The sequence below is a fragment of the Pseudomonas sp. SWRI22 genome (assembly GCF_014268395.2).
Taxonomy (GTDB): domain Bacteria; phylum Pseudomonadota; class Gammaproteobacteria; order Pseudomonadales; family Pseudomonadaceae; genus Aquipseudomonas; species Aquipseudomonas paracarnis.
Genome location: NZ_JABWQK020000002.1, coordinates 230,687 through 344,616, shown reverse-complemented (window position 1 = coordinate 344,616; position 113,930 = coordinate 230,687). Strand labels below are relative to the sequence as shown.

Genomic DNA, 113,930 nt, shown 5'->3' with positions numbered 1-113,930 from the left:
GAGCGCTTGGAAGCCGAGCGCAAGTTGTCCGAAAACCAGTTCGATATCACCCAGTACGAACATGTGCCGCGGCGCTATTACGGGCGGATGTTTTTTGCCACCCTGATCGTGATTGTGTTGGCGGCGCTGTTGCGCGCGTTTGCCAATGGCCAGATCGAATGGTCCTACATTGGCCAGTTCCTTACGTCGCAAGCCATCCTCTGGGGCCTGGTGAACACCATCGTCATGTCGATCCTGGCGATGGCATTGGGCGTAGTGATCGGAGTGATCACGGCGATCATGCGCATGTCGGCCAACCCGATCCTGCGTTACGTGGCCATCACCTACACCTGGTTGTTTCGCGGTACACCGCTGATTTTGCAGCTGCTGCTGTGGTTCAACCTGGCGTTGATCTTCCCGGTGATCGCGATTCCGGGCCTGTTCAGCATCGACACCGTCGACCTGATGACGCCATTCGTGGCCGCCCTGCTCGGCTTGAGCATCAACCAGGGCGCCTACACCGCTGAAGTGGTGCGTGCCGGCTTGCTGTCGGTGGACACCGGCCAATACGAGGCAGCCAAGTCTATCGGCATGCCGAGCCTGCAGGCGCTGCGCAGGATCATTCTGCCGCAGGCGATGCGCGTGATCATCCCGCCCGTCGGCAACGAGTTCATCAGCATGGTGAAAATGACCAGCCTGGCCAGTGTCATCCAATACTCCGAGCTGCTGCACAACGCGCAAAACATCTACTACGCCAACGCCCGGGTGATGGAGCTGCTGATTGTGGCGGGCATCTGGTACCTGGCGGTGGTGACGGTTCTTTCATTTGGTCAAAGCCGCCTCGAGCGCCGTTTTGCCCGCGGCGCCGGCAAGCGTTCGTAAGCCTGGGTTGAGGAGATTTGCCCCATGAGAAGCATCGTCAAGGCTGTCAACCTGAACAAGTATTACGACCAGTATCACGCCTTGCGTGACATCAATATCGAGGTCGAGCAAGGCGAGGTGATGTGCATCATCGGCCCGTCCGGCTCGGGTAAAAGTACCCTGCTGCGTTGCGTCAACCAGCTGGAAAAAATCGACAAGGGCGGCCTGTGGGTCGATGGCGAATTGGTTGGTTATCGAGTGGTCGGCAACAAGCTGCACGAGATGAACGAAGCACAGATCGCCCGCCAGCGCCTGGCCACCGGCATGGTGTTCCAGCGCTTCAATTTGTTCCCGCACATGACTGTGTTGCAAAACATCATCGAAGGCCCGTGCCAGGTGCTCAAGCGCTCGCCCAAGGAAGCCATCGAAGACGCGCTGGAACTGCTGGCCCGCGTTGGCCTGGCGGACAAGCGCAATGCTTACCCGGTGGAGTTGTCCGGTGGCCAGCAACAGCGTGTGGCAATCGCCCGTGCCTTGGCGATGCGCCCCAAGTTGATGCTGTTTGACGAACCCACGTCAGCCCTCGACCCGGAGCTGGTAGGTGAAGTGCTGTCGGTGATGCGCGATTTGGCCACCACCGGCATGACCATGATCGTAGTCACCCATGAATTGGGCTTCGCTCGCGAAGTGTCCAACCGCATGGTGTTTATGGACGCCGGCCAGATTGTGGAAGCCGGCAGCCCGGAAGACATTCTAATAAGCCCACAAAACCCGCGTACCCAAAGCTTTATTTCTGCCGTTCGCACTTAACTAAAAAACTAACGAGAACGCCCCTATGAAGAAAATATTTATCCCTACCTTGCTTGCAGGCCTGATGGCCTCCTCGTATGTATTCGCTGCCTTGCCGCAAGCCATCAAGGACAAGGGTGAGATCAGCGCGGCCATCGTGCCGAACTATCCGCCGATGGACTTCAAGGACCCGGCCACCAACAAACTCACCGGTTTTGATTTCGACCTGGGCAACGCCCTGGCCGAGCGACTGGGCGTGAAGATCAAATGGCAGGAAACCGGCTTCGAACAAATGCTCAGCGGTCTGACCACCAAGCGCGTGGACATCGTGCTGTCGGGCATGACCGATACCGCCGAGCGCCAGAAAGCCGTGACCTTCATCGACTATTTCATCAGCGGCCCGCAGCTCTACACTTTGGCCAAGCGCGAAGAGATCAAGGAATTGACCGACCTGTGCGGTAAAAAAGTCGGCACCAGCCGCCGCACCACCTGGCCGTCTGAAATTACCGCCTGGAGCAAGGCAAACTGCGAAGCGGCGGGTAAGCCGGCAATCGTGGTGATCGGCACCGAAGGCTCGGCAGATGCGCGGGCGCAGTTGCAGCAGAACCGCCTGGATGCGGCGATGCAGGGCAGCGAGACCATTCCTTATTTGATGTCGCTGGACAAGGGCAAATACAAGCCGGTGGGGCTGGCGATTTCCAAGCAATTCACCGGGCTTGGGATTGAGAAGAGCAATACCGAGTTGGTCACGGCGATCAGTGAGGCATTGCAGGGCATGATTGATGACGGGACCTACGGCGAGATCCTGAAGAAGTGGGATCTGGAACAAGGTGCGGTAGAAAAAATCACCATCAACTCTGGCCAATAACGCCATCGAATGTGGGAGCTGGCTTGCCTGCGATAACGGTGGGTCAGCTAAAACAATGTTGGCTGTTACTCCGCTATCGCAGGCAAGCCAGCTCCCACACTCTATCTGCGTTCGCTGGTGATCTGAGTCGTGTAGGTAAGAATCACAAGGAGCCCACCCCACCGTGGCCACCTACTCCCTGGTAATCCGTCGCCTGATGATCTGCTCGGTGACCATCGTGGTCAGCCGTGCCATGACCAGCCCGTTGCTGGCCCTCTGGCTGAGCACACGCCTGGGCCTCAACCAGCAGGACATCGGCCTGCTGATGGGGGTCGCGGTGTTCATCGCCACGCTCATGGGGTTGTATGGCGGCTACATCATTGATCGCCTGGAAAAGCGCAAACTGCTGATCCTGGCCATGCTCTCCAGTTCCATCGGTTTTTTGTTGCTGACCTTTGCCAGCAACCTCTACCTCACCACGCTGACCCTTGTTGTGACTGAAGCCGCGTCGGCGCTGTTCCTGATCGGCTCCAAGGCGATCATCAGCGAGAACCTGCCGGTGGGCGAGCGCGCCAAGGTGTTTTCCCTGCGCTACACCCTGACCAATGTCGGTTATGCAACGGGCCCGATGTTGGGTGTATTGATCGCCGGCCAACTGCCGTGGGCGCCGTTCCTGATTGCCAGTGCCATTGCCTTTGGCAGCCTGTTCCTGATGATCGGTATCGCGCCGACTCAACGGGACGAGCGTCATAAACCCCAGAGTTTTCTCAGCACCCTGCACACCTTGCGCAGCGACCGCACGTTGATCCTGTTCACCAGCGGCAGCCTGTTGAGCACCATCGTCCATGGGCGCTACACCCTGTATCTGTCGCAGTTTTTGCTAGTGGCCTACACACCCGACCAGGCACTGAAAATTCTGTCTGCGGTGCTCGCCTGCAACGCCATCACCGTGATTTTGATGCAGTACCAAATCGGCCGATTTCTCAAGCGCGAGCAACTGCGCCATTGGATCGTGCTAGGCACCTTGCTGTTTATTGCCGGGCTGGTCGGCTTCAGCCAGGCAAACAGTCTGCTGAGCTGGTGCCTGGCGATGTTTGTGTTCACCTTGGGCGAGATGATCATCTATCCCTCAGAGTTCCTGTTTATCGACACCATCGCGCCGGATGCACTACGGGGCAGTTATTACGGCGCACAGAACCTGGCCGCGTTTGGCGGGGCCATGAGCCCGGTGATTTGCGGCTATCTGCTGATCAATGCGGCGCCCACCAGCATGTTCTTTGCCTTGGCCGCACTCACGGCCATGGGCGGCACCCTGTGTTTCTTGAGCGGGCGACGCGTGGCAGGTTCTTGCTGATATTTACGCAAGATCCGGCTATTAATAGCCAAACCTCTGACGGACCCGAGCCCCATGAAATTCGACACGGCCTACAGCTTGAGTCTCGACGACAAGCTGTCGATCTACGACGTGCGAGATCTGAATTTCGATGAAACTACCGCCTTCGATTCCGACAAGGACAGCTTCTTGTGCCCCAACGACGCCTGCCGTGCGGCGTTCGATAGCGCCAATGCGTTGAGTACCTTCAACGCCAAGAACGTCAACTACCAGCGCACGCCGCACTTCAAGAACAAACCCGGAACGCGGCATATCGACGGCTGCCGCTATGCCGGCAGCCATAAACCTGCGACGGGTGAAAATGACGACGAGCGTGAGGAAAATTTCCCATCAGAATTTGTGCTGACGCGGCGACTGTACGAGCCTAGGACGCCGGTAGTCGGCACCGCTGCAAGCGTCCTGCAGGAGCCGACGAAAGTGCCCGCAAACCGCGCTACCACCTCTTCTGGCAGCAATGACTCGATCCCGGACAAAACCAGCGTATTCGCACACCCAGTGGAGTGCTACGTGTCCAACATCGATGACAAGGACAAGCTCAAGGCCATGCCCTTGAAGATCGGTGAGCACACGGCGACCTACTGGGCATTCTTCAAGAAGATCGAATACCTGCAAGACAACCAGGGTTTGATTTACTGGGGCAAGATCAAGACCATCAAGGACTACACCAGCAGCTTTCGCATCGACTTCGAAAAGAAGGTGTGGCTCGACAAGAAGCCCTATTCGGTAAATGTCTATCTGAGCAAAAAGCTTATCGAAAACTACCGCAAGCGCACGGCATTCCTGGAACAGATCAAGGCGGCAGCCAGCAGCGAACGGCCGCTGTATTGCTTTTTCTACGGGGTCACGCCGCAGCTTGTGCAGGTGCCCAGCCAGAAAAAACCCGAGCAGACGTTCGGGGTATTCAGCGCCAGGATCGAAAACCTGGATCACCTGATTATTCGCGAGGCGCCGGGGCTGGAATCATAAGGGGTTGCAACGCCAATGGATGAGCGGTAGAAACAACTGTACAAAAACACAGTATAGTTGCGCCTCCCCTGTCGAACCTGGAGAAACCCCATGTCCTCTCTGGCAATGAGTTCTTTCGTAGAACAACAGATCGTCTTGCATCAATTCACCGCCAAACACTGCGCGCAGGCGCGCGTGATGCTGGGCTGGAGCCGCGAAGAGCTGGCTCGCCAGGCTGGCGTGGCGGTGCAAGCAATTGAGAAACTGGAAGGCCACGGCGACGTGGACGATGAAACTCGTTTGATCCTGGCGTTTCGCCTGGAGGCCGAAGGGCTGGTATTTTTCCCGGGGTTCGCACCGGGGTGGGGGATGAGTGCGCGGCGGCTTGACACCGCCGCAGCGCAACCTTCTGCGCAAGGCCTCATCTCCCGGTTGATGGGTTCAACCACCGCAACCATTGACTCACAAACGCCTCAACCCAATGGTGCGTAGAGCCCAGGTGTTTCTCCGGGCGCTTCAATAGTTTCAAATGCACCTGTGGCGGTCGATTGAACCCTGGCACAACCTCTGCGAGGCAGCCGTCTGCAGAGGCTGATTCAAACTCAAGTGTCAGTAGTCTCAACCGCGTCCTCTGTACTGGCAGGTGTCGGTGTGAAGGGAGCACCTGGGAGAAAAGCCGGTTTTTGAATGGCCTGTGAGGCTTGTTCATAACCATAGGCGACTGACAGCAAGGTAGCTTCACTGTTGGCGGAGCCATACACGTAAAGTGCCGTGGGCATGCCGTCTTCATCCATGCCTGACGGAACGGATATGCCTGGGTACCCGGCCGCAGCGCTGAAAAAATAATTGTGGGACTGGAAGTTCGACACCATGGCGTCGAGCTTGTGCTCCTTCATGGGGTCATCAATGGTGTTCTGAAATATAGGAAGAATGGCTTTCCACAGCGCATCGCGATCTTTCTGGTTGGTTTGCACCCCATTGATCATTTCCAGCAGTTTCTGGTCAGGCTCACCAGGTTTCTGGGTGCGGTTGATAAAAGCAATCAGCTCAGAGAGTGATTTGACCGGCAAACCTTCTCGCCCAGCCAGGTAGTCTTCCAACGCTTGCCTGACGTCCGAGAACAGCGCGTTGTTATAATCGTCATAGGTTTGTTCGGGGACGCCAGCATCCAACCGCGCCATCGGCACCAGAATCGCCCCTTGGGCCTTCATCACGTCGAGCGCCGCCTCATAATGCTTGCGGTCTGCTCGCTTGGCCGGGTCCTTGGCCTCCTCAGCGGACAACTCAGGTAAAGGGGTATAGCCAATTCGCTTGTCCTTCAAGGCGTCGGAGCGCAGGCCCTTGGTGTAGGCAGTGGTCTCGGTCATTGCGTTAAGCGCTTCTGCCGCATCACAGATATTGCGGGTAAAAGTCCCCACCGCATCCATGCGAGTGCTGGTCATGACGCCTTCGGTACTGACCAGGCCCGTCGTTGTTTTCAGGCCAAACACACCGTTGTAGGCGGCGGGGCTGATGATCGATCCGTTGGTTTCCAACCCCAGTGCCACAGGCACATGCCCTTGGGCGACCGCCACTGCCGAACCTGAACTCGACCCAGCCACCGGCCCTCCGAGTCGATGAGGGTTCAGCGTCTGGCCACCTCGGGAGCTCCAGCCATCCACAGGTAATAGTGACCGAAAGTTGGACAGCTCACTCATGTTGGTTTTCCCCACAATCACCACTCCGTTCTTCAACAAATTGTCGACAACCTTGGCGGTTTTAGTGGCCGGCGTGCCCACCAAAGCCTTCGAACCTGCACTGGTCTGCATGCGGTCGTTGGTTTCAAAGACATCCTTCAGCGCTATCGGCACCCCATGCAAGTGCTTGAGTACGCGGCCATTGGCACGTTCCTGGTCGCGGGCCTTCGCCTCCCTCATGGCATCCGGGTTGGTTTCCAAAAACGCATTGCCGCCCTGTAGCCCACGATCAATATTGGCAATCTGCTTGAGCGAGTCCCTCAACAGTGACTCTGAGGTAACGCCGCCACCTTGGCCCATCTCCAATGACATCTGGCAGGCACTCTTGAAACCTTGCACAGGGTTTGCAAGTTCCTGAAGCAGGCCTGTCGCCCATCCACTTACCGAAACTGGTCCGATCATGAAATTCCCCTCTGTCTAACTGGATGTGAGCGTTATCGGTCGATAACACCGCACCAGTCTAAGAGCCGACACCCCATCACTATTTCGGGCGAATCCTGCTGCTGCGTCCTACTCTTCCCAGCCCGACGTAGTCTTCAATAACGTCTATGGCCGTAGCTGGCGGTAAGCGCGTACCAGTGCTGCCAAACGATCACCTGCCCAGCGTGCACCGTAAAACCAGACTCTGGTGCCATCCTCCAGGGTTTCACACACCGTGGGGTATCCGCTTCTTGAGGCGTTATGAAAGGCGGCTTCGGGGTCCTCCGACACCAAGGCATCCAGGCGAAGGCCTGCCACCAGCTCATCGATTTCACGACAGGCCTGCTGACTGTCGCCGCTGCGCTGCATGTCCACCGCTACCCATTGGACACCGGCCCTGCGCAGGGTGTCGAAGACTCGGTGCAAGGCCTCACTGTGTTCGACCCGTTCAACGTGATTGCCCTGCACATAGCGCTCGACATACCCGACCCGATAGCCCGTCAACGCCCGCGTGGCGGTGAACGTGGTGTTATTCAACACGAGCGGTACCTCTACCATCACCGGTTCGGTAGGGTCCTCGCCGCTGAGGGCGACAAGTGATAGCGCGGGGTCACGCACCGGCCGTAGATGGGGCGCCAGGGCGTTATACCCAGGGACGAGCATGGCGCCCGCAGCCTGTTCGGTGCCAAAGACAATAGAGGTGGGTGCAGCATGGGGGGGTGAAGCGGGTACGTCGGCGGCGTTCATTGGCGGAGGTAGCGGTTGGGCTGGGGCACAAGGCACCCCTATTTTCCAAAGCTTCTTACAGTGGCTGTCCATCGAAACATCCTCCCGGAAATAAAATTTCCGCGGGATCATCGCACTCTCATTTGGCCTTTGTCGCAGAGCAGAAATTCGCTGAAAAACTCTTTTCCAAGCGGGCCATCGGCTCAGCTTGCTGCGTGTTCGTTGACCGGTTGAGGCTCCACTTCCAGCCACCAGGCCTGCCCGCGCTCGGGCTGGTTCAGGCGGAACGCCTGGCCCATTGCCGGGGTAGTGATCGAGATATTGCGCTCCCAGGCCAGGGCCATGATGCGGTCGAACGGTTCGTGCCAGGCGTGGAAGGCCAGATCGAAGGTGCCGTTGTGAATCGGCAGAAGCCAGCGCCCTTTCAGGTCGATATGCGCCTGCAGCGTTTGCTCCGGCTGCATGTGCACATGGGGCCAATCGACATTGTAAGCGCCGGTTTCCATCAGGGTCAGGTCAAACGGCCCGTACTGCTCGCCGATGCGTTTGAAACCGTCGAAATAGCCAGTGTCGCCACTGAAAAATATACGTCGCGTAGCGTCGATCATTACCCATGAGCACCACAGGGTCTGGTTGCCATCAAACAGGCCGCGCCCTGAAAAGTGCTGAGCCGGCGTGCAGACAAAACGAACGCCATCGACTTCGATGCCCTGCCACCACTCCAACTGGCGCACTTTGCTGGCGTCTACGCCCCATTTAACCAGCGTGTCACCCACGCCCAGGGGCGCCAGGAAGTAGCGGGTCTTTTCGGCCAATTGGACCACCGCTTTACGGTCGAGATGGTCGTAATGATTATGGGAAAGGATCACCGCTTCCAGCGCTGGCAGCTCATCAAGACTGATGGGCGGCTGATGAAAACGCTTGGGGCCGGCCCAACTGAACGGAGAGGCGCGTTCGGCAAACACCGGGTCGGTGACCCAGAATTTACCACGCAGTTTCAGCAGCACGGTTGAATGGCCGAGGCGATACACGCTGTGATCAGGGGCGGCCAATAACTGCTCGCGGGTCAGTGGCTGTACCGGAATCTGCCCCACCGGCCGTGTCGTGCGCGGCTTGTTGAATAGCATGTTCCAGAAAATGCGCAGGGTCTTGCCCAAGCCACCGTGCTGCACCGGAGTGTCGTTGCTGAAGTGCCCCAGGCCCTGCTCGGCAGGCTTGGGCGCCGAGGGCGCCGGGTCGAGACGGGTTGAAATAGTGGCCATGACGATGTGACTCCGGCGGTCCGCTCAAGTATTACACTGCACAGTGTAGTTTCTAGGTTGCAACAAAATCCGGAGCAAGTAAACTGCCCGGTGTAATTTCATTGTTGAGTCGAATGCCTTCCATGACTGCCCCCAAACGCCTCACCGAGCGTAAACGCGAAGCCATCGTGGCTGCGGCGATTGCCGAATTTCGCGAGAACGGCTTCGAGGTCACCAGCATGGACAAAATCGCCGCAACTGCTGGCGTTTCCAAGCGCACGGTGTACAACCATTTCCCCAGCAAGGAAGAACTGTTCGCCGAGATCCTCCACCAACTATGGGCCAGCAGCGTTGCCCAGCTGGACGTGATCTATACGAGCGACCGTCCGCTGCGCGACCAACTGCGCACGTTGCTGGAAGCGAAAATGCAGATGATGTCGAACGCCAACTTCCTCGACCTGGCACGCGTAGCCATTGCTGCCACCATTCATTCGCCGGAACGCGCTCAAGACATGGTCAACCGCCTCAGCGCACGAGAAGAAGGCTTTACCCAATGGGTGCGCGCCGCCCAGGAAGACGGCCGCCTCACCTGCACCGACCCGGGGTTCGCCGCCCACCAGATCCAAAGCCTGCTCAAGGCCTTTGCATTCTGGCCGCAGATTACCCTCGGCCAGCCCACCCTCGACCCTGCCGCCCAGGCAGGTGTTATCGAATCAGCCATCGACCTGTTCCTGGCCGGCTACGAAGTCAGCACTCCGCCCTCATACTAAGGCGCGTTATTGCAGAGCGTTTTGGCGTATTCCGCCCGTTGCGTGGCCGCCCATCCGGCCTGAGTTGTCTGATGACACCTCGTCTGAAACTTCATTCGCCGGCCTGCCGCAATAGCATAATGCCGCCATTGGTCGCCTGGTCAAAATAGTCCTGCCTGACGGGCGAACTTCCAGGTCGGTTGATCACTCTGACACCGTTGTTCTACCCCCCTCTGTCAGCATCAGGAAGCTGGCAATGAGCAAGTCAACCGTAAGGCCAGGGGCCCTACGGGGTCAGGCGCAAATACATGGACCCCGCATACGCTTGCATGCCCGAGCCCTCCACCATGCTATTCAACGCTCACAAGAAAACCATCAGTACCCTGCAACACAGCCTAGCTCAACAGACCAGCCTGCTTGCCGCCATCGAACGCTCCATGGCCGTGATCGAATTCGACCTGCAAGGCACCGTGCTGCGCGCCAATGACAACTTCATCAAGACCATGGGCTACCGGGCCGAACAGATCCTGGGCCAGCCCCATCGGATGTTCTGTACCCCGGCGTTCGCCCGCAGCGCGGACTACAACCAGCTGTGGACGCACCTGCGAAACGGCCAATTCCAGTCGGGCACCTTTGAACGCGTAGGCGCCAACGGCGCCTCGGTGTGGCTGGAAGCCAGCTATAACCCGGTACGGGATGAGGCGGGGAATGTGATCAAAGTGGTGAAATACGCCATGGACGTCACCCCGCGCCTGCAAGCCGAAAGCGAAGCCAACGCCAAGCTCGAAGCCATCGACCGCGCCATGGCAATGATCGAGTTCAACCTCGACGGCACCATCATCACCGCCAACGGCAATTTCCTGCAGCGCATGGGCTACAGCCTGGCGCAGATCCAGGGCAAGCATCACCGTCTGTTTTGCACGCCCGAGCTGGCCAACAGTGCGGCCTACAGCGAGTTCTGGAAGCGCTTGAACCAGGGCGAGCTGTTCAATGGCCAGTTTGAGCGGGTGGACAAACACGGCCAGGTCGTGTGGCTGGAAGCCAACTACAACCCGGTGTACGACGCCAGCGGGCGCCTGTGCAAAGTGGTGAAGTTCGCCTCGGATGTCACCGCCCGCGTGCTACAGCATGCCGCTGACGCACAGAGCGCCGCCCAGGCTTACCACCTGTCGTTGAACACCCAGGAGATGGCGGAAAAAGGCGCCGAGGTGATTCAGAAAACCGCCAGCGGCATGCGCGAAATCGCCGTGGATATCGACACCTCTTCGCAACTGATCGCCAAACTCGGCGAACGCTCGCAACAGATCACCGCCATCGTCAATACCATTCGCGGCATTGCCGACCAGACCAATCTGCTGGCCCTCAACGCCGCCATTGAAGCCGCCCGCGCCGGCGAGCAGGGCCGTGGCTTTGCCGTGGTGGCCGATGAAGTGCGGCAACTGGCGGCGCGCACCAGCGGCTCCACCGCGGAAATCTCCGGCATGATCGCCATGATCCAGGACGAAACCCGCCAAGCCATCGACAGCATGGACGCCACCCGCGACCGCGCCGCCCAGGGTGTGGAACTGGCCAACCAGGCCGGCACGGTGATCCTGCAGATTCGCGAAGGCACCGGCGAAGCAGTACAAGCGGTAAGTGCGTTTGCCAATGAGCGGGGCAATCGCTGAGCCATTGGCGCTGGCTGTCTGCAGGTTAACTTCGCAGCCAGCGCACATGCCGCCCCAGTTCATCAAATAGCGTCACCACCGAGCGTAACGCCCGGCAATCAGGCCGCGTCAACAACCACAGCGCCGTATCGTGCCCTGCCAGCGCAGGGCCCAGCGGTTGCAGGCCATCGCCCATCAGAAAATCTGGCAGCGCCGCCACGCCCAACCCCGCGCGCACTAATTCGGTCACCGACTGCATGCTGTTGCACCGATAACGGAGACGCACGCCCGGCAAATGCTCACGGCGCCAGATGACGGTGGGGTGATCGGGTAAAAAATCGTCCGGCGCGATCCAGGCCAGGTCGGCCCACTCATGGTCTGGGTGCAGGCGCGCATAGTCGGCACTGGCACACACCTGATAGGTCACCGCCCCCAGGCAACGTCCGACAAGATGCGCTGGCGGCGTCTTGGTCAGGCGCAGGGCGATATCCGCATCGCGGCGGCTGAGGTTGGCGAAGTCATTGGAGGTGCTCAGTTCCAGGGTCAACGCCGGGTAGGCCGGCATGAACTGCGCGAGGGCCGGCAACAGCAAACCTTGCAACACCGAGTCGGTGCAGGTCAGGCGCACGGTACCGCTGATCACTTCACCGCCCTGCTCCACGCCAATACGCGCCGCCTCCAGCGCCTGCTCGGCACGCTCGGCCTGTTGGGCCAGGTTGCTCGCCAGGCTGGTGGGCAAATAACCGGCACGGCTTTTTTCAAACAGGGTCTGGCCCAGCGCCGCCTCCAGCCGCCGCACCGCACGGAACACCGTGGATACATCGACCCGCAGCAGCGCCGCCGCCCGCGCCAGGGTACCGCCGCGCACCAGGGCCAGGATCAACGACAGGTCGGCGTAGTCGATTTGATAGTGCGTGACTGCATTGAACATATGGGCAAACGCCAATATTGATTGCGTGAGCGCCAATCTATAGTGGGTATCACCCCACCACAAGTCATGGACGTACATGATGCCAACCCCCGCGCTGCACCTTGCCCTGATCGGTGATTACAACCCCGATGTGACCGCCCACCAGGCCATTCCCATGGCCCTGCAACAGGCCGCCGACGTTCTGGGCCTGAACGTCCAAGTGCAATGGCTGGCCACCGACACCCTCACCTCCACTTCTGCCTTGAGCGACTTCGACGGTTTCTGGTGCGTGCCCGGCAGCCCCTATCGCGATGTCGACGGCGCCTTACGGGCGATACGTTTTGCCCGCGAACAAGGTCGCCCTTTCCTCGGTACCTGCGGCGGTTTTCAACATGCCGTGCTGGAATATGCCCGCCATGTGCTCGGCTGGGCCGATGCCCAGCACGGCGAATTAATGCCGGATGCTGAACGCGCTGTCATCACGCCGCTGAACTGCTCCCTGGTGGAGGTGAGCGACACCGTACGCCTGGCCCCGTACACGCGCATTGCCCAGGCCTACGGCCGCCTGGACATCCACGAGGGTTACCGTTGCCGCTACGGCATCAACCCCGCCTTTGCCGACGCCCTGCTGGACGCCAACCTGATTCCCACCGGCCACGATTCGGCGGGCGATCTGCGCGCGGTGGAACTGCTCGACCACCCGTTCTTCGTCGCCACCCTGTTCCAGCCCGAACGCGCCGCACTCAAGGGCATCACTTCGCCGCTGGCGATTGCGCTGCTCAAGGCCTGCCAGGAGGTATCGGTATGATCGCCAAGACACCCGCCCCACCTTATTACGCGGTGATTTTCAGCTCGCTGCGCACCGGCGCCGACCTGGGTTATGGCGAGGCCGCCACACGCATGCTGGAACTGGCCAGGCAACAACCGGGGTTCCTGGGGGTGGAATCGGCGCGGGAGGATGGACTGGGGATCACCGTGTCCTACTGGGCCAGTGAGGCGGCGATACTGGCCTGGAAACAGCAGGCCGAGCATCGGCAGGTGCGCGAGCAAGGGCGGGCCACTTGGTATGAGGCGTTTCACACACGGGTATGCAAGGTAGAGCGGGCCTACACCTTCTCCACTTGAATCACCGAACCCGGTGGGAGCTGGCTTGCCTGCGATGCAGACACCTCGGTGATGCAGTGAAACCGCATTGATACTATCGCAGGCAAGCCAGCTCCCACATTTGCTCGTCATCGTTAGCAAAATCGCGGACGCTCAGCTCACCAAACTACGCAACGCGCTGATCTGCGGGATCTCTACCCGACGCATATACACCCGCAGCGGCTCGGTGATGTTGATGCGCTCGTCGATATTCTGGTCGAGCAACAACTGCAGGCGCGCTCGGCACAGGGTCATGGTGTGGTCGGCGGCCGGCAGCCAGACGAACTCGGCCGTGGGGATGATGCCGTCATCGGCCACGTCCATGCCGAATGAGTCTTCGCTGAAACGTACGATGTACTGGCCGGTCTTGCGGTTGAGGCCGACAAATCCCTGGAGTTGGTCGGCGGCCTGGCAGATAAGCTCTGAAGTGATGCGCATGGTAAACCTCACTGAAAAGTCCCACAGGGACTGGAAAGATGGTTTACACGCGTGGCAGAAAATACCGCCCTCTGACGGGGCAGCTACCCGTAAGAATACTGCAACGCCCTGCAAAAAAGTCGACAAAATTGGCCGGTGCGCACGTTAATGTCGGTTTGGTGATAGCGCCGTTCGCAATCAATTGTTAAAAAGGACACCTTCTCAAAGTTACCTCCACGAAAGGACTTCGCATATGCCTGTCACGTTTTCCAAAAGCGCCTTGCTGCTGGCGTTGATGCTCGGCCTTGGCCACGCACAGGCTGCCGAACCGGTCAGCCCGGCCGAATTGGCGACAAACGAAGGCATCCCCTATCCTGCCGTGATCGCTCACCGTGGCGCATCCTACGACGCACCTGAATCCACCGCCGCTGCCTACAAGGTTGCACGCGACCTGGGTGCCGACTACCTGGAACTGGACTTGCAACGCAGCAAGGACGGCGTACTGTTCGCCCTGCACGACAACAACCTGCAGCGCACCACCGACGTAGCCACCAAGTTCCCCGAGCGCAAAGACGCGCCGGCTAACGAGTTCACCTGGAAAGAACTGCAAACCCTCGACGCCGGCAGCTGGTTCAACGCCGCTTACCCGGACCGCGCGCGCCCTGGCTTCGTTGGCCTGAAAATCCTGAGCCTGGACGACATCATCAAGATCGCCGAAGGCAACCCCTCGCACAAACCCGGCCTGTACATCGAGACCAAGGAGCCCAAGCAGTTCCCCGGTATCGAAGCCGACCTGAAAAACAAGCTGCTCGACAAAGGCTGGCTGAGCTCCGCCGGTTCCAAGCTAGGCAAGAGCAATACCGGTGTCGGCCAAGGCAAGGGCCGCGTGGTGCTGCAAACCTTCGAAACCGCCAGCCTCAAAGAGCTGCAGAAGGAAATGCCCAACACCCCGAAAATCCTGCTGTTGTGGGTAGGTGAAGGCAGCATCGAGCCCAAATCCAAAGTGACCTTCGCCGAGTCTGGCGAAGCCACCAAAGCCGCCTACTACGCCAAGCAAGAGCCTAAAGACGCCGCCGAATTCGAAAAGTGGGTCGATGAGGCCAAAAGCCTCGGCGCCATCGGCACCGGCCCGTCGGCTGAGCTGACCGACCACGGCGACCAGAGCTACACCGACCTGGTGAAGCCGGAAATGAACAAGCTGACCCACGACAAGGGCCTGCTGGTGCATGTGTATACCGTGGATGAGCCGGTGGACTTCGAGAAGGTCATGAAGGCCGGCGTCGATGGTATCTTTACCAACCGCGCCGCCGAGCTGTTGAAGTTCTACAAGCGCTGGCCGTCGTCCAGCGTGCAGGACCTGCTCAACGACCATAAGTACTAAAAGCGTTGGTGTCAGTGAGCCATTAAGGATGAGTTAAGTTGCGCTGGTTAATCTGGCGCCACTTAAACAGCTCAACCTAAGAAGGACATACACCATGAAAACCTTGACCGCCCTGTTCGCCGCTACTGCCCTGACCTTGACCGCCGGCCTGGCCCAGGCTGATGTTCGTCCAGACCAGATTCCCAGCCTGCTCAAGACCGGTGAAGTGATGGCGTTCGAAAAGCTCAACGCCGCCGCCGTCGCCCAACATGCCGGCGCTACCATCAACGATACCGAGTTGGATCACGAAGCTGGCAAGCTGGTCTACGAAGTGGACCTGACCGACACCACCGGCAAGAAATGGGATGTGAAGCTCGACGCCAAAACCGGTGCCGTGCTGGAAAACAAGCAAGACACCTGAGTTGAACCTTGAAAAAACGCGCCACCTTCGGGTGGCGCGTTTTTTTATGCGCGCCTCAAACCGTCACATAACCGTCATACCACCTTGCAATGATTCGCTCAGGAACCTGTGAAACGTCCTACAGGCGCTTTCTCTGCGAGTCGCCATGAACCACAGCATCGACCACGGCCATCAAGATTCCGATCTGTTTGGCCTGCTTTACGGTTTTCGTTTTCGCCCCGGCGAGAAAGGCCAACAAATTGATTCCGCCACCGCCCTCGCCACCTTACAGCAACCGCCAGACCCGGACGAATTCCTGTGGCTGCACCTGAACCTGGCGCACGCCGCCTGCGAGCGCTGGATGCAGGCGCATCTGTCATTGCCAGAAGAGTTTTTTGAAGCCTTGCATGAAGGCTCACGCTCCACGCGCATCGAGCATGTGGACTCGGCCTTATTGGCCGTGGTCAACGATGTGGTGTTCAACTTCAGCAGCATGGTGTCGTCGGATATTTCCACGCTGTGGGTGTGCGCGCGCAGCCACTTGCTGGTGAGCGCACGCCTGCAGCCGTTGCACTCGGTGGATAAATTGCGCTCGTCGGTGAAGGCCGGCGAACACTTTCGCTCCCCCTTGGAGCTGTTGGTGCACCTGCTGCGCGACCAGGGCGAAGTGCTGACGCAGATCGTGCGCAAGACCAGCATCAGCGTTGACCAAATCGAGGATCAGCTGTTGTCTTCGCGCCTGTCCACCAACCGTGCCGAACTGGGCGCCGCCCGCCGCGTGCTGGTGCGCCTGCAACGCCTGCTGGCTTTGGAGCCGGGCTCGCTGCTACGCCTGCTCAATCGCCCGCCGCAATGGCTGCAAAAGGAAGACGTGAAGGAATTGCGCAAATCCACCGAGGAGTTTGCGCTGATCATCAACGACCTGACCGCCCTGGGCGAACGCATCAAACTGTTGCAGGAAGAGATTGCCGCCAACCTCAATGAACAGAGCAACCGCACATTGTTTACCCTCACGGTGGTGACGGTGCTGGCGCTGCCGATCAACATCATTGCCGGTTTTTTTGGCATGAATGTGGGTGGGGTGCCCCTGTCCCAAGACCCGGAAGGCTTCTGGATACTGGTGGCCTTGGTCGCAACCTTCACCCTGATCGCTGGGCGGTGGGCATTCCGCAAATTCTCAAATTGAAATAAGCCCAAAGGTGGGAACTGGCTTGCCTGCGATTGCGGTGTATCAGCCAAGACAATGCAAGCAGACCCACCGCTATCGCAGGCAAGCCAGCCTCCACAGGGGTTAAGCGTATGTTCAGTGATTGAAGAGTCCCGTCATCGCTCTGAGCCGCTTCTTGTACAACCGCCGCGCCTCCAAAGCCTCCTCCAGACTCACCGCCACAAACCCCGCTCGCTGGTTGGGCTGCATTTGCCCGATCAAGTCCAGGTCGGCGCTGATCACCGTGCCAATCATCGCGTAGCCACCGCCCGACACCGCATCGCGGTGCAGCACAATCGGCTCCAGCCCCGCCGGTACTTGAATCGAGCCAATCGGGTAGCAACTGTCCACGATGTTGGAAGGATCGGAGCCGGCGCCAAACGGCTGTTCCCGCGGCTGGAAGCTCAACGCGCTGCCGCCCTTGAAGCGATAGCCAATGCGATCGGCCTCGGAGCCGACCGTCCACGGCTCGGCAAAAAAGCTGCTTTTGGCCTCCAAGCTCAAGCGTTCGTAATACAGCCCCGGCACCACCCGCAACGTCACATCGCCGCCGACCGAACGCCGCAACGCCATCGGCAAGCTGTTGCCCGCACGCCCGGTACCGCTGGCGCTACCGATCGGCAATTGATCGCCCTCCTGCAAGCGTCGGCCATTAAACCCGCCGAGGGCGCCGAGGGTGTAGGTGGAGCGGCTGCCGAGCACCAACGGCACGTCGATACCGCCAGCGACGGCGAGGTAGGTGCGTGCGCCGGCGTTGGGAAACTCGAACCGCAGCACCTGCCCGGCGCGTACGGCAAAGGCGGTGTCCTGGTGCACCACTTCACCGTCCAGGCGCGGCGACATCAAGGCACCGCTCAGGGCCACCAGCGCGTCCTGCTGGAACTCCAGCGCCGGCCCGATCAGCGTGCATTCCAGGCCCGCCGCGCCCACGGGATTGCCCACCAGGTGGTTGGCCGCACTCAACGCGTATTGGTCCAGCGCCCCCGATGGTGGGATGCCTAAATGGTAATAACCTTCGCGGCCCAGGTCCTGCACGGAGGTGGCGAGGCCGGGTTTGAGGACCTTGATCATGCCAGCACCTCCTGCAGGGTTTTCGGATAGCCGATGGGGTCGGCGAGAAAGGCATCCAGGGAAAACTCCACCGGGCGAATGCGCAAGTCGAAACGCCCGGCGTCCACCTCGGCGACCGCCAGGTCATATGCCTCGCGGTCCACCGGCTTGAACTGCACGATATCGCCAGGGCGGAAGAACACCATGTGCTCCTTGAGGTACGCCAACTGCTGCGCCGGGTCGTAGATCGGTGCCGGGGTAACGCCGAACATCTGATAACCGCCCGCCCCTCGCACTGAGTAGATACAGCCAAAGCAACCGCCATGGCCCAGGGTCAGTTTCGGTGTGTCGGTGCGTGGCCGCAGGTATTTGGGCACCTGCAATTGCCGCTCGCGTTCGACCATCTGGAACATGAACGGCAAGCCCGCGACAAAGCCGACCATCGACACAAACCACGGCGCGCCACTGTGGGCGGCGATGAATGCGTCCACGTCGGCCAGGCCATTGATGCGTGCCGCGTATTCCAGGTCTGTGCCGCTGGGGTCTTGGTGGCGGTCACGAAAACGCATCAGGGTTTCGTGGGTCCAGGGGTCGTTATAGAGCACCGGGATTTCGATGATGCGCGTGCGCAAGGTGCGTTCGGCCACGGCCTGGGTTTCGGCGCTTTGCACGGCGTCGAGCAGCGCGTGAGGGGCGATGCGGTCAGGGTCGAAGCGAATCTGGAACGATGCGTTGGCCAGGCACACATCCAGTACGCCTTCCAGTGCCAGGCGCTCCACGGCGCGGGTCACCGCCATGCCCTTGAAAAAAGCCTCCAGGGACATGCTGTCGCTGACCTCGGCAAATAGGTGTTCATCACCGCCGAAGCTGTAGCGGATGGGGGACGTTTCAGCCATGTCTGTTCCTCTTGGAATCATTGTAGAAAGGCAGGCAAAAAAGTAAGGGTTGGATCTTATCGGGGTGTTCTGACGTCGATACCCGCCTGGTCCAAGGCTTCACGGGTAGCCTCCACCAGATCCAGGGCGCCAGGGGTGTCGCTGTGCAGGCAGATGGAATCGAATTCGATCGCCAGGTCTTCGCCTTCGACGGTACGTACCAGGCCGGCCTGACACGCACGCAAGACCCGGGCGGCCACTGTGGCTGGGGCCAGCGCCCGCACATTGCGGGTAAACACGATGGAGCCGCTCAGGTCGTATTCACGGTCGGCATAGAACTCGCGCACCACCGGCTGCCCCAGTTCCTTGGCGATGCGCCAGATCACTGAGTTGGGCATGCAGTACAGCATCAGCGTGGGCTCAATGATTTGCAGGTTCTGCACCAACAGCCGGGCGGCCTCTTCATCACGGGCCAGGTGCATGTAAAGCGCGCCGTGAGGCTTGATATGTTGCAGGGTCACGCCTTGGGCACGAGCCATTTCACGCAGGGCACCGAGCTGGTAGAGCATGTCGTCCACCAGTTCCTGGGCCGGTGCGTTGATATGCCGGCGACCGAAACCCACCAGGTCACGAAAGCCTGGGTGCGCGCCGATGGCCACACCCAGTTGCTTGGCGCGCTCGACGGTGCGGCGCATGGTGCCCGGATCGCCAGCGTGAAAGCCGGTGGCGATATTGGCCGAGCTGATATAGCCCATCAGCTCTGCGTCAACGCCGTCGCCGATGGTCCAGGGGCCAAAGCTTTCGCCCATGTCTGAATTGAAATCCACTGCCTGCATCAGGGTCGCTCCGCCAAAGATGATGCCCGCAAAGTAGGCCGGGGCTTGACCCCTTGGGAAGATCTATTATCAGATGGCCCATCTTCTGAAAATCAGATAGCTTTTTATCCTCGACCCCAGATCGTTCCCACGCTCTGCGTGGGAATGCAGCCATGGACGCTTTGCGTCCGCACTTGAGACCGTGACGCCGAGCGTCACAAGAGGTATTCCCACGCAGAGCATGGGAACGATCAATAAGCAGAGTGCGATATGTCTTTAACCTTGCGCCAGGTTCGCTACTTCGTCGCCACCGCCGAGATCGGCCAGATATCCCAGGCGGCGATTCACTTGAATATTTCCCAATCGGCGGTGACCACGGCGATCAAGGAGCTGGAAGCCATGCTCGGCGTGCAGTTGTTCGTGCGCTCGGCCCAAGGCATGAACCTCACAGACGCCGGGCGGCATTTTCTCAACCGTGCCTATGTGATTGTGCGCAGCGTGGAGGACGCCCTCAACAGCCCGTTGCCGGACTACCGCGCCAGCGGCGTGCTGCGGGTGGCGGCCAGTTACACCGTGCTGGGTTATTTCCTTCCGCACCATTTACAGCGCATGGAGCATTGGCATCCGGACGTAACCATCGAGGTGTTCGAACAGGAGCGCCAGGCCATCGAACAGGGCCTGCTCGACGGCCAGTTCGACATGGCCGTGGTGCTGACCGCCAACCTTACCCACGCGGATATCGTCTCGGAAATTCTGTTCAACTCCGAGCGCCGCTTGTGGCTGCCCAGCCATCACCCATTGTGCGAACGCGGTGCCGTGAGCCTGGCCGACGTGGCCCAAGAACCCTACATTTTGCTCACCGTCGATGAAGCCGAACACAGTGCCATGCGCTACTGGGAACAGGCCGGGCAAACGCCCAAGGTGCGGCTGCGCACCAGCTCAGTGGAGGCGGTGCGCAGCATGGTAGCCAACGGCAGCGGCGTGGCGATCCTGTCAGACTTGGTGCACCGGCCCTGGTCCCTGGAAGGCAAACGCATCGAAACCCTGACCGTGACCGACCCGGTCACACCCATGAGCGTCGGCCTGGCCTGGCACCGCGAGCGCGCGTTTACCCCAGCGATGCAAGCGTTCCGGGATTACTTCCACGACGCGTTTCTGGCGCCCCAGCAGTTGTCGGCACGCCGTTAAAGATGAGCTTGCAGGGTGGCGGTCAACCAGTCCATGAACACCCGCACTCGCAACGGCAGATGCCGCTGGCCGGCGTACAGCAACGACACATCCAAGGGCGGCGCTTGGTAGTCGGGCAGCACCGCCACCAACTCGCCGCTGGCCAATAAGTCGCGTATCCCGAGCTGCGGCACCTGGGTGATGCCAAACCCGCCCAGGCACGCCGATTGATAGGCGTCGGTGCTGTTGACCGTCACCCGGCCTGCCATCGGCAGCCGCTGCACCTTGTTGCCCACCATGTATTCGAACCCGGCCGAGCGTGCGCCCAGCGGCCGCACGTAATGCACCAACTGGTGATGCGCCAGGTCTGCCAGGGTTTCGGGCACGCCATACCGTTGCAGGTATGCCGCGCTCGCGCAGTTGACCATCGGCATGCTGCACACCCGCCGCGCTACCACGGTTTGATCGGGCTGGGCGCCGACGCGCACCACGCAATCAAAACCTTCGGCGATCAGGTCCACCTGGCGGTCCGAACCGCTGATCTCCATGTCGATCAGAGGATGGCGCGCCATGAACGTGGGCAAGTTCGGCAAGATCAAGCCCCGCGCCATGACGTTGGGCATGTCCACCCGTATGCGCCCGGCCAATTGGGTTTCGTCTTGACGGAACAAACCTTCCAGCTCTTCCATATGCGCCAGCAGATCCTTGCTGCGCTCATACAACACACGACCATCCTGGGTCGCCTGCACCTTGCGCGTGGTGCGTTGCAACAGCCGTGCGCCGAGCAACTCCTCCAACGCCTGCACATGCTCGGAGACCGTAGAGCGCGGCAAGCCCAGACTTTGACCGGCCTGGGTAAAGCTCGACAACTCAGTAACGCGTACGAAGGTGCGCAGCAACTCAAGCTTGTTCATTAGATTGTTCGCCTTATCCGGCCAGTGATTCCGATATCAGCCTGTTTATCACGTTATGGCCGGACAAATACACTCAGTCCCACTCACCCCATTCGAGGACTGCACCATGACCCGTAAAATCGCACTCATCACTGGCGCCAGCCGTGGCTTGGGCAAAAGCGCCGCCCTGCACCTGGCTGCGCAAGGCATCGACATCATCGGCACTTACCACAGCGCAGCGGCTGAAGCCCAAGCCGTGGTTGCCCAGGTAGAGGCCTTGGGCGGTCGCGCCGCCATGCTGCAGCTGGACGTCAGCCAGAGCGCAACCTTCGATGCATTCGTTGGGCAGATCGGCACCCTGCTCAAGGATGTGTTCGCCCAGGAACATTTCAACTTCCTGATCAACAACGCCGGGGTTGGCACCTACGCAAGCTTTGCCGAAACCACCGAAGCCCAGTTCGACCAGTTGGTGGCGATCCATGTGAAGGCACCGTTTTTCCTCACGCAAAAACTGCTGCCGCTGATCAGCGATGGCGGGCGCATTATCAATGTCTCCAGCGGCCTGGCGCGCTTCAGCCTGCCGGGTTATGCCGCTTACGCGTCCATGAAAGGCGCGGTGGAAGTCTTGTCGCGCTACCAGGCTAAAGAGCTGGGCCCAAGGGGTATTACCGTGAACACCCTGGCACCGGGCGCGATTGCCACTGACTTCGGCGGCGGCGCGGTGCGCGATAACACCGATGTGAATGCGATGGTTGCCAATAACACCGCCCTGGGCCGCGCTGGCTTGCCGGACGATATTGGCGGGGCGATTTCGACCTTGCTGGCCGATGGCAGTCATTGGATCACCGGCCAGCGGATCGAGGCGTCGGGGGGGATGTTCCTATAAGCGACGCACGCCTACGGGGTAACTGGGGTTTTACCGGCGAATTTCTCGCGCAACACGTCATAACCCCAGTGGTACACATAGGTGTACGGCAGGAAGAACAACAGCACGCCAATGTCGAGGATGAAGGCCTCCAGCAGGCTGATCTTCATCAAGGCGGCAATCAACGGCACTGCCAAGAGAATCAGGCCGCCTTCAAACAACAGCGCGTGCAGCACACGGGTCCAACCACCGTTGGCCAGTTGCAGGCGGGTTTTAAGGCGGTCGAACAGGCTGTTAAACACCACGTTCCAGCTCAGTGCCAACAGGCTGATGCCCAGGGTCACTGCGCCCATTTCCAGCGCCGGCCGGCCGGTGATCCACACCAACAGCGGCGTGCAAATCAATAAGGCCAGCCCTTCGAAACCAAGGGCTTGAAACACGCGTTCAGTAAAGGATTTGGTAGGGGTCATGACCCGGCTCCGTGAGTGACGATGGTTGCCATGATCAGGCTTTGTATCGATACTTCATAACCAATAACCATCGATCAAGGCGATAGTCATGGCCTCCCATGAAGTGCTTCAGGCGTTTGTCCAGGCTGCCACCCAAGGCTCGTTTTCCGCGGCGGCGCGCAAGCTGGGCAAAAGCCAGTCCACCGTGAGCGCGGCAGTGGCCAGCCTTGAGATTGACCTGAACGTGGTGCTGTTTGACCGCAGCAGCCGCAAGCCGACCCTCACGCCGGCGGGGCAAGTGTTGCTGCAAAGGGCTGAGCAAGTGCTGGAAGCCAGTAGCCGCCTGGAGCTGGCAGCCAGTCAGTTATCGCAAGGCCTGGAGCCGAAGTTGAGTCTCGCCATGTCCGATACTTACCAATCCGATCGATTCGAGGTCGCCCTCACGGCCTTCGAGCAACGCTACCCGGACCTTGAGCTGGAATGCCTGATCGCGGAATGCGAAGACTTGATCGCACTGGTGCAAAGTGGCCGGGCGCAGATCGCGTTTATCGAGAAACAAGAAGCCTACCCGCCGGACCTTTCCTTCTCCACGGTGGAGGAGCGCACGGAGATCGCGCTGTTTGTCTCGCCTGGACACCCATTGGCGACCCTGGACAAGGTTCACCCGCACACCTTGCAACAACACCGGGAGTTGCGTTTGGCGAGCATCATCAGCCCCAATGAAAACCGCGGCACGCAGCGAGTATGGTCGGCGCCGAGTTACCTGATGCTGATGGAGATGGCACAGCTGGGGTTTGGCTGGGCACCGATTCCACGCTGGCTGGTGGAGCGCTTTGGCGGCAACCAGTTGGTTGAACTCAAGGTGCGCAGTTGGCCGCGTTCGGTGGCGGTGGATGCGCTGTGGTCCCGGCACCAGCCGCCGGGGCCTGCGGGGAGCTGGTTGCTGGGCAAGATGCTTGAATGAGCCTGTAGGAGCGAGCTTGCTCGCGAAGAACGTCAACGATAACGCGTGCTTCCTGAAGAAACGCGGCGTCTGTGAGTTTTTCGCGAGCAAGCTCGCTCCTACATTTGGATCGTCACTGCCTGGAGGAATTGAGTTCGGCGAGACGTCGCGTGATGAAGCGTTTTTCTGGCGCCTGTTGCGTCAGCGACAACGCTTTTTCGTACGCGCTGCGGGCTTCGTCAAACCGCCCCAACTGCCGGCAAAACTCCCCACGCGCCGAATGCGCCAAGTGGTAGTCCTGCAACTCACCGCGCTGCAAAAGGTTGTCTACCAGCACCAACCCCGCCAACGGCCCCTGCTCCATCGCCACCGCTACCGCACGGTTCAACTCGATCACCGGCGACGGCACAGACCTGAGCAATACATCGTAGAGCCCGACAATCTGCCGCCAATCGGTTTCCCCTGCGCTGGGCGCCTCGGCGTGCACGGCGGCAATCGCAGCCTGCAAGCAATACGGCCCGAAGCGTGGCGTCATCAGCGCCTGCTCCACCAATGCGCAGCCTTCAGCGATCAAGGCCCTGTCCCAAAGCGTACGATCCTGAGCGTCCAACAGCACCAGTTCGCCGCTGGCAGAAGTGCGGGCAGGCCGACGCGACTCGTGCAGCAACATTAACGCCAGCAAGCCCATGACTTCCGGCTCGGGCAGCAACTCCAGCAGCAAACGCCCCAGGCGAATGGCCTCCAAGGTCAGGTCCTCACGGGTGAGGTCGGCACCCGCTGACGCCGAATAGCCCTCGTTGAACACCAGGTAAATCACCCGCAGCACACTGTCCAATCGTTCGGGCAATTCGGCGCGGGACGGCACTTGATACGGAATTTTCGCCTCACGGATCTTGCCCTTGGCGCGCACGATGCGTTGGGCAATGGTGGTGGGCGTGGCAAGAAAAGCGTGAGCGATGGCCTCGGTGCTCAGGTCGCAGATCTCGCGCAAGGTCAGCGCAACCTGGGCATCGGCTGCCAACGCTGGGTGGCAGCAAGTGAACATCAGGCGCAGGCGGTCGTCTTCCACGTCTTCATCACTCCAAGGCGCGGCCTCCAACGCCTCGGCCTGCTCTTCCAATAACGGCGTAAAACGCGACTGCCGACGCAGGCGGTCGATGGCTTTGAAGCGACCGGTGGACACCAGCCACGCCCGTGGATTATCCGGCACGCCATCCTCGGGCCAGCGCTGCAGGGCGACGAAAAATGCTTCGTGCAGCGCCTCCTCGGCCAAGTCGAAATCACCCAGCACACGAATCAACGTCGCGAGCACGCGGCGTGATTCGCGGCGGTAAATAGCGTCGATCTGCTGGGTCAATCGACCATGTCCTCGGTCACCAACTTCACCAGGCGGTCCAGGCTCTGGCCCCAGCCGTCATGAAAGCCCATGGCTTCGTGGGCCTGCTTGTCCTCGGCACTCCAGTGCATGGCGCGGGCGGTATAGAGGGTCTTTTCGCCGACCTCCTCAAAGGTGACTTCGGCGCTCATGAACGGCTTGCCCGAAGGCACCCAACCCGGCATAAACGCGTCGGTAAACACCAGGCGGTTGGGCGCATCGATTTCCAGAAAAACGCCCTGGGTCGGGAACTCGCTGCCATCGGGCGCACGCATCAAGGTGCGGAACAAGCCGCCGACCCACAGGTTCATCTCGCATTCAGGGGTGGTCATGCCGTGGGGGCCCCACCATTGTTGCAGCAGGGTTGGCTCAGTCCAGGCGCGAAACACCCGGCGGCGCGGCGCATCGATCAAGCGGCTGATGGACAGCTCAAATTGGGCGGGTTGAGTGTTCACGGGAAACCTCCTCACGTCTTTTGATTATTGTGTTGAGAGATTCAATTGGCGCACGGGGCGCACTTCCACACTGCCGACCCGGGCCGCCGGAATGCCGCCAGCCACCTGGAGCGCTTCATTGAGGTCCTTGGCGTCGATCAGGTAGAACCCGGCGAGCTGCTCCTTGGTTTCGGCAAACGGCCCGTCGGTAATCGACAGCTTACCGTTGCGCATGCGCACGGTGGTGGCGGTGGTCACCGACTCCAGCGGCTCAGCGGCCAGCATGCGCCCGCTGGCCTGGACGGCCTCGGCGTAGGCCAGACATTCCGAGTCGTGGGGGCTGTCAGGCGAGGTGTGCAACACCTGTTCATCGCTGTAGATCAGGCACAGGTATTTCATGGCGTTCTCCGTTTTCGGACTACTGACTATAGTTCGCGGTGCTCAAGGTTTCAGGTCGAACAACGCCGTGCCGCTTTGCATATCAAACGGCGCCGACCAGTGCTCGTGCACCACCTTCCATTGGCCATCGATGCGCTGGTAGCCGGCGGTGACACGCATCCAGCAAGCCTTCACCTCACCGTCCGGCCCGGCACCGCCGCAGTGGGCCAGCCAGTGGGCGAATGCGCTGTCTGGCGCTTCGACGACATGCAGTTCATGAAACTCGAAGATGCCGGGGCCGGGGCAGTGCTCCATGCACGCCTCCCAATGCGCGCGATAGGCCGCCTTGCCTTTGAATTGCAGAGCGGTTACAGCGTCGAACGAGACGATATCGTCGGCGTAAAAGCTGACAATCTGGTCGATATCGCGACTGACGACGGCGTGTTTCCATTGCTCTATCAGGCTCTTGATTGCAGTGCTCATGGCGATGACTCCTTGGGGTGGAAAATCACGGAAGACACCCTTAGTCGAATGGCCCCGAGGGAAATCGACATCCCCCTGAAAAATAATTTCCCGTGGCTCAAACCCGATAAACTGCCACTTCTCTTGCAGCCGTTCGGATAGTCCCATGCCAACCCGCCTCGTTGCTTACGAGGCGCTGAACGCTGTGCAACAACAGCAAGTCGGCGCCATCGAAGTTCACCCTGAGCAACTGCCGTTTTGCGGTGATATGTATTGCGCCCTCAATACCCTGCTCGCCAACCCGAGCCCTGGGGTCAAGGGCTTTGCGCTGTTGGTCGACGACCTTCCTGTGGCGTTCCTGCTGCTCAAGCGACCACCGTGCCTGCCTCATTGGGCCGATGAACACAGCGCCACACTCCACGCGCTACAGGTAGACCGGCATCAACAGGGGTGTGGATACGGCAAGATGTGTTTGCAGGCGTTGCCCGCCGTGGCGCGCGAGGCCTGGCCGCAGATCAAGGGGTTGGAGTTGTCGGTGGATGCCCACAACCTGGCGGCAATGGGGTTGTATCTGGGGGCGGGATGGGTGGATCGCGGTGAGGCGTACAAGGGTCGCGTAGGGTATGAGCGCCGGTTGAGTTTCAGGTTTAATCCATAGCGGCAATGTCACGTAAACATGACTTTTAAGCGTGCATGTCGTGTTTACGTGACATCGGGTGCAGTGTCAGCCCCGCTCCCCGATCGGCAGCCAGATTTCCACCGTCCCCGTGCCCTTCCTGGCATCGAAGTCCGCGCTATAGCGCTCGAAATCCGCGCCCATGACCTTGTAGCCCGAGTGCGGCAGCCATTCGAACATGATGCGCTCGTAGGTTTGCTCAAGCGCCTGCACCGGCCCGTAGTGGGGGAACACGGCATAGTTGAGTGGCGGAATTTCGATCACCTCGAAATTGCTCGGCACGTCCTTCTTGGCCGGGACTTCAACACCTGCCAGGTAATCGAATTCGCCGTGATGCGGGTTATGGCACACCCCGTAGGTCACACCGCCGACGCGCTTCTTGATGTCCTTGATACAGGTATCGAACAACTCCCACAGCCGTGGGATATCGCCAACGGTGGCCTTCGAATATCGCCCTTGTACCCCGGCGATCACCAGGGCCTTACCGGCTTCCAGGCGTGAATCCAACGGCTTTTTTGTCTGCTGATCCATACGAACAGTCTCCTTCTTATGAGGGAACAAACCCGCATCGAGTATAGGGGCATATCCGCGTTGTACTCCATGTAGAAAAATTTCCTACGCATCTGGACAACTGGCCATCATCGCCCGTATTGTCTGCCCCGCAGGCCACCGCAGTGGCCGACGTCGCTCGGACGGTTCCGGGCGCTTACGTACCTCGAGGCAACAATGGCAGACCAAGGTTCGCCGCGCCGCTTTGCGCGCATAGATCGACTCCCCCCGTATGTTTTCAATATCACTGCCGAGCTGAAGATGGCTGCGCGTCGGCGCGGCGAAGACATCATCGACTTGAGCATGGGTAATCCTGACGGCGCCACGCCTCCTCATATCGTGGAGAAAATGGTCACCGTCGCCCAGCGTGAAGACACCCACGGCTACTCCACCTCCAAAGGCATTCCGCGCTTGCGCCGGGCGATTTCGCGTTGGTACAAGGACCGTTACGCGGTGGATATCGACCCGGAGTCCGAAGCTATCGTGACCATCGGTTCCAAGGAAGGCCTGGCGCACTTGATGCTGGCCACCCTGGACCAGGGCGATACCGTGCTGGTGCCCAACCCCAGCTACCCGATTCATATCTACGGCGCAGTGATTGCCGGCGCCCAGGTACGTTCGGTGCCGCTGATACCGGGCGTGGATTTCTTCGCAGAGCTGGAGCGCGCGATTCGCGGCTCGATCCCCAAGCCGAAGATGATGATCCTCGGCTTCCCGTCCAACCCGACCGCGCAGTGCGTGGAGCTGGACTTCTTCGAACGGGTGATCGCCCTGGCCAAGCAGTACGACGTGCTGGTGGTGCACGACCTGGCCTACGCCGACATCGTCTACGACGGCTGGAAAGCCCCCTCGATCATGCAAGTGCCCGGCGCCAAGGACATTGCGGTGGAGTTTTTCACCCTGTCCAAGAGCTACAACATGGCCGGCTGGCGCATCGGCTTCATGGTGGGCAACCCTGAACTGGTCAACGCCCTGGCACGCATCAAGAGCTACCACGACTACGGCACCTTCACCCCGCTGCAAGTGGCGGCGATTGCGGCGCTGGAAGGCGACCAACAGTGCGTGAAGGACATCGCCGAGCAGTACCGCCAGCGTCGCAATGTGCTGGTCAAGGGCCTGCATGAACTGGGCTGGATGGTGGAGAATCCGAAGGCGTCGATGTACGTCTGGGCCAAGATTCCCGAGCAGTACGCGGCCATGGGCTCGCTGGAGTTTGCCAAGAAACTGCTATTGGAAGCGAAGGTGTGTGTGTCGCCGGGGATCGGCTTTGGTGAGTATGGCGACGATCATGTGCGCTTTGCGCTGATCGAAAACCAGGACCGGATTCGCCAGGCCGTGCGGGGGATTCGTGGGATGTTCAGGGCGGATGGGTTGGTCAGCAAGGCCTGACCTGATCCACCTGAAGAAACCCAATCAATGTGGGAGCTGGCTTGCCTGCGATGGCAGTGTTGGATTCACTACCGCTATCGCAGGCAAGCCAGCTCCCACATTTGATCAGTTCCCACTCTTACTTTGGGGTGTGGCTTACACCACCAACGACAGCAACATGATGAAGATCAGCGCCACGATCGACAGAATGGTCTCCATCGCCGTCCAGGTCTTGAACGTCTCGGCCACGGTCATGTTGAAGTACTGCTTGACCAGCCAGAACCCCGCATCGTTGACGTGAGACAGGATCAACGAACCCGCGCCCGTCGCCAGTACCAGCAACTCGCGGTTGACGCCAGGGATCATCCCCACCACTGGCACCACAATGCCCGCGCCGGTAATGGTCGCGACCGTCGCTGAACCGGTGGCAATCCGAATCACCGCCGCCACCAGCCACGCCAGCAGGATCGGGTTGATCTGCGCGTTCACCGCCATATGGCCGATCACGTCGCCCACGCCGCTGGTCACCAGCATCTGCTTGAAGCCACCACCGGCACCGATGATCAGGATGATCGCGGCGGTTGGCGCAAGGCTGGCGTCGAGCAGCTTGAGGATCTGCTTGGAGTGGATGCCCTGACGATGGCCAAAGGTGTACAGCGATAACAGCAAAGCCAGCAACAGTGCGGTGATCGGGTGGCCGATCATGTCCATCCAGTTGCGTACCACGTTGCCTTCGGCGAACGCGATGTCGGCAAAGGTTTTGAGCAGCATCAGGAACACCGGCAGCAGCACGGTGACCAGGGTGATGCTGAAGCTTGGCAGCGACTTGTTATCGGTTTCGCGGGCCAGTTGGTCCACCAGTTCCTGGGACGGGTTGCCCGGGATGTACTTGGCGATGAACGTACCGAAGATCGGGCCGGCGATGATGGCGGTCGGCAGTGCGACGATCAGGCCGTACAGGATGGTCTTGCCGATATCGGCACCGAACACGCCGATGGCCAGCAGCGGGCCCGGGTGCGGTGGCACCAGGCCGTGCACCGCCGAGAGGCCAGCGAGCAGCGGGATACCGATCTTGATCAGCGACACGCCGGTACGCCGGGCGACGATAAACACCAGCGGGATCAGCAACACAAAGCCGATCTCGAAGAACAGCGGGATGCCCACCAGGAACGCGGCGAACATCATGGCCCACTGGACCTTCTCTTTGCCGAAGGCGCGGATCAGGGTCTGGGCGATCTGATCGGCACCGCCGGACTCGGCCATCATCTTGCCGAGCATCGTGCCCAGCGCGAGGATGATGCCGACAAAACCGAGCACCCCGCCGAAACCGTCCTGGAACGCCTTGATGATCTTGTCCACGGGCATGCCCGAGGTCAGGCCGAGGAAACCGGCCGCGATGATCAGTGCAATGAACGGGTGCACCTTGAACTTGGTGATCAGTACGATCAACCCGATGATAGTGACTACTGCATCTAGCAGCAGGTAAGACTCGTGGGACATGCCAAACATGGGGGGTCTCTCCTGTTTGTTGTTGTTATTAAAGCGGGTGTTGAACTTCCTGCCGGGGATAGCGCTATCTTTTCCGGCAAAAAATTAATGAGTAGGTTCAAAGCCGTGCTTGCGCCACCAGGTATGGGTCTGCGCGGCCAGTTCCTCGACGCTGTCTTCACTCGCGTTCAAGGCCAGGGTCAGCGGCTCGCCCTTGGGCGATTCAAGGGTGGCGAACTGGCTGTCGATCAGACTTGCCGGCATGAAATGGCCGGGGCGGTGAGACACGCGGTCGGCGGCGACTTCACGGGTCAGCTCCAGGAAGACAAAGCCCAGGCCCGGCGCAGCTTCGCGCAGGTGGTCACGGTATTTTTTCTTCAGGGCCGAACAGGTCAGTACAGGATGCTCGCCCGCTTTCAACGCACGACGCAGTTCATCGCACAGGATGTCGAGCCAGCCGGCGCGGTCGTCGTCGTTGAGGGGGTGGCCGGCGCTCATCTTTTCGATGTTCGCGGCAGGGTGAAAGCTGTCGCCTTCAATGGCAGTGGCGCCGTTCAGGGCGCACAGGGCTTGGCTGACGCTGGACTTGCCACAGCCGGAAACACCCATGATGACCAGGGCGGTAACAGGTTGACTCATGAAACACCTCAGGACGCAGATAGCGCTACCTTTGCATAGCGTAAGGCTAGTGCAAAAACAGGCTTTTCCCGCGCCGACTTGTCATTTTTATGGAGTGACGCGTGCATCCGTTCCAACAGATTGACTTCAAGAGCTGGACAGGATCAGGCAACCCTTTATCCAAGAATTTGCAGCCCTTTGGAGACAGCGCTACCTTAGTGCCTCGATTTTTGTTTGGCAAGCCGCCTGATGACCTCCAAGAACGATAAAAATACCCGCACGACGGGCCGCCCTACCCTCAATGAAGTTGCGCGCCTGGCCGGCGTCAGCCCGATCACGGCCTCCCGTGCCCTGCGCGGTATCAGTACCGTGGCCACCGAACTGGTGGAAAAAGTGCAACAGGCCGCCGCCGAACTGAGCTACGTGGTCAACCCCGCCGCCCGGGCACTGGCCTCGGCGCAGAGCCATTCGGTGGTGGTGCTGGTGCCGTCACTGTCCAACCTGCTGTTTATCGAAACCCTCGAAGCTATCCATCAGGTACTGCGGCCCAAGGGCTTTGAAGTACTGATCGGCAACTCCCATTATTCGCGTGATGAAGAAGAAGACCTGCTGCGCAACTACATGGCCTACCAGCCACGGGGTTTGTTGCTGACCGGTTTTGACCGCACCGAAAGCGCGCGACGAATGGTCGAGGCCAGCAATGTGCCCTGTGTGTACATGATGGATCTGGACCCCAATGCCGGGGTGAACTGTGTGGGCTTCTCGCAACTGGCCGCCGGCGAGACCGCGGCGGCGCACTTGCTGTCCCGGGGGCGCAAGCGCCTGGCCTATATCGGCGCACAACTGGACCAACGCACCTTGCTGCGTGGCGAAGGCTTTCGCCGCGCCTTGCAACAGGCCGGCATGTACGATCCGGCGCTGGAGCTGCTGACGCCACGCCCGTCCTCCGTGGGCCTGGGAGGCGAACTGTTTTTGCAACTGCTGGCCGCCCACCCGGATGTGGACGCGATCTTCTTCGGCAACGACGACCTGGCCCAGGGCGCCCTGCTCGAAGCCCTGCGCCATGGCATCAAGGTGCCTGAACGTGTGGCGGTGCTGGGCTTCAACGACCTACCTGCCTCGTCATTCATGGTGCCGCGCCTGAGCAGCATCAGCACGCCGCGGGAAGCCATCGGGCGTCGGGCAGCAGAGCATCTGCTGACGATCATGGCGGGCAACAAGGTGGCCAAGCCAGTGGTGGATATGGGGTTTGAGTTGCAGGTGCGCGAGAGCACCTGAGCGTCGAGCCGAACGCAATCAATGTGAGAGCTGGCCATGTAGTGTCCACAGAATCAGCGCCTGGCACAGATCCCCTGTGGGAGCGGGCTTGCTCGCGAAGGCGGTGGGTCAGTCAACGCATCTTCAACTGAACCAACGCTTTCGCAGGCAAGCCAGCTCCCACATTTTCGGCCGTGCCCGCTTCACACCCTCGCCGCCGTGCCCGGCCCCTGCTAGATTGGTCACTCTCTTAGATGCCAGGGAAGCACCATGGGCCATTCACTGAAAATCTTGGGTCGTACCTCTTCAATCAACGTGCGAAAAGTACTGTGGACCTGCCAGGAGTTGGGCATCGACTACGTGCGCGAAGACTGGGGCATCGGTTTCAAGCCTACCCAATCCCCCGATTTCCTCGCCTTGAACCCCAACGCCCAGGTGCCAGTGCTGATCGACGACCATGGCGTGCTGTGGGAGTCCAATACCATCTGCCGCTACCTTGTCGGCCTCTACCAGCGCCATGACTTGCTACCCGTTGAGCCTGCCTTGCGTGCACGGGTCGAACAGTGGATGGACTGGCAAGCCACCGAACTCAACCCTTCGTGGGGCTATGCGTTCCACGCACTGGTGCGTCAAAACCCGGACTATCAGGACCCGCAACGCATCCAGGCGGGTGTGCAGGCCTGGAATGACAAGATGGCCTTGCTAGAACAACAGTTGACCAAGACCGGCGCCTACGTCGCCGGCGAAGAGTTCACCCTCGCTGACATCTTGATAGGCCTTTCGGTACATCGGTGGCAGATGACACCCATGGAGCGGCCACCCTACCCCGCCATCGCGGCGTATTACCAACGCCTCAGCCAGCACGCCGGCTTCAAGACGTTCGCGCTCGACGGCCACAATTAGAGAAGCAGTTGCGCACGTTAAGCTCCAAGCCCAATAGCGGTTTGGCTTAAAGCTCGAAGCTTCCAACTCGCCCAACTGAAGGTTATTCATGCCCACACTCGCCGCCTGCGTCTCAGACCCCACCCGCGCCGCCCACATCAGCGCCCGCATCGACCGCCTGCCCGCCGTCGCCACTATTTGGCGCCTGGTGGCGTTGCTCTCCATCGGCGGTTTTTTCGAGCTGTATGACCTGTTCCAAACCGCCTATATCAGCCCTGGCCTGATCAGCGACGGAATTTTTCATACCGGCAGCGAAGGCGTGTTTGGCTTCTCGGACCAGGCCGCTTTCGCCTCGGCCACATTCCTCGGCCTGTTCCTCGGCGCCAGCCTGCTCAGCCCCATCGCCGACCGCTTCGGGCGACGCGCGATTTTCACCTTTGCGTTGGTCTGGTACACCGTGGCCACGGTGTTGATGGGCATCCAGACCTCGGCCGTGGGCATCATCTGCATGCGCTTTCTGGTGGGCATTGGCCTTGGCATCGAACTGGTGACCATCGACGCCTACCTCTCGGAACTGGTGCCCAAACGTATGCGCAGTTCGGCGTTTGCCTTTGCGTTTTTTATCCAGTTTCTGTCGGTGCCGGCCGTGGCGTTGATGTCGTGGTGGTTGGTGCCACAGGCGCCGTTCGGTATCGCGGGCTGGCGCTGGGTGGTGCTCTCAAGTGCGGTGTTTGCGTTGTTTATCTGGCAACTGCGCAAGCGCCTGCCGGAATCACCGCGCTGGCTTGCACAAAAGGGACGCTTTGAAGAGGCCGACACGATCCTGAACAACCTGGAGGCACGCTGCCGAAAAGACCAAGGCAAGCCGCTGGACGAACCGGAACCCGAAGCGATCAGCGTGCAGGGCAATGGCCGTTTCGCCGACATCTGGCAGCCACCCTACCGTCGCCGCGCCTTGATGCTGATCGTGTTCCATGTGTTCCAGGCCATCGGCTTCTTCGGCTTTGGCAACTGGCTGCCGGCCTTGCTCTCGGGCCAGGGTGTCAGCGTGACCCACAGCCTGCTCTACGCCTTCATCATCACCCTCGCCTACCCGCTGGGCCCGCTGTTGTTCGTCAAGGTGGCCAACCGCTTCGAGAACAAATGGCAAATCGTCGGCTCGGCCATGGGTGCAGTGATCTTCGGCAGCCTGTTTGCCCTGCAAACCACAGCGTTAGGGCTGATTTTCTGCGGGGTGATGATCACCTTCTGCAATGCCTGGCTGAGCTTCAGTTATCACTCGTACCAGAGCGAATTGTTCCCCACCAATATCCGTGCGCGAGCGGTCGGGTTCTGCTATTCGTTCAGCCGTTTATCCACGGTGTTCAGCAGCCTGTTGATCGGTTTTATCCTTGAGCACCTGGGCACGCCGGGCGTGTTGGCGTTTATTGCCAGCAGCATGTTGATCGTGATGATTACCATCAGTTGGTTTGGGCCGCGCACGCGCAACCTGGCCCTGGAGAACATCGCTCACTGACGGCAACGGTTGGCCGCACAAGGAGAAGGCTTGCCGCGTCGACGACGCCAGCCCCAGTAAACACTGGGGTCTGGCAACCGGCACAGTATTTGCTCCAGCTGTCGCACCGTCTGTTTTCATAGGTGAACGATCATGCTGGTTAACAACACTCAAGCGGCGTCGAACGTGCAACAGATCACGCGACCCGACATGGACCCCGCCAACGCCGCCGCCAGTGCGCTGTACAGCGGCGCCCTGCAGGCTGCGCAACACAGCGTGACAGTGCCCGCCGCGCAGAGGGAATTGGACAAGGCCAGCGATCGCATCGACGAAGCCTTCGCCAAGACCCGCGTGCAGTTACAGGCCACAACTAATGGGGCACGTACCGAGTTCACCGAATACATGAGCAAGACCCCAGCCGAACGTATTCGTGAACAGTTACTCAAGGAACAAGGGCTGACCGAAGAACAAGTGCAGGCGATGCCCCAGGACAAACAAGACGCCATCGCCAAACAAGTGGCCGAGCGCTTGAAAGAGCAGCAACAGCAGCAGGTGGCGGCGAAGGCTACTGCTTCGCCAGCCCAGACAATGAAAGAGACCCTGGCTGCGATCTGAACCTGTGGGAGCTGGCTTGCCTGCGATAGCATCACCTCCGCTCATCTGATACACCGAGGTGTCTGTATCGCAGGCAAGCCAGCTCCCACACTGATCGGTTTAGCGGTCTGGCTCATGGATGATCAAGGGGCTTGAAGACAGCCTGCTGCACATCGACTTTTTTCGGGATCAGGCCGTTGGCAAAAAACAGGTCTGCGGTGCGTTGCTGGTTGGCAATGTCGATGGCCGCCAAGGGGCGGATCGGCTCGGGCGAGCGATGTTCGAAGTAGCTTTTGACCACCGCCGGTTGCAGGCCCAGAGTGCCGGCCATCAGCGTGATGCTCGCGTCGGGCTGATCAAGCGACAGGCGTTGCGCCTTGCCAAGCGTCTGGATAATCGTGGCGATGGCCTCTGGGTGCTGCTTGGCAAACGGGTGGTTGACCACGAAGAAACTGCCCGCAGGGTTCAACCCTTGCCCGTCCCGCAGCACGCGTGCCGAGCCGTCGATCACGGCGGCCGAGTAGTACGGGTCCCACACCACCCATGCGTCCACCTTGCCTTGTTCGAACGCGGCGCGGCCGTCGGAAGGCGACAGGTACACCACATTCACATCCTTCCACTGCAACCCGGCGTGCAGCAGGCTTTTGAGGAACAGGTTGTGCGCACTGGAGCCCTTGAGCAATGCCACGCGCTTGCCCTTGAGTTCGGCCACGTTCTGCACGGTGCTGGCCTTGGGCACCAGCACTGCTTCGGCCTTGCCCTCGTTGGGCTCGACGGCAAAATACTGCAAGTCGATCCCGGCTGCCTGGGCGAAGATCGGCGGGATATCGCCAATATTGCCGATGTCCAGGCTGCCGGCGTTGAGCGCTTCGATCAGCGGCGGGCCACCGAGAAATTCGGTCCACTGCACCTGGGTGCCCGGCAGTGCGGCTTCGAAGAGCTTGTGCTCACGGGCGAGCACCATGCTGACCGAGCTTTTCTGGTAGCCGATGCGCAGCGTGGAAGGTTCGGCCGCCGAGGTGGGTTGCGCCAGTACTGCCAATGCCAGCAGCGAACTGCCCAGCAGGTGTCTGATTGCTTTCATAAGTTGCCTCTTGGTGGTTCGATCAGATTCAAAGTGAGCACAGGAAGTGTGGGAGCTGGCTTGCCTGCGATGGCGGCCTGACATGGCCAGAGGTGTTGGCTGGCTCACCGCTATCGCAGGCAAGCCAGCTCCCACATTTGATCGGGGTGGGATTCAAGTCCGGTAACAGCGCGGGCCATGTAGTCACTGACCGAGCGCTGGGAAATCCCCAGTTCGGCAGCGATCTGGGGGTACGTCAGGCCGTTGACGCGGGACAACAGGAACGTCGTCTTGACCTTGGCCGGCAAGCGGTCGAGCGAGAGATCGATGGCTTGGAGGGCTTCGAGTACCTGCGCCCGGTCCTCGGCGCAGGCTGCATCGTCATCCAGCACAGCGAGGTAGGCACGCTCCAGGTCACGCCGGCGCCACACCTGGTACACCAAGCGCTGGGCAATGGTGGTGAGCAATGCGCGGGGCTGTCGTATCGGCGCTACCTGAGGTGCACTCAAGAGCTGGACAAACGCGTCGACCGCGATGTCTTCGGCGTGGGCACGGGAGTTGAGGTAGCGGTGCAAGCGGCTGCACAGCCAAGGGTAATGAATGCGAAACAATGAGCCCACGTAGTCGCTGTGAGCACGATCGGCGCCGGACATAGTGGCTCCTTCTGAGTAGGTTGCGCGGTATGTCCGGTGTTCCGGTGAAGCAATCCTAGCAAGGCTACTTATGCTTTAATAATATTTAAAACGCATTTTTATATAACCTTATTGAAGTACCGAATAGCCGATGCTGGCGGCTTTGTGCTGGTAATCCAACACCACCTGGTAGTCATCTTCGCTGGCAGGAAGCACAGCTCGCATACCGAGGGTTTGCGCCACCTGCGGCAGGTCCTGCAACGCCAGGTTCATCGCCTCCCGAATCTGCGCTACCTGCGCATCGCTCAAGCCCAGCGCGCCTATGTAAGGCAAAGTCGGGCTCGGCGCGCTGCGGGCGATGACGCGCAGGCCCGCGACCTCTGCTGGGGCGAATCGGGCGAGGTAGTCGTAGGTGACGCTGTCGATGGCGGAGAGGTCGGCGCGGCCTTCACGCAGCCAGCGCAAGCTCTCGCGATGGGCACCGCTGATGCCAACGCAGGCGAAGAAACGCCCGTCGCGCTGCAACGGCGCCAGGCAGTCACGCAGCAGGTTCATACCGCTGTTGGAGTCGTGGCCGTTGATCACGCCGCGGCTCTGGTAGAACTGCGCCAGGCGGGTACGCGGGTTGTCCGCGCGAGTTAACAGCAGGCTGCAATGTTCGCCGTGGCTGCTGTGGGCCAACTCGTAACGGGGGCGCCCAATGATGCGCACCTGGCCGCGCAGTTGAGTCATCAGCGGGTAGCCGCAGGTTTGGCTGACGAGCAATTGCGGCGCCAGCCACAGGCCGCGCAAGTCGAGGTGGTCGGCATCAAGACGATGCAGCTTCAAGCGCTCAAGGATGCGCGCCAGCCAGTATTGATTGGCCTGCTGGATGGGCTCGGGCGCAACGTACATGCGCAGGTCGGCGTAGTGCTCACTCATGGTCGCCTCTCAGGCAAACGGGTGCAGGGGACTGTCGATGGCCTTGAGGCCGTGACGGCTGATCAACTGGCCGTAGCCTTGCACCAGGAAACCACCGCTGCGCGCCAGCCACTGCTTGCGCCGGGCACGGTACACCCTGGGCAGCAGGTACCACGGCAACTTTGGCAGATCGTGGTGCACCAGGTGCAGATTGTTGTTGAGAAACAGCCAGGCCCAGGGCCAGGACGCTTCGTTGAGCACTGTGCGCTGTTCCGGCCGGGGATGGGGGCGGTGCTCATAGTAGGAACGGATCGAAGCCAGGGACAACGCTGGCACGCTGACCAGCAGCAGGTAATGCCACACCGCAAGCGCGCTGTAGGAGGCAATGAAACTCAGCATCAGCACAGTAACGGCGCCGTGGGCCAGCCACATCGGCCATACCTGGGGCAGGCGTTGAAACTCGTGACGGGCCAACCGGCCAATGGCCAACGGCGCAGCCAGCAGGAAGCGGCCAAGCACGGTCTTGGTCAGCCAATGCACGCCACGTTCGAACAGCGAGCTGTTGTCCCATTGCTGCTGATTGAGGTAGCGGCTTTCCGGGTCGATGCCCGGTAGGGTCAGGTTGTCGTCGTTGTGGTGCAACAGGTGGCTGTCGCGGTACAGCGTATAGGGATACCACACCGCGAAAGGCGCATAGCCGAGGAGTTTATTGAGCAACAACGAACGGGTCGGGTGGCCGTGGAGCAATTCGTGCTGCACCGATAGCCACAGAGTCACCAGCGGAATCAGCAACAACATGCTCAGCCACACGCCCAGCCACCGGCTGCCAAGGATCACCGCGAACCAGCCGGCATATACGCCGATCAACAGTAGCCAGGTCGGCCATTCGGTTCTTGCCACAAAGGTCGTCGCCAGGGCTTCGATTTCCCGGCGTTGGGTCGGATCAAGGTAATTGGCCATCGGCAGCTCAGAGCAGGTGTTTCCTGCTCTGTGCAATGAGGCGGGAAAATCTTGCAGATCGTTTGGTTCTAAGCGTGTAACTCAGTGACCGAACAGGCCCGCTTCGGATTTTTTGGTCTTCTTGTCCGCGCGTTTTTCATCCGCGGTCTTTGCCGGTTTTTTCTTCGCGGCTTTCTTTGAATCCATACCTTTGGCCATGATGCATGCTCCACTAACAGGGGATGTAGCACTGGGTATACCACCTATTGCCCGGCAGAAGGCGCTTATAATCCCCTGCCCTTGATAACGCTTGTCTGAACCCATGCCCCCATTGCACATCGAACCGCTGGCCGAGCCTCTGTGGCCACTGCTGAACAAGTTTTACCGCAGTCACAATTCATCGATGAAGGCGCTCAAGGGCGGCCGTTTGTGGGTAGTGCGAGATGCCGAGATCGTGGCCGGCTTGTGCTTGAGCTCGGTGATGGGTGGGCAGTGGCTGACGGGGGTGTTTGTGGCGCCGACCTATCGTGGCCAGCGGCTAGCGGCGCGACTGATTGGCGAGGCCGTGGCGAGTTGTGAAGGGACGGTCTGGTTGCTGTGCCATCCGGACCTGGAAGGGTTGTATCAGGGCATGGGGTTCAGCCAGGACACGGTTTTGCCGCAATCGCTGAGTGAACGGCTGGTGCGTTACAAGCGCAATAAACCGATGATTGCGATGGGGCTCAATGCCCCAGTCCTGAATAAACACTGATCGAATGTGGGAGCTGGCTTGCCTGCGATAGCGGTGTATCAGCTACAAATAAGGTAGCTGGCCCACCGCTATCGCAGGCAAGCCAGCTCCCACAGTTGAACTGTGGGTTCAGAGGGGCTATTCGTCAGCCGTTGGGTCCAGCTCCGGGAACATCACTTCAATAAACCCGAATTTGCTGAAGTCGGTAATCCGCGAGGGGTACAGCCTGCCGATCAAATGGTCGCACTCATGCTGCACCACCCGCGCATGGAAGCCGTCGGCAAAACGTACGATCGGCTCGCCTTTGGGGTCGAACCCTTCGTAGCGGATCTGCTGGTAACGGTTCACGGCGCCGCGCAGGCCGGGCACTGACAGGCAACCTTCATAGCCCTCTTCCTGCACCGGGCTGAGCGGTGTGATCAGGGGGTTGATCAAGATGGTCTGCGGCACAGGCGGCGCGTCCGGGTAGCGTTCGCTGGCCTCGAAACCGAAGATCACCAGTTGCAGATCCACGCCAATCTGCGGCGCCGCCAGGCCAACGCCGCCCACGTGCTCCATGGTCTGGAACATATCGTCGATCAGTTGCCACAACTCCGGGCTGTCGAACATCTCCGGCGGCACCGGCGGGGCGATACGCAGCAGGCGCTCGTCGCCCATTTTCAGGATTTCACGGATCATTGTTCAGGCTCGGTCATGGGCTTGGAGTGGTCCCGGCCTAGGCCTGAGACGTGTTGTTTTTCATCGGTGTGGCCCGACTCGCCTATTTCCTTCTCACCGGGGTCCTTGCCCTCGGCAGACATATGCTCGATCACCGCATTCATCTCCGCGCCCAGCAGCAGTACGGCGGCAGAGATGTAGAAATACAGGAGCAAGACAATGATCGCACCGATACTGCCATACATGGCGTTGTAGTCCGCGAAGGTCTTGACGTAGTAGCCAAAGCCCAGGGAGGCGACGATCCATACCACCACGGCCAAGACGGAGCCGGGGGTGATAAAGCGAAATTCCTGCTCGACGTCCGGCATCACGTAGTACATGAGGGCCACGGCGAACATCAGCAAGATCACAATCAGCGGCCAGCGCAGGATGGTCCACAGCGTGACCACGAATTCCTGCATGCCGATCTGCCCGGCCAGCCACTCCATGACTTGCGGGCCCAGCACCATCAGCGCGGCGGCCGCCAGCAGCATGCCGGCGATACCCACGGTGTAGAAAATCGACAGCGGGAAACGCTTCCAGATCGGCCGACCTTCAACCACATCGTAGGCGGCGTTCATGGCGCTCATCATCAGGCGCACGCCCGCAGAGGCCGTCCACAGGGCGATAACGATACCCACCGAGAGCAAGCCGCCCTTGGACTGCTGCAACTGATCGATCACCGGGTTGACCTGTTCCAGCGCCTGGGGTGGCAACACCAGCTCCGATTGCAGGCGCAGCCAACTGAAGAAGTCGGGCAAATGCAGGAAGCCGATCAGGGCAATGAGGAACAGCAGGAACGGAAACAAAGAGAACAGCATCTGGTAGGCCAGTGCCGAGGCGTAGGTAGGCATCTCGTCATCGACGAATTCCTTGATGGTGCGTACCAGCACCTTGTGCAGCTTGAGACCATCGAGTACTGGAAAAAGCATAGCGTCTCCTTTCGCCGCAAAAGAGGTTGAGTTCGTGGGCGACTCAGGGGCCGTTTTCTACATCAAAGTAGCCCATTTGGCGACTTTGAAACAATTTCGAAAGTTTAGTTGCAGCACCGGATACAAAAACGGCCATCCGTGGATGGCCGTCGGGCTGCTGGGGTCAGCCAGCCAGGACATGTTACTCAGTGGTTTTTTTCACTACGTCCTTGGTCTTGCCCACTGCTTGCTGAGCTTCGCCTTTTTTCTCTTGGATCACGCCTTCAGCACGCAGCTTGTCATTGTCTGTGACTTTACCGACGCCTTGCTTGATGTTACCGACAGCTTCGTTCGCCAAGCCCTTTACCTTATCGGAAGTGCTGCTCATGGTATTACTCCTGATAACAATCAAATGGTTTTTGGTCACTACGTAGCGGTTGACCCGAAGCGCAACGGCAGAGTTTCAATTATTTTTGCGCAAGCATTTCATCGAAAGCGGCAGGTTTGGCTTTATGTTTTGCAGCCAACCCACGAGAATGCCCGGCACATTCAGGCTGCAACGCTGGATAACAGATCCCGTAGGAAGGTTATGAAACTCAATAAAGCACAGGCCATTGCCCGCAGAAACCAGGAACTGGGCGGTGCCGTACTCGGCGTCAACAACTGCCACTTCACCGACCTGGACCGCAAACGCAACATCTGGTGGTTCGACCTGCCGGTGGGGCGTATTGCCGTGGGCCAGTACGAGTGGATCCACCTGTTGATGCACAACGCCGACACCGACCAGTTGCTGCACCTGAAGGTGCCGACCGTGTTCCTGCGTGAAAAACTCGAAGGGCTGGTGGTACGCAATGCGGGCAAGCGCAAGCCGGAGATTACCCTGGAGCTAAGCGCGGATAAGGACTCGTTCTTGAAGGACGTACGCCCCGCCGGTGCGGGTGTGAGCTTCGCGCAGTTCGCGTTGTAAGCCCGGTAACCCTGTGGGAGCGGGCTTGCCCGCGATGGCAGTGAGTCAGGCGATACAGCAGTGGCTGCTGTAGCGCTATCGCAGGCAAGCCAGCTCCCACAGGGGGTAAGTGTTTCGCCAGCGCCCTCATAAAAAACCCCGCATCGGCGGGGTTTTTTATGGGTTACTTTTTAAGACCGAGTTTCTTCAATTCTTCATCACGCAATTCACGCCGCAGGATCTTGCCCACGTTGGTGGTCGGCAGCGCATCACGGAACTCCACGGCCTTGGGCACTTTGTAGCCGGTGACGTTGGCGCGCATGTGTTCCATCACCTGGTCCTTGGTCAGGGTAGCCCCTGGCTTGACCACGATGAACAATTTGATGTGCTCGCCGGATTTTTCATCCGGTACGCCGATAGCCGCACACTGCAGCACACCCGGCAGGCCCGCCAGCACGTCTTCCAGCTCGTTGGGGTAGACGTTGAAGCCGGAGACCAGAATCATGTCCTTCTTGCGGTCGACGATACGCATGTAGCCGTCTGGCTGGATGATCGCGATGTCGCCGGTCTTCAGCCAGCCCTCGCTATCGAGCATCTCGTCGGTAGCTTCCTGGCGCTGCCAGTAGCCCTTCATCACTTGCGGACCTTTCACACACAGCTCGCCAGTTTCGCCCAGTGCAAGCTCGGTACCGTCGTCGGCGATGACTTTACACGCGGTGGAAGGCACCGGAATGCCGATGGTGCCGATCTGGATGTGCTGGATCGGGTTGACCGTGGCCACCGGGCTGGTTTCGGTCATGCCGTAGCCTTCGCAGATCGCGCAGCCGGTCACGGCCTTCCAACGCTCCGCCGCCGCCAGTTGCAACGCCATGCCGCCCGATAGGGTGACCTTCAGCGCAGAGAAGTCCAGCTTGCGGAAACCTTCGTTGTTGCACAGTGCCACGAACAGGGTGTTGAGGCCGACGAAGCCGCTGAACTTCCACTTCGACAGTTCCTTGACCATCGCCGGCAGGTCGCGCGGGTTACTGATCAGGATGTTGTGGTTGCCGATCAGCATCATCGCCATGCAATGAAAGGTGAAGGCATAGATGTGGTAGAGCGGTAGCGGCGTGATCAGGATCTCGCAGCCTTCATTGAGGTTGGAGCCCATCAGCGCCTTGCATTGCAGCATGTTGGCGACGAGGTTGCGGTGGGTCAGCATCGCGCCCTTGGCCACGCCGGTGGTACCGCCGGTGTATTGCAACACGGCCACATCGCCGCTGGCCGGGCTGGCATCGTTGACCGGCTGGCCATGGCCCTTGGCGAGTACGTCGTTGAATTTGATGGCCTGGGGCAGATGATAGGCCGGGACCATTTTCTTCACGTACTTGATCACGCTGTTGATCAGCACGCGCTTGAACGGCGAGAGCAGGTCGGCAACTTCGGTGACGATCACGTGCTTGACGGCGGTCTTGGGCACGACTTTTTCAGCCAGGTGCGCCATGTTGGCCAGGCAAACCAGGGCCTTGGCCCCCGAATCATTGAATTGGTGTTCCATCTCCCGCGCGGTATACAGCGGGTTGGTGTTGACCACGATCAGGCCGGCGCGGATCGCACCGAATACAGCGACGGGGTATTGCAGAACGTTGGGCAGTTGCACGGCGATTCGATCGCCAGGCTTCAAATCGGTATGCTGTTGCAGATACGCGGCGAATGCGCCGGACAATTCGTACAGTTCACCGTAGGTGATTGTCTTGCCCAGGTTGCTGAAAGCCGGTTTGTTGGCGAAGCGCTGGCAGGACTGCTTCAGTACCGCCTGAATATTCGGATACTCGTCTGGATTGATCTGTGCAGCAATCCCGGCGGGGTACTTATCCTTCCAAAAGTCTTCATTCATGGAAGCCCACTCCTCAGCGACGCGAATTCATCATCGCATTTGATGCGATTATTATTGGTGTATGTTTTTAGGTGAGTCTGGCGCTTTCAAGCAGGCCTAGAAGTCACAAAGCGCGCCGAGAGTAGCAGCTTTGCCAAGGGCCGCCTAGAGCCAAAAGAGGCCCCTACAGTCATAAACATGACTCAAGAATATCCAATGGTCACTTTTAGAGCAAAAATTCTATAACACCAGGAATGGCTCTAGAACAGGCTCTCAAGGGCGAAAAATACAGTGTGGGAGCTGGCTTGCCTGCGATAGCGGTGGATCAGCCAATTCAACAGGCGACTGAAACACTGCTAGCGCGGGCAAACCAGCTCCCACATTTTTGTACCCTATTTCAATTCAAGCGATGTCGCGCAGCTCCCGGCGCAGAATTTTCCCCACCGGCGTCATCGGCAACGACTCTCTCAACACAATATGCTTGGGCACCTTGTACCCCGTGAAGTTGGCCTTGCAGTACGCCTTCAGTTCCTCGAGGCTCACCCCCTGGGCCCGTGCCACCACGAACAGCTTCACCGCCTCCCCCGTGCGCTCGTCCGGTACGCCGATCACGGCGCAGTTGGCCACGGCCGGGTGGGCCATGATCACGTCTTCAATTTCGTTGGGGTACACGTTGAAACCCGAGACGATGATCAAATCCTTCTTGCGATCCACAATACTGATGTAGCCATCGGTGTCGATCACCGCAATGTCACCGGTCTTCAACCAGCCATCGGCGTCCAGGGTTTCGGCGGTGGCGGCCGGTTGCTGCCAGTAGCCCTTCATCACTTGTGGGCCCTGGATGCACAGCTCGCCGCGCTCGCCCAACGGCAGTTCTTGCCCCAGGTCATCCACGACCTTCATCGCCGTACCCGGCACCGGGATGCCCACGGTACCCAGGCGTGACAGGCCGCCGTAGGGGTTGGTACTGGCCACTGGCGAGGTTTCGGTGAGGCCGTAGCCTTCGCCGATGGCGCAGCCGGTCACCGCTTTCCAGCGTTCCGCCGTGGCCTTGACCAGGGCGGTGCCGCCGGAGTTGGTAATCTTCAGGTGGGAGAAATCCAGGGTCTTGAAATCCGGGTGGTCCATCAGCGCCACAAATAGTGTGTTGAGCCCCAACAGGCCGGAGAACTGCCACTGTTTGAGCTCCTTGATAAACCCGCCGATGTCCCGTGGGTTGGTGATCAGCACGTTGTGGTTACCGGAGACCATCATGCACATGCAATTGGCCGTGAATGCATAGATGTGGTACAGCGGCAGCGGTGCAATCATCACCTCCTGCCCTTCCTTGATCAGCGGATGGCCGTCGTCGCCCAGTTGCGACATGCACGCCCGCACTTGCTGCATGTTCGCCACCAGGTTGCCGTGAGTGAGCATCGCTCCCTTGGCCAGCCCAGTGGTGCCGCCGGTGTATTGCAGCACGGCGACGTCGTCCAGGGTCACCGGATGGCGCGTCACTCCAAGGCCCGCGCCCATGCGCAGGGCGCGCTTGAACGAAACCGCCCGCGGCAGGTGGTAGGCCGGGACCATCTTCTTGACTTTGTCGACCACGGTGTTGACCAGCCAGCCTTTGGCGGCGGGCATGAAATCGCCCATCCTGGCTTCGATCAGGTAGTCGATCTCCGTGTCGGTGCACACCTCCTGCACACGTGAACCGAACAGGTTGAGGTAGACCAGCGCCCGCACACCGGCATCCTTGAACTGATGGCGCATCTCGCGCGGCGTATAAAGCGGGTTGGTGTTGACCACGATCAGCCCGGCGCGCAGTGCGCCGAACACCGCAACCGGGTAATGCAGCACGTTGGGCAGCTGCACCGCGATGCGCTCGCCGGGCTTGAGGTCGGTGTGCTGCTGCAGGTAACCGGCAAACGCCGCACTCTGGCGCTCAAGCTCGGCGTAGGTGAGGGTAATGCCCATGCTGCTGAATGCCGGACGGTCGGCAAAGGTCTTGCAGGAACGCTCGAAGACCTCGATCACCGACGTGTAGGTGCTGAGGTCGATGGCATTGGGGACTCCCGCCGCGCGTTTGTCATTCCAGAAATCAGGTTGCATTATTCTTGTCCTCTTTACCTGAGTGTGTCCGGCCGCTGCCATGCAGATGTGCAGCAATAAGAAGCGGAGCTTTGGGGAAGTTAGCAGCTATGGCCAAACAGGCAAGACGCTGAACTGTGTCATTGATTGTATGAATCTTGTACCTAAGGCGTAGGCAGATACCCCGCCCCACGCCGGATGAGCTATACAATGCAACCACCCTGAGCAAAGGAAGCCGCCATGAACCACAGCACCTTCTGGCTGACCGCGAACGACCACACCCGTCTGTACGTCAACCAATGGATGCCCGACGGCCCGCCCAGGGCCGTGGTGATGATTTCCCATGGCATGGCCGAGCACGGCGGTCGCTATGCGCGCCTGGCGCAAGCGTTGTGTGGCGCAGGGTATGGCGTATATGCGCTGGACCAGCGTGGGCATGGCCGTACCGCCGAGGCCGGCACCGTTGGGCTATATGCTGAAACGGATGGCTGGAACAAAGTCGTGGGCGATCTGGCCAGCCTTAATCAGCACATCGGCCAACAGCATCCCGGGCTGCCGATCATCTTGCTGGGCCACAGCATGGGCAGCTATATCTCCCAGGCATACTTGCTGCATCACAGCGCCAGCTTGCATGGCGCAATACTCAGCGGCTCGAATTTCCAGCCGGTGGCCCTCTACCGTGCAGCGCAAATCATTGCGCGCATCGAACGTGCACGCCAAGGCCTGCGAGGGCGCAGTGCGTTGATCGACTTCTTGTCGTTCGGCTCATTCAACAAAGCCTTCAAACCCAATCGCACCGCGTTTGACTGGCTCAGCCGCGACCCGGTTGAAGTGGACAACTACATCAACGACCCACTCTGTGGCTTTCGTTGCACCAATCAACTGTGGATCGACCTGTTGGGCGGCTTGCAGCAGATCAGCAAAGTCTCCAACCTGGCGCAGATTGATCCCGGCCTGCCGATCCTGGTGATTGGCGGCGATCGTGATCCGGTGAGTGAAGGCAAGCGTCTCAAGCACCTGGCCCACGCCCTGCGTGAGGCCGGTTGCCAGGACGTGCAATTGACGCTTTACCCGCAGGCGCGCCATGAAGTATTCAACGAAACCAACCGTGATGAAGTCACCGCCGACCTGCTGACCTGGCTCGACCAGGCGCTGGCGTTGCGCAGGCCCACCCGCTGCGAATAGTTTTTGCTTTAAAATCAGCCGATTAATTACCGTTAAGCCACAGGATGCTCCTTGAGATGACCCAGGTAACCAACACCCCGTACGAAGCGCTTGAAGTGGGCCAGACTGCCAGCTTCAGCAAAACCGTCGAAGAGCGCGATATCCAGCTGTTCGCCGCCATGTCGGGTGACCACAACCCGGTGCACCTGGACGCTGAATACGCCAAGGCGACCATGTTCAAGGAGCGGATTGCCCACGGCATGTTCAGCGGCGCGCTGATCAGCGCGGCAGTGGCCTGCGAGCTGCCTGGGCCGGGCACTATCTATATCGGCCAGCAAATGACCTTTCAGAAACCGGTGAAGATCGGCGACACCCTGACCGTGCGCTTGGAAATCCTCGAGAAACTGCCGAAGTTTCGCGTGCGCATTGCCACTCGGGTGTTCAACCAGCGTGATGAGTTGGTAGTCGATGGCGAGGCGGAGATTCTGGCGCCGCGCAAACAGCAAGTCGTGACCCTGACCGAGCTGCCGCCAATCAGCATCGGCTGATCTACATTCCAGCCTTTGCATAAAAAAATGTGGGAGCGGGCTCGCCCGCGAATGCGGTGTATCAGCCAATACAACAGTGACTGATCCACCGCTTTCGCGAGCAAGCCCGCTCCCACACTAGGTCCAGCGTAGGTCTTACCTCAGGTCTTACGACTGAGCGCGAGCCTGGTTACGCAGGGCTTTTACCTGGTCGTGGTTGCGCTGTACACCGTGGTACTGACGCTCAACCAAGTCACGAATGCCCACCAGGTTGTGCTTGTTGATCTTCTCGATCGCTTCCTTGTAAGCCTTCAGTGCGTGGTCTTCACCGCGCTCGGCTTCGTTCAATACGGCCTCTTCGTCCTTGCCGGTGACCATCGACTTCACGTCGACCCAGCCACGGTGCAGGGCGCCGGCGACACTACCGGACTTCTCTGGATCGCCGCCCAGGGCACGCACAGCAGTTTTCAGTTCTTCGGCAGCGGTACCGCAATCAACAGCACGCTTGGCAAACAATGCCTTGAGTTCCGGATGCTTGATGTCTTCAGCGCATTCCTTGAAACCCTTTTGGCCGTCGATGCTGGTCTCGATCAGGTCGTTCAGTACGGAGATCGATTCTTTGTTGATATCAGTCATTTTTCAATTCCTTGTACGGGTTAGAAGGTTGCCTTGGTTATTGCAGCGCCCGTGCCAGGTTTATAAAAATTATTTTTATGTTTATTTTCAATAAGTTACGAATTATTGAACCATCTGTATGTTGGTTATTTGCATGATCTGTCATTTGGCCTTCATGCAGAATGCCTGTATTTTCGAAAGCCTGGCCTCAACCCTACGACGCTCATGAATCCCGAAAAACTCGAACTGCTGATCACCCGCCAAATGCCCTTCGGCAAATACAAAGGCCGGATCATTGCCGACCTGCCCGGGCCCTACCTGAACTGGTTCGCCCGCGAAGGTTTCCCCCACGGCGAATTGGGCGGTTTGCTGGCCTTGATGCAGGAAATCGACCACAACGGCCTGTCCGAATTGCTCGAACCGCTGCGCGCCAAACACGGCAGACCCGCCCCCCGTCACTAAGAGACTCACCATGCCAAGGAATGCTGATAACGAACCGCACTGGCAGGCCATCGCCCAGCGCTATGAATACGAGCCCGGTCCGATCAACCTGGAAAACGGCTACTTCGGGCGTATGAGCCGGGCGGTGCAGGCCCAGTACCTTGAGCACATCAGCTTTATCAACCGCAGCAACTCTGTGCATGTGCGCCAGCGTTTTGAACAGGGTGAAAACAACGAGATACGCCGCCAGTTGGCCGGCTTGATTGCTGTCGACCCCGAATCGGTCGCTTTCACCCGTAACGCTACCGAAGCCTTGCAGTCACTGATCCGCAACTACAACCGCCTGCAACCCGGCGACCAGGTGCTGATCAGCGACCTGGAATACGACACGGTCAAAGGCGCCATGCGCTGGCTGGCATCGACTCGCGGCGTGGAAGTGATAGAGGTGGCCCACACCCACCCGGCCAGTGTCGACAGCTTGGTGCAGACTTATCACGATGCGTTTGTGCAGTACCCGCGTCTGAAATTAATGGCCTTGACCCATGTGACCCACCGTACGGGCCTGGTCATGCCGGTTGCGGCCATTGCCAAGGCCGCGCGCGAACGCGCAATCGACGTGATCCTCGACGGCGCCCACGCCTTGGGCCAGATCGAATTCAACCTGGCCGAACTGGGCATTCAGTTCGCAGGCTTCAACCTGCACAAGTGGATCGGCGCGCCGTTGACCCTGGGCTTTTTGTACATCGCACCGGAGCGCCTGGCCGATATCGACCCGGATATGGGCGAGTTTCACTACCCAGCCACCGATGTGCGAGCGCGTACGTCCTACAGCACGCCGAACTTTCCGGCGCTGATGACCTTGCCCCTGGTGTTTGAAGAGCATCGACAGTTGGGTGGCGCTGCGGCCAAGGGCGCACGCGTCAATTACCTGCGCAACCTGTGGGTAAACCAGGTACGGCCGTTGCCGGGGATTGAAGTGCTGACCTCGGATGACCCGCGACTGTACTGCGGGATCACAGCCTTCAAGTTCATCGGGCGTGATCAGCAGATGATGGTGGACAGGTTGCTCAAGGAGCACGGCCTGTTCACCACTACGCGCACGGGGGCAGCGTTTGGCACCTGTATCCGGGTGACGCCGGGGCTGGTGACGTCGGCGGCGGACATCAATGCGCTAGTCCATGCGATCACCAAACTAAACACCGTTTAAAACTGTGGGAGCTGGCTTGCCTGCGATAACGGTGTACCAGCCAAAGATGGGCTAACTGATAAATGGCTATCGCAGGCAAGCCAGCTCCCACCTTCAGAGCAGCGATGTGCTTGAGGTTTTTTTACAGGCAAAAAAAAGCGGCACACCGACCAAGTGCGCCGCAAAAATGCCGTAAAGCACAGCAACAACGATTCGATAAATCAGTTCAGTCCAGCAACGCCAGCGCCTGGGCAGTGACTTCCTGGATACGCGCCCAGTCGCCGTTCTTGACCCACTCCGGATCCAGCATCCAACTGCCGCCCACGCACATTACGTTTTTCAACGCCATGTAGCTCTTGATGTTGGCCGGACCAACACCGCCAGTCGGGCAGAATTTGACTTCGCCGAACGGGCCGCCGAGAGCCTTGATGGCAGCAACACCACCGCTGACTTCAGCCGGGAACAGCTTGAAGCGGCGATAACCCAAGCCGTAGCCTTCCATGATGCCGGAGGCGTTGCTGATGCCCGGCAGCAGCGGGATCGGGCTGTGCACCGAGGCTTCCAGCAAGTCACGGGTGATGCCGGGGGTGACGATAAATTGCGAGCCTGCCACTTCTGCCGCTTCGAGCATGTGACGATCAAGCACGGTACCGGCACCGGTGCACAGCTCGGGACGTTGCTCGCGCAAGACCTGAATGGCCTTGAGGCCGAACTCGGAACGCAGGGTCACTTCCAGCGCGGTCAAACCGCCAGCGGCCAGGGCGTCGGCCAACGGCAGGATGTCCTGCTCGCGGGCGATGGTGATCACCGGCAGGATCCGCGCCTTGGCGCAGAGGCTGTCGATCAAGGCAACTTTATCCGCCATGGACACGGTCGGTTGAGGGCTTTTCATAGCGGCTGATCCTTGGCTCATGGGCACCAGTAAATCTCTAGAGTAGGTTGCAAAAACGCGCGAATCGGCATGGCAGCAACATCGTCGCTGGCCAGGGCGGCGCTCAAGGTAGTCAATTTCGAACTGCCGGAAATCGACAGCACGGTGTAGCTGGCCGTGGCCAGTAGCGCACGACTCATGGTCAGGCGCTGGTGCGGCACAGTGGGCGCCAGCATCGGCCAGCAACGGCGGGTACCGTCGGCCTTCAGCGCTTCGCTCAGGTTAGGGCTGTTGGGGAACAGCGATGCGGTGTGGCCGTCATCGCCCATGCCCAGCACCAGCACATCAATGGCTGGCAACTCGCCCAGCAGGCGATCGGCCTGCTCGGCAGCGTCTTCAAGATTGGCAGCGGGGATGTACAGGCTCAAGAACTTCGCCTTGGCCGCCGGACCTTGCAGCAAGTGTTGCTTCAACAGGCCAGCATTACTGTCGGCATGTTCGACCGGCACCCAGCGTTCATCGGCCAGGGTGATGGTGACCTTGGACCAGTCCAGGCCCTGCTTGGCCAGGTTCTGGAAAAACGCCACGGGGCTGCGGCCACCGGACACCACCAACGTCGCCTCGCCACGGGCACTGATGGCCGAGCGCAGTTGCTCAGCCACGTCATTGGCCAGGCCATCGGCCAGCAGCGCAGGCGTACGGTACTCATGGGCAGTGACGCCCTGAGGCAGTTTCAATTCAGATATCGCCATACCACGACCTCCCATCCCGCGTGATCAGTGCAATGGAGCTCATCGGCCCCCAGGACCCCGCCGCATACGGCTTGGGCGCATCACCGGATTTTTTCCACCCGGCGATCAACTGGTCACACCACTTCCACGCGGCTTCGATTTCATCTTTGCGAACAAACAGGTTCTGATTGCCGCGCATCACTTCCAGCAACAATCGCTCGTAGGCATCGGGGATGCGTGCGCTGCGATAGGTGTCGGAAAAATTCAATTGCAGTGGTCCGCTGCGCAGTTGCATGCCTTTGTCCAGGCCCTGCTCCTTGGTCATCACACGCAGGGAAATACCTTCGTCCGGCTGCAGGCGGATGATCAGCTTGTTGCTGATCTGCAGACGCTGCTCCGGGGCGAAGATGTAGTGGGACGGTTCCTTGAAGTGAATGACGATCTGCGACAGTTTTTGCGGCATACGCTTGCCGGTACGCAGGTAGAACGGCACGCCGGCCCAGCGCCAGTTACGGATATCGGCACGCAGGGCAACGAACGTCTCGGTGTCGCTCTGGGTGTTGGAGTTGTCTTCTTCCAGGTAACCCGGCACGGCTTTACCAGCGCTGTAGCCGGCGATGTACTGGCCACGGACTACCTGAGTGGTCAGGCCCTCGGGGCTGATCGGCGCCAAGGCCTTGAGCACCTTGACCTTCTCGTCGCGGATGCTGTCGGCGGACAGGTCGGCAGGCGGGTCCATGGCAATCAGGCAAAGCAGTTGCAACAAGTGATTCTGGATCATGTCGCGCAGCTGGCCAGCCTTGTCGAAGTAACCCCAACGGCCTTCGATGCCAACCTGCTCGGCCACGGTGATTTCCACGTGGGAGATGTAGTTCTGATTCCACTGGGTTTCGAACAGGCTGTTGGCGAAACGCAGGGCGATCAGGTTTTGCACCGTCTCTTTGCCCAGGTAGTGGTCGATGCGGTAGGTGCGGTTTTCCGGAAAGAACTGCGCCACGGCGTCGTTGACCTTGCGCGACGACTCCAGGTCCGAACCGATGGGTTTTTCCAGCACTACGCGGGTATTTTCCGCCAGGCCGACCTTGGACAGGTTTTCGCAGATCGCGCCGTACACCGCCGCCGGGGTGGCGAAGTAGGCAATCAGGCGTTGCTCGCTGCCGGCTTTTTCGGCCAGGGCGACGTAGTCGTCGGCCTTCATGAAGTCGACATGCACATAAGCCAGGCGTGCGAGGAAACGCTGGGCCACGGCTTCGTCGAGCTCTTTGCCGACGTATTTACGCAATTCTTTTTCGATATGGGCCAGGTGTTGCTGCTCGGAGCCGGCTTCACGGGCCAGGGCCAGGATGCGTGTGTCGTCGTGCAGCAACCCGGCGCCATCGAGTTGATAAAGGGCAGGAAATAACTTGCGCAGCGCCAGATCACCCAAGGCGCCAAACAGGGCAAAGGTGCAGGGTTCCACGGTTATCGAAGGCATGATGTTTGTTCTTTTATCAAGTTAAGCTACAAATACCTTTTTTCAAGGTATCACTCAAGGAAAAATGTAGTAATAACCACAACATTTTCCCGAAATACGCATTGCGAGTGGTGGTGTTCAGCTACCCTCAGTAGGATAGGCCACCGCGAAAAGCCACTCATCGATTGGTTACCGCCTTTTTATTTGCATCGTCGCCCGAAGGAAAGACTGAATGGACCGCGTGCGAAATCTTCTGGAACAGATCCGGAACCGCCTCGAAGAATTGAACAAGGCCGAGCGCAAAGTCGCTGAAGTGATCCTGCTCAACCCGCAGCAGGCCACACGCTTCTCGATCGCCGCCCTCGCCCAGGCCGCCTCGGTCAGTGAACCGACGGTCAACCGCTTCTGCCGTTCATTCGGTGTCAGCGGTTACCCTGAACTCAAATTGCAGTTGGCGCAAAGCCTGGCCAGTGGCGCCGCGTATGTCAGCCGCGCCGTGGAGGCCGATGATAACCCCGAGGCCTACACCCAGAAGATCTTTGGCAGCGCCATTGCCTCCTTGGACAGTGCGTGCCAGGCCCTGGACCCGGCGCTGATCAGCAAGGCCGTGGACTTGTTGATCCAGGCGCGGCAAATCCACTTCTTTGGCCTCGGCGCTTCGGCCCCCGTAGCCATGGACGCGTTGCACAAGTTCTTCCGCTTCAACCTGGCGGTGACCGCCCATGCCGACGTGCTGATGCAACGCATGATCGCCTCGGTGGCGCACACCGGTGAGTTGTTCGTGATCATTTCCTACACCGGCCGTACCCGCGAACTGGTGGAAGTTGCGCGTATCGCTCGGGAAAACGGTGCGTCAGTGCTGGGCGTGACCGCCGAAAACTCGCCGCTGGCCAAAGCCAGTACGGTGAGCCTGAACATCCCGCTGCCGGAAGACACGGATATCTACATGCCGATGACTTCTCGGATTATCCAGTTGACGGTGCTGGATGTGCTGGCGACCGGCATGACCTTGCGTCGCGGGGTGGATTTCCAGCCGCATTTGCGCAAGATCAAAGAGAGCTTGAATGACAGCCGGTATCCGGTGGGGGATGAATTCAACTAAATCCGTGTCAACTGATCGTTCCCACGCTCCGCGTGGGAATGCCTCACTGGACGCTCTGCGTCTGCCTTTAGCGTCGTGACGCGGAGCGTCATAGGCTGCATTCCCACGCGCAGCGTGGGAACGATCATGAATTCAACTAGCAGGCAGCTCTTCCAGCAGTACCTGCGATAGCGCCATCAGCCACACCGCTAAACCCCTGCCCTGGCCTGTAAACTCAAGTGGGCCCTCTCCCCCGGCGCCAGGCTCGCCGCCGCCATCGCCGCCTCTACGCACACAAACCCCGACGCTTCGTTAAAGCTCACGCCCAACAGCGGCCGGCTCCCCGGGTGCCACACCACCGTGTCGGCGCTGTCGCCGGTGTCGATGCACAGTTCACGCTGCCAGGCGTGGTCCTTGAGCTGCAATTCGCCCTCATGCTGGAACACCCGCTGGCATCCGCCATCGACCCGCAATTCACCTTCCTGCTGGCAAACCTGGCGATTGAGCTGGTCGTAACCTTGTGCTCCTTCGAGCCCAGACAGCGCTACCTCATCGACGTGACCAATACGCCAGTAAGCGTGCAATGCATGGCTCAACTGGCACGGCAGCTCGTCGTGATGCTCGGTGCTCAGGCGCAGTTCCAGGGTGTCACCCAGGTGCGCGTGCAAGTCCACCTGCCAGTCGCACAGCTGCAATTGCCAGTGCAGGCGCACGCCGTCGTCATCGGTGCTGCTGTCGAGCAGTTTCCAGTCGATCAAGCGGGCCCATCCGTGGGACGGCCAGGCATTTTCGCTGGGGTGGCGGCCATACCACGGCCAGCACACCGGTACGCCGCCCCGAATGGCGCCGACCTGTGGCCACTTGGCCGCGCACCACAGCCATGGCTTCTGGCCGGTGGGCTGAAAATGCAACAATTGCGCACCCTGGCGACTGAACACCGCCTGGCACAGGGGGTGGTCGATCACCAACACATCGCGCATCTGAAAGCGCTCCCAGGCGAACACTGGACGCTCGCGCAGGGATTTGAAAAAGCGTTGCAGCGGTTGCTCGTGCATGTGCCCAGGTCCCGAATATCACAGTGCCACGCAAAAAAAAGCGGATAGCCATGGCTACCCGCAAATGCGCACAGAGAGAGGAGCTTATCGCAACAGCGTTAGAACGTAGACTGAATTTTCAGGCCCGCTACCAGCGCGTTGTCGACTTTATCCACGCCGCCAGGCTGGACAACGTACTGCAGGTTCGGACGCACAGTCAGCCAGTTGGTGACGTGGAAACCGTAGTTGAGTTCGACGTTGTATTCAGTCTCACGAATCGGCGTGTACAGCGGATTGTCGTAGTCGCTCACACCATTGGCGGCGTTGAGCAATTGAGAGTTCTTCTTCACGTCATCGTTGACATGCAGGCGAGCGACGCCAATGCCGACGTCATCTTTTGGACGCGCGTCGAATGGGCCTTTGTACACGAGCATCAACGACTGGTAGTTGTCGACCAGGTTGGTTTCCTTGTCATGGAAGGTCGCGTTGGCTGCAATGTTCAGGCCACGGGAAGCGTCGCCGTTATGGGTGGTGAGTTGCTGTTGCGCAACGAACCAGTAACCTTTCTTGCTGCTGCGGGTACGGAAGTCGGCGCCGCTGAGGACCGCATCGTTACCGTTGACGTCTTCACGTACATCCGGAGCATCGGCCGCACTTTTATAGAAACCCACACGGTATTCGCCCGGCAGGTTATTAACCTTCGGCGACCAGACCAATTCCACCGGAATCACGGTGCCCTTGGTACCACTGCCGCTGAGTTTGAAGCCGTTGCCGTGCTCCAACTGCGACGGGTTCTGGTTGTAGGCACCGATTTGCGCATACAGCTCAGGCGTGATGTTGTATTTCACGCGGATAGCGGCCTGGGCGACCGGCCAGTTGTACCAGGTATTGACGTAGTTACCGACCTGCGAGCCGCAGAACGACAGGTTCTGGAAGTCGCAAGGGAAGGTGTTGAAGTCTTCGCCTTCACCGAAGTAACCGAGCTTCACGTCCAGCTTGTTGTCGAACATCTGGTGCTGAATCCAGAACTGGGTCAGACGCACCATGTGGCCACGGCCATACACTTCTTGCGAGGAACTCAAGGTGCCGGCACGCGGGTCGCCAATGCGGTCATTGGAGATGTTCTGGCCATTACGATTGGTCAACTGGATCTTGGCCTGGGTGTTATCCCAGCCCCACAGTTTTTGCAGGTCCAGCGCCACGCCCAGACCGAACTGGTCGGAGTAACGACCGGTCTTGTCGTCGTTGTAGCCGCCGTGGGCGTTGTAGCCCATCTCGCCCACGTAGTCGGCCTTGATGTCGATACCTTGCTCGATCAGCTTGGTACGTTCGCCGCCCCAATCGCCGGTCATCCACTTGGAATCGGCGCTGAATGCATCGGCCGCCATCGCATTGGCGGACAATACAAGGGCTGCTGCCGCTGACAGTTGGCAGATCAGCCGGGTGTTGTTGTGTTGCTTTTTCATCCCTACATCCTCGTCTTTATTGTTATTAAACTGTTTTTATCTAACGCGGGTTACATTTTTTAACTAAAACAATCACTTATCTTGCTCAACGCCCCTTGAACTGGGTCACATTGTCGGCATGCCCCTGTGCCGGCAATGAAGCCACTACGCCCAACCGCTCACCGGTCTTGGCGTCAAACAGCAATACCTTGGCCGGGTCGAACTGCAAGGTCAGTGTCTCGCCCACTTGCGGTGCCACGTCCGGCGCCAAACGGCAGCAGACCTTGGTGTCATTGAGCTGCACAAACACCAGGGTGTCCGGGCCGGTAGGCTCGGTCACCTGCACTTCGGCGCGAATGCTCGACGAGCCGTTGCCCTCGCCCGCTGCCAGCACGATCTGCTCCGGGCGCAGGCCCAGGATCACATCGCGGTCTTCCAACCCTGCGTCATTCATGCCCAGCGGCAACTCGCAACGGGCCTGGCCGCTGTCGAGCAGCGCGACCAGACCACCGTTCTGGCGTTTTAGACGCATGGGAACGAAGTTCATCGGTGGTGAACCGATAAAGCTTGCCACAAACAGGTTGGCAGGGTCGTTGTAAATTTCCTTCGGGGTGCCGAATTGCTGAATGATGCCGTCCTTCATCACCGCCACTTTGTCGCCCAGGGTCATCGCTTCGATCTGGTCGTGGGTCACGTAGACGGTGGTGGTTTTCAGACGCTGGTGCATCAGCTTCATTTCGGTACGCATCTCGACCCGCAGCTTGGCGTCGAGGTTGGACAGCGGTTCGTCGAACAGGTAGATCTTCGGCCGACGCGCCAGGGCACGGCCCATGGCCACGCGCTGTTGCTGGCCACCGGACAACTGGCCCGGCTTGCGGTTGAGCAGGTGTTCGATCTGCAGCAACTTGGCCACGCGCGCCACTTCGGCGTCGATGTCGGCTTGCGGCATCTTGCGGATCTTGAGGCCGAACTCGATGTTCTCGCGCACGCTCATGGTCGGGTACAGCGCGTAGGACTGGAACACCATGGCGATGTCACGGTCCTTGGGGCTCATGCCGCTCACGTCTTGATCACCGATCATGATCGCGCCGCCGGTGATGGTCTCAAGGCCGGCGATGCAGTTCATCAGCGTGGATTTACCACAGCCCGACGGGCCGACCAGGATGAGGAACTCGCCTTCCTTGATCGACAGTTCGATGTTCTTCAAGGTGTCGGGCAGGCCGGCGCCATAGGTCTTGTTTACATTGCGAAGTTCAAGCGTAGCCATGATTACCCCTTGACCGCACCGGCCGTGAGGCCGCGCACGAAATACTTGCCTGCGATCACATAGACCAGCAGGGTCGGCAGCCCGGCGATCATCGCCGCCGCCATATCCACGTTATATTCCTTGGCCCCGGTGCTGGTGTTGACCAGGTTGTTCAGCGCCACCGTGATGGGCTGGGAGTCGCCGCTGGAGAACACCACACCGAACAGGAAGTCGTTCCAGATCTGGGTGAACTGCCAGATCAGGCAGACCATGATGATCGGCGTCGACATCGGCAGGATGATCCGGCGGAAGATGGTGAAAAAACCCGCTCCGTCCAGGCGTGCTGCCTTGATCAACGCATCCGGGATGCTCACGTAATAGTTACGGAAGAACAGCGTGGTGAACGCCAGGCCGTAGACCACGTGGATAAACACCAGGCCGGTGGTGGTGCTGGCCAGGCCCATCTTGCCGAGGGTGAACGACGCGGGCAGCAGCACAGTCTGGAACGGCAGGAAGCAGCCGAACAGCAGCAGGCCGAAGAACAGCTGCGAACCCCGGAAGCGCCAGAACGACAGCACGTAGCCGTTCAAGGCGCCAATGGCGGTAGAGATGAGCACAGCAGGAACGGTGATCTTGATCGAGTTCCAGAAGTAGCCATCCACGGTGGCCCAGGCCTTGACCCAGCCGATGCCGCTGACCACGGTGGGCCAGCTCAGCAGGTTACCGGTGCTGATGTCTTCCGGGGTCTTGAAGCTGGTGAGCAGCATCACCACCAGCGGCACCAGGTACAGCAGCACCGCCAGGATCAGCACCGCGTAGATCGCGATGCGGCTCAGGCTGATGGCAGGTTTGGTGGCGAGACTAGTCATTGCGCTTGGTCCTCAGCTCGGAATACAGGTACGGCACAATGATCGCGAGGATCGCACCGAGCATCAGGATTGCACTGGCCGAACCCATGCCCATCTGGCCGCGACTGAAGGTGAACGAGTACATGAACATAGCCGGCAGGTCGGACGAGTAGCCCGGGCCGCCTGCGGTCATTGCCGCCACCAGGTCGAAGCTCTTGATCGCAATGTGCGCCAGGATCATCACCGCACTGAAGAACACCGGGCGCAGGCTCGGCAGCACCACGCTCCAGTAGATACGCGGCAGGCTTGCGCCATCGATCTGCGCAGCGCGGATGATCGACTGATCAACACCGCGCAGGCCGGCGAGGAACATCGCCATGATAAAGCCCGAGGCTTGCCACACAGCGGCGATCACCAGGCAGTAGACCACGCGGTCCGGGTCGATCAGCCAGTCGAGACGGAAGCCTTCCCAGCCCCAGTCCCGCAGGAGTTTGTCCAGGCCCATGCCCGGGTTGAGCAGCCATTTCCAGGCGGTACCGGTGACGATCATGGAGAGCGCCATCGGGTACAGGTAAATGGTGCGGATAAAGCCTTCGCGGCGGATTTTCTGGTCGAGGAAAATCGCCAGCAGCACACCGATCACCAGGGTGATGCCGATGAACATGCCGCCGAACACGGCCAGGTTCTTGCTCGCCACCCACCAGCGGTCGTTATCGAACAGCCGCTGATACTGCGCCAGGCCCGCCCATTTGTAGCTGGGCAGGAAGGTCGAGGTGGTGAACGACAGCACGAACGTCCACAGGATGTAGCCATAAAAGCCCACCAGCACGATGAACATGCTCGGCGCCAGCACCAGTTTAGGGAGCCAGCGCTGCAGCACATCGAATGGCGAGGCCTTGCTGAACACAGCAACAGAACTCATGGGAAAATCCAGTACAGGGAAAAAGGACTACAGCCTGCAGGAACCCGCTTTTGTGGCGAGGGAGCTTGCTCCCGCTCGGCTGCGAAGCAGACGCTGTCTTTGGGGGCGCTTCGCACCTCAGCGGGAGCAAGCTCCCTCGCCACAGCAAGCCGGGTTCCTACATAGGGTGTTACTTGGCCGACTTGATCGCCGCGCCAAGCTTCTTGGCCGTGTCGGCCGGGTCGGCTTTCGGGTCGTTGATGAAGTTGGTCACGACATCAAAGAACGCACCTTGCACCGCCAGGGTGGTGGCCATGTTGTGCGCCATGCTTGGCTGCAGGCCGCCAGTCTTGGCGTCGGCCAGGAAGTCCTTGGCGGCGGTCTGGGCGCAGGAATCAAAGCCGTAGGATTCCATCTTGGTCAGCATGTCGTTACGCACAGGGATCGAGCCCTTGTTGATGCTGAACACCTTCTGGAAGTTTTCACCCAGCACTACTTTGGCGATGTCCTGCTGACCCGCAGCAGTGCCTTTGTCTTTCTGCTTGAACACCGCCAGGGAGTCGATGTTGTAGGTGAAGGCTTTATCAGTGCCCGGGAAAGCAACGCACTCATAATCCTTGCCGGCGACTTTCTTGGCGGCGGTCCACTCGGACTTGGCCCAGTCGCCCATGATCTGCATGCCGGCCTTGCCGTTGATGACCTTGCCAGCTTCCAGGTTCCAGTCCTGGCCCTTGCCGTCGACGTCCATGTAGGTCGCGACTTTCTTCAGCTCGGTGAGGGCCTTGACCATTTCCGGGCCGGTCAGTGCGCCGTTATCCAGGTCGACCAGCGCTTTCTTGTAGCCATCAGCGCCCATTACCGAAAGCACCACCGCTTCGAACACGGTGCTGTCCTGCCAAGGCTGGCCGCCGTGGGCGAGCGCAATGAAGCCTGCAGCCTTGAGCTTGTCGCCCGCTGCATAGAATTCTTCGAGGGTGGTTGGGTTCTTGGTGATGCCGGCTTTCTTGAAGACTTCCGGGTTGATCCACAGCCAGTTCACGCGGTGGATATTCACCGGCACGGCCACGTAGTCACCGTCGTATTTCACGGTGTCGGAGACTTTCTTGTCGAGCAGCGAATCCCATTTTTCTTCTTTGGCGACGTCTTTGAGCACGTCGGTGTCGAGCAGGCCAGTAGAGGCCCATTCCTGAATATCGGGGCCTTTGATCTGGGCAACGCCTGGCGGGTTGCCAGCGACCGCACGGCTTTTCAGCACGGTCATGGCGGTGGCGCCACCGCCGCCTGCCACTGCACCGTCTTTCCAGGTGAAGCCGTCTTTCTCAACTTGGGCCTTCAGGACATCCACAGCCGCTTTTTCACCGCCGGAGGTCCACCAATGCACCACTTCCACCGTACCTTTGGAGTCGGCGGCAAATGCACTGAGGGGGAACAACGAGGCAATGGAAATAGCGACGGCGAGGCGATTAATCGCGTTCATCTGAGTACCTTTTCTTGTTGTTATGCATGCAAGTCTAGAGCTTGCGCTGCACGGAGTTTAAACATGGATTTTCGGGGCGCAGGTAACAAAGGGACGTACAAATGTCACCACCTGGTGACATAGCATCCGCTGCCCAATGCACTGGCCAGGCTGGGTGCCAAGGGCAGTGCAGGCAGCACGACCGCTTGCCAGGCATGGTACAGGTCAGGTTTGCCGCCCCAGATTTTACTGCTGGGTTGGTTGTGCGGGCTGAGTTCGTGGTGCCAACTGCCCTGGAGCCGGTCGATGAAGTAGGTTTCGCAAAACTCCCAGAAGCGTCGGTACCAGGTTTCGTAATGCAGCTCGCCGCTACGTTTGAGCAGCGCCTGAGCAGCGGCGCTGGCTTCAGCATGGGTCCAGTGCAGGCGCTCGCGTACCACCGGGCGCTGGTTCCAATCCAGAGTGTAGACAAGGCCCGGCGCACCATCCACCGCCCAGGCGTACTCGCAGGCACTGGCGAACAGGCCTTTGGCGTCGCTCACCAGCCAGTCCGGCGTGGTCAGCTTGGCCTTGAGGCGCGCAGCTTCAAGGTGCAGCAGCAACCGCGCCCATTCGAAACCATGGCCGGGGGTGATGCCGTAGGGGCGAAAGCCATCGGCGGGGTTGTCTTGGTTGTAACCGAGCAACGGCTTCCAGTGCGCATCGAAATGTTCGATGACCATGAACTGGTTGCCAGCGGCGTGGGTGTGGATCACCCGTTCGACGATGCGCAGCGCACGGTCCAGCCAACGTGTATCACCACTGACATCGGCCAATGCCAGGAAAGCTTCGGTGGCGTGCATGTTGCTGTTGGCGCCACGATAGGCTTCGACGCCGCTCCAGTCCCGGGCAAAGGATTCGAGCATGACGCCCTCCTCTTCGCTCCAGAAGAACTGGTCGATGATATGGACGGCGTCGTTCATTAATGTGTGCGCTCCCGGCGCGCCGGCCACCACGGCAGAGCTGGCGGCGAGGGCCACGAAGGCGTGCAGGTAGGCGGCCTTGCCGGTGTTGCCATCAGCCGCCTGGGGCGCGGCGAACCAGCCACCGTGCTCACTGTCACGCAGCGGGCCGCTGAGCGCTGCCACACCGTGCGCCACCAGTTCGGCATAACCCGGCAACCCCATGGCATGGGCCATGGCAAAGCTGTGGGTCATGCGCGCGGTGTTCATGGTTTCGGCGCGGGCATTGGCCGGCAACTGGCCTTTATCGTCGAGGTTGCCGAACCCGTCCGGCAGGCGCGATACCTTGGCGAACGCCAACAGGCGCTGGCCTTCCGCGGCGAGCCAAGCGTAATGGGCAGGTGCATTCAGCCAACTGCTGGCAGGCAGTGGTTGGGTGGTCATGGGTGGCCCTTATTGTTTTTTTGGGATGACCGGAGTCTAAACAAGGGCGTGGGATGGGCAAGTAACGAAGGGGAAAAGAAATGTCACCGAGTGGTGACAATCAGCACCCTAATGTAGGAGCGAGCTTGCTCGCGAAAAGCTCACAAGCGCCGCGTTTATTCCAGGAAACCTGCGTGATCGTTAACGTTTTTTGCGAGCAAGCTCGCTCCTACAGAGAACGATTCAGATCGTTCGCACGCAGAGCGTGGGAACGAGCCTGTCCGGTCTACATCATTGCCCCAGTGGGGTGACCGCAGCAGGCGCATTGAGACGCTGATTCAAGTTCTGCACCTGGCTCTGCAAGGTGGTGATATTGCGCGTGGTCTGGATGCGGAACACGTCAAATTCCTTGTTGGTCGGCGCGTCGATATTGGCCGGCTGGTTTTCCTGGGCGCTCTTGAGCACCAGCACGTCCTGCTCGAGGCGGGCGATGGCCGCGCTTGGGTTGCCTTGTTTCTTCAAGGCCGCCACATCGGTGGCCAGGCTCTTGCTCTCGGCCTGTGCTGCCGTGAGGCTGGTGACCGCGTCAGTGAGGGCCTGCACCTGGCCTTGCAGCTTGGTATTGGCCGCTGTCAGCTCGGTGTTGCTGGCGCTCATCTGGGCCAGGCGGCTGTCCAGTTCGGTGGTTTGACCGGCGACGCCCAACTGTTGCTTGCCCTGCTCCTGCAACTGGGCTTCCAGTTGCTTGATCTGCAACTTCAAGGCTTCGCTGCCGTTGTTCACATTCGCTTCGCTGGCCACGACCTTGCCGGAAATCGCCTGTAGCCGTCCTGCCGCTTCCTCGCTGATACGGGCAAAGCTTTCCTGGGTGGCAACCAACTGCTGGCCCATCAGGGAAATCTGCTGGAAGCTCCACCAGGCCAGGCCCGCAAAGGCGATCAACAGCGCACCGACCAGTGCCCACAACGGGCCAGTGCTGGCGCTCTTGACCTTGACCACGGGCGTCGTTCGCGAACGCACCGACGTCGCGGGGGTCGGCACGAAATCATCGTCATCCCCAAGGTCGGCCCGCAGGCTGGGAACGTTGTCGAAGTCGTCTTTAGCATCGTTACGCATGAATCTACCCTGAATCAATGAGATGGCTGGCTGTAAAGCCGAGCGGCAGGAGTATAAACCGCACTCCCGGCGCATGGATCGACTCGGAACCTGGAATGGGGTTCCCGAAGTGTTGCTGCTTATGAGGTTATTGGCGGCCCGGGTCCTGGGCTTTCCACCAACTGCAGAACTCGTCGAGCGCGGCCCACAGGCTGACCTTGGGCTCGTAGTCGAGATAATGCCTGGCGCGACTGATGTCGAGGGTGAAGTTTTTATTCATCACTTGCATGCCCAGACGCGATAACGCCGGTTCCGGCCGCCCCGGCCACATCGCGCAGAATGCCTCGTTCAACGCCGCCACGCTGTAGGACAAACCGTAGGATCGATAGCGGGTCACTTGGGGCAGCTCCATCTGCCGCATCACGTAGTTCACCACATCCCAGATCGGCACCGGTGCGCCATTGCTGATGTTGTAGGCTTTGCCCAGGGCCGAGCCGGTGGCGAGCAAACTGCTGAGCAGCGCCTCGTTGAGGTTGTGCACGCTGGTGAAGTCGACTTTGTTCAAACCGTCGCCGACGATCGCCAGACGGTTCTTGCGCTGCATTTTCAGCAAGCGCGGGAAGATACTCATATCGCCGGCCCCGGTGACAAAGCGTGGGCGCAGGGCTATCACTTGCAGGCCGAACTCCTGGGCGCCGAACACCTTCTGCTCGGCCAGGTACTTGGTAGCGGCATAGGGATGCTTGAAACGCTTGGGCACTTGCTCTTCGGTGAGCCCAAGGTGATCGCGACCGTCAAAATAGATCGACGGCGACGACAGGTGCACCAGGCGCCCCACGCGCTGTTTCAGGCAGGCTTCGACGACGTTTTCGGTGACCAATACGTTGTTCTGGTGGAAGTCCTGGTACTTGCCCCACAGCCCGACGGCGCCGGCGCAATGCACCACGGCTTCGACATCGCGGCACAGGTCGCGCACAAGGTCGGCATCATTCAAATCACCCTGGATGAACTCGGCACCGCGCCGCACCAGGTGTTCCACACCCTCGGCGCGCCGCCCGTTGACCCGCACGTCCAGGCCCTGCTCAAGGGCGAAGCGCGCAAAGCGCCCGCCAATGAAGCCGCTTGCGCCGGTGACCAGAATTTTCATGAAGCCTCCTACGGATGCAGCTGCAAGCGTCAAGCTTAAAGCTGCAAGTTAAAAACGATCTGCGAGCTCTTCACCCGCAGCTTGCAGCTTGACGCTTGTCACTGCTGATAGGGCACCAGCCAACGGCCACATACCTGGGCCAGATGGTCGGTCAACAAGCCCAACAGTTGCCCGCCACTGCGCCAATGATGCCAGTACAGCGGCACATCGATGGGCTTATCTGGCAATAACTCGACCAATACACCGGTTTCCAACTGGTCGCGCACCTGCAATTCAGGCACCAGGCCCCACCCCAGGCCGGCTTCCGTCAGGCGGATAAAACCTTCGGATGACGGGCACAGATGGTGTTCGAAACCACCGTCCACGCCAAGGGACGCCAGGTAGCGGTGCTGCAGGAAATCATCCGGGCCGAACACCAGCGCAGGCGTGCGCGCCAATTGGTCGGCCCGCACGCCTCCAGGAAAATGCCGCGCCAGAAAGGCCGGGCTGGCCAGCGCCCGATAACGCATGGCGCCCAGCAACAGGCTGCGAGCACCGGCCACAGGACGCTCGCTGGCACAAATGCAGGCCGCCACTTCACCGGCGCGCATGCGCTTGAGGCCCACGGTCTGGTCTTCGACCACCAGGTCCAGCAACACATGCTGTTCGGCGCAGAAGTCGCTGACTGCCTCGGCCCACCAAGTGGCGAGGCTGTCGGCATTCAGGGCAATGCGCAAGCGCTCAGGCATGCCCTCCTCGTCCAGGGCCGGCACCTGGCTTTGCAGGTCACGCTCCAGCAGACGCACCTGCTGCACATGGTTGAGCAGGCGCCGACCGATATCGGTGGGCGTTGGCGGCGAGGCCCGTATCAACACCGGCTGGCCGACGCGCGCCTCCAATAGCTTGATGCGTTGGGAGATGGCTGATTGCGACAGCCCCAACACCTGGGCACCGCGCTCAAAGCCGGCTTGTTCCACCACCGCCGCCAAGGCGGAAAGCAATTTATAGTCGAACATCAGTTTCTCTAATGAGCGATCAGCAATATTGGTTTTTCTTATACAGCCCCGACCCGCACCATAGCCAGCATCGTTTGAGCATCAACAAGGATCTCTTTCTATGTGGCAAAGCTATATGAACGGTTTGCTGGTGGCCCTCGGGTTGATCATGGCAATCGGCAGCCAAAATGCATTCGTCCTCGCGCAGAGCCTGCGCCGCGAACACCACTTACCCGTGGCGGCGTTGTGTGTGATCTGCGACGCACTGCTAGTGGCCGCTGGGGTATTCGGGCTGGCCACCGTGCTGGCGCAGAGCCCGATACTGCTGGCGGTGGCACGCTGGGGCGGCGCAGCGTTCTTGCTCTGGTATGGCGCATGCGCGCTGCGCAGGGCGTGCTCCAAGCAGAGCCTGGACCAAAGCGACACCCTCAAGACGCGCTCATTGCGCGCTGTGCTGCTGAGCGCTTTGGCGGTCACCTTGCTCAACCCCCACGTCTACCTGGACACCGTCCTGCTGATCGGCTCCCTGGGCGCGCAACAAACCGAACCCGGTGCCTACGTAGCCGGTGCAGCCAGTGCATCGTTCCTGTGGTTCGCCACCCTGGCGCTGGGTGCGGCATGGTTGGCACCCTGGCTGGCACGCCCGGCCACCTGGCGCCTGCTGGACCTGCTGGTGGCCGCGATGATGTTCTCGGTGGCCTATCAACTGATCAGCGCCTGAGCAATATTCCAAAACGCTCTGGAACCTCTATCCCACACAGTTGTTGCGTGGTTATGCCGCACCCCCGGTGCTATGATCGGCCCCCTGCGCCGCAAAGAGTACAAACTCCCCGACGCATGTTTGGCCGCCCGTGATCGGCCTTGCGCTCACCGCAACTGACCTGATTAGGAGAATCATCATGGCTTTCGAATTGCCGCCGCTGCCCTACGCACACGATGCCCTGCAGCCGCACATCTCCAAGGAAACCTTGGAATACCACCACGACAAGCACCACAACACCTATGTCGTGAACCTGAACAACCTGGTGCCTGGCACCGAGTTCGAAGGCAAGACCCTGGAAGAGATCGTCAAGTCTTCCTCGGGCGGCATCTTCAACAACGCCGCTCAGGTCTGGAACCACACTTTCTACTGGAACTGCCTGGCGCCGAACGCCGGCGGCCAACCAACCGGCGCACTGGCTGAAGCCATCAACGCTGCGTTCGGTTCGTTCGACAAGTTCAAGGAAGAGTTCACCAAGACTTCGGTCGGCACCTTCGGTTCCGGTTGGGGCTGGCTGGTGAAAAAGGCTGACGGTTCCCTGGCCCTGGCCAGCACCATCGGCGCCGGCAACCCGCTGACCAACGGCGACACCCCGCTGTTGACCTGCGACGTCTGGGAACACGCCTACTACATCGACTACCGCAACGTGCGTCCCAAGTATGTAGAAGCGTTCTGGAACCTGGTCAACTGGAAGTTCGTGGCTGAGCAGTTCGAAGGCAAGACCTTCACTGCCTAAGCGACGCTTGCAGTAAAAAGAGCCCGGCGATTGCCGGGCTTTTTCATGGGCGCCCTGATTGCCATGCCGGAAATCCCGGAACCCAACGGTAACTATTCACCACACAACCGCCAGGAGGAATAAACCTCCTCAATCAATGTGGAGAATGACAATGGATCCTATTTCAACGGCCGCGGGTGCAGTGCCAATGTTATCCGGTCTTCTTGAGAAGGGAATGGACCTGGCGAAAAGCGCACTGGACTTGACGAACAAACTCGTAGACATCGCGGGTGAACAGTCAAAGGTCGGAGGGGAAGAGCAACAGCCAGAGGGTAAGATCAATTTTTGAGAGCGTCGCCAAACAGAAGGCGGATCTGTTCCGCCTTCTTCTCTGCCAGGCATCCAGCCCACGCCAAACCCTCTGCCCACGTCTCATAAGCGGGTATCCCTCCACGTTTATCCAGCCCCCCTCAATTAATCTCAAGCCCGAATGTCCCTTTGACTGCCATCACCAGATTGCCAATACTCATGGCATATTGACGGCCACCCGCATGAGACAAGGAATGCCCCTTTGAAGCTGGAACTCAAGAACAGCTTGTCGGTGAAGTTGCTACGGGTTGTGCTGCTTTCGGCATTGATCGTGGGTGTGGCGCTGAGCGTGGCGCAGATCGTTTTTGATGCCTACAAGACGCGCCAGGCCGTGGCGGGCGATGCCCAGCGCATCCTCGACATGTTTCGCGACCCCTCGACCCAGGCCGTGTACAGCCTTGATCGCGAGATGGGTATGCAGGTGATCGAAGGTCTGTTCCAGGACGACGCTGTGCGCATGGCTTCCATCGGGCACCCCAACGAGACCATGCTGGCGGAAAAAAACCGTCCTTTACAGCAGTCGCCCAGCCGCTGGTTGACCGACCTGATTCTTGGCCAGGAACGCTCCTTTACTACCGCGTTGGTGGGCAAGGGCCCCTACAGCGAATATTACGGCGACCTGAGCATCACCCTCGACACCGCCACCTATGGCCGAAGTTTTCTGGTCAGCTCGGTCATCATCTTTATCTCGGGCGTATTGCGCGCCCTGGTCATGGGGCTGGTGCTGTACCTGGTGTATCACTGGATGCTCACCAAACCGCTGTCGCGGATGATCGAGCACCTGACCTCGATCAACCCGGACCGCCCCAGCGAGCACAAGATCCCTCAGCTCAAGGGCCACGAACGCAACGAACTGGGGCAGTGGATAAACACCGCCAACCAATTGCTCGAATCCATCGAGCGCAATACCCACCTGCGCCACGAGGCCGAATCGAGCCTGTTGCGCATGGCCCAATACGACTTCCTGACCGGCCTGCCGAACCGCCAGAAGTTGCAGGCGCAACTGGACAAAATCCTCACGGACGCCGGCCGCCGGCAACGCCGTGTCGCGGTGTTGTGCGTGGGGCTGGATGATTTCAAGAGCGTCAACGAGCAATTCACCTACCAGGCCGGCGACAAACTCTTGTTGGCGCTGGCTGATCGCTTGCGCGCCCATAGTGGCCACCTGGGCACGCTCGCCCGCCTGGGCGGCGACCAGTTCGCCCTGGTGCAAGCCGATATCGACCAGCCCTACGAAGCCGCCGAACTGGCGCAAAGCATCCTTGATGACCTGGAAGCAGAGTTCGCCCTTGAGCATGACCTGATCCGCCTGCGCGCCACCATCGGCATCACGCTGTTCCCGGAAGATGGCGACAGCACCGAGAAGTTGCTCCAGAAAGCCGAGCAGACCATGACCCTGGCCAAGAGCCGCTCGCGCAACCGCTATCAGTTTTATATCGCCAGCGTCGACAGCGAAATGCGCCGGCGTCGTGAACTGGAGAAAGACTTGCGAGACGCCTTGGGCCGCGAGCAGTTTCACTTGGTGTACCAACCACAAGTCAGCTATCTCGACCATCACGTGGTCGGTGTGGAAGCCCTGCTGCGCTGGCAACACCCGGAACATGGGCTGGTACCGCCGGACTTGTTCATTCCGTTGGCGGAACAGAACGGCACCATCATTCCCATCGGCGAATGGGTGCTGGACCAGGCGTGTCGGCAACTGCGCGAATGGCATGACCAGGGTTTCACCGCGCTGCGCATGGCCGTCAACCTGTCCACCGTGCAACTGCACCACACCGAGTTGCCGCGGGTGGTCAACAACCTGATGCAGATCTATCGCCTGCCGCCCCGCAGCCTGGAGCTGGAAGTTACCGAGACCGGCCTGATGGAAGACATCAGCACCGCAGCCCAGCACCTGCTGAGCCTGCGTCGCTCCGGCGCGCTGATCGCCATTGATGACTTCGGCACCGGCTACTCATCCTTGAGTTACCTCAAGAGCCTGCCCCTGGACAAGATCAAGATCGACAAGAGCTTCGTCCAGGACCTGCAGGACGACGACGATGACGCCACCATCGTGCGCGCCATTATCCAATTGGGCAAAAGCCTGGGCATGCAGGTGATTGCCGAAGGCGTGGAGACTGCCGAACAGGAGGCCTACATCATCTCCGAGGGGTGCCATGAGGGGCAGGGTTATCACTACAGCAAACCGCTGCAGGCCCGGGAGTTGACGGCTTATCTGAAGCAGTCCGAGCGCAATAACGCCGTGAGTCTTTGAATTTACACTTCGATACTCAATATTTCCCGCGTATAAGCCTTTACACAAAATGCAAATCTTTCGCATTATGTCGCAGCGTTTGCGCTCCCCGCGCGCCCTTTCAACAACCGAAGCAGGATGTTCGCCATGATTCGTATGCCCCTGGCCACCGCCAGTCTGCTGGCCATTGCCATTTCTCTCGCCGGTTGCGGCGAAGGTAAAGACAAGGCCGCCGCGCCCCAGGCACCCGCTGCCGCCAGCACTACCGCACCGGCGGCTGCCCCGGCTGGCCAGGTCGACGAAGCGGCCGCCAAGGCCGTGGTCGCGCACTACGCAGACATGGTGTTTGCGGTGTACAGCGATGCCGAATCCACCGCAAAAACCCTGCAGACCGCAATCGATACCTTCCTCGCCAACCCGAACGACGAAACCCTGAAAGCGGCCCGTACCGCCTGGATCGCCGCACGCGTACCCTACCTGCAGAGCGAAGTATTCCGCTTCGGCAACACCATCATCGACGACTGGGAAGGCCAGGTGAACGCCTGGCCCCTGGACGAAGGCCTGATCGACTACGTCGACAAGTCCTACGAGCACGCGCTGGGCAACCCAGGTGCCAACGCCAACATCATCGCCAATAACGAGATCCAGGTCGGCGAAGACAAGGTCGACGTCAAGGAGATCACTCCGGAAAAACTCGCCAGCCTCAATGAACTGGGCGGTTCCGAAGCGAACGTCGCCACCGGCTACCACGCCATCGAATTCCTGCTGTGGGGCCAGGACCTCAACGGCACCGGCCCAGGCGCGGGCAACCGCCCGGCGTCGGACTACATGACCGGTGATGGTGCAACCGGCGGCCACAACGAGCGTCGCCGCACTTACCTGCGAGCTGTCACTCAACTGCTGGTCAGCGACCTGCAGGAAATGGTCGGCAACTGGAAGCCCAACGTCGAAGACAACTACCGCGCCACCCTGGAGTCGGAACCTGCGACCGATGGCCTGCGTAAAATGCTGTTCGGCATGGGCAGCCTGTCTCTGGGCGAACTCGCCGGGGAGCGCATGAAAGTATCCCTGGAAGCCAACTCGCCAGAAGACGAGCAAGACTGCTTCAGCGACAACACCCATTACTCGCACTTCTACGACGCCAAGGGCATCCGTAACGTTTACTTGGGCGAATACACCCGTGTTGACGGTACCAAGCTGACCGGCGCCAGCCTGTCGTCCCTGGTGGCCAAGGCCGACCCGGCAGCAGATGCAGCCCTCAAGGCTGACCTGGCCGCCACCGAAGCGAAGATCCAGGTGATGGTTGACCACGCCAACAACGGCGAGCACTACGACCAGTTGATCGCCGCCGACAATGAAAAGGGCAACCAGATCGTGCGTGACTCGATTGCCGCCCTGGTCAAGCAGACCGGCTCGATCGAAGCCGCTGCTGGCAAGCTGGGCATCAGCGACCTGAACCCGGACAGCGCTGATCACGAGTTCTGATCAAGCGCAGTTGAAAGAGGCGACCTGCGGGTCGCCTTTTTCATGCGCGCAATAACTGCCGCCGTTATACCTGTGGGAGCTGGCTTGCCTGCGATGGCGGTGGTTCAGTCGACTGATCTGTAACTGACACACCGCCATCGCAGGCAAGCCAGCTCCCACATTGGATTGCGGGGCGTCAGGTGGATATCCGCCGGCTGGCAGGCCAGCTCCCACAGGGGTTCTCCATCAACCGGCAGCCCTTGGTTTACAAGACCTGCACCGCAGGTAGAATGGCGCCTCTGCCCAATCACCCGAGCGAACTTCATGGCGTTGCCGACCCTGCGCATCATCGGTTTCATCATCGGCATCTTCCTGATCACCCTTGCGGTCGCCATGGTGATCCCGATGGCGACCCTGGTGATCTTCGAACGCACCAGCGACCTGCCCTCGTTCCTGTGGGCCAGCCTGATCACCTTTATCGCCGGCCTGGCGCTGGTCATCCCTGGTCGCCCAGAGCACGTGCACCTGCGCCCCAGGGACATGTACCTGCTGACGGTCAGTAGTTGGGTGGTGGTGTGCATCTTCGCCGCCCTGCCCTTTTTGCTGACCCAGCACATCAGCTACACCGACTCGTTCTTCGAAAGCATGTCCGGCATCACCGCCACAGGCTCCACCGTGTTGAGCGGGCTGGACAGCATGTCGCCGGGCATCTTGATGTGGCGTTCGCTGCTGCACTGGCTCGGCGGTATCGGCTTTATCGGCATGGCGGTGGCGATCCTGCCGCTGCTGCGCATTGGTGGCATGCGCCTGTTCCAGACCGAATCCTCGGACCGCTCGGAAAAGGTCATGCCTCGTTCACACATGGTGGCGCGCCTGATCGTGGCGGCGTATGTGGGCATCACCATCTTCGGCAGCCTAGCCTTCTGGTGGGCCGGAATGGGCGTGTTCGATGCGATCAACCATGCGATGTCGGCGATTTCCACGGGTGGGTTTTCCACCTCGGACGAGTCCCTGGCCCATTGGAAACAACCGGCGGTGCACTGGGTCGCGGTGGTGGTAATGATCCTTGGCAGCTTGCCGTTCGCCCTTTACGTGGCCACTTTGCGCGGTAACCGTCGAGCGCTGATCAAGGACCAGCAGGTGCAAGGCTTGCTCGGCCTGTTGCTGGTGACCTGGCTGGTACTCGGCACCTGGTACTGGTGGACCACCAACCTGCATTGGCTCGATGCCTTGCGCCATGTTGCGCTGAACGTGACGTCTGTGGTGACCACCACCGGCTTTGCACTGGGGGACTACAGCCTGTGGGGCAACTTCTCACTGATGCTGTTTTTCTACCTGGGCTTTATCGGCGGCTGCTCGGGCTCCACCGCAGGCGGTATCAAGATCTTCCGTTTCCAGGTGGCCTACATCCTGCTCAAAGCCAACTTGAATCAGTTGATCCATCCCCGCGCGGTGATCAAGCAGAAGTACAACGGCCATCGCCTCGATGAGGAGATCGTGCGCTCGATTCTGACTTTTTCGTTTTTCTTCGCCATTACCATCTGCATGATCGCCCTGGCCCTGTCACTGCTGGGCGTGGACTGGATGACCGCATTGACCGGCGCCGCCAGTACCGTTTCCGGCGTCGGCCCCGGCCTGGGCGAAACCATCGGCCCGGCCGGCAACTTCGCCACCCTGCCGGATGCCGCCAAGTGGATCCTGTCCCTGGGCATGTTGTTGGGACGCCTGGAGATCATCACCGTGTTTGTGTTGTGCATTCCGGCGTTCTGGCGTCACTGACGGTCGACATTTGCTGCAACCGCGCCCGGTATTCGCCGGGCGTGGCATCGAACCAGCGGCGAAACGCGCGGAAAAAGTTGCTCGGGTCGGCAAACCCCAACAGGTAGGCGATTTCCAGCAAGGTCATGCTGGGTTGTGCCAGGTACTGCTCGGCCAGTTCGCGCCGGGTGTCATCAAGCAAGGCCTGGAAACTGGTGCCCTCCTCCTGCAAACGCCGCTGCAAGGTGCGCTGGGACAGGTGCAGCGTCTGGGCCACCGCTTCGCGCTTGGGCTCGCCCTGAGGCAACAGGCGGCACAGCACCTGACGCGCCTTATGGGTCACGCGGCTTTCGGAAAAACGCGCCAGGTACTCACCGGCAAAGCGATCATGCAACAGCGCCATGGATTCGTTGGCCGTGGGCAGCGGCGCCTCCATGTCCGCCTGCTCGAAAATCAGCGCGTCATAGGGTGCATTGAATTGCAAAGGCGCATGAAAGGCCTGTTGGTAGGGCGCCAGGTCCGCTGGCTGCTCGCCTTGCAGCAGCACTTTGCGGGGCTGCAGGGTGCGCCCGGTGAGCCAGCCACACAGGGCCAGGGCGCTGGCCAGCGAGGCTTCGGCGCTTTGACGGGTGGGCGGCAGGTGATCGCCATGCACCGTCAGAATCAACGCATAGCCTTCGGGTAACAGTCGAAAACTCAAATCAGCGCTTTCGGCGATGATGCGCTGGTAGCGCACCAATCGCATAAAGCCTTCGGCCAGGGTGTTGCTGGACATCAACGCATAACCGGCAACGTGAAACGAGGCCGGGCGCACCACCTTGCCCATGTTCAGGCCAATCGCCGGGTTACCCGACACCTCTACCGCGCGTTGCCACAGGCGGGTCATGGCGTCTTGCGGGAAGCGCGCATCGGGATCACTGAGGGCCGCATAATCCAGGCCCAGTTGCTTGAACAAGGCACGGCAATCCAGGCCATCCATTTCCAGCGCCTTGACGATGCCCATCGCCCAGCTTGCAGAAGTTGTTCGTTCGCTCATGGCGTCTTCTTGTTGAAAGCAGGCTCAAACGGCAGCCAGGAAGCCAAGGATACTAAAGTGGCATCTATTGTCACTGGCTGTTACCACTGATCACTCTAGACTCAAATAAGCTCCCCGCCGCACACCCGTTGGCGGCACAACAACCAGAGGGCCGGTGACCGTGGAAAACATCAAGAAATACAACAGTTTTGCCGAGTTCTACCCGTACTACTTGGCCGAGCATGGCAACAGCACCTGCCGACGCCTGCACTTTATCGGCACCACCCTGGTAATAGGCATTCTCGCGTACGCCATCGGCAGAGGCTCATTGGTTCTGCTGCTGGCGTTGCCCCTGGCGGGCTACAGCTTTGCCTGGATTGGCCACTTCTTCTTCGAAAAGAACCGCCCCGCCACCTTTCAGCACCCGTTCTACAGCTTGCTGGGGGATTTTGTGATGTACCGCGACATGATTCTGGGCAGGGTGCCGTTCTAGGGGTGTGACCTCATGTCACTTGCGTCTGAACCATTAAAATTGTGCATACGTCGAGATAAAAGTCTTTTTGTCATTTACGGTGCTGTATCCTGCCAAGGCTTTTTGAGAGCGCGGAATCACCTGCGATTGAAAAAACAGACCTTGCGAGGAGCGACCACGATGCACGAGATACCTAATCTCCCCTTCCCAAGCCTGCACCCAACTGAGCAGCCAACACCGCAGCAGGCCAGCGACAAGCAGCCTGAGGCCAAAGAAGCAAAACCAGTCGAGCGCGAAAGCCGAGACTGACGCCGTACCAGACCGTGTGGAAAGCGCGCCTTTGAGCGCTTTCCACACTGCCTGAATCATCCGAGACCGTCACTATGACCACTTCCCCTTCCGACACGCCGGACGCCGCTGTACTCGACGCTGCCTTGCAGATGGTCGAAGTCTGGAACCGCCTCAGTGCCGACAAGCAAGCAGCACTGCTCAAGCGCTTCGGCACCCAGGAAAACGCCCTCGCGGCCCTGGTGACCACCCAATTGCTGGCCCCCGCCCAAGCTTGATCTGCCTTAGATCTGACGTTTTACATTTTTGCCGCCCTGCCCGGCTTGCGCACCGGTATCATTAGCAGCCTATCTTTACCTGCTGCGACAGTGGATCTCTCCCATGCCAGATACCCAGCGCCCCATGACGGTCACGCTGCAAGTCGTTTCCATCGTGCTTTTTACCTTCATCGGCTACTTGAATATCGGCATCCCCCTGGCCGTATTGCCGGGTTATGTCCATAGCCAGCTGGGCTATGGCGCCGTTATCGCCGGGCTGGTGATCAGCGTGCAATACCTGGCAACCCTGCTGAGCCGCCCCTATGCCGGTAAAATCATCGACAATCTGGGCAGCAAGCGCGCCGTGCTGATCGGCTTGGTGGGCTGCGGTTTGAGTGGCGTGTTCATGTTGTTTGCGGCGTGGTTTTCCAGCCTGCCGGCTCTGAGCCTCGGCTGCCTGCTGGTCGGGCGGCTGGTGCTGGGCAGCGCTGAAAGCCTGGTGGGTTCGGGCGCGATTGGCTGGGGCATTGGCCGTGTCGGCGCGGCGAACACGGCCAAGGTTATTTCCTGGAACGGCATCGCCAGCTACGGCGCGCTGGCGGTGGGTGCGCCGTTGGGGGTGCTGCTGGTCAGCCATTTTGGGCTGTGGAGCATGGGCGTCAGCATCATTCTGTTGGCCGTGTTGGGTGTGCTGTTGGCCTGGAAAAAACAAGCGGCGCCGATTGTGCCCGGCATCCGTTTGCCGTTCATGAACGTGCTGGGCCGCGTGCTGCCCCATGGTTGCGCGCTGGCGCTGGGCTCCATCGGCTTTGGCACCATCGCCACCTTTATCACGTTGTATTACAGCACCCAGCACTGGGATAACGCGGTGTGGGCCTTGAGCCTGTTCGGTGCCAGTTTTATCGGCGCACGCTTGCTGTTTGGCAATTTGATCAACCGCATTGGCGGTTTTCGCGTCGCAATCGCCTGCCTGTCAGTGGAAGTGCTGGGCCTGCTGTTGCTGTGGCTGGCGCCGGATGCCCAACTGGCGTTGGCGGGTGCGGCGTTGAGCGGTTTCGGGTTTTCCCTGGTGTTCCCGGCGCTGGGGGTAGAGGCGGTCAACCTGGTGCCAGCCTCCAGCCGAGGTTCGGCGGTGGGCGCCTATTCGCTGTTTATCGACTTGTCCCTGGGCATCACCGGGCCGCTGGCGGGCGCCGTGGCGGCAGGTTTTGGCTTTGCCTCAATCTTCCTGTTCGCCGCCCTCGCAGCTTTCGCCGGTTTGCTGCTGAGCTTCTACCTGTACCGCCAGGCGCCCAAGGCCCGCGAAACACGCGACGCCTAGAAGTCGACCTTGCCGCGCCCGGCCTTGATGCTGCCGCGCTTGGTCTTGGACTCAAGGCGGCGTTTCTTCGAACCCAGGGTGGGCTTGGTCGGACGGCGCTTTTTCTCGACCTTGGTGGCGCTCTGGATCAACTCCACCAGGCGCTCCAGCGCATCGGCGCGGTTCTGCTCCTGGGTGCGATATTGCTGGGCCTTGAGCACCAGCACGCCTTCGCTGGTGATCCGGCTGTCACGCAGCGCCAGCAGGCGCTCCTTGTAAAACTCCGGCAACGACGAGGCCGGAATATCAAACCGCAGGTGCACCGCACTCGACACCTTATTGACGTTCTGCCCACCGGCACCCTGGGCACGAATGGCGGTCAGCTCGATCTCGGCGTCGGGCAGGTGCACATTGTTGGAAATTTCCAGCATCAATCAAAACCTTAGGCAACGGACAAGCCCAACTCGGACAACAATATCGACGCCTGGGCTTTGGAAATCACGGCGCCTTTGAACAGTTTGGCATCATTGAGGCGAAAACCGCTCAAATCTGCACCGCGCAAGTCGGCACCCGCAAAATTAGCGCCGTTGATGCGGGCATGTGCGAGGCTGCAGTCGACCAGTTCAGCCTTGCGAAAGTCCGTATCCGACAAGTCGCTGTCGGAAAAATCCAGATTCTTGAGCACACTTCGAGCAAACGACAACCCGGATAAAAAGGCACTGTTGAGCAGGGTTTCGCTGAAGCTCAACCACAGTGACGCGCAATGGGTGAAATTGGCGCCCGTCAGCTTGCACTGGGTAAAAGTCGCCTGGGACAGTTTGCTGCGCTGCCAACGAGTGTTGTTCAGATCGCAACTGTGGAATTGCGCCTCAAGCAGGTTAGCCGCTTCGAAAATGGCGAGGCTGGCTCGGCAGTTTTTCCACTGAGTCCCTTCCAGTCGAGAACCGAGAAACGAGGTCTGGACCAGGGTGCAGCGCTCGAACACCCAGTTGTCCAGTGCCATGCGCGACAGGTCGACGCCACTTAAATCTACTCCGATCAAGCGCAAAGGGCCGCTGTGCCGGTCTATCAAGTCTTCCAGCTCATCGCGCTGCAAGGCGCTATCGGCGACGTCGGTGTATTGCATCGGGGCCTCCGAGCATGCGGAAAAAAGAGGGGGCGATTCTAACCTGCCATACCCACAAAAAACCCGGCAGGGCGCCGGGTTTTCTGCAAGGGGAAAAGTCCTACTCCAGAACCGGACCCGTTGCGCCAATAGCCGGCCGCGCCGTGCGCTTGTTCTTGATCCAGTAACACACTGCCATGAACGCTACCCACACCGGGATCGCATATACCGACACCTGAATCCCCGGCATCATCAGCATGATCACCAGGATAAACACCACGAACGCCAGGCAGATGTAGTTTCCATACGGATACCACAACGCCTTGAACAGCGGCACCTGGCCGGTGCGGTTCATGTGCTGGCGGAACTTGACGTGGGAGAAACTGATCATCGCCCAGTTGATCACCAACGTGGCCACCACCAGCGACATCAGCAGTTCCAGCGCGTCATGGGGCATCAGGTAGTTCATCAGCACCGCCACCAGGGTGATCGCTGCCGAGGCCAGGATCGAACGCACCGGCACGCCGCGCTTATCGATCTTCGCCAGGGCCCTGGGCGCGTCGCCCTGCTCGGCCATGCCCAAGAGCATGCGGCTGTTGCAGTAGGTACCGCTGTTGTACACCGACAGCGCGGCGGTCAGCACCACGAAGTTGAGGATATGCGCGGCGGTGTTACTGCCCAGCATCGAGAACACCTGCACGAACGGGCTACCGCTGTAGGCATCGCCGGAGGCGTTGAGGGTCGCCAGCAGGCTGTCCCACGGTGTGAGCGACAGCAGTACTACCAGGGCACCGATGTAGAAAATCAGGATGCGGTAGATCACCTGATTGATCGCCTTAGGGATCACGGTACGTGGCTGGTCGGCTTCGGCAGCGGTAAAGCCGAGCATTTCCAGGCCGCCGAAGGAGAACATGATGATCGCCATGGCCATCACCAAGCCGCCGACGCCATGGGGGAAGAAACCACCATGCTCCCACAGGTTGCTGACCGAGGCTTGGGGACCGCCGCTGCCGCTGACCAGCAGGTAGCTGCCCAGGGCAATCATGCCGACGATCGCCACCACCTTGATGATGGCGAACCAGAACTCGGCCTCACCGAAGACTTTGACGTTGGCCAGGTTGATCACGTTGATCAGCACGAAGAAGGCCGCCGCAGAGACCCAGGTCGGAATCTCCGGCCACCAGTAATGCACGTACTTGCCGACGGCCGTCAGCTCCGACATACCCACCAGAATGTAGAGAATCCAGCAGTTCCAGCCCGACAGAAAACCGGCGAAACCGCCCCAGTACTTGTGGGCAAAATGGCTGAAGGAGCCGGCGACGGGCTCCTCGACGATCATTTCGCCAAGCTGGCGCATGATCATGAAGGCGATAAAGCCGCAAATGGCATAGCCCAGGATCATCGACGGGCCGGCGGATTTGAGCACCCCGGCCGAGCCCAGGAACAGGCCGGTGCCGATGGCGCCACCGAGGGCGATCAACTGGATATGCCGATTTTTCAGGCCGCGTTTCAGCTCGCCTGAAGAGGAATGGGGTCCACTCATGAAAAGGGTCTCACGCAAGGTTTGAAGAGTTGAATGCAGGTTGCTGCCTTGAATTACCGACTCAAGCAGCGCCGCTCAAACCCCAGCGCAGGCACCAGGAGTACAGCGTCTTTCTAATGGTCATGCGTCACCTGTTTGTTTTTATCTGTGACGAAATCGAACCCGTCCGGCTCGTGGCCAGGCGGAGTGATCAGGGGGATCAAACCCTGAGGTCTTGGCCTTTTGCGTGGGTACGCAAGGGGGGTCACAGTAAAACGCGGCGCATTGTACACCGCTCGACAGCTTCGGCACGCACCGGGAAAGTGCACAGGCAATTCTGTCAGCTAATGCTTACATCGGCGCGCCCCCCAACAACGGCAGGGCAGTTACGTAAATCTATCGTTACACCGCGGAAATCCTGCGTTACAGCCAGACTTTGGCAGCCCTCAACGGAATTCTGTCGGAAGGCCACGTCTGAAGAATCGCTTCAGCCAATTCACTGTTTTGCCTGAATAAAAAAATCCGCCAAAAAACAGAAGAAAAAATCCAAATGAAACCGTGTCAATAAATTTTTTGCATTTCGAAACACTCTCTTCTAGGTTCTTTCCACTTACCCGCGAAGCCCGTGGGTGAGCCGTTCTCAATCAACGTCCTCTAGGAGATACACCATGCAAGCACTGGAAAACGACCTGGAAACCGAACTGCAACTCGACGATTGGTTTGAAGCGCCGACCCATGAGGCCGCCGTTGAAATGATGCAAGCCGATGCCGTTGTGCCTTTTGGCACCGCGATGTGGCCTTTCTAATAACCGGCAGGCATCCGGCAGGCGCTGTGCACGGCGCCTGCCCCCTTACCCAAGGCACCGAAGGACACCCGTCATGGACAAGGCCCGCGCCGTCGAACACTTTCTCTACTACCTTGCTCACCACCCGGCCCTCAACGGCCTGAACCGCCCCACCGTGTTGCTGGGCCATACCGAGCGCTATGACGCCATCGCCCAGGCGATCACCCACGGCAGCGCCGCCCGCTTCAACTTCCAACTGCAACGCCTGGACCTGGCGCCCAGCGACACCCTGGCAAAGGCCATTCAAACCTGTGATCTGTACCTGTTTCTCTACGATTCCTCCACGCTGCCCAACCCACGCGCCGAAGGCCCTGACTTTATCCGCGCCCTGCAAGGCGTGATGGCCGAGCACTGGAAGAAATCCCTGCTGTTCAAGGATTACGGCGACTATTTTTACGACACCTTCAGCGTCGAGCCCCAACGCATCGCCGACCTCAACGCCACACTGATCCGGCGCATGGCCCAGGCCAACGTGCTGAGTTTTACCGACAAACACGGTTCGCGCCTGGAAGCGCCGATGAGCAGCATCAAGAAGTGGACCAATATCAACGGCGTCGGCAACCACGACCTGGCGCCCGGCGAAATCGCCACCCACAGCGAAGCCATCAACGGCCAGGTGCGGTTTGTCGGCACCTTCCTCAGTACCATCCCCTTTGCACGCAAATACGGCGTGCTGCAATCGCCGCTGGAGTTATGGATCGAGAACTCCACCGTTTGCAGCGTGGCCAGCGAAGTGCCGGGGCTGGCAGATGACTTCAACAAGTACCTGAATGCCAACCCGTCCAACCGTCGCGTGGAGGAGTTGGGGATTGGCACCAATGAAGGGGTCAAGGACCTGTATGCGCGCAATGCCGGGTTTGAAGAGCGTCACTGCGGGCTGCACCTGGGCTTGGGTGGCGGGCAGAAAGGCAGTCATCACCTGGACCTGATCTTTGCCAGTGGGGTGTTGGCGCTGGATGACAAGCCGGTATTTGATGGCGCCTTTGCCTTTTAAAAGACCGTCAGACGTGTAGAGATCCCTGTGGGAGCCGGGCTTGCCCTAATGCCATTCAGTTAAGAGCTAGAGCAGACAACCAGTGACTTGTGGCGATTCTGTCTTAACTGACTGGCATTAGGGCTTGCCCACCGCTATCACAGGCAAGCCAGCTGCCACAGTTGATTGCATTTCGAATGTAGATCGCAAAAAAAACGCCAACCCTAGGGTTGGCGTTTTCGCGCAGCACTTAGCGCATCACTGCGGCTTCTTGCGGCCAAAACCAGGACGCTGGCCGGAACCGGCCGGGGCGCCACGGCGCTTGCCCGAAGGCTCGTCCGCGACCAGTTTCGGGCCAGGGCGCTTGTTCGCCGCTGGCTTGGCTGGACGCTTGGTGCTGGCGTTGTCGGCCGGGCGATCCGCTTCACCACGGTTGCTGCGACCACCCGCCGGAGCAGGACGCGGCGTACGTGGCGCACGCTCACCTTCTTGACGCGATGGCGCGGTGGGGCGGCGTTCGCCTTCAATGTGCGGCTGACGCGAGATACGACCGCCGGTGGCCGGTGCATCCAGCGCAGGGCGCAGGGTGCGAGCAACACGTTCGGTACGTGGCACTGGGCGCGACGATTTACGCTGCATACGCTCAAGCTTGTCTTTGCTCTTGGCGTTCATCTGCGGCATGGCAACCGGCGTCAGGCCCACTTCGGCGCTGAGGATATCGACTTCGTACTGGCTCATTTCGCGCCAGCGGCCCATCGGCAGGTCGGAGTTCAGGAACACCGGACCAAAACGCACGCGCTTGAGGCGGCTGACCACCAGGCCCTGGGACTCCCACAGGCGACGCACTTCACGGTTACGGCCTTCCATCACCACGCAGTGGTACCAGTGGTTGAAACCTTCGCCACCCGGCGCCTGCTTGATGTCGGTGAACTTGGCCGGGCCGTCTTCGAGCACCACGCCCGCCTTGAGGCGTTCGATCATCTCGTCATCGACTTCACCACGTACACGCACGGCGTATTCACGGTCCATCTCATAGGACGGGTGCATCAGGCGGTTGGCCAACTCACCGTCAGTGGTGAACATCAGCAAGCCGGTGGTGTTGATGTCCAGGCGACCGATGTTGATCCAGCGGCCTTCTTTAGGCTTGGGCATCTTGTCGAACACGGTCGGACGGCCTTCCGGGTCGTCACGGGTGCAGATCTCGCCGTCGGGCTTGTTGTACATGATCACGCGGCGCACCGATTCGGCGGCCTCTTCACGCTTGATGACCTTGCCATCAATGGTGATTGCATCGTGCAGGTCGACGCGCTGGCCGAGGGTTGCCTCGACGCCGTTGACCTTGATGCGCTTCTGGGTGATCCAGGCTTCGACGTCGCGGCGCGAGCCCACGCCGATACGCGCCAGCACTTTTTGCAGCTTTTCGCCTGCTGGGCCGATTTCCTGGTCTTTCTGGTCTTGGTCATTCATCGTAAGCACCTCCCGGTGGGTCGATTCAGGCGTGGCCTGAGGGTATTGAAAGCGGGGCCTTGGCCGAATAGGTCGGCAAGGGGTCGCGAATCATACGCGCATGGCGCGTGTTGCGCATCACAGACTAGTCGATAACGCCCAGCTCATTTGCTTTTCCGCCGACCGGTGGCCCCCAGGGCCAGCAATCGCAGCTCGGCTTCGGCCAGCACCGTGCGCTTGTCGGCTTTATCGAGTTTCTTCCAGGCACGGATTTCACGCTTGCTGCGGCCACAGCCGACGCAGATGTCATCGTTGAATTTGCAGATGCTGATGCACGGGTCTTTCATGGCACTCATGGTCGATCCTCTGTGGGAGCTGGCTTGCCTGCGATGGCATCACCTCCTTGCATCTGGGAGACCGAGGCGTCTGCATCGCAGGCAAGCCAGCTCACACATGGGTTGCGCAGTGAAAGTCAGAGCCGGTCAGTCTTCGAGCTGGCGGCGCTCGTTCTCGATGGCCTCGGCCAGCGCCCGGGCTTCGTCTTCTTCGTCACTCAGGGGCGGCTGTTCGAGGGCGGCGACGGCGGCCAGGAGCTTTTCCCGGGCTTGGGCCACGCCAAGCACATCGTCTTCGGCTTCGACCTCAGGCTCGGATTCAACGTTCACCTGGGTTTCTGGCTCCGCCGCACCATCACGCAGCAAATCGTCGAAGTCTGTCTTGATCCCCTGCTCCATGTCGTCCAGCTCCAGCAACAACGTATGGAAACTGGTTTCGTCCTTGGGCTCCTCCGGCTCGGCGCTGGCGTCGGCCAGTTCCTGCAGGCTTTGCGGCACCGGCGCGTCGTCGAAGTCGAGCACCGGCTCGGCCTCCATTTCGCGGAGCTCGGCCAGGGGTGGCAGGTCGTCGAGGTTTTTCAGGTTGAAATGATCGAGGAACACCTTGGTGGTGGCGAACATGGCTGGTTTGCCCGGCACATCGCGGTAGCCAACAATGCGGATCCACTCACGTTCCAGCAGGGTCTTGACGATATGGCTGTTGACCGCCACACCACGCACGTCTTCGATCTCGCCCCGAGTGATGGGCTGGCGATAGGCGATCAGCGCCATGGTCTCCAGCATCGCCCTCGAGTAGCGCTGCGGGCGCTCTTCCCACAAACGCCCGACCCACGGTGAAAACTTCTCACGGATCTGCAGGCGATAACCCGACGCCACTTCACGCAATTCAAAGGCACGGCCCTCGCAGGATTTGCGCAGGATCTCCAAGGCCTTCTTGAAGACCGGCGGCTCCGGGCGTTCGGCCTCTTCAAAGAGTTCGAACAGGCGCTCCAGAGATTGCGGTTTACCCGAGGCCAGGAGAAAGGCCTCCAGCAAAGGGGCCAGTTCGCGGGGTTCAGTCAGATTCATCGATTCAGCTCGTTATTCGGCTCGCGCCCGCACGTGGATAGCCGCAAAAGGCTCATTCTGCACCAGCTCGACCAAGGATTCCTTGACCAGCTCAAGGATCGCCATAAAGGTCACCACCACGCCCAGTCGGCCCTCTTCGGCAGTAAACAACTCGACAAAGGGCACAAACCCACCTCCCTTGAGACGTTCCAGCACATCGCTCATGCGCTCGCGGGTGGACAGCGCTTCACGGCTGACCTGGTGGCTCTCGAACATATCGCCGCGGCGCAGTACTTCGGCCATGGACATCAGCAATTCTTCCAGACTCACGTCCGGCAGTAACTTGCGCGCGCGCGCCTCGGGAGCGTCGAGCTTGGGCACCACCACATCACGGCCCACACGGCTCAGGCCGTCGATGCCTTCGGCGGCGGCCTTGAAGCGTTCGTACTCCTGCAGGCGGCGGATCAGCTCGGCGCGCGGGTCATCCTCTTCGGCTTCCACCGTCTCCGAGCGCGGCAACAGCATGCGCGACTTGATCTCGGCGAGCATGGCGGCCATGACCAGGTACTCGGCGGCCAGTTCCAGGCGCACCGACTGCATCAGCTCGACATAGCCCATGTATTGGCGGGTAATTTCTGCCACCGGAATGTCAAGGATGTTGATGTTCTGCTTGCGGATCAGGTACAGCAGCAAGTCCAGCGGGCCTTCGAAGGCTTCAAGGAACACCTCCAGGGCGTCCGGCGGGATGTACAGGTCCAGGGGCATTTCCATGACCGCCTGGCCATACACCATGGCAAACGGCAGTTCCTGCTGGGCGCCAGCCTGGGGATCAGCGGCTTCCACGGCTGACATTCAGGCCTCGACCATGAACGGAGCCGGGTCGCCACAACCCACACGCACCACTTCTGGTTCGCCATCGGCCAGGTTGATCACCGTGGAGGCCTTGTTGCCACCGTAGCCGCCGTCGATGATCAGGTCGACGTGCTTTTCCAGCAAACGGCGCATTTCGTAAGGGTCGTACAACGGCTCGGTTTCGCCGGGCAGGATCAACGACACGCTCATCAGCGGTTCGCCCAATTCGGCCAGCAGCGCCAGGGCAATCGGGTGTTCCGGCACGCGCAGGCCAATGGTGCGCTTCTTCGGGTGCAGCAACAGGCGCGGCACTTCGCGGGTGGCGTTGAGGATGAAGGTGTAGGGCCCCGGCGTGTGGGCCTTGAGCAGGCGGAAGGTGCCGGTGTCGACCTTGGCGAACAGCCCGAGCTGGGACAAGTCGCTGCAGATCAGCGCAAAGTTGTGCTTGTCGTCCAGCTGGCGCAGGCGTCTTACTCGCTCCACCGCGCCCTTGTCGCCGATCTGGCAGCCAATGGCGTAGGACGAATCAGTCGGATAGATCACCACGCCGCCGGCACGGATGATCTCCACGGCCTGTTTGATCAGGCGCGCCTGAGGGTTTTCCGGATGAATCTGGAAGAATTGGCTCACGTGCTCTACCTGTTCAGACGGTGGCAATAATGGGGTCATGCTTGAATCGCCCCCACAACAGCGGCAGATCTTCCGGGACCTGGCGATATTCGCCAATCTCGGACCAGCCGCCTGGGCCATGAAAATCACTGCCGGCACTGACCAGCAGACCAAATTCGCGGGCGAGGATCGCCAGGCTGCCGACCTGTTCGGCGGGTTGATGCCCGTTGACAACCTCGATGGCGTGGCCACCCGCTCCAATATAGTCGCTGATCAGCTTGCGGCGCTTGCTGCGGGTGAAATCGTAATGCCAGGGATGCGCCAGGCTCACCCAGGCCCCGGAGGCCCGCAGGGTCTGGACGGTGTCTTCCAGGGTTGGCCAGTGCAGCTTCACATCGCCCAACTTGCCGGCGCCCAGCCATTTGCGAAAGGCCTCGGCGCGATCCTTCACATAGCCTTCACGCACCATCCAGTCGGCAAAGTGCGGACGGGCCGGTGCGTTGCCGCTGTCGCCCAGTTCCTGCTGGATAGCACGGGCACCGTCGAGGGCACCTGGCATGCCTTTAAGGCTGAGCTTGCGGCTTATTTCTTCGGACCGCAGCCAGCGGCCATCGTGCAATTGGGCAATCGCCGCCACCAAGGGCGGGGCCTTTTGATCAAAACCGTAGCCCAGCACGTGGATGGTGGCGCCGCCCCAGGTGCAGGACAATTCCACGCCGTTAACCAGCTGCATACCCAAGGAGTGCGCGGCCTGGCGGGCTTCGTCGAGGCCTTCAAGGGTGTCATGGTCGGTCAATGCCAAAACTCGCACGCCTTTTTCGAACGCACGCGCAACCAGTACAGCGGGCGCCAGGGCGCCGTCGGAGGCCGTGCTGTGGCAGTGCAAATCAACATTCACGGGGGTGTGTAACCTCAAGTCAGCTGGCGCTATCGCAACCAAGGATGTTTGTTATTATGCCGACACATCCAGCTTCTGGCTCTTACTGTGAAACAATTCATCGACTTCATCCCGCTGTTGCTGTTTTTCATCGTTACCAAACTCGACCCCAGGGTCATCGAAATCGCCGGCCACGAGCTGTCGTTCGGGGGCATCTACAGTGCCACTGCCGTACTGATCATCAGCTCTATCGTAGTGTACGGCGCCATCTTCATCTCGCAGCGCAAGCTGGAAAAAAGCCAATGGCTCACCCTCGTCGCCTGCCTGGTGTTCGGCGGCCTGACCCTGGCCTTCCACAGCGAAACCTTCCTTAAATGGAAAGCCCCGGTGGTCAACTGGCTGTTCGCCCTGGTGTTTATCGGCAGCCACTTCATCGGTGACCGCCTGCTGATCAAGCGGATCATGGGCCATGCGCTGACCTTGCCGGAGCCGGTGTGGGTGCGCCTGAACGTGGCCTGGATCGTGTTCTTCCTGTTCTGCGGTGCCGCCAACCTGTTTGTGGCCTTCACCTTCCAGGACTACTGGGTCGACTTCAAAGTGTTTGGCAGCCTGGGCATGACCGTATTGTTTTTGATCGGCCAGGGCATCTACCTGTCACGCCACCTGCATGACACCACACCGAAAACCGAGGACTGACATGCTCTACGCCATCATTGCCACCGACGTTGCCAACTCCCTGGAAAAACGCCTGAGCGTACGCCCGGCCCACGTCGAGCGCCTCAAACAGCTGCAAGCCGAAGGCCGCATGGTACTGGCCGGCCCGCACCCGGCCGTCGACAGCAATGACCCAGGCGACGCGGGTTTCAGCGGAAGCCTGATCGTCGCCGAGTTCGCCTCCCTGGCCGACGCCCAGGCCTGGGCCAAGGCTGACCCTTATGTCGCAGCAGGCGTCTACGCCGATGTGGTGATCAAGCCGTTCAAGCAAGTCTTGCCTTGAACCCGGCTGCGTCGAACCTAATCGTTTCGGCGCACTCCTAATGGCTCGAGGCATCACCGGTGGGGCCTTCGCCGCCGACAATGGCTAAATTGAGTGAGTCATGAGCGAGCTGTTACTGATAGATGATGACCAGGAGCTCTGTGAGCTGCTGACCAGTTGGTTGAGACAGGAAGGTTTCCAGGTACGCGCCTGCCATGACGGCTTGAGCGCCCGAAAAGCCCTGGCCGACAGCGCGCCTGCGGCCGTCGTGCTCGACGTGATGCTGCCCGACGGCAGCGGCCTGGAGCTGCTCAAGCAATTGCGCAACGACCACCCGGAGCTGCCGGTACTGATGCTCTCGGCCCGGGGCGAACCCTTGGACCGCATCCTCGGCCTGGAACTGGGCGCCGACGACTACCTGGCCAAGCCTTGCGACCCACGCGAGCTGACGGCGCGCCTGCGCGCCGTGTTACGCCGTAGCCACCCGGCCGCGGTATCGACCCAGCTGGAACTGGGCGACCTGTGCTTCAGCCCGGTGCGCGGCGTGGTCAGCATCGATGAACAGGAGTTCGCCCTCACCGTCTCCGAAAGCCGCCTGCTTGAAGCATTGCTGCGCCAACCCGGCGAGCCCCTGGATAAACAGGAACTGGCGCAGATCGCCCTGGGCCGCAAGCTGACCCTGTATGACCGCAGCCTGGATATGCACGTCAGCAACCTGCGTAAAAAGATCGGCCCACACCCCGATGGCCGGCCACGGATCGTGGCGCTGCGTAGTCGTGGTTACTACTACAGCCTCTAAACACAATACAGCCCCCTGTAGGAGCGAGCTTGCTCGCGAAAAACGCCAACGATAACGCAGGCATCCTGATTAAACGCGGTGCCTATACGTTCTTCGCGAGCAAGCTCGCTCCTACAGAGACCGGGTTTTGTCAGTTCCTATCAAACCCGTCTTTACCGAAGCTTTACCCTCCCCTGACCGCCGCTGACCTTGCGCTGCGTAACCTACTCACATCCGGACTCACCGGAATAGAGACAGGAGAATCACCATGCGCAAGACCCTTATCGCTTTGATGTTCGCCACTGCCCTGCCCACCGTTGCCATGGCAATGCCGGAAGGCCCAGGCCCGATGGGTGGTCCTGAAAGCCACATGATGGGCGGCCCAGGCCACGGTGAGCACGGTCCGCGTGGCAAAGGCGGCCCGTTCAGCCAGCTGGACTTGAGCAAGGAACAGCGCGAGCAGATCCGCAAGCTGATGGGTGACCAATGGCACGCCCGCAAAGACCTGGTCAAAAAGTACCTGGACAAACTGCCAGCCGCTGACCAGAAGGCGATGCAGGACGAAATCGCCGCAGGCAAGCAGAAAACCCAGACCGATATCCGTGCCGTGCTCAAGCCCGACCAGCAGAAGAAGTACGACGAAATCGTCAAGAAACAAGCCGAACGCCGCGCCGAATGGAAAGAGTTCCAGGCCTGGAAAGCCCAGCAAGCGCAAAAAGCGCAATAATGGCCTAGCTTCACCCCAGCCCAGTGGTTCGCGCCGCTGGGCTTTTCCTGTTTGAGGGTTTCCTGTGCGTTCATTGTTCTGGCGTATCCTGGCGAGTTTCTGGCTGGCCATCGCCCTGGTTGCCGGTTTGTCGATCCTGCTTGGGCACATGCTCAACCAGGACGCCTGGATTCTCAGCCGCCACCCTGGCCTCAACAACCTGGCCCAAGAGTGGACGCAGCTCTACGAAACCCAGGGCGAAGACGCCGCCCAGGAGTTGCTGCAGCAGCGCAAGCGCCAGTACCACATCGACGTGCAAGTGCTTAACGAAAGCGGCGACCCGGTGGTGCGCGGCACCTTCCCGCGCCGCGCCGCCGCGTTCGAAGCCCGCCAGCACGACAGCCAGGACGGCCACCTGCCCTGGCGCCGCCTGACCGCCGAGTACACCAGCGCCAAAACCGGCGACACCTACCTATTGATCTACCGTATTCCTCACCCGGAGCTGGACGCCTGGCACCGCAGCAGCCTGCTGTGGCCGCTCAGTGCATTGGCGATTACCCTGGTGGTGCTGACCCTGTTCAGCCTGCTGGTGACCTTGTCCATCACCCGCCCACTCAGCCGTTTGCGCGGCGCGGTGCATGATCTGGGGCAAACCACTTATCAACAGAACAGCCTGGCGCAACTGGCCAATCGGCGCGACGAGTTCGGCGTGCTGGCCAACGACTTCAACCGCATGGGCGCACGCCTGCAAAGCCTGATCGGCAGCCAGCGCCAGTTGCTGCGCGACGTGTCCCACGAACTGCGCTCGCCGTTGGCGCGCTTGCGTATCGCCCTGGCCCTGGCCGAACGCGCCAGCCCCGAAGAACGGGAAAAACTCTGGCCGCGCCTGACCCGCGAATGCGATCGACTGGAGGCCTTGATCAGCGAGATCCTGGTATTGGCGCGGGTCGACGCCGACAACGCCAGCGCCGAAGACATCGACCTCACCCCGTTGCTTAAAACGCTGCAAAAGGACGCCCAACTCAGTGCCCCCGAGCAAGTGGTGCAACTGACGACTGCCAATGACTTGCAGCTTAAAGGCTGGCCGACCATGATCGAACGCGCCGTGGACAACCTGCTGCGCAATGCCCAGCGCTTCAACCCGATGGGCGAACCGATTGAATTGCAGGCCCAGCATCAAGGCGGGCGCATTCTGATCAGCGTACGCGACCACGGCCCCGGCGTTGAAGCCGAGCACCTGAGCCAATTGGGCGAGCCGTTCTACCGGGCGCCAGGCCAGACCGCCCAAGGCCATGGCCTGGGCCTGGCCATCGCCCGTCGCGCCGCCGAGCGCCATGGCGGTAACCTGATCCTGGCCAACCATCCCGATGGCGGCTTTATCGCCAGCATCGAACTGCCCTTGATCCCTGGGGTTGCCACACCGGTGGGATGATCTTCTATAGTGGCCCTTCTCTTACGGAGGGCCTTTGATGACAGACCTGCTGACTCCCATCCAAGCCGCACTCGCTTTACCGCACGCCCCACTGCCCCAGACCCAGGCCGGCGCCTTGCCCTCGACCTTCGCCGTGACAGACCTGGCGGCCGCCAGCATCGGCGCCGCGGGCCAGGCCGTCGCCCAGTTGATTGAGCAACAAACCGGGCGCCTGCCCAGCGTCAGCGTGGATCGGCGCCTGGCCTCGTTGTGGTTCTCCTCGTCGATTCGTCCCGTGGGGTGGCAAGTGCCGCCTTTGTGGGACCCGGTAGCGGGTGATTACGCCAGCGTGGATGGCTGGATCCGTCTGCACACCAACGCGCCCCATCACCGCGCAGCGGCCGAGCGGGTATTGGGGCCTGCCGCTGATCGCGCAGCCATGGCGAGTAGAGTCGCGACCTGGAAAGCCGCCGAACTGGAACAGGCGGTTGTCGATGCGGGCGGTTGTGCGGCGCAGATGCGTAGCTGGCAAGCCTGGCAGCAGCATCCCCAAGGCTTGGCGGTAAACGCCGAAGCGTTGATCCAGCGTCAGGTCTTCGAACCCGGCACCGACAAACCCTGGCTCGGTTCCGCAGCGCGCCCACTGGCCGGCATCAAGGTGCTGGATTTGACCCGGGTGCTGGCCGGCCCGGTGGCCAGTCGTTTCCTCGCCGGCTTGGGTGCCAGCGTACTGCGCATCGACTCGCCCACCTGGAACGAACCTGGCGTCGTCCCGGAAATGACCCTGGGTAAACGCTGCGCCCGCCTGGATCTAACGAGCCACGACGACCGGCAAGTGTTCGAAGCGTTGCTCAAGGACGCCGACATCCTGTTCCACGGTTACCGCGCCGATGCTCTGGAGCAACTCGGTTATACCCTTGGCGAACGACAGCACATCGCCCCCGGACTGATCGACGTCAGCCTCAACGCCTACGGCTGGAGCGGCCCATGGCGTAATCGTCGTGGCTTTGACAGCCTGGTGCAGATGAGCAGCGGAATTGCCGAGGCGGGCATGGCCTGGAAACAGACGGATAAACCGCTGCCGCTGCCGGTGCAGGCGCTGGATCACGCCACCGGCTATTTGATGGCCGCCAGTGCGATCCGGGCGTTGGCCGAGCGCCTGGACTCCGGACGCGGCGGTTCGGCGCGCTTGTCGTTGGCGCGTACGGCGAAGTTGCTGGTGGAGGCCGGGCAAGTGCCACAGCAAGCGGCATTGCGCGAAGAAGATATCAATGACCAAGGCCTGGTGGTGGAGCAGACAGCCTGGGGCCAGGCCCACCGGCTACTGGCGCCGCTGAGCATCAGTGGCACGCCGTTGCAGTGGGATTTGCCGGCGGTGGAACTGGGCTCGCACCGGCCGCAATGGTGACTAATACCCTGTAGGAGCGAGCTTGCTCGCGAAGGTCGCCAACGATAACGCGGGAAACCTGATACACAGCGGCGTTCTCAGGTTTTTCGCGAGCAAGCTCGCTCCTACAGGGTTGTCCACAAATGCTGCGCCGCATACGCCCTCAACGGCCGCCACGCGTCGGCCCGCGCCAATAACTGCCGCGCCGACACCGGCCCACCTTCCAAAGCCGCCAAAGCATTGATCAGCCCGATATCCCCCGACGCAAACGCATCCGCCTCGCGCAACTGGCGCATGGCGATGTATTGCGCGGTCCACTCTCCAATCCCCGGCAATGCCACTAGCCTTGCAACGCCGTCCTGGAGGCTGGCCTTCGGTTCGAAAAGCTGTGGATCATCCAATAGCGCCTGGGCCACACCAGACAACGTACGGCCCCGCGCCTTGGGCATGCCCAGGGTCGCCAGGTCCGCCGCAGCCAACACTTCAGGTGTCGGAAACAGGTGGGTAATACCGGCGTGCGGGATTTGCAGGGGCTGGCCATACTGCGCCACCAACTTGCCCGCCAGGCGAATCGCCGCCACCACGGTGATCTGCTGGCCCAGCACCGCACGAATCGCCAGTTCCAACCCATCCCAGGTGCCAGGCAACCGCAAGCCAGGGCGGGCCGCAACCAGTTGCGCCATCAGGGGGTCTTGCGACAATTGCGCGTTGATCACCTCAGGCACCGCGTCCAGATCAAACATCCTGCGCAAGCGCCGCTCGATCTCAGGCATCGCGGCGGGCTCGGGAAAGTCGACCGTCACCTCCAGCCAATCCCCCGCGCCCGGTTCGACGCTGACCCAGCCATGTCGCCCCGCCACACTGATACTGCGCCGATACACGCCGGCGACCACGGTTTCCAACCCAGTAATCGCCCGCGCCGATAGGAACCCCAGCATCGCCGCCCAGTCGTAGGGCGGTTGATACGCCAATCTCACAGTGACAATACCCCGCTATACAGCCCATACGCGGCTAACCCGGCGCCCGCGATCACGCCGCTGAAAATGCCTTTTTCCACGGTGGTAAACAAGGGTTGGCCCTGCTCGCGCTTGGCCAGGGCAAACAGGATCACACCCGGTGCGTACAGCAACGCCGACAGCAGCAAGTACTTCAAGCCACCCGCATACAGCAGCCAGATCGCATAACCGAGGGCAACCAGCCCCACCAGCAGATCTTTCATGCGCCGGCGCTGCCAGCCTGCATAGGTTTCGCCGCGCGCGCTCAACAGCACCGCATAGGCCGCCGACCACAGGTAAGGCACCAGGATCATCGAGGACGCCAGGTAGATCAGGGTGGTGTAGGTGCTGGCGGAAAACAGCGTGATCACCAGGAATGCCTGGATCATCACGTTGGTCAGCCATAAGGCATTGACCGGCACCTGATTGGCGTTTTCCTTCTTCAGGAACGCCGGCATGGTCTTGTCCTGAGCGGTGGCATAGAGGATTTCCGCGCACAGCAGCGCCCAGGAGAGCAACGCCCCGAGCAGCGAAACCGCCAGGCCGAGGCTGATCAACACCGCGCCCCAAGGCCCGACGATATGCTCCAACACACCGGCCAGGGACGGGTTCTGCAATTGCGCCAACTCCGGCTGGCTCATGATGCCCAGGGACAGCACGTTCACCAGCACCAGCAAGGCCAGCACGCCCACAAAACCAATCACCGTGGCGCGCCCCACGTCCGAGCGTTTCTGTGCTCGCGCCGAGTACACACTGGCGCCTTCGATGCCGATAAAGACAAACACCGTGACCAGCATCATGTGGCGCACCTGCTCGACCACGCTGCCCATCTGCGGGTTGCCCAGGCCCCAGATATCGCGGGTGAAGATATCCGCCTTGAATGCAACCGCAGCGATCACGATAAACATCAACAGCGGTACGATCTTCGCCACCGTCGTCACCTGATTGATGAACGCTGCCTCTTTGATCCCGCGCATCACCAGAAAATGTACGGCCCACAGCAACAGCGACGCGCAGCCGATGGCAAGCGGCGTATTGCCCTGGCCGAACGCCGGAAAAAAGTAGCCGAGGGTGCTGAATAGCAAGACGAAATAACCGACATTGCCCATCCACGCACTGATCCAGTAACCCCAGGCGGATGAAAAGCCCATGTAATCGCCAAAACCCGCCTTGGCGTAGGCATACACCCCGGAGTCCAGTTCGGGCTTACGGTTCGCCAACGTCTGGAACACAAAGGCCAGGGTCAGCATGCCGATGGCGGTGATCGCCCAGCCGATCAAGATGGCCCCCACTTCGGCACGGGCAGCCATGTTCTGCGGCAATGAAAAGATGCCGCCGCCAATCATCGAGCCCACCACCAGGGCAATCAGGGCACTGAGCCGAAGTTTCTGGGCGGGTTGGGTCATGCAGCTTCCTCGAAATAAACGGTTGGGCGACAACTGCGCACATAAGTAATTCAGATTAATGACGTTGTCATAACATAAAGATATGTAAAGATAGGAAGTTTAGGCTTATTTAGAATTTAAATACGTTAATTATGAAGCGATAGTCAAACAACGTACAAAAAATTTGCACATTCGCAAATACGAACTAGCGTCAACACCCATGCCCTCGACCAAATGATTAACCACAAAGCAAAGAGCGCTCTATCAAGCGCCTTTGCGGGACTTGTTCGCCCGCAAAAACCTCACCCTAAGTCGTTAATTCACAATGGAATGTACCAATGAAGTGATCTGAGTCAGCTGTTTGATTAGCGCACGGAATTATTCTGTGGTCTCTCTTCTCCTGCATTGGAGTCATGCAATGTCTGAAACTCCCGGAAAACTTCGACTAGGCGCCCTGGTCGCACTTGTCGTCGGCTCGATGATTGGCGGCGGTATCTTTTCATTGCCACAAAACATGGCCGCCAGCGCCGATGTCGGTGCGGTGTTGATCGGCTGGGTGATTACCGCCATCGGCATGTTGACCCTCGCCTTCGTGTTCCAGACCCTCGCCAACCGCAAGCCTGACCTCGACGGCGGGGTCTACGCCTACGCCAAGGCCGGTTTCGGCGACTACATGGGCTTTTCATCCGCCTGGGGCTACTGGATCAGCGCCTGGCTGGGCAACGTCGGCTACTTCGTGTTGCTGTTCAGCACCTTGGGCTATTTCTTCCCGGTCTTTGGCGAGGGCAATACCCCGACGGCGGTGATCGCTGCGTCAGTGCTGTTATGGGCCGTGCATTTCCTGGTGCTGCGCGGGATCAAGGAAGCGGCGTTCATCAACCTGGTGACCACCGTCGCCAAGGTGGTGCCGCTGCTGCTGTTCGTGCTCATCGCGCTGTTCGCGTTCAAGCTGGACATCTTCACCGCCGACATCTGGGGCGTGAAAAACCCGGACCTGGGCAGCGTGATGAACCAGGTGCGCAACATGATGCTGGTCACCGTGTGGGTGTTTATCGGCATCGAAGGCGCGAGCATCTTCTCGTCCCGTGCCGAGAAACGCAGTGACGTGGGCAAGGCCACCGTGATCGGCTTTATCACTGTGCTGCTGTTCCTGATGCTGGTGAACGTGCTGTCCCTGGGGATCATGACCCAGCCGGAACTGGCCAAGCTGCAAAACCCGTCGATGGCCGCCGTGCTGGAGCATGTGGTGGGCCACTGGGGCGCGGTGCTGATTAGCGTGGGCTTGATCATCTCCCTGCTCGGCGCGCTGCTGTCCTGGGTGCTGCTGTGTGCGGAGATCATGTTCGCCGCCGCCAAGGACCACACCATGCCGGAGTTCCTGCGCAAGGAAAACGCCAACCATGTGCCCGTCAACGCACTGTGGCTGACCAACGCAATGGTGCAGATATTCCTGGTGATCACGCTGTTTTCCGCCAGCACCTACCTGTCACTGATCTACCTCGCCACCTCTATGATCCTGGTGCCTTACCTGTGGTCGGCGGCCTACGCCCTGCTGCTGGCGGTGCGCGGCGAGACCTACGAGAACGCCCTCAAAGAGCGCAGGAAAGACCTGTTCATCGGCGCTATCGCCCTGATCTATGCGATCTGGCTGCTCTACGCCGGCGGCACCAAATACCTGCTGCTCTCCGCCCTGCTCTATGCCCCTGGCGCGATCCTGTTCGCCAAAGCCAAGCGTGAACTGGGCAAACCGATTTTCACCCCCGTCGAGAAGCTGATTTTCGCCGCAGTGGTCATTGGCGCCCTGGTGGCGGCCTATGGGCTCTACGACGGCTTCCTGACCCTGTAATTGTTGTTCACTGGAGGATCTGTAATGACCACGGAAAAAGTGAAGTACGGCGTACATTCCGAAGCCGGCAAACTGCGCAAAGTCATGGTGTGCTCCCCAGGTTTGGCCCACCAGCGGCTGACCCCCAACAACTGCGACGAGCTGCTGTTCGATGACGTGCTGTGGGTGGCCCAGGCCAAGCGCGACCACTTCGACTTCGTGACCAAGATGCGCGAGCGGGACATTGATGTGCTGGAAATGCACAACCTGCTCACCGACATCGTCGCCAACCCCGAAGCGCTGGACTGGATTCTGGAACGCAAGATCACCGCCAACACCGTAGGCCTGGGCCTGGTCGATGAAGTCGGTTCGTGGCTGCGCAGCCTGGAGCCGCGCAAAATCAGCGAGTACCTGATTGGCGGCGTATCGGCCGACGACCTGCCGAGCAGCTTCGGTGGCAAGACCATCGAGATGTTCCGCGATTTTCTCGGCCACGCCAGTTTCATCCTGCCGCCGCTGCCCAATACCCAGTTCACCCGCGACACCACCTGCTGGATCTACGGCGGCGTGACGCTCAACCCGATGTACTGGCCGGCGCGCCGCCAGGAAACCCTGCTGACCAGCGCCATCTATAAATTCCACCCTGAGTTCACCAACGCGGACTTCCAGATCTGGTACGGCGACCCCGACCAGGAACATGGCGCCGCGACGCTGGAAGGCGGCGACGTGATGCCGATTGGCAACGGCGTGGTATTGATCGGCATGGGCGAACGCTCGTCCCACCAGGCCATCGGCCAACTGGCGCGTAACCTGTTCCAGAACAAAGCCGTGGAACGCGTCATCGTTGCCGGCCTGCCCAAATCCCGCGCCGCGATGCACCTGGACACCGTGTTCAGCTTCTGCGACCGCGACCTGGTCACCGTCTTCCCCGAAGTGGTCAACCAGATCGTGCCGTTCACCCTGCGCCCTGACGAGAGCAAGCCCCACGGCATCGACATCCAGCGCGAGAAAACCAACTTCCTCGAAACCGTGGCCGCAGCGCTCAACCTCAAGGCGCTACGTGTCGTCGAGACCGGCGGCAACAGCTTCGCCGCCGAACGCGAGCAATGGGATGACGGCAACAACGTGGTGGCCGTGGAACCGGGCGTGGTGATTGGCTACGACCGCAACACCTACACCAACACCCTGCTGCGCAAGGCCGGTGTGGAAGTGATCACCATCAGCGCCGGTGAACTCGGCCGTGGCCGTGGCGGCGGCCACTGCATGACCTGCCCGATCATCCGCGACCCTATCGACTATTAAGGAGATTCCATCATGGCTTTCAATATGCGCAACCGCAGCCTGCTGTCGCTGATGCACCACACTACCCGCGAGCTGCATTACCTGCTGGACCTGTCCCGCGACCTCAAGCGCGCCAAATACACCGGCACCGAGCGCCCGCACTTGCAGGGCAAGAACATCGCGCTGATCTTCGAAAAAACCTCGACCCGCACTCGCTGTGCCTTCGAAGTCGCGGCCCATGACCAAGGCGCCCACGTCACCTATATCGACCCGGTGTCGTCGCAGATCGGCCACAAAGAAAGCATGAAAGACACCGCCCGCGTGTTGGGCCGGATGTTCGATGCCATCGAGTACCGTGGTTTTGAGCAGGAAATCGTCGAAGAGCTGGCCAAGTTCGCCGGTGTGCCGGTGTTCAACGGCCTCACCGCTGAATTCCACCCGACCCAGATGATCGCCGACACCTTGACCATGCGCGAACACAGCGACAAGCCGCTGCATGACATCAGCTACGCGTACCTCGGGGACGCCCGCTACAACATGGGCAACTCGCTGCTGATGATCGGCGCCAAGCTCGGCATGGACGTGCGCATCGGCGCGCCGAAAGCGCTGTGGCCCCATGAAGATTTCATCAAGCAATGCCAGGCCTTTGCTGAGGAAAGCGGCGCACGCATCACCATCACCGAAGACCCGAAAGAAGCCGTGAAGGGCGTGGACTTCATCCACACCGATATCTGGGTGTCCATGGGCGAACCGGTGGAAGCGTGGGACGAGCGCATCGAGCAACTGCTGCCGTACCAGGTCAACGCCAAGATGATGAAAGCCTCGGGCAACCCTCGGGTGAAGTTCATGCATTGCCTGCCGGCGTTCCACAACAGTGAAACCAAGGTCGGCAAGGACATCGCGGCGCGCTATCCGCACCTGGCCAATGGCGTGGAAGTGACCGAAGAGGTGTTCGAGTCGCCGGCCAATATTGCCTTCGAGCAGGCGGAAAACCGCATGCATACCATCAAGGCGATTCTGGTGTCGGCGTTGGCGGATATCTAACCCCACTCTGATCGTTCCCACGCTCCGCGTGGGAATGCAGCCAGTGGCGCTCTGCGCCACAAGAGCGGACGCAGAGCGCCCGGTGGGGCATTCCCACGCAGAGCGTGGGAACGATCATTTTAGAAGGACATTCTGTATGCGCATCGTCGTAGCCCTGGGCGGCAACGCCCTCCTGCGTCGTGGTGAACCCATGACCGCAGACAACCAACGCGCCAATATCCGCATCGCCACCGAACAGATCGCCAAGATCCACCCCGGCAACGAGTTGGTGATCGCCCACGGCAACGGCCCGCAAGTCGGCCTGCTGTCATTGCAGGCAGCCGCCTACACCAGCGTCTCGCCTTACCCACTGGACGTGCTGGGCGCCGAGACCGAGGGCATGATCGGCTACATCATTGAACAGGAACTGGGCAACCTGCTGGACTTCGAAGTGCCGTTCGCCACCCTGCTCACCCAGGTCGAAGTCGACGCCAAGGACCCGGCCTTCCAGAACCCTACCAAGCCCATCGGCCCGGTGTATGCCAAAGCCGAAGCCGAGAAACTCGCCGCCGAAAAAGGTTGGGCCATCGCGCCCGACGGCGACAAATACCGCCGTGTAGTCGCCAGCCCGCGTCCCAAACGCATCTTTGAAATTCGCCCGATCAAGTGGCTGCTGGAGAAAAAAGCCATCGTGATCTGCGCCGGTGGTGGCGGCATCCCCACCATGTATGGCGAAGACGGCAAGCTGCGCGGCATTGAAGCGGTGATCGACAAAGACTTGTGTTCCTCCTTGCTGGCCACGCAACTGGAGGCCGATTTGCTGGTGATCGCCACCGACGTCAACGCCGCCTTTATCGACTTCGGCAAGCCCACCCAGAAGGCCATCGGCCAGGCCCACCCCGACGAGATGGAAAAACTCGGCTTCGCCGCCGGCTCCATGGGCCCCAAGGTACAAGCCGCCTGCGAGTTCGCCCGTCAGACTGGCAAAACCGCGGTGATCGGTTCACTCTCGGACATCGAAGCCATCGTCCAGGGCAGCGCCGGCACGCGCATCAGCACGGCAAAACCTGGCATCACCTACCTGTGAAGTTGAGGAGAAACGCCTATGGCTATCTTTGAACCCGGCCACTTGCATATCGAGCGACACGCGCTGAACAAGGACGATGTCAGCTACGACCTGTGCCTGGACTACGAAGTCGTCACGGATGACCGCGAAGGCAAAGGCATGCAGTTCACCCTGCATGGCAGCATCCAGGGCAAGGACATGAAGGAAACCTTTTTCCTGCCCAAGGACCAGGCCTATAACTTCGCCAGCAATGTGACCAAGATTGTCGAAAAATACGGCATTCCCAAGACCCATAGCAGCGTCGGTTCACAGCACAAGCATTACGACCTGATGTTTGAGGATGTGCGCCAGCAGTTGGATATGAAATCCGGCGACCCGGTCAAACCCGAACACCTGGAATAACCTGCCCCCCAATCGAATGTGGGAGCTGGCTTGCCTGCGATAGCGACGTGTCAGACGATATTTTCGGTAACTGACCCACCGCCATCGCAGGCAAGCCAGCTCCCACATTTTGATCTCCACCGGCTCCAAGGCATACTGGCCACCCTCAGCACTCCAGAATCAAGATCCGCCCCATGCGTATCCACGTCAGCTTCATCGACCGCGTCGGCATCACCCAGGAAGTCCTGGCCTTGCTCGGTGGGCGCAATCTCAATCTGGATGCGGTGGAGATGGTGCCGCCCAATGTCTATATCGATGCGCCGACCCTCAGCGCCGAAGTGCTCGAAGAACTGCGCGACGCGTTGTTCAGCGTGCACGGCGTGCAAGCGGTAAAGGTCGTCGACATCCTTCCGGGCCAGCGTCGCCACTTGCAACTCGACGCCCTGCTGGCGGCCATGACCGACCCGGTGCTGGCCCTGGACAGTGCAGGCAAGATCCTGCTGGCCAATCCGGCGCTGATCGCCTTGTACGGGCGTGAACCGGCCGGCGAAAGCATCGCCGAGCTGTTCGATGATCCGGCCTTACTGGAAACCTTGCTGGACCAGGGCTTTCGCTTGCCGTTGCGCGAGATCAGCGTGAACGGCCAGACCTTGCTGCTGGGCGCCACGCCGATCACCGACGCCGGCGCCCTGCTCACCCTCTACCAGCCCAACCGCATCGGCGAACAACTGTCGGCGCTGCACCATGACCATGCCGAAGGGTTTGATGCGCTGCTGGGCGAGTCCCCGGCGATCCGCACGCTCAAGGCGCGGGCGCAACGGGTGGCGGCGCTGGATGCACCGCTGCTGATCCAGGGCGAAACCGGTACCGGCAAAGAACTGGTGGCCCGCGCCTGCCACGCCATCAGTGCGCGCCACAGTGCGCCGTTTCTGGCACTGAACTGCGCGGCACTGCCGGAGAACCTCGCCGAAAGCGAATTGTTCGGCTATGCCCCTGGCGCCTTTACCGGCGCGCAACGCGGTGGCAAACCAGGGCTGATGGAGCTGGCCAACCAGGGCACGGTGTTCCTCGATGAGATCGGTGAGATGTCGCCGTACCTGCAAGCCAAGCTGCTGCGTTTTCTCAATGACGGCAGCTTTCGCCGCGTGGGTGGTGACCGCGAAGTGAAGGTCAATGTGCGCATCCTCAGCGCCACCCACCGCGACCTGGAAAAGATGGTCAGCGAAGGCACCTTTCGCGAAGACCTGTTTTACCGCCTCAACGTGCTCAACGTCGCCGTGCCGCCCTTGCGTGAACGCGGCCAGGACATCCTGCTGCTGGCGCGCTACTTCATGCAGCAAGCCTGCGCGCAGATCCAGCGCCCGGTCTGCCGCCTGGCGCCGGGTACCTATCCAGCCCTGCTGGGCAACCACTGGCCGGGCAACGTGCGGCAGTTGCAAAACGTGATCTTCCGCGCTGCCGCCATCTGCGAAAGCAGCCTGGTGGACATCGGCGACCTGGACATCGCCGGCACCTCCGTGGCGCGCCAGAGCGATGGTGAAGTCGACAGCCTGGAACAGGCCGTGGAAGATTTCGAGCGCAGCCTGCTGGAAAGCCTCTACAGCCGCTACCCCTCGACCCGCCAACTGGCCAGCCGGCTACAAACCTCCCACACGGCTATCGCCCATCGCCTGCGCAAATACGGCATTCCCAACAAACCCTGACGGAATAAACGCGGTTCAACTGTAGGAGCTGGCTTGCCTGCGATAGCGTCGGGTCATCCAACGCCTTAGTGACGGGTAGACCGCTATCGCAGGCAAGCCAGCTCCCACAGAAACCGCATTACAGATTTGGTCTGAGAACGACATTCCGTGTACTGAAAGCGCTACAGCGTAACGATATCGCTACAGCCCTGTTTTTTGCGTGCCATGCAAGGCTTTGATCCACATAGGCTTTTTTTCACGCACCGGACTGTAGCGAAATCGCTACAGCTCACTGCTCGGACTTTATAGCGAAATTTATTAACCCATTGATTTATAACGGCTTAATAACGTTGGCCGCGATATTGCTAAGCAACTCCCCATTATTCCAATCCCGTCCACCAGACGATTCTGGCCCTGAGGAGTTTCCATGAGCGAGTTGCGTTTCACTGAAGATCACGAATGGCTGCGCGCCGAAGCCGATGGCAGCGTCACCGTGGGTATCACCGCTTTTGCGCAGAACGCGCTGGGTGACGTGGTTTTCGTGCAACTGCCGGAGTTGCAGGCTTATACCAAGGGCGCCGAAGCCTCCACCGTGGAGTCGGTCAAGGCCGCCAGTGGTGTGTACATGCCGTTGGACGGTGAAGTCCTCGAAGTCAACGACAAGCTCGATGGCAGCCCGGAACTGGTCAACGAAGACCCGATGGGCGAAGGCTGGTTCTTCCGTTTTAAACCCGCCGATGCCGATGCAGTGGCTAAGCTGTTGGATCAGGATGCGTACGACCGCCTGATCAAAGCCAACGCTGAAGCCTGAGGAGCGCGCCATGACCGTTAATCTGACCACCGCCAACGAATTCATCGCCCGCCACATCGGCCCGCGCCAGGAAGATGAGCAGCAAATGCTCGCCAGCCTGGGGTTTGATTCCCTCGAAGCCCTGAGCGCCAGCGTCATCCCGGAAAGCATCAAGGGCACCAGCGTGCTCGGCCTGGAAGACGGCCTGAGCGAAGCCGAGGCCCTGGCCAAGATCAAGGCCATCGCCAGCCAGAACCAACTGTTCAAGACCTACATCGGCCAGGGCTATTACAACTGCCACACGCCGTCGCCGATCCTGCGCAACCTGCTGGAAAACCCGGCCTGGTACACCGCCTACACGCCGTATCAACCCGAGATTTCCCAAGGCCGCCTGGAAGCCCTGCTGAATTTCCAGACCCTGATCAGCGACCTCACCGGCCTGCCGATTGCCAACGCCTCCCTGCTTGACGAAGCCACCGCCGCTGCTGAAGCCATGACCTTCTGCAAGCGCCTGAGCAAGAACAAAGGCAGCCACGCGTTCTTCGCGTCGGTGCACAGCCACCCGCAAACCCTCGACGTATTGCGCACCCGTGCTGAACCTTTGGGCATCGATGTGGTGGTCGGCGATGAGCGTGAACTGACCGACGTCAGCCCGTTCTTCGGTGCCCTGCTGCAATACCCGGCCAGTAACGGCGATGTATTCGATTACCGCGAGCTGACCGAGCGCTTCCACGCCGCCAACGCCCTGGTCGCCGTAGCCGCCGACCTGATGGCGCTGACCCTGCTGACGCCGCCGGGTGAATTCGGTGCCGACGTCGCCATTGGCAGCGCACAACGCTTTGGCGTGCCACTGGGCTTCGGTGGCCCGCACGCGGCGTACTTCTCCACCAAGGATGCGTTCAAGCGCGATATGCCAGGCCGTCTGGTCGGTGTTTCCGTCGACCGCTTCGGCAAGCCGGCCCTGCGCCTGGCCATGCAGACCCGCGAGCAACATATCCGCCGCGAGAAAGCCACCAGCAACATCTGCACTGCCCAAGTGCTGCTGGCCAATATCGCCAGCATGTACGCCGTGTACCACGGCCCCAAGGGCCTGACGCAGATCGCCCAGCGCATTCACCAGCTGACCGCGATCCTGGCCAAGGGTTTGACGGCCCTGGGCCAGAAAGTCGAGCAGGCACACTTCTTCGACACCCTGACAATCCACACCGGCGCCCACACCGCAGCCCTGCACGACAAGGCCCGCGCCCAGCGCATCAACCTGCGTGTGGTAGATGGCGAGCGCGTAGGCCTGTCGGTCGACGAAACCACCACCCAGGCCGATATCCAAGCCTTGTGGGCCATCTTCGCCGACGGCAAAACCCTGCCAGCCTTTGCTGCAACCGAAAGCACCCTGCCAAGCGCATTGCTGCGTCAGTCGCCGATCCTCAGCCACCCGGTGTTCAACCGTTATCACTCGGAAACCGAGCTGATGCGCTACCTGCGCAAGCTGGCCGACAAGGACCTGGCCCTGGACCGCACCATGATCCCGCTGGGCTCGTGCACCATGAAGCTCAACGCCGCCAGCGAAATGATCCCGGTGACCTGGGCCGAATTCGGTGCCCTGCACCCGTTCGCCCCCGCCGCTCAAAGCGCCGGCTACCAGCAACTGACCAGCGAACTGGAAGCCATGCTCTGCGCGGCCACCGGTTACGACGCGATCTCCCTGCAACCCAACGCCGGTTCCCAGGGTGAGTACGCCGGCCTCTTGGCCATCCGTGCCTATCACCAGAGCCGTGGCGAAGAACGTCGCGACATCTGCCTGATCCCGTCGTCAGCCCACGGTACCAACCCTGCGACCGCCAACATGGCCGGCATGCGCGTGGTGGTCACCGCTTGCGATGCACGCGGCAACGTCGACATCGAAGACCTGCGCGCCAAGGCCATCGAGCACCGCGAGCACCTCGCAGCACTGATGATCACCTACCCCTCTACCCACGGCGTGTTCGAGGAAGGTATTCGCGAAATCTGCGGGATCATTCATGACAACGGCGGCCAGGTGTACATCGACGGCGCCAACATGAACGCCATGGTCGGCCTGTGCGCACCGGGCAAGTTCGGCGGCGATGTGTCCCACCTGAACCTGCACAAAACCTTCTGCATTCCCCACGGCGGTGGCGGCCCGGGCGTTGGCCCGATTGGCGTCAAGTCGCACCTCACGCCATTCCTGCCCGGCCATGCCGCCATGGAACGCAAGGAAGGCGCGGTGTGCGCTGCGCCGTTCGGCAGCGCGAGCATTCTGCCGATCACCTGGATGTACATCAGCATGATGGGCGGCGCCGGCCTCAAGCGTGCGTCGCAGTTGGCGATCCTGAATGCCAACTACATTTCCCGTCGCCTGGAAGAGCACTACCCGGTGCTGTACACCGGCAGCAATGGCCTGGTGGCCCACGAATGCATCCTGGACCTGCGCCCGTTGAAAGACAGCAGCGGCATCAGCGTGGACGACGTGGCCAAGCGCCTGATCGATTTTGGTTTCCATGCGCCGACCATGTCGTTCCCGGTGGCCGGCACCTTGATGATCGAGCCCACCGAAAGTGAATCCAAGGAAGAGCTGGACCGCTTCTGCGACGCCATGATCGCCATCCGCGAAGAGATCCGCGCGGTAGAAAACGGCACCCTCGACAAAGACGACAACCCCCTCAAGAACGCGCCGCACACGGCTGCGGAACTGGTAGGCGAATGGAGCCACCCATACAGCCGTGAACAAGCGGTGTACCCGGTAGCGTCGTTGATCGAAAGCAAGTACTGGCCACCGGTTGGCCGGGTCGACAACGTGTTTGGCGATCGCAACCTGGTGTGTGCGTGCCCGTCGATCGAGCTTTACGCCTAAAGCAGTTGTAAGCGGCAAGCTACAAGCTGCAAGTTAAAAGCCGAATGGCTCTTTCTTGCAGCTTTTGGCTTGGAGCTTGCCGCTGCTCCTATAACAAGAAACCGGAGAACAACTCATGTCTTTAAGCGTGTTCGACCTGTTCAAGATTGGCATCGGCCCCTCCAGTTCCCACACCGTCGGCCCGATGCGTGCCGCTGCTCGATTCGTCGAGGGGCTCAAGCGTGACAACCTGCTGGAGGCCACCACCGGCATCAAGGTGGAACTCTACGGATCACTGGGCGCCACCGGCAAAGGCCACGGCAGCGACAAGGCTGTGTTGCTGGGCCTGGAAGGCGAACACCCGGACACCGTGAATACCGAAACCGTGGCAGCACGCCTGGCGCAGATGCGCAGTGACGGGCGCCTCAACCTGCTCGGCGAACACAGCATTGCGTTCAACGAGAAAGAACACCTGGCGATGATCCGCAAGCCCCTTGCCTATCATCCCAACGGCATGATCTTTCGTGCCTTTGACGCCGCCGGCATCCAGACCCGCAGCCGCGAGTACTACTCGGTCGGTGGCGGTTTCGTGGTGGATGAAGACGCGGCGGGCGCCGACCGTATCGTCGAAGACGCTACCCCCCTGACCTTCCCGTTCAAACACGCCAAGGACTTGCTCGGCCACTGCACCACCTATGGCCTGTCTATCAGCCAGGTGATGCTGACCAATGAAAGCGCCTGGCGCCCGGAAGCCGAAACCCGCAGCGGTTTGTTGAAGATCTGGCAGGTCATGCAGGATTGCGTCGATGCCGGCTGTCGCAACGAAGGCATCTTGCCCGGAGGCTTGAAGGTCAAGCGCCGGGCAGCGGCCTTGCACAGGCAGTTGTGCAAGAACCCGGAGTCGGCGCTGCGCGACCCGCTGTCGGTGCTCGATTGGGTCAACCTGTATGCGCTGGCGGTCAACGAAGAAAACGCCAATGGCGGGCGCGTGGTCACCGCGCCCACCAACGGCGCGGCCGGGATCATTCCCGCCGTGCTGCATTACTACATGCGTTTTATCCCCGGCGCGAACGAAGACGGCGTAGTGCGCTTTTTGCTCACCGCGGCCGCCATCGGCATTTTGTACAAGGAAAACGCTTCGATCTCAGGCGCCGAAGTCGGTTGCCAGGGCGAAGTCGGCGTGGCCTGTTCCATGGCCGCAGGCGCACTCTGCGAAGTGCTGGGCGGCAGCGTGTCCCAAGTGGAAAACGCCGCCGAGATCGGCATGGAACACAACCTCGGCCTGACCTGCGACCCAATTGGCGGGCTGGTGCAGGTGCCGTGCATCGAGCGCAATGCCATGGGCTCGGTGAAGGCGATCAATGCGGTGCGCATGGCCCTGCGTGGCGACGGGCAGCACTTTGTGTCCCTCGACAAGGTCATCCGCACCATGCGCCAAACGGGCGCCGACATGAAAAGCAAATACAAGGAAACCGCCCGTGGCGGTTTGGCGGTCAACATTATCGAGTGCTGACGCCCACAAGCGCGTCGGCACGTTTTTCAGGAGCTGAATATGTCCACCGAAACCCTGTTGAAAACCCCATTGCATGCCCTGCACCTGGAACTGGGCGCACGCATGGTGCCCTTCGCCGGCTACGACATGCCGGTGCAGTATCCATTGGGCGTGATGAAGGAACACCTGCATACCCGTGAACAGGCCGGGTTGTTCGACGTCTCCCACATGGGCCAGATTCGTCTCACTGGCGCGAATGCCGCCAAGGCTCTGGAGACCCTGGTGCCCGTCGATATCATCGACCTGCCAGTAGGCATGCAGCGCTATGCGATGTTCACCAATGAGCAAGGCGGCATCCTCGACGACCTGATGGTCGCCAACCTGGGCAACGACGAATTGTTCCTGGTGGTCAACGCCGCCTGCAAGGACCAGGACCTGGCGCACCTGCGTACACATATCGGCGACCAATGCACCATCGAACCGCTGTTCGAAGAACGCGCCCTGCTGGCCCTGCAAGGCCCTGCGGCAGTGAAAGTATTGGCGCGCCTGGCCCCTGAAGTCACTCAGATGACCTTCATGCAATTCGCCACCCTGCGTTTGCTGGGCGTGGACTGCTACGTCAGCCGCTCCGGCTACACCGGTGAAGACGGTTTTGAAATCTCCGTGCCGGCCGCCAATGCCGAGAGCCTGGCCCGCAGCCTGCTTGCCGAAACCGAAGTGCAGGCGATCGGCCTGGGTGCTCGCGATTCGCTACGCCTGGAAGCCGGCTTGTGTTTGTACGGCCACGACATGAACACCGACACCACGCCAATCGAAGCCAGCCTGCTGTGGGCGATTTCCAAGGCTCGGCGTGCCGATGGCGCACGGGCCGGCGGCTTCCCTGGCGCCGACCGCATCTTCACTCAGCAGCAAACCGGTGTGGCGCGCAAACGCGTAGGCCTGCTGCCGCAGGAACGTACCCCGGTGCGTGAAGGCGCTGAAATTGTCGATGCGCAAGGTACGGTTATCGGCAGCGTCTGCAGCGGAGGCTTTGGTCCAACCTTCGGCGGCCCTCTGGCGATGGGTTACCTGGACAGCGCCTTTGTCGCACTGGATACCGAAGTTTGCGCAATGGTACGTGGGAAAAAGGTGCCACTGCGTGTAAGTAAAATGCCATTCGTTCCGCAACGTTACTACCGTGGCTGATTGACTGTTTCTATAAGTAACGCGGTTGCGTTAATGTGCACTAAACTGTAACGCAACCGCCATAAAACAGTGCATTCACGATAGGCTTTTTATAGCTGACGCCCTATAACAAGTGAATAACTCTATCGAATAAGCCAGTATCAGAACATTCAACAAAGTGTCATGAGCCCCAGTAAAATCAGGGCCTGCACAAGGGCTTGTTTTTTTCATATTAGTTGGCGTAGAGTTTGCCCACTGTGTTTGCATGGGTCGCTTGGAACCTGGACCTGGGCAGTAGCTCAAGTAGTTTGCTACAACCCGTTCGACGTCTCTTACTTTCCTGCAACCCAGCCCAGTACTCTTTCGTTTGAAAGGGGCTGTCATTAATTTTTAGCGTCAAAGGAAAGAAGAAAATGGCTGAGCGTCAGAGCGGTACCGTCAAGTGGTTCAACGACGAAAAAGGCTTTGGTTTTATCACTCCTGAAAGCGGCCCGGATCTGTTCGTGCATTTCCGCGCTATTCAGGGCAATGGCTTCAAGAGCCTGAAGGAAGGCCAGAAAGTGACTTTCGTCGCTGTGCAGGGCCAGAAAGGCATGCAGGCTGACGAAGTCCACGCAGAAGCCTGATCCTTACCTGCGACAAAAAGCCCCTGATATGACATCAGGGGCTTTTTTATGGGCGCCATTGCGTAAACTGCGTGCTTTCTCCAGAGAGCCCTGCCATGTCCAAACCCCTGTTGAGCCCCCAGGGCGAATTCCCCGCCGTTGGCCTGGGCCGCCGCCTGGCAGCGATGTTCTACGACTTTTTTTTATGTACCGCACTGCTGATCGTCACCGCATTTATCTACAAGCTGGTGTGGATCGCCTTCGTGGGCGAAGCGAAGATGCGCACGCTCACCGAATCCGGCGCGCTGGACGGTGACCCGTTGCTGTCCACGATCCTGCTGTTCGTGCTCTTCGGGTTCTTCGCCAAGTTCTGGACTCATTCGGGGCAAACCCTGGGCATGCAGGTGTGGGGCGTGCGCGTGCAAAACGCCGACGGGTCGCGGATCAGCCTGTGGCAGGCACTGCTGCGTTTTGTGGTGTCGATTGCGTCATGGCTGTGCGTGGGGTTGGGATTTATCTGGTCATTGTTCGATAAACACAAACGCAGCTGGCATGACATCTATTCGGATACGCAGTTGGTGCGGATCCCGAAGCAAAAGAAGTAACTCAAGCGCATCACAGATCAACTGTGGGAGCTGGCTTGCCTGCGATAGCGGTGTTGCAGTCAAAACACCTGTGACTGTTACACCGCTATCGCAGGCAAGCCAGCTCCCACATTTTGATTTGTGTTCAGGCGTTGCCGGCCAGTTTCAACCGTGCAGCCTGGGTAAAGTCGAGCATGCGCTTGAGGGGCCGCACCGCCTGCGGAATCACCGCCGGCTCCACGAAGATCTCATTACTGCCCTCACGCAAACACTGCAACGTACGCTCCAGTGTGTTCATTGCCATCCACGGGCAGTGCGCGCAACTGCGACAGGCTGCACCGTTACCGGCGGTAGGCGCTTCGACAAAGACTTTGTCCGGGCACAACTGCTGCATCTTGTAGAAGATGCCGCGGTCGGTCGCGACGATAAAGGTCTTGTTCAGCAAGCGTTGCGCCGCAGCGATCAGTTGGCTGGTGGAACCCACCGCGTCAGCCAATTCGATCACCGAAGTCGGTGACTCCGGGTGCACCAGGATTGCCGCATCCGGGTACAGCGCCTTCATGTCTTCGAGCTGCTTGGACTTGAATTCTTCGTGGACGATGCAGGCACCGTCCCACAGCAGCATATCGGCACCGGTCTGGCGCTGGATGTAGGTGCCCAGGTGTTTGTCCGGGCCCCAGATAATGGTCTCGCCGTTGTCCATCAGGCTTTCGACAATTTCCAGCGCGCAGCTGGAAGTCACCACCCAATCCGCCCGAGCTTTGACCGCCGCCGAGGTGTTGGCATAGACCACCACGGTGCGCTCGGGGTGCTGATCGCAGAACGCGGAAAACTCATCCACCGGGCAACCCAGGTCCAGGGAGCACGTGGCTTCCAGGGTAGGCATCAGGATGCGTTTTTCAGGCGTAAGGATCTTGGCGGTCTCGCCCATGAAGCGCACGCCAGCCACCAGTACGGTTTTGGCCGGGTGAGCGGCGCCGAAGCGCGCCATCTCCAGGGAATCGGAAACACAACCACCGGTTTCTTCGGCCAGAGCCTGAATCACCGGGTCGCAATAAAAGTGGGCAACCAGCACCGCGTCCTGAGCCTTGAGCTCGGCGGCGATGGCGGTTCGCAGGCTCGCCTCTTCGGCAGCGCTGAGAACCTTGGGCTGCTTGGCGTCGAGGTGAGCTTGAACCAGTAGGCGTTCGGAAATGTGCGTCATGTTCGCAAGACCTGCAGGCGCAGTAGCGCGAAAGTCGAGTGTACCACCGGCTCAGGAGCCCTTCGGGCGCCGCCGGACGAAGTGTTTTTGTTCATCAAGCACGGGTACAGCTTAAAGCTGCGCAAGGCTACAGAATATCCAATGGATTCAAAAGCCTAATCTGGCAACCGGGCAAGGTACTCAGTTCCTCGCCGCGGCACGCCGATTAGGTGAAGCCCAGACAACAATCAAAACCGCGCCGCCCCCTCCCGCCTCCTGAAAAATCAGGATTTTTGGGCTGAGACGCCCATTCGCGCACTGAATTTGTGCATTTGAGCACTGCATCACACGATTTTTCTTACAGAATGTGCAATAAATCCTACGGCGATGTAACAAACCGTTCAGCACTCACTCAAGTGGGGCAAGTCTGCGCTGAGTTCAAGGTTTAGCTCGTGCGGTGTGGATCGTGTGTATTTCTACGTTAAGGATGTCGAGTGCCAAATCAGCTCTCAACCGGACACTTGAGTTGTACCCGGAACCTGGGCATTGCCCTGCTCTGCCTGTGGGCGCTGCCCGTGGCTGGCGCCGAGGCGCCGCAGCCAGGCCAGGAAGCCCTGCGCTTGCAACAGCAACAGCAACGCGACCTGCAGCAATTACAATTGGAGCAGCGCCAACGCCAGATGCAACGTGGCAGTTTCGGTACGCCAGCGGCCACACCGGCCTTGCCAACAGACATCGCCAAGGACGAACGCTGCTGGCCCTTGAGCGGTACGCGCCTGGCCGGGGTCACGCTGTTCAGCCGTGCCGAGTTGGACAAACACATCGAGCCCTACGTGGCGCCTTGCATGGGCGTCACCCAGATCAACCGCCTGCTGGCCGAGATCACGCGGCTGTATGTCGAGGCCGGTTATATCGCCAGCCGCCCCTACCAGATCAGCGCGCCCGCCGCCGGGCAACCGCTGGATATTCACGTCGAAGAAGGCTACCTGGAGGCCATCGAACTGGCCGGCCAGAGCCTGCCGGTGTCATTGGGTGGGGCATTCCCCGGGATGCTCGGCAAGCCACTGAACCTGCGAGACCTGGAGCAGGGCCTGGACCAGCTCAACCGCCTGCGCTCGGTGGACCTCACCGCCGACATCGCCCCAGGCAGCACCGCGGGCGCGTCGCGCATCATCCTGCGCTCGCGCAGCAGTGCCTCGCGCTGGGCCCTGGGCCTGGGGGTGGATAACCTCGGCAGCGCCGGCACCGGGCGTGATCGCAATGCGATCAACTTGAGCCTGGACAGCCCGCTGCAAATCAACGACTCGCTCAACCTGAGCTTCAGCGACACGCTCAACCATGGGCCACGCTACAGCCGCAGCCACAGCCTGTTCTACTCGATCCCCTACGGTTACTGGACCTACAGCCTGTTCGCCAGCCATGCCGAATACCGCTCGCCGTTCAAACTCAGCCGCACCACGTTTTACAACAGTGGCCGCACCGATCAGGTCAGCCTGCGTAGCGACCGTGTGTTGTGGCGCGACCAGGGCCACCAACTCAGCGCCAACCTGCAACTGGCCTACAAAGACGTCGACAGCTACCTACAGAAGGTACACCTGGACATCCAAAGCCCCACGCTGACCGTAGCCGAAGCGGGCCTGAACCTGTTCTGGCTCAACAGCGCGGTGTGGAACCTGGACGTCAATTACGCCCAGGGCCTGACCTGGTTCGGCGCCGATCGCGATGCCGACCAGGTGCAGGAAAATCGGCCCAAGGCGCAGTTTCAAAAGTACCGCGCCAACCTCACCCAATGGCGCAACGGCCAATGGGCAGCGCAGCCATGGCAGTGGCAGAGCCAGTTGTCGGTGCAGTACAGCCCGGATGCGTTGCCCGCCATCGAACAGCTGCTGATCACCGACGACTCGGCCGTGCGAGGCTACCGCGAAAACAGTAGTTCCGGTGCCATTGGCGCGGTCTGGCGCAACACCTTGCGCCTGCCGCTCAACACTGACTTGCCGGTGAAGCTCACCCCGCGCCTGGGCCTGGACAACGGCTGGGTCAAGCACGAACACGGCGCCCAGAGCCAACGCCTGAGCGGCGCCAGCGCGGGGCTCAACCTGAGCTGGAAGAACGTACAGCTCGACATCGACTACCAACGCAACCTCAACACCCCCACAGGTTTTCGCCAGGAGCCGGAGGTCTGGCTGACGCGCCTTAGCGTGCAGATATGAGTGTGCACCGATGAGCCAATACCTGTTTTTAGCCTGAGTCACCGCCGTACCTGACCACCCCAGCAGCGTTGCAACGAACAACGCGCGTCGTGGATCAGCCAACACAGAGCGAGATTATTTATGCCGACTACTTCACATAGCTTCCACCTTTCACCCCAGGGCAAACTGCGCTGGGCCATCGCTAGTCTCTTCCTGCTGCCGCAGCTCGCGCTCGCCGCAGGCTTGACCGTCGTCGAAGGCCCTGGCGGTACGCCGCAGCTGCAAAACCAGGGCGGCGTACCCATCGTCAACATCGTCGCGCCGAACGCCGGTGGCCTGTCCCATAACCAGTTCCTGGATTACAACGTCGACCGCCAGGGCCTGGTGTTGAACAACGCCTTGCAAGCTGGCCAGTCCCAACTTGCCGGGCAACTGGCGGCCAACCCGCAGTTCCAGGGCCAGGCGGCGAGCGTGATCCTCAACGAAGTGATCAGCCGCAACGCCTCGACCCTCAACGGCGCCCAGGAGATTTTCGGCCAGGCGGCCGATTACGTGCTGGCCAACCCTAACGGTATTTCGGTGAATGGCGGCAGTTTCATCAACACGCCCAATGCCAACCTGGTGGTGGGCCGCCCTGAACTCAACGACGGCAAGCTGCAAGCCTTGAGCACCCGCGATGCCAACGGCCAACTGACAGTGCAAGGCCAGGGCCTGCACAACCGCGAAGGGTCCATCAACCTGATCGCGCCGCGCATCGACAGCGAAGGTCGCCTCAGTGCCCGCGATCAATTGAACCTCACCGTCGGCCGCAACCAGGTCGATTTCGCCAGCGGGCAGGTACGCCAGGTGGACCCGGCCAGCAAGACCCAGGACCAACGCATCGACGCGCGCCTGTTCGGCGCCATGCAGGCCGGGCGCATCAATATCATCAGCACCGCCGAAGGCGCCGGTGTACGCGTGGGCGGCGTGCAGGTGCAAGGCACTGACGGGGTGAAGATCAGTTCGGCCGGCGACCTTGATATCAGCGGCCAGGTGCGCGCCGACAGCCTCGACGCCACTCGCGCTGGCGTGCACAGCCGCCAGGGCGATATCGACTTGCACAGCGCCAAGGACCTGAACCTGGCCGCCACCGACGTCAGCGGGCGCAACGTCAAACTCGACGCCAGCCGCAACCTGACCCTCAGCAGCCTGGAAAGCGGCAAGCTCCAGGAAAAGCGTGAACAGTGGAACAACAGCAACTTCCTGTTCACCTACGAAACCTACGACCGCACCACCAGCGACAAAGACTCGCGCCAGCACGGCAACAAGGTTGTGGCGCAACAGGATGCGGCGCTGTCTTCCGGTGCCAACACCGAGATCAAAGCCAGCCATGTGGAAGCGGGCAACACTCTGCGCGTCGACAGCGGTGCCAACCTGCACGTTAACGCCGCCACCGAAACCCATGAAACCCGCGACCAAGGCAACCATCGCAAGCACCTGTGGAAAGCCAACTGGGATAAATCCAGCAGCGAACAACGCAGCATCACCAGCAGCCTCAAGGCCGGAAAGACACTGGAGCTGACCAGCCAACAGAAGCTGCAATTGCAAGGCGCCGAGCTGAAAACCCCCGGCGATATCCAACTGGCCGCCCGGCACGTGGAAATCGCCAGCGCCAGCCGTACCCAGAGCAGCAGCGACAATGCCTACTCCGGCGACCTCACCGGTGGCAGCTTCTTCGGCAAGCAAGGCGACGGTAACCAGGGCAAGACGTCGAACACTGGTAGCAAGGTCAACGCCGACGGCAAGCTGATCGTCAAGGCCGACGACGTGCGCATCAGCGGCAGCCAGGCCCGAGGCGGCAAACAGGCCAGCGTCATCAGTGACAAAGGCTCGCTGGTGATCGACGGCGTCCAGGACACCTCCCACGACAACCGCTACAGCAATGACAGCAAGTTCTTCGGTATCTCCAAGGATGAAAGCCGCAAGAACCTCAAGGACAGCACCGTGGTTGCCAGCAACCTGCGCTCGGACAGCAACCTCAAGCTGCAAAGTGCCAAGGACATCGCCGTCAGTGGCTCCCAGGTGTCCGCCGCGGGTGAACTGCAAGCGGATGCCAAGGGCGATATCAAGGTCGTTGCCGCCGAGAACACCACCCACGACACCACTCGCACCCATAGCCGTGGCTTCGATGGCTACGCCAAGGAAACCGAGGGTGTCAGCCGCCAGTACCGTGCG

112 protein-coding genes and 1 pseudogene (2 of these 113 running past the window's edge) are annotated in these 113,930 nt (G+C 60.3%); 60 read left to right on the top strand and 53 right to left on the bottom strand.

Annotation, left to right across the window (positions count from 1 at the left end; genetic code table 11):
- From HU730_RS18905 to HU730_RS18880, 6 genes are all read left to right on the top strand, one after another.
- Positions 1-861 carry the 3' portion of an amino acid ABC transporter permease gene (locus HU730_RS18905; RefSeq protein ID WP_019819278.1) on the top strand. It extends 18 nt beyond the left edge of the window, so 861 of the gene's 879 nt are visible here — the last part of the coding sequence; its start codon lies beyond the left edge, outside the window; it ends in the stop codon at positions 859-861.
- Between the two features lie 24 nt (positions 862-885).
- Positions 886-1,650, top strand: coding sequence for an amino acid ABC transporter ATP-binding protein (locus HU730_RS18900; protein ID WP_003193648.1), 765 nt, complete (start codon positions 886-888; stop codon positions 1,648-1,650).
- Positions 1,651-1,675: 25 nt separating this feature from the next.
- Positions 1,676-2,497, top strand: coding sequence for an ABC transporter substrate-binding protein (locus tag HU730_RS18895; RefSeq protein WP_186527836.1), 822 nt, complete (start codon positions 1,676-1,678; stop codon positions 2,495-2,497).
- A gap of 163 nt (positions 2,498-2,660) precedes the next feature.
- A complete protein-coding gene (locus HU730_RS18890) occupies positions 2,661-3,830 on the top strand; it encodes an MFS transporter (protein ID WP_186527835.1) in 1,170 nt (389 codons plus the stop codon).
- A 54-nt stretch (positions 3,831-3,884) separates the two neighbouring features.
- Positions 3,885-4,835, top strand: coding sequence for a hypothetical protein (locus HU730_RS18885; protein WP_034128483.1), 951 nt, complete (start codon positions 3,885-3,887; stop codon positions 4,833-4,835).
- Positions 4,836-4,925: 90 nt separating this feature from the next.
- Positions 4,926-5,306: a helix-turn-helix transcriptional regulator gene (locus HU730_RS18880; protein ID WP_186527834.1), complete on the top strand. Its 381-nt coding sequence runs from the start codon at positions 4,926-4,928 to the stop codon at positions 5,304-5,306.
- Between the two features lie 110 nt (positions 5,307-5,416).
- Here the strand turns inward: HU730_RS18880 and HU730_RS18875 are convergent, their stop codons facing one another.
- The 3 genes from HU730_RS18875 to HU730_RS18865 all read right to left on the bottom strand — a co-directional run bounded on the left by HU730_RS18875 (position 5,417) and on the right by HU730_RS18865 (position 8,958).
- Positions 5,417-6,952, bottom strand: coding sequence for an amidase family protein (locus tag HU730_RS18875; protein WP_254914126.1), 1,536 nt, complete (start codon positions 6,950-6,952; stop codon positions 5,417-5,419).
- Positions 6,953-7,096: 144 nt separating this feature from the next.
- On the bottom strand, positions 7,097-7,633 hold the full coding sequence (locus HU730_RS18870) for a hypothetical protein (protein WP_254914125.1): 537 nt from the start codon (positions 7,631-7,633) through the stop codon (positions 7,097-7,099).
- A gap of 266 nt (positions 7,634-7,899) precedes the next feature.
- Positions 7,900-8,958: an MBL fold metallo-hydrolase gene (locus tag HU730_RS18865; protein ID WP_054896731.1), complete on the bottom strand. Its 1,059-nt coding sequence runs from the start codon at positions 8,956-8,958 to the stop codon at positions 7,900-7,902.
- Positions 8,959-9,080: 122 nt separating this feature from the next.
- Between HU730_RS18865 and HU730_RS18860 the strand changes: the two genes are divergently transcribed.
- Both HU730_RS18860 and HU730_RS18855 read left to right on the top strand, forming a co-directional pair.
- Positions 9,081-9,707: a TetR/AcrR family transcriptional regulator gene (locus HU730_RS18860; protein WP_186527833.1), complete on the top strand. Its 627-nt coding sequence runs from the start codon at positions 9,081-9,083 to the stop codon at positions 9,705-9,707.
- Positions 9,708-10,033: 326 nt separating this feature from the next.
- The gene (locus HU730_RS18855; RefSeq protein WP_054896751.1) at positions 10,034-11,353 is read left to right on the top strand and encodes a PAS domain-containing methyl-accepting chemotaxis protein; all 1,320 of its coding nucleotides are present in this window, start codon (positions 10,034-10,036) and stop codon (positions 11,351-11,353) included.
- Positions 11,354-11,378: 25 nt separating this feature from the next.
- Here HU730_RS18855 and HU730_RS18850 read toward each other — a convergent pair whose 3' ends face one another.
- Positions 11,379-12,263 carry a LysR family transcriptional regulator gene (locus HU730_RS18850; RefSeq protein WP_057975145.1) on the bottom strand — a complete coding sequence of 295 codons (885 nt, stop codon included), beginning with the start codon at positions 12,261-12,263 and terminating at the stop codon, positions 11,379-11,381.
- A 79-nt stretch (positions 12,264-12,342) separates the two neighbouring features.
- Between HU730_RS18850 and HU730_RS18845 the strand changes: the two genes are divergently transcribed.
- Complete coding sequence (locus HU730_RS18845; protein WP_186527838.1) at positions 12,343-13,050, top strand: CTP synthase; 708 nt, start codon at positions 12,343-12,345, stop codon at positions 13,048-13,050.
- Positions 13,047-13,367 (top strand): antibiotic biosynthesis monooxygenase, encoded by a 321-nt coding sequence (locus HU730_RS18840; RefSeq protein WP_054918277.1) that lies wholly within the window; start codon positions 13,047-13,049, stop codon positions 13,365-13,367. Before HU730_RS18845 ends, HU730_RS18840 begins: the two co-directional genes overlap by 4 nt.
- Before the next feature lie 132 nt (positions 13,368-13,499).
- On the opposite strand, the gene HU730_RS18835 is transcribed toward HU730_RS18840, so the two are convergent.
- A complete protein-coding gene (locus HU730_RS18835) occupies positions 13,500-13,823 on the bottom strand; it encodes a DUF2025 family protein (RefSeq protein WP_014719621.1) in 324 nt (107 codons plus the stop codon).
- 232 nt (positions 13,824-14,055) lie between these two features.
- Here HU730_RS18835 and HU730_RS18830 point away from each other — a divergent pair, with 232 nt between their 5' ends.
- From HU730_RS18830 to HU730_RS18820, 3 genes are all read left to right on the top strand, one after another.
- On the top strand, positions 14,056-15,183 hold the full coding sequence (locus HU730_RS18830) for a glycerophosphodiester phosphodiesterase family protein (RefSeq protein ID WP_186527832.1): 1,128 nt from the start codon (positions 14,056-14,058) through the stop codon (positions 15,181-15,183).
- Positions 15,184-15,277: 94 nt separating this feature from the next.
- On the top strand, positions 15,278-15,583 hold the full coding sequence (locus tag HU730_RS18825) for a PepSY domain-containing protein (RefSeq protein WP_034128489.1): 306 nt from the start codon (positions 15,278-15,280) through the stop codon (positions 15,581-15,583).
- 145 nt (positions 15,584-15,728) lie between these two features.
- A complete protein-coding gene (locus tag HU730_RS18820; RefSeq protein WP_186527831.1) occupies positions 15,729-16,748 on the top strand; it encodes a transporter in 1,020 nt (339 codons plus the stop codon).
- 117 nt (positions 16,749-16,865) lie between these two features.
- Here the strand turns inward: HU730_RS18820 and HU730_RS18815 are convergent, their stop codons facing one another.
- From HU730_RS18815 to HU730_RS18805, 3 genes are read right to left on the bottom strand one after another with little or no spacing between them, the layout of a single operon-like run.
- Positions 16,866-17,840, bottom strand: a complete 975-nt coding sequence (locus HU730_RS18815; RefSeq protein WP_127880944.1) for a biotin-dependent carboxyltransferase family protein — start codon at positions 17,838-17,840, stop codon at positions 16,866-16,868.
- Positions 17,837-18,715, bottom strand: coding sequence for an allophanate hydrolase subunit 1 (locus HU730_RS18810; RefSeq protein WP_186527830.1), 879 nt, complete (start codon positions 18,713-18,715; stop codon positions 17,837-17,839). The genes HU730_RS18815 and HU730_RS18810 overlap by 4 nt, the downstream gene beginning before the upstream one ends.
- A gap of 56 nt (positions 18,716-18,771) precedes the next feature.
- Positions 18,772-19,530 (bottom strand): 5-oxoprolinase subunit PxpA, encoded by a 759-nt coding sequence (locus HU730_RS18805; protein ID WP_054896725.1) that lies wholly within the window; start codon positions 19,528-19,530, stop codon positions 18,772-18,774.
- Between the two features lie 249 nt (positions 19,531-19,779).
- On the opposite strand from HU730_RS18805, the gene HU730_RS18800 reads away from it, so the two are divergent.
- Positions 19,780-20,697, top strand: a complete 918-nt coding sequence (locus HU730_RS18800) for a LysR family transcriptional regulator (protein WP_014719628.1) — start codon at positions 19,780-19,782, stop codon at positions 20,695-20,697.
- Here HU730_RS18800 and HU730_RS18795 read toward each other — a convergent pair.
- Positions 20,694-21,590 (bottom strand): LysR family transcriptional regulator, encoded by an 897-nt coding sequence (locus HU730_RS18795; RefSeq protein ID WP_096144838.1) that lies wholly within the window; start codon positions 21,588-21,590, stop codon positions 20,694-20,696. The genes HU730_RS18800 and HU730_RS18795 overlap by 4 nt on opposite strands.
- Positions 21,591-21,696: 106 nt before the next feature.
- On the opposite strand from HU730_RS18795, the gene HU730_RS18790 reads away from it, so the two are divergent.
- Positions 21,697-22,455 (top strand): SDR family oxidoreductase, encoded by a 759-nt coding sequence (locus HU730_RS18790; protein WP_054896722.1) that lies wholly within the window; start codon positions 21,697-21,699, stop codon positions 22,453-22,455.
- Positions 22,456-22,466: 11 nt separating this feature from the next.
- Here the strand turns inward: HU730_RS18790 and HU730_RS18785 are convergent, their stop codons facing one another.
- Positions 22,467-22,904, bottom strand: a complete 438-nt coding sequence (locus HU730_RS18785) for a multidrug/biocide efflux PACE transporter (RefSeq protein ID WP_054896721.1) — start codon at positions 22,902-22,904, stop codon at positions 22,467-22,469.
- A gap of 88 nt (positions 22,905-22,992) precedes the next feature.
- Here HU730_RS18785 and HU730_RS18780 point away from each other — a divergent pair, with 88 nt between their 5' ends.
- Positions 22,993-23,847 (top strand): LysR family transcriptional regulator, encoded by an 855-nt coding sequence (locus HU730_RS18780; RefSeq protein WP_034128498.1) that lies wholly within the window; start codon positions 22,993-22,995, stop codon positions 23,845-23,847.
- 112 nt (positions 23,848-23,959) lie between these two features.
- Here HU730_RS18780 and HU730_RS18775 read toward each other — a convergent pair whose 3' ends face one another.
- Genes HU730_RS18775 through HU730_RS18760 form a run of 4 tightly spaced genes read right to left on the bottom strand, consistent with a single transcriptional unit; the run spans position 23,960 to position 26,496 of the window.
- Complete coding sequence (locus tag HU730_RS18775) at positions 23,960-25,183, bottom strand: RNA polymerase sigma factor (protein ID WP_034128499.1); 1,224 nt, start codon at positions 25,181-25,183, stop codon at positions 23,960-23,962.
- The gene (locus HU730_RS18770) at positions 25,180-25,656 is read right to left on the bottom strand and encodes an SRPBCC family protein (RefSeq protein ID WP_034128500.1); all 477 of its coding nucleotides are present in this window, start codon (positions 25,654-25,656) and stop codon (positions 25,180-25,182) included. Before HU730_RS18770 ends, HU730_RS18775 begins: the two co-directional genes overlap by 4 nt.
- 24 nt (positions 25,657-25,680) lie before the next feature.
- The gene (locus HU730_RS18765) at positions 25,681-26,034 is read right to left on the bottom strand and encodes a YciI family protein (protein WP_034128501.1); all 354 of its coding nucleotides are present in this window, start codon (positions 26,032-26,034) and stop codon (positions 25,681-25,683) included.
- Positions 26,035-26,076: 42 nt separating this feature from the next.
- Positions 26,077-26,496, bottom strand: a complete 420-nt coding sequence (locus tag HU730_RS18760) for a nuclear transport factor 2 family protein (protein ID WP_054918266.1) — start codon at positions 26,494-26,496, stop codon at positions 26,077-26,079.
- 145 nt (positions 26,497-26,641) lie between these two features.
- On the opposite strand from HU730_RS18760, the gene HU730_RS18755 reads away from it, so the two are divergent.
- Complete coding sequence (locus HU730_RS18755) at positions 26,642-27,133, top strand: GNAT family N-acetyltransferase (RefSeq protein ID WP_106118365.1); 492 nt, start codon at positions 26,642-26,644, stop codon at positions 27,131-27,133.
- 66 nt (positions 27,134-27,199) lie between these two features.
- Here the strand turns inward: HU730_RS18755 and HU730_RS18750 are convergent, their stop codons facing one another.
- Positions 27,200-27,682, bottom strand: a complete 483-nt coding sequence (locus tag HU730_RS18750; protein WP_186527829.1) for a GyrI-like domain-containing protein — start codon at positions 27,680-27,682, stop codon at positions 27,200-27,202.
- 195 nt (positions 27,683-27,877) lie between these two features.
- On the opposite strand from HU730_RS18750, the gene alaC reads away from it, so the two are divergent.
- Positions 27,878-29,089: an alanine transaminase gene (gene alaC, locus HU730_RS18745; RefSeq protein ID WP_032895593.1), complete on the top strand. Its 1,212-nt coding sequence runs from the start codon at positions 27,878-27,880 to the stop codon at positions 29,087-29,089.
- Between the two features lie 135 nt (positions 29,090-29,224).
- On the opposite strand, the gene HU730_RS18740 is transcribed toward alaC, so the two are convergent.
- Together HU730_RS18740 and HU730_RS18735 are read right to left on the bottom strand one after the other, a co-directional pair.
- Positions 29,225-30,577 (bottom strand): GntP family permease, encoded by a 1,353-nt coding sequence (locus HU730_RS18740; RefSeq protein ID WP_014719640.1) that lies wholly within the window; start codon positions 30,575-30,577, stop codon positions 29,225-29,227.
- 84 nt (positions 30,578-30,661) lie between these two features.
- Positions 30,662-31,195 carry a gluconokinase gene (locus HU730_RS18735; RefSeq protein ID WP_034128504.1) on the bottom strand — a complete coding sequence of 178 codons (534 nt, stop codon included), beginning with the start codon at positions 31,193-31,195 and terminating at the stop codon, positions 30,662-30,664.
- A gap of 225 nt (positions 31,196-31,420) precedes the next feature.
- On the opposite strand from HU730_RS18735, the gene HU730_RS18730 reads away from it, so the two are divergent.
- The 4 genes from HU730_RS18730 (at position 31,421) to HU730_RS18715 (ending at position 35,423) form a co-directional block, all read left to right on the top strand.
- On the top strand, positions 31,421-32,452 hold the full coding sequence (locus tag HU730_RS18730) for a LacI family DNA-binding transcriptional regulator (RefSeq protein WP_161793224.1): 1,032 nt from the start codon (positions 31,421-31,423) through the stop codon (positions 32,450-32,452).
- A gap of 249 nt (positions 32,453-32,701) precedes the next feature.
- A complete protein-coding gene (locus tag HU730_RS18725) occupies positions 32,702-33,334 on the top strand; it encodes a glutathione S-transferase (RefSeq protein WP_034128505.1) in 633 nt (210 codons plus the stop codon).
- 88 nt (positions 33,335-33,422) lie between these two features.
- The gene (locus tag HU730_RS18720) at positions 33,423-34,829 is read left to right on the top strand and encodes an MFS transporter (RefSeq protein ID WP_186527828.1); all 1,407 of its coding nucleotides are present in this window, start codon (positions 33,423-33,425) and stop codon (positions 34,827-34,829) included.
- Between the two features lie 132 nt (positions 34,830-34,961).
- Positions 34,962-35,423 carry a hypothetical protein gene (locus tag HU730_RS18715; RefSeq protein WP_096144832.1) on the top strand — a complete coding sequence of 154 codons (462 nt, stop codon included), beginning with the start codon at positions 34,962-34,964 and terminating at the stop codon, positions 35,421-35,423.
- A gap of 112 nt (positions 35,424-35,535) precedes the next feature.
- Here the strand turns inward: HU730_RS18715 and HU730_RS18710 are convergent, their stop codons facing one another.
- The 4 genes from HU730_RS18710 to HU730_RS18695 all read right to left on the bottom strand — a co-directional run bounded on the left by HU730_RS18710 (position 35,536) and on the right by HU730_RS18695 (position 38,957).
- On the bottom strand, positions 35,536-36,486 hold the full coding sequence (locus tag HU730_RS18710) for an aliphatic sulfonate ABC transporter substrate-binding protein (protein ID WP_186527827.1): 951 nt from the start codon (positions 36,484-36,486) through the stop codon (positions 35,536-35,538).
- 110 nt (positions 36,487-36,596) lie between these two features.
- Positions 36,597-37,118: a sigma-70 family RNA polymerase sigma factor gene (locus HU730_RS18705; RefSeq protein ID WP_096144831.1), complete on the bottom strand. Its 522-nt coding sequence runs from the start codon at positions 37,116-37,118 to the stop codon at positions 36,597-36,599.
- A 108-nt stretch (positions 37,119-37,226) separates the two neighbouring features.
- Positions 37,227-38,018 carry a PhnD/SsuA/transferrin family substrate-binding protein gene (locus tag HU730_RS18700; RefSeq protein WP_186527826.1) on the bottom strand — a complete coding sequence of 264 codons (792 nt, stop codon included), beginning with the start codon at positions 38,016-38,018 and terminating at the stop codon, positions 37,227-37,229.
- A 9-nt stretch (positions 38,019-38,027) separates the two neighbouring features.
- A complete protein-coding gene (locus tag HU730_RS18695) occupies positions 38,028-38,957 on the bottom strand; it encodes a fatty acid desaturase (protein WP_186527825.1) in 930 nt (309 codons plus the stop codon).
- 301 nt (positions 38,958-39,258) lie between these two features.
- Between HU730_RS18695 and HU730_RS18690 the strand changes: the two genes are divergently transcribed.
- Positions 39,259-39,687, top strand: a complete 429-nt coding sequence (locus HU730_RS18690; protein ID WP_186527824.1) for a GNAT family N-acetyltransferase — start codon at positions 39,259-39,261, stop codon at positions 39,685-39,687.
- A gap of 117 nt (positions 39,688-39,804) precedes the next feature.
- Here the strand turns inward: HU730_RS18690 and def are convergent, their stop codons facing one another.
- The 3 genes from def to HU730_RS18675 all read right to left on the bottom strand — a co-directional run bounded on the left by def (position 39,805) and on the right by HU730_RS18675 (position 41,661).
- Entirely contained in the window at positions 39,805-40,344 is a 540-nt protein-coding gene (def, locus tag HU730_RS18685) for a peptide deformylase (protein WP_186527766.1), read from the bottom strand.
- On the bottom strand, positions 40,341-41,294 hold the full coding sequence (locus HU730_RS18680) for a YihY/virulence factor BrkB family protein (protein WP_034128514.1): 954 nt from the start codon (positions 41,292-41,294) through the stop codon (positions 40,341-40,343). Before HU730_RS18680 ends, def begins: the two co-directional genes overlap by 4 nt.
- Before the next feature lie 181 nt (positions 41,295-41,475).
- On the bottom strand, positions 41,476-41,661 hold the full coding sequence (locus HU730_RS18675; protein ID WP_186527765.1) for a CsbD family protein: 186 nt from the start codon (positions 41,659-41,661) through the stop codon (positions 41,476-41,478).
- Positions 41,662-41,862: 201 nt separating this feature from the next.
- Here HU730_RS18675 and HU730_RS18670 point away from each other — a divergent pair, with 201 nt between their 5' ends.
- Positions 41,863-42,240: a hypothetical protein gene (locus HU730_RS18670; RefSeq protein WP_003193739.1), complete on the top strand. Its 378-nt coding sequence runs from the start codon at positions 41,863-41,865 to the stop codon at positions 42,238-42,240.
- A gap of 163 nt (positions 42,241-42,403) precedes the next feature.
- On the opposite strand, the gene fadD1 is transcribed toward HU730_RS18670, so the two are convergent.
- Positions 42,404-44,095, bottom strand: a complete 1,692-nt coding sequence (gene fadD1 / locus HU730_RS18665; protein WP_034128515.1) for a long-chain-fatty-acid--CoA ligase FadD1 — start codon at positions 44,093-44,095, stop codon at positions 42,404-42,406.
- Positions 44,096-44,476: 381 nt separating this feature from the next.
- On the bottom strand, positions 44,477-46,165 hold the full coding sequence (gene fadD2, locus HU730_RS18660; RefSeq protein ID WP_034128516.1) for a long-chain-fatty-acid--CoA ligase FadD2: 1,689 nt from the start codon (positions 46,163-46,165) through the stop codon (positions 44,477-44,479).
- A gap of 219 nt (positions 46,166-46,384) precedes the next feature.
- Here fadD2 and HU730_RS18655 point away from each other — a divergent pair, with 219 nt between their 5' ends.
- Positions 46,385-47,329 carry an alpha/beta hydrolase gene (locus HU730_RS18655; protein ID WP_034128517.1) on the top strand — a complete coding sequence of 315 codons (945 nt, stop codon included), beginning with the start codon at positions 46,385-46,387 and terminating at the stop codon, positions 47,327-47,329.
- A 56-nt stretch (positions 47,330-47,385) separates the two neighbouring features.
- Positions 47,386-47,856, top strand: a complete 471-nt coding sequence (locus tag HU730_RS18650; RefSeq protein ID WP_003193747.1) for a MaoC family dehydratase — start codon at positions 47,386-47,388, stop codon at positions 47,854-47,856.
- A 147-nt stretch (positions 47,857-48,003) separates the two neighbouring features.
- On the opposite strand, the gene HU730_RS18645 is transcribed toward HU730_RS18650, so the two are convergent.
- On the bottom strand, positions 48,004-48,471 hold the full coding sequence (locus HU730_RS18645; RefSeq protein ID WP_034128518.1) for a PA2169 family four-helix-bundle protein: 468 nt from the start codon (positions 48,469-48,471) through the stop codon (positions 48,004-48,006).
- Positions 48,472-48,675: 204 nt separating this feature from the next.
- Between HU730_RS18645 and HU730_RS18640 the strand changes: the two genes are divergently transcribed.
- Together HU730_RS18640 and HU730_RS18635 are read left to right on the top strand one after the other, a co-directional pair.
- Positions 48,676-48,912 carry a DUF3820 family protein gene (locus tag HU730_RS18640; protein WP_003193750.1) on the top strand — a complete coding sequence of 79 codons (237 nt, stop codon included), beginning with the start codon at positions 48,676-48,678 and terminating at the stop codon, positions 48,910-48,912.
- Positions 48,913-48,922: 10 nt separating this feature from the next.
- A complete protein-coding gene (locus HU730_RS18635) occupies positions 48,923-50,098 on the top strand; it encodes an aminotransferase class V-fold PLP-dependent enzyme (protein ID WP_186527764.1) in 1,176 nt (391 codons plus the stop codon).
- A 205-nt stretch (positions 50,099-50,303) separates the two neighbouring features.
- Here the strand turns inward: HU730_RS18635 and HU730_RS18630 are convergent, their stop codons facing one another.
- Genes HU730_RS18630 through zwf form a run of 3 tightly spaced genes read right to left on the bottom strand, consistent with a single transcriptional unit; the run spans position 50,304 to position 53,153 of the window.
- Complete coding sequence (locus tag HU730_RS18630; protein ID WP_026067364.1) at positions 50,304-50,969, bottom strand: bifunctional 4-hydroxy-2-oxoglutarate aldolase/2-dehydro-3-deoxy-phosphogluconate aldolase; 666 nt, start codon at positions 50,967-50,969, stop codon at positions 50,304-50,306.
- 17 nt (positions 50,970-50,986) lie between these two features.
- A complete protein-coding gene (gene pgl, locus HU730_RS18625) occupies positions 50,987-51,700 on the bottom strand; it encodes a 6-phosphogluconolactonase (protein WP_186527763.1) in 714 nt (237 codons plus the stop codon).
- A complete protein-coding gene (zwf, locus tag HU730_RS18620; RefSeq protein ID WP_034128521.1) occupies positions 51,687-53,153 on the bottom strand; it encodes a glucose-6-phosphate dehydrogenase in 1,467 nt (488 codons plus the stop codon). The genes pgl and zwf overlap by 14 nt, the downstream gene beginning before the upstream one ends.
- Before the next feature lie 220 nt (positions 53,154-53,373).
- Here zwf and HU730_RS18615 point away from each other — a divergent pair, with 220 nt between their 5' ends.
- Positions 53,374-54,234 (top strand): MurR/RpiR family transcriptional regulator, encoded by an 861-nt coding sequence (locus tag HU730_RS18615; protein ID WP_169856377.1) that lies wholly within the window; start codon positions 53,374-53,376, stop codon positions 54,232-54,234.
- A 188-nt stretch (positions 54,235-54,422) separates the two neighbouring features.
- Here the strand turns inward: HU730_RS18615 and HU730_RS18610 are convergent, their stop codons facing one another.
- From HU730_RS18610 to HU730_RS18565, 10 genes are all read right to left on the bottom strand, one after another.
- Positions 54,423-55,268, bottom strand: a complete 846-nt coding sequence (locus tag HU730_RS18610; RefSeq protein WP_054896703.1) for a D-hexose-6-phosphate mutarotase — start codon at positions 55,266-55,268, stop codon at positions 54,423-54,425.
- Positions 55,269-55,366: 98 nt separating this feature from the next.
- Complete coding sequence (locus HU730_RS18605; RefSeq protein WP_054918236.1) at positions 55,367-56,713, bottom strand: carbohydrate porin; 1,347 nt, start codon at positions 56,711-56,713, stop codon at positions 55,367-55,369.
- 85 nt (positions 56,714-56,798) lie between these two features.
- Complete coding sequence (gene ugpC, locus HU730_RS18600; protein ID WP_186527762.1) at positions 56,799-57,959, bottom strand: sn-glycerol-3-phosphate ABC transporter ATP-binding protein UgpC; 1,161 nt, start codon at positions 57,957-57,959, stop codon at positions 56,799-56,801.
- 2 nt (positions 57,960-57,961) lie between these two features.
- Positions 57,962-58,807 carry a carbohydrate ABC transporter permease gene (locus tag HU730_RS18595; RefSeq protein WP_034128525.1) on the bottom strand — a complete coding sequence of 282 codons (846 nt, stop codon included), beginning with the start codon at positions 58,805-58,807 and terminating at the stop codon, positions 57,962-57,964.
- Entirely contained in the window at positions 58,800-59,708 is a 909-nt protein-coding gene (locus tag HU730_RS18590; RefSeq protein WP_003193765.1) for a sugar ABC transporter permease, read from the bottom strand. Before HU730_RS18590 ends, HU730_RS18595 begins: the two co-directional genes overlap by 8 nt.
- 169 nt (positions 59,709-59,877) lie before the next feature.
- The gene (locus tag HU730_RS18585) at positions 59,878-61,164 is read right to left on the bottom strand and encodes an ABC transporter substrate-binding protein (RefSeq protein WP_003193767.1); all 1,287 of its coding nucleotides are present in this window, start codon (positions 61,162-61,164) and stop codon (positions 59,878-59,880) included.
- Between the two features lie 104 nt (positions 61,165-61,268).
- Complete coding sequence (locus HU730_RS18580) at positions 61,269-62,528, bottom strand: AGE family epimerase/isomerase (RefSeq protein ID WP_186527761.1); 1,260 nt, start codon at positions 62,526-62,528, stop codon at positions 61,269-61,271.
- 270 nt (positions 62,529-62,798) lie between these two features.
- Entirely contained in the window at positions 62,799-63,623 is an 825-nt protein-coding gene (locus HU730_RS18575; protein ID WP_096144823.1) for an ATPase, read from the bottom strand.
- A gap of 127 nt (positions 63,624-63,750) precedes the next feature.
- Positions 63,751-64,749, bottom strand: a complete 999-nt coding sequence (locus HU730_RS18570; protein WP_034128528.1) for an NAD(P)-dependent oxidoreductase — start codon at positions 64,747-64,749, stop codon at positions 63,751-63,753.
- A 98-nt stretch (positions 64,750-64,847) separates the two neighbouring features.
- Positions 64,848-65,744, bottom strand: a complete 897-nt coding sequence (locus HU730_RS18565; protein WP_034128529.1) for a LysR family transcriptional regulator ArgP — start codon at positions 65,742-65,744, stop codon at positions 64,848-64,850.
- Between the two features lie 100 nt (positions 65,745-65,844).
- Here HU730_RS18565 and HU730_RS18560 point away from each other — a divergent pair, with 100 nt between their 5' ends.
- The 5 genes from HU730_RS18560 to HU730_RS18540 all read left to right on the top strand — a co-directional run bounded on the left by HU730_RS18560 (position 65,845) and on the right by HU730_RS18540 (position 73,043).
- Positions 65,845-66,444, top strand: a complete 600-nt coding sequence (locus tag HU730_RS18560) for a LysE/ArgO family amino acid transporter (protein ID WP_034128530.1) — start codon at positions 65,845-65,847, stop codon at positions 66,442-66,444.
- 178 nt (positions 66,445-66,622) lie between these two features.
- Complete coding sequence (locus tag HU730_RS18555) at positions 66,623-67,219, top strand: Fe-Mn family superoxide dismutase (protein ID WP_003175739.1); 597 nt, start codon at positions 66,623-66,625, stop codon at positions 67,217-67,219.
- Between the two features lie 550 nt (positions 67,220-67,769).
- Positions 67,770-69,821, top strand: coding sequence for a bifunctional diguanylate cyclase/phosphodiesterase (locus tag HU730_RS18550; RefSeq protein ID WP_106118368.1), 2,052 nt, complete (start codon positions 67,770-67,772; stop codon positions 69,819-69,821).
- A gap of 126 nt (positions 69,822-69,947) precedes the next feature.
- Positions 69,948-71,285 carry an imelysin family protein gene (locus HU730_RS18545; RefSeq protein ID WP_034128533.1) on the top strand — a complete coding sequence of 446 codons (1,338 nt, stop codon included), beginning with the start codon at positions 69,948-69,950 and terminating at the stop codon, positions 71,283-71,285.
- Positions 71,286-71,588: 303 nt separating this feature from the next.
- On the top strand, positions 71,589-73,043 hold the full coding sequence (locus tag HU730_RS18540; protein ID WP_003193780.1) for a TrkH family potassium uptake protein: 1,455 nt from the start codon (positions 71,589-71,591) through the stop codon (positions 73,041-73,043).
- Here the strand turns inward: HU730_RS18540 and HU730_RS18535 are convergent.
- The gene (locus HU730_RS18535) at positions 73,000-74,058 is read right to left on the bottom strand and encodes an AraC family transcriptional regulator (protein WP_106118369.1); all 1,059 of its coding nucleotides are present in this window, start codon (positions 74,056-74,058) and stop codon (positions 73,000-73,002) included. The two genes, HU730_RS18540 and HU730_RS18535, sit on opposite strands and share 44 nt — an antisense overlap.
- Before the next feature lie 160 nt (positions 74,059-74,218).
- On the opposite strand from HU730_RS18535, the gene HU730_RS18530 reads away from it, so the two are divergent.
- From HU730_RS18530 to HU730_RS18520, 3 genes are all read left to right on the top strand, one after another.
- On the top strand, positions 74,219-74,530 hold the full coding sequence (locus HU730_RS18530; protein WP_186527767.1) for a DUF962 domain-containing protein: 312 nt from the start codon (positions 74,219-74,221) through the stop codon (positions 74,528-74,530).
- 362 nt (positions 74,531-74,892) lie between these two features.
- Positions 74,893-75,075, top strand: coding sequence for a hypothetical protein (locus HU730_RS18525; RefSeq protein ID WP_054918213.1), 183 nt, complete (start codon positions 74,893-74,895; stop codon positions 75,073-75,075).
- 103 nt (positions 75,076-75,178) lie between these two features.
- Positions 75,179-76,375 (top strand): MFS transporter, encoded by a 1,197-nt coding sequence (locus HU730_RS18520; RefSeq protein ID WP_106118370.1) that lies wholly within the window; start codon positions 75,179-75,181, stop codon positions 76,373-76,375.
- On the opposite strand, the gene arfB is transcribed toward HU730_RS18520, so the two are convergent.
- From arfB to HU730_RS18505, 3 genes are all read right to left on the bottom strand, one after another.
- A complete protein-coding gene (gene arfB / locus HU730_RS18515; RefSeq protein ID WP_034128536.1) occupies positions 76,372-76,785 on the bottom strand; it encodes an alternative ribosome rescue aminoacyl-tRNA hydrolase ArfB in 414 nt (137 codons plus the stop codon). The genes HU730_RS18520 and arfB overlap by 4 nt on opposite strands.
- A gap of 11 nt (positions 76,786-76,796) precedes the next feature.
- Positions 76,797-77,480: a pentapeptide repeat-containing protein gene (locus tag HU730_RS18510; protein WP_186527760.1), complete on the bottom strand. Its 684-nt coding sequence runs from the start codon at positions 77,478-77,480 to the stop codon at positions 76,797-76,799.
- Positions 77,481-77,580: 100 nt separating this feature from the next.
- Entirely contained in the window at positions 77,581-79,002 is a 1,422-nt protein-coding gene (locus HU730_RS18505; RefSeq protein ID WP_034128538.1) for an amino acid permease, read from the bottom strand.
- Positions 79,003-79,649: 647 nt separating this feature from the next.
- Between HU730_RS18505 and HU730_RS18500 the strand changes: the two genes are divergently transcribed.
- Both HU730_RS18500 and HU730_RS18495 read left to right on the top strand, forming a co-directional pair.
- Positions 79,650-79,787, top strand: coding sequence for a hypothetical protein (locus HU730_RS18500; RefSeq protein ID WP_003175756.1), 138 nt, complete (start codon positions 79,650-79,652; stop codon positions 79,785-79,787).
- Between the two features lie 73 nt (positions 79,788-79,860).
- Positions 79,861-80,820, top strand: coding sequence for a hypothetical protein (locus HU730_RS18495; RefSeq protein WP_054896691.1), 960 nt, complete (start codon positions 79,861-79,863; stop codon positions 80,818-80,820).
- Between the two features lie 237 nt (positions 80,821-81,057).
- On the opposite strand, the gene rluB is transcribed toward HU730_RS18495, so the two are convergent.
- The 6 genes from rluB to HU730_RS18465 all read right to left on the bottom strand — a co-directional run bounded on the left by rluB (position 81,058) and on the right by HU730_RS18465 (position 85,986).
- Positions 81,058-82,266, bottom strand: a complete 1,209-nt coding sequence (gene rluB, locus HU730_RS18490; RefSeq protein ID WP_060763603.1) for a 23S rRNA pseudouridine(2605) synthase RluB — start codon at positions 82,264-82,266, stop codon at positions 81,058-81,060.
- 143 nt (positions 82,267-82,409) lie between these two features.
- A complete protein-coding gene (locus HU730_RS18485; protein WP_034128540.1) occupies positions 82,410-82,601 on the bottom strand; it encodes a DUF1289 domain-containing protein in 192 nt (63 codons plus the stop codon).
- A 126-nt stretch (positions 82,602-82,727) separates the two neighbouring features.
- Positions 82,728-83,648, bottom strand: a complete 921-nt coding sequence (gene scpB, locus HU730_RS18480) for an SMC-Scp complex subunit ScpB (protein ID WP_003193794.1) — start codon at positions 83,646-83,648, stop codon at positions 82,728-82,730.
- 12 nt (positions 83,649-83,660) lie between these two features.
- Positions 83,661-84,359, bottom strand: a complete 699-nt coding sequence (locus tag HU730_RS18475) for a ScpA family protein (RefSeq protein ID WP_164365898.1) — start codon at positions 84,357-84,359, stop codon at positions 83,661-83,663.
- Positions 84,360-84,479: 120 nt separating this feature from the next.
- Positions 84,480-85,109, bottom strand: a complete 630-nt coding sequence (locus HU730_RS18470) for an L-threonylcarbamoyladenylate synthase (protein WP_003193796.1) — start codon at positions 85,107-85,109, stop codon at positions 84,480-84,482.
- A gap of 13 nt (positions 85,110-85,122) precedes the next feature.
- On the bottom strand, positions 85,123-85,986 hold the full coding sequence (locus tag HU730_RS18465) for a PHP domain-containing protein (RefSeq protein WP_003193798.1): 864 nt from the start codon (positions 85,984-85,986) through the stop codon (positions 85,123-85,125).
- 87 nt (positions 85,987-86,073) lie between these two features.
- Between HU730_RS18465 and HU730_RS18460 the strand changes: the two genes are divergently transcribed.
- The 7 genes and pseudogenes from HU730_RS18460 to HU730_RS26780 form a co-directional block, all read left to right on the top strand.
- The gene (locus tag HU730_RS18460; RefSeq protein WP_034128542.1) at positions 86,074-86,661 is read left to right on the top strand and encodes a septation protein A; all 588 of its coding nucleotides are present in this window, start codon (positions 86,074-86,076) and stop codon (positions 86,659-86,661) included.
- A gap of 1 nt (position 86,662) precedes the next feature.
- Entirely contained in the window at positions 86,663-86,962 is a 300-nt protein-coding gene (locus tag HU730_RS18455; protein ID WP_060763604.1) for a YciI family protein, read from the top strand.
- Between the two features lie 100 nt (positions 86,963-87,062).
- Positions 87,063-87,740 carry a response regulator transcription factor gene (locus HU730_RS18450; RefSeq protein WP_186527759.1) on the top strand — a complete coding sequence of 226 codons (678 nt, stop codon included), beginning with the start codon at positions 87,063-87,065 and terminating at the stop codon, positions 87,738-87,740.
- Positions 87,741-87,987: 247 nt separating this feature from the next.
- On the top strand, positions 87,988-88,446 hold the full coding sequence (locus tag HU730_RS18445; RefSeq protein WP_034128544.1) for an LTXXQ domain protein: 459 nt from the start codon (positions 87,988-87,990) through the stop codon (positions 88,444-88,446).
- 64 nt (positions 88,447-88,510) lie between these two features.
- Positions 88,511-89,857, top strand: a complete 1,347-nt coding sequence (locus tag HU730_RS18440) for a HAMP domain-containing sensor histidine kinase (RefSeq protein WP_106118371.1) — start codon at positions 88,511-88,513, stop codon at positions 89,855-89,857.
- Between the two features lie 37 nt (positions 89,858-89,894).
- Complete coding sequence (locus HU730_RS18435) at positions 89,895-91,244, top strand: CoA transferase (protein WP_034128546.1); 1,350 nt, start codon at positions 89,895-89,897, stop codon at positions 91,242-91,244.
- 22 nt (positions 91,245-91,266) lie between these two features.
- A pseudogene (locus HU730_RS26780) lies at positions 91,267-91,353 on the top strand (outer membrane lipoprotein carrier protein LolA); the annotation flags it as partial.
- On the opposite strand, the gene HU730_RS18430 reads toward HU730_RS26780, so the two are convergent.
- Both HU730_RS18430 and arcD (HU730_RS18425) read right to left on the bottom strand, forming a co-directional pair.
- A complete protein-coding gene (locus tag HU730_RS18430; protein WP_186527758.1) occupies positions 91,349-92,200 on the bottom strand; it encodes a DNA-3-methyladenine glycosylase in 852 nt (283 codons plus the stop codon). The pseudogene HU730_RS26780 and the gene HU730_RS18430 sit on opposite strands and share 5 nt — an antisense overlap.
- Positions 92,197-93,624: an arginine-ornithine antiporter gene (gene arcD, locus HU730_RS18425; protein ID WP_072448461.1), complete on the bottom strand. Its 1,428-nt coding sequence runs from the start codon at positions 93,622-93,624 to the stop codon at positions 92,197-92,199. Before arcD (HU730_RS18425) ends, HU730_RS18430 begins: the two co-directional genes overlap by 4 nt.
- Positions 93,625-94,021: 397 nt before the next feature.
- Between arcD (HU730_RS18425) and arcD (HU730_RS18420) the strand changes: the two genes are divergently transcribed.
- The 12 genes from arcD (HU730_RS18420) (at position 94,022) to HU730_RS18365 (ending at position 108,365) form a co-directional block, all read left to right on the top strand.
- A complete protein-coding gene (gene arcD, locus HU730_RS18420; protein ID WP_014719693.1) occupies positions 94,022-95,449 on the top strand; it encodes an arginine-ornithine antiporter in 1,428 nt (475 codons plus the stop codon).
- 24 nt (positions 95,450-95,473) lie between these two features.
- The gene (gene arcA, locus HU730_RS18415; RefSeq protein ID WP_014719694.1) at positions 95,474-96,730 is read left to right on the top strand and encodes an arginine deiminase; all 1,257 of its coding nucleotides are present in this window, start codon (positions 95,474-95,476) and stop codon (positions 96,728-96,730) included.
- Between the two features lie 12 nt (positions 96,731-96,742).
- Complete coding sequence (locus HU730_RS18410; RefSeq protein ID WP_014719695.1) at positions 96,743-97,753, top strand: ornithine carbamoyltransferase; 1,011 nt, start codon at positions 96,743-96,745, stop codon at positions 97,751-97,753.
- Between the two features lie 136 nt (positions 97,754-97,889).
- Entirely contained in the window at positions 97,890-98,819 is a 930-nt protein-coding gene (arcC, locus tag HU730_RS18405; RefSeq protein ID WP_186527757.1) for a carbamate kinase, read from the top strand.
- An 18-nt stretch (positions 98,820-98,837) separates the two neighbouring features.
- A complete protein-coding gene (locus tag HU730_RS18400; RefSeq protein WP_057975114.1) occupies positions 98,838-99,200 on the top strand; it encodes a DUF5064 family protein in 363 nt (120 codons plus the stop codon).
- A 173-nt stretch (positions 99,201-99,373) separates the two neighbouring features.
- Positions 99,374-100,882, top strand: coding sequence for a sigma-54-dependent transcriptional regulator (locus HU730_RS18395; protein WP_003193823.1), 1,509 nt, complete (start codon positions 99,374-99,376; stop codon positions 100,880-100,882).
- Positions 100,883-101,288: 406 nt separating this feature from the next.
- Positions 101,289-101,672, top strand: a complete 384-nt coding sequence (gene gcvH / locus HU730_RS18390; RefSeq protein WP_014719698.1) for a glycine cleavage system protein GcvH — start codon at positions 101,289-101,291, stop codon at positions 101,670-101,672.
- A 10-nt stretch (positions 101,673-101,682) separates the two neighbouring features.
- A complete protein-coding gene (gcvP, locus tag HU730_RS18385; protein ID WP_186527756.1) occupies positions 101,683-104,520 on the top strand; it encodes an aminomethyl-transferring glycine dehydrogenase in 2,838 nt (945 codons plus the stop codon).
- 115 nt (positions 104,521-104,635) lie between these two features.
- Complete coding sequence (locus HU730_RS18380; protein WP_034128553.1) at positions 104,636-106,012, top strand: L-serine ammonia-lyase; 1,377 nt, start codon at positions 104,636-104,638, stop codon at positions 106,010-106,012.
- A gap of 39 nt (positions 106,013-106,051) precedes the next feature.
- On the top strand, positions 106,052-107,176 hold the full coding sequence (gcvT, locus tag HU730_RS18375) for a glycine cleavage system aminomethyltransferase GcvT (protein WP_186527755.1): 1,125 nt from the start codon (positions 106,052-106,054) through the stop codon (positions 107,174-107,176).
- Positions 107,177-107,568: 392 nt separating this feature from the next.
- Entirely contained in the window at positions 107,569-107,781 is a 213-nt protein-coding gene (locus HU730_RS18370) for a cold-shock protein (RefSeq protein ID WP_034128555.1), read from the top strand.
- 95 nt (positions 107,782-107,876) lie between these two features.
- Positions 107,877-108,365 (top strand): RDD family protein, encoded by a 489-nt coding sequence (locus HU730_RS18365; RefSeq protein WP_186527754.1) that lies wholly within the window; start codon positions 107,877-107,879, stop codon positions 108,363-108,365.
- 124 nt (positions 108,366-108,489) lie between these two features.
- On the opposite strand, the gene nadA is transcribed toward HU730_RS18365, so the two are convergent.
- On the bottom strand, positions 108,490-109,548 hold the full coding sequence (gene nadA, locus HU730_RS18360; RefSeq protein WP_186527753.1) for a quinolinate synthase NadA: 1,059 nt from the start codon (positions 109,546-109,548) through the stop codon (positions 108,490-108,492).
- Between the two features lie 518 nt (positions 109,549-110,066).
- On the opposite strand from nadA, the gene HU730_RS18355 reads away from it, so the two are divergent.
- Together HU730_RS18355 and HU730_RS18350 are read left to right on the top strand one after the other, a co-directional pair.
- Positions 110,067-111,737, top strand: coding sequence for a ShlB/FhaC/HecB family hemolysin secretion/activation protein (locus tag HU730_RS18355; protein WP_254914160.1), 1,671 nt, complete (start codon positions 110,067-110,069; stop codon positions 111,735-111,737).
- 120 nt (positions 111,738-111,857) lie between these two features.
- Positions 111,858-113,930: the beginning of a hemagglutinin repeat-containing protein gene (locus HU730_RS18350; RefSeq protein ID WP_186527751.1), read on the top strand. It continues 2,883 nt past the right edge of the window; the window shows 2,073 of its 4,956 coding nt (coding positions 1-2,073); the start codon lies at positions 111,858-111,860; its stop codon lies beyond the right edge, outside the window.

Bases quoted from the DNA above. Each gene is read 5' to 3' on its own strand.
- HU730_RS18900 (WP_003193648.1), top strand. From the start codon at position 886: ATGAGAAGCATCGTCAAGGCTGTCAACCTGAACAAGTATTACGACCAG.
- HU730_RS18895 (WP_186527836.1), top strand. From the start codon at position 1,676: ATGAAGAAAATATTTATCCCTACCTTGCTTGCAGGCCTGATGGCCTCC.
- HU730_RS18885 (WP_034128483.1), top strand. From the start codon at position 3,885: ATGAAATTCGACACGGCCTACAGCTTGAGTCTCGACGACAAGCTGTCG.
- HU730_RS18880 (WP_186527834.1), top strand. From the start codon at position 4,926: ATGTCCTCTCTGGCAATGAGTTCTTTCGTAGAACAACAGATCGTCTTG.
- HU730_RS18875 (WP_254914126.1), bottom strand. From the start codon at position 6,952: ATGATCGGACCAGTTTCGGTAAGTGGATGGGCGACAGGCCTGCTTCAG.
- HU730_RS18870 (WP_254914125.1), bottom strand. From the start codon at position 7,633: ATGCTCGTCCCTGGGTATAACGCCCTGGCGCCCCATCTACGGCCGGTG.
- HU730_RS18865 (WP_054896731.1), bottom strand. From the start codon at position 8,958: ATGGCCACTATTTCAACCCGTCTCGACCCGGCGCCCTCGGCGCCCAAG.
- HU730_RS18860 (WP_186527833.1), top strand. From the start codon at position 9,081: ATGACTGCCCCCAAACGCCTCACCGAGCGTAAACGCGAAGCCATCGTG.
- HU730_RS18855 (WP_054896751.1), top strand. From the start codon at position 10,034: ATGCTATTCAACGCTCACAAGAAAACCATCAGTACCCTGCAACACAGC.
- HU730_RS18850 (WP_057975145.1), bottom strand. From the start codon at position 12,263: ATGTTCAATGCAGTCACGCACTATCAAATCGACTACGCCGACCTGTCG.
- HU730_RS18845 (WP_186527838.1), top strand. From the start codon at position 12,343: ATGCCAACCCCCGCGCTGCACCTTGCCCTGATCGGTGATTACAACCCC.
- HU730_RS18840 (WP_054918277.1), top strand. From the start codon at position 13,047: ATGATCGCCAAGACACCCGCCCCACCTTATTACGCGGTGATTTTCAGC.
- HU730_RS18835 (WP_014719621.1), bottom strand. From the start codon at position 13,823: ATGCGCATCACTTCAGAGCTTATCTGCCAGGCCGCCGACCAACTCCAG.
- HU730_RS18830 (WP_186527832.1), top strand. From the start codon at position 14,056: ATGCCTGTCACGTTTTCCAAAAGCGCCTTGCTGCTGGCGTTGATGCTC.
- HU730_RS18825 (WP_034128489.1), top strand. From the start codon at position 15,278: ATGAAAACCTTGACCGCCCTGTTCGCCGCTACTGCCCTGACCTTGACC.
- HU730_RS18820 (WP_186527831.1), top strand. From the start codon at position 15,729: ATGAACCACAGCATCGACCACGGCCATCAAGATTCCGATCTGTTTGGC.
- HU730_RS18815 (WP_127880944.1), bottom strand. From the start codon at position 17,840: ATGATCAAGGTCCTCAAACCCGGCCTCGCCACCTCCGTGCAGGACCTG.
- HU730_RS18810 (WP_186527830.1), bottom strand. From the start codon at position 18,715: ATGGCTGAAACGTCCCCCATCCGCTACAGCTTCGGCGGTGATGAACAC.
- HU730_RS18805 (WP_054896725.1), bottom strand. From the start codon at position 19,530: ATGCAGGCAGTGGATTTCAATTCAGACATGGGCGAAAGCTTTGGCCCC.
- HU730_RS18800 (WP_014719628.1), top strand. From the start codon at position 19,780: ATGTCTTTAACCTTGCGCCAGGTTCGCTACTTCGTCGCCACCGCCGAG.
- HU730_RS18795 (WP_096144838.1), bottom strand. From the start codon at position 21,590: ATGAACAAGCTTGAGTTGCTGCGCACCTTCGTACGCGTTACTGAGTTG.
- HU730_RS18790 (WP_054896722.1), top strand. From the start codon at position 21,697: ATGACCCGTAAAATCGCACTCATCACTGGCGCCAGCCGTGGCTTGGGC.
- HU730_RS18785 (WP_054896721.1), bottom strand. From the start codon at position 22,904: ATGACCCCTACCAAATCCTTTACTGAACGCGTGTTTCAAGCCCTTGGT.
- HU730_RS18780 (WP_034128498.1), top strand. From the start codon at position 22,993: ATGGCCTCCCATGAAGTGCTTCAGGCGTTTGTCCAGGCTGCCACCCAA.
- HU730_RS18765 (WP_034128501.1), bottom strand. From the start codon at position 26,034: ATGAAATACCTGTGCCTGATCTACAGCGATGAACAGGTGTTGCACACC.
- HU730_RS18760 (WP_054918266.1), bottom strand. From the start codon at position 26,496: ATGAGCACTGCAATCAAGAGCCTGATAGAGCAATGGAAACACGCCGTC.
- HU730_RS18755 (WP_106118365.1), top strand. From the start codon at position 26,642: ATGCCAACCCGCCTCGTTGCTTACGAGGCGCTGAACGCTGTGCAACAA.
- HU730_RS18750 (WP_186527829.1), bottom strand. From the start codon at position 27,682: ATGGATCAGCAGACAAAAAAGCCGTTGGATTCACGCCTGGAAGCCGGT.
- alaC (WP_032895593.1), top strand. From the start codon at position 27,878: ATGGCAGACCAAGGTTCGCCGCGCCGCTTTGCGCGCATAGATCGACTC.
- HU730_RS18740 (WP_014719640.1), bottom strand. From the start codon at position 30,577: ATGTTTGGCATGTCCCACGAGTCTTACCTGCTGCTAGATGCAGTAGTC.
- HU730_RS18735 (WP_034128504.1), bottom strand. From the start codon at position 31,195: ATGAGTCAACCTGTTACCGCCCTGGTCATCATGGGTGTTTCCGGCTGT.
- HU730_RS18725 (WP_034128505.1), top strand. From the start codon at position 32,702: ATGGGCCATTCACTGAAAATCTTGGGTCGTACCTCTTCAATCAACGTG.
- HU730_RS18720 (WP_186527828.1), top strand. From the start codon at position 33,423: ATGCCCACACTCGCCGCCTGCGTCTCAGACCCCACCCGCGCCGCCCAC.
- HU730_RS18715 (WP_096144832.1), top strand. From the start codon at position 34,962: ATGCTGGTTAACAACACTCAAGCGGCGTCGAACGTGCAACAGATCACG.
- HU730_RS18710 (WP_186527827.1), bottom strand. From the start codon at position 36,486: ATGAAAGCAATCAGACACCTGCTGGGCAGTTCGCTGCTGGCATTGGCA.
- HU730_RS18705 (WP_096144831.1), bottom strand. From the start codon at position 37,118: ATGTCCGGCGCCGATCGTGCTCACAGCGACTACGTGGGCTCATTGTTT.
- HU730_RS18700 (WP_186527826.1), bottom strand. From the start codon at position 38,018: ATGAGTGAGCACTACGCCGACCTGCGCATGTACGTTGCGCCCGAGCCC.
- HU730_RS18695 (WP_186527825.1), bottom strand. From the start codon at position 38,957: ATGGCCAATTACCTTGATCCGACCCAACGCCGGGAAATCGAAGCCCTG.
- HU730_RS18690 (WP_186527824.1), top strand. From the start codon at position 39,259: ATGCCCCCATTGCACATCGAACCGCTGGCCGAGCCTCTGTGGCCACTG.
- def (WP_186527766.1), bottom strand. From the start codon at position 40,344: ATGATCCGTGAAATCCTGAAAATGGGCGACGAGCGCCTGCTGCGTATC.
- HU730_RS18680 (WP_034128514.1), bottom strand. From the start codon at position 41,294: ATGCTTTTTCCAGTACTCGATGGTCTCAAGCTGCACAAGGTGCTGGTA.
- HU730_RS18675 (WP_186527765.1), bottom strand. From the start codon at position 41,661: ATGAGCAGCACTTCCGATAAGGTAAAGGGCTTGGCGAACGAAGCTGTC.
- HU730_RS18670 (WP_003193739.1), top strand. From the start codon at position 41,863: ATGAAACTCAATAAAGCACAGGCCATTGCCCGCAGAAACCAGGAACTG.
- fadD1 (WP_034128515.1), bottom strand. From the start codon at position 44,095: ATGAATGAAGACTTTTGGAAGGATAAGTACCCCGCCGGGATTGCTGCA.
- fadD2 (WP_034128516.1), bottom strand. From the start codon at position 46,165: ATGCAACCTGATTTCTGGAATGACAAACGCGCGGCGGGAGTCCCCAAT.
- HU730_RS18655 (WP_034128517.1), top strand. From the start codon at position 46,385: ATGAACCACAGCACCTTCTGGCTGACCGCGAACGACCACACCCGTCTG.
- HU730_RS18650 (WP_003193747.1), top strand. From the start codon at position 47,386: ATGACCCAGGTAACCAACACCCCGTACGAAGCGCTTGAAGTGGGCCAG.
- HU730_RS18645 (WP_034128518.1), bottom strand. From the start codon at position 48,471: ATGACTGATATCAACAAAGAATCGATCTCCGTACTGAACGACCTGATC.
- HU730_RS18640 (WP_003193750.1), top strand. From the start codon at position 48,676: ATGAATCCCGAAAAACTCGAACTGCTGATCACCCGCCAAATGCCCTTC.
- HU730_RS18635 (WP_186527764.1), top strand. From the start codon at position 48,923: ATGCCAAGGAATGCTGATAACGAACCGCACTGGCAGGCCATCGCCCAG.
- HU730_RS18630 (WP_026067364.1), bottom strand. From the start codon at position 50,969: ATGAAAAGCCCTCAACCGACCGTGTCCATGGCGGATAAAGTTGCCTTG.
- pgl (WP_186527763.1), bottom strand. From the start codon at position 51,700: ATGGCGATATCTGAATTGAAACTGCCTCAGGGCGTCACTGCCCATGAG.
- zwf (WP_034128521.1), bottom strand. From the start codon at position 53,153: ATGCCTTCGATAACCGTGGAACCCTGCACCTTTGCCCTGTTTGGCGCC.
- HU730_RS18610 (WP_054896703.1), bottom strand. From the start codon at position 55,268: ATGCACGAGCAACCGCTGCAACGCTTTTTCAAATCCCTGCGCGAGCGT.
- HU730_RS18605 (WP_054918236.1), bottom strand. From the start codon at position 56,713: ATGAAAAAGCAACACAACAACACCCGGCTGATCTGCCAACTGTCAGCG.
- ugpC (WP_186527762.1), bottom strand. From the start codon at position 57,959: ATGGCTACGCTTGAACTTCGCAATGTAAACAAGACCTATGGCGCCGGC.
- HU730_RS18595 (WP_034128525.1), bottom strand. From the start codon at position 58,807: ATGACTAGTCTCGCCACCAAACCTGCCATCAGCCTGAGCCGCATCGCG.
- HU730_RS18590 (WP_003193765.1), bottom strand. From the start codon at position 59,708: ATGAGTTCTGTTGCTGTGTTCAGCAAGGCCTCGCCATTCGATGTGCTG.
- HU730_RS18585 (WP_003193767.1), bottom strand. From the start codon at position 61,164: ATGAACGCGATTAATCGCCTCGCCGTCGCTATTTCCATTGCCTCGTTG.
- HU730_RS18580 (WP_186527761.1), bottom strand. From the start codon at position 62,528: ATGACCACCCAACCACTGCCTGCCAGCAGTTGGCTGAATGCACCTGCC.
- HU730_RS18575 (WP_096144823.1), bottom strand. From the start codon at position 63,623: ATGCGTAACGATGCTAAAGACGACTTCGACAACGTTCCCAGCCTGCGG.
- HU730_RS18570 (WP_034128528.1), bottom strand. From the start codon at position 64,749: ATGAAAATTCTGGTCACCGGCGCAAGCGGCTTCATTGGCGGGCGCTTT.
- HU730_RS18565 (WP_034128529.1), bottom strand. From the start codon at position 65,744: ATGTTCGACTATAAATTGCTTTCCGCCTTGGCGGCGGTGGTGGAACAA.
- HU730_RS18560 (WP_034128530.1), top strand. From the start codon at position 65,845: ATGTGGCAAAGCTATATGAACGGTTTGCTGGTGGCCCTCGGGTTGATC.
- HU730_RS18555 (WP_003175739.1), top strand. From the start codon at position 66,623: ATGGCTTTCGAATTGCCGCCGCTGCCCTACGCACACGATGCCCTGCAG.
- HU730_RS18545 (WP_034128533.1), top strand. From the start codon at position 69,948: ATGATTCGTATGCCCCTGGCCACCGCCAGTCTGCTGGCCATTGCCATT.
- HU730_RS18540 (WP_003193780.1), top strand. From the start codon at position 71,589: ATGGCGTTGCCGACCCTGCGCATCATCGGTTTCATCATCGGCATCTTC.
- HU730_RS18535 (WP_106118369.1), bottom strand. From the start codon at position 74,058: ATGAGCGAACGAACAACTTCTGCAAGCTGGGCGATGGGCATCGTCAAG.
- HU730_RS18525 (WP_054918213.1), top strand. From the start codon at position 74,893: ATGACCACTTCCCCTTCCGACACGCCGGACGCCGCTGTACTCGACGCT.
- HU730_RS18520 (WP_106118370.1), top strand. From the start codon at position 75,179: ATGCCAGATACCCAGCGCCCCATGACGGTCACGCTGCAAGTCGTTTCC.
- arfB (WP_034128536.1), bottom strand. From the start codon at position 76,785: ATGCTGGAAATTTCCAACAATGTGCACCTGCCCGACGCCGAGATCGAG.
- HU730_RS18510 (WP_186527760.1), bottom strand. From the start codon at position 77,480: ATGCAATACACCGACGTCGCCGATAGCGCCTTGCAGCGCGATGAGCTG.
- HU730_RS18505 (WP_034128538.1), bottom strand. From the start codon at position 79,002: ATGAGTGGACCCCATTCCTCTTCAGGCGAGCTGAAACGCGGCCTGAAA.
- HU730_RS18500 (WP_003175756.1), top strand. From the start codon at position 79,650: ATGCAAGCACTGGAAAACGACCTGGAAACCGAACTGCAACTCGACGAT.
- HU730_RS18495 (WP_054896691.1), top strand. From the start codon at position 79,861: ATGGACAAGGCCCGCGCCGTCGAACACTTTCTCTACTACCTTGCTCAC.
- rluB (WP_060763603.1), bottom strand. From the start codon at position 82,266: ATGAATGACCAAGACCAGAAAGACCAGGAAATCGGCCCAGCAGGCGAA.
- HU730_RS18485 (WP_034128540.1), bottom strand. From the start codon at position 82,601: ATGAGTGCCATGAAAGACCCGTGCATCAGCATCTGCAAATTCAACGAT.
- scpB (WP_003193794.1), bottom strand. From the start codon at position 83,648: ATGAATCTGACTGAACCCCGCGAACTGGCCCCTTTGCTGGAGGCCTTT.
- HU730_RS18455 (WP_060763604.1), top strand. From the start codon at position 86,663: ATGCTCTACGCCATCATTGCCACCGACGTTGCCAACTCCCTGGAAAAA.
- HU730_RS18450 (WP_186527759.1), top strand. From the start codon at position 87,063: ATGAGCGAGCTGTTACTGATAGATGATGACCAGGAGCTCTGTGAGCTG.
- HU730_RS18445 (WP_034128544.1), top strand. From the start codon at position 87,988: ATGCGCAAGACCCTTATCGCTTTGATGTTCGCCACTGCCCTGCCCACC.
- HU730_RS18435 (WP_034128546.1), top strand. From the start codon at position 89,895: ATGACAGACCTGCTGACTCCCATCCAAGCCGCACTCGCTTTACCGCAC.
- arcD (WP_072448461.1), bottom strand. From the start codon at position 93,624: ATGACCCAACCCGCCCAGAAACTTCGGCTCAGTGCCCTGATTGCCCTG.
- arcD (WP_014719693.1), top strand. From the start codon at position 94,022: ATGTCTGAAACTCCCGGAAAACTTCGACTAGGCGCCCTGGTCGCACTT.
- arcA (WP_014719694.1), top strand. From the start codon at position 95,474: ATGACCACGGAAAAAGTGAAGTACGGCGTACATTCCGAAGCCGGCAAA.
- HU730_RS18410 (WP_014719695.1), top strand. From the start codon at position 96,743: ATGGCTTTCAATATGCGCAACCGCAGCCTGCTGTCGCTGATGCACCAC.
- arcC (WP_186527757.1), top strand. From the start codon at position 97,890: ATGCGCATCGTCGTAGCCCTGGGCGGCAACGCCCTCCTGCGTCGTGGT.
- HU730_RS18400 (WP_057975114.1), top strand. From the start codon at position 98,838: ATGGCTATCTTTGAACCCGGCCACTTGCATATCGAGCGACACGCGCTG.
- HU730_RS18395 (WP_003193823.1), top strand. From the start codon at position 99,374: ATGCGTATCCACGTCAGCTTCATCGACCGCGTCGGCATCACCCAGGAA.
- gcvH (WP_014719698.1), top strand. From the start codon at position 101,289: ATGAGCGAGTTGCGTTTCACTGAAGATCACGAATGGCTGCGCGCCGAA.
- gcvP (WP_186527756.1), top strand. From the start codon at position 101,683: ATGACCGTTAATCTGACCACCGCCAACGAATTCATCGCCCGCCACATC.
- HU730_RS18380 (WP_034128553.1), top strand. From the start codon at position 104,636: ATGTCTTTAAGCGTGTTCGACCTGTTCAAGATTGGCATCGGCCCCTCC.
- gcvT (WP_186527755.1), top strand. From the start codon at position 106,052: ATGTCCACCGAAACCCTGTTGAAAACCCCATTGCATGCCCTGCACCTG.
- HU730_RS18370 (WP_034128555.1), top strand. From the start codon at position 107,569: ATGGCTGAGCGTCAGAGCGGTACCGTCAAGTGGTTCAACGACGAAAAA.
- HU730_RS18365 (WP_186527754.1), top strand. From the start codon at position 107,877: ATGTCCAAACCCCTGTTGAGCCCCCAGGGCGAATTCCCCGCCGTTGGC.
- nadA (WP_186527753.1), bottom strand. From the start codon at position 109,548: ATGACGCACATTTCCGAACGCCTACTGGTTCAAGCTCACCTCGACGCC.